This is a genomic window from Coleofasciculus sp. B1-GNL1-01 (assembly GCF_040220235.1).
Lineage (GTDB): Bacteria > Cyanobacteriota > Cyanobacteriia > Cyanobacteriales > Coleofasciculaceae > Coleofasciculus.
In genome coordinates this window covers 115,344-230,686 of sequence record NZ_JAVJTO010000102.1, presented here as the reverse complement: position 1 = coordinate 230,686, position 115,343 = coordinate 115,344, and the positions used below count along the sequence as shown (strand labels likewise).

Genomic DNA, 115,343 nt, shown 5'->3' with positions numbered 1-115,343 from the left:
CGTTGGGGTCGAATTCTAACGCTTTCTCGTAGTAGAGTAATGCCTCTTTTTCACGACCCATTTCCGAAATGACTATCCCTTTATTAATCCAACTTCCGATATGATTAGGTTTGAGTTCTAGGGCTTTGTTAAAAGACGCGATCGCATCGTCTCGTTTCTGGAGTTGCATCAACAGACAGCCTTGGTTGTACCAGATTTCTGGATGATTAGGACTAATTTGCAGGGCTTTGTCAAAACTCTTGAGGGCGGCTTTGTGGCGTCCGAGATTGGTTAAGACGTTACCGCGATTACTCCAGGCTTTATCATAATTAGGATTACAGGCGATCGCTTGATCGAAACTGGCGAGGGCTTCTTTGTGGCGTCCCAAAATCATTAGGGAGGTTCCGCGAGAATTCCACGCTTCGGGATGGGCGGCTTCTCGTTCGATCACTTGATCAAAACTCGCGATCGCGGCTTCATGCTTTCCCCAGTCTGACAAAACTATGCCTCGATTCAGCCATATACTCGCATCCTGGGGATTTAACACCCCCGCTTGGTCAAAACTCGCGATCGACTCTTCATAGCGCTGTAGATGTCCCAGGGCGAGTCCTAGCCCTGTCCAAGCCTCCCCATTGTCAGGGGTAAGCTTCACCGCATCCTGGAATAGGGCGACGGCGGCGTCAAAGTCTCCCCCCTGCAAACAGCGCATTCCTTGTTGAATGATGAATTTAACCGCTTTGGGATCAGTCATAGAAGTAACCTGGGTGATAAGCTGTTCGGCATTTAAACCTTAATGTCAATAATGGCTCCCATCCTTGTGGTAGTGTGAGTATCTATTCAATAGGATACAGAACTGACGCGAGCCTCAATGGTCACAGTCGAGTTCTCTCTATCTATCTTTGCAAATCTTTACAAGATTGTATTGTTTTATACCTATTCGTTAAGATAGATATACGTTTATAATAATTTTAAAAATCTGAGTCAGAGTAGTGACAATGCCCCAAAGGGGGTTAAGTCTCCTACGCCCTAACCAATGCCGTTAGAAATTTAAAGGAATTGTTTATGGCAAATAACGCCACTAGCCAGAGAAAAGCTAATAGTAAAACGAATAGCCGTACCCCTAAAAAAAGCGAGGAAACAACCATGGCAAACGATAAGGAAACGCAATCAACAAAGCTAGCTATTCAAAAGCAGCAAGCTGGAGAAGTTTCTCTGGTTGAACCTTCAATCCCTCTACCCGGAAATCGTCCCATAGCTAGCAGTTCGCTAAAAGTGAGTGATCAAGGTTCAATAAGGGGGATACGTCCTGTTGATACCAGCGATTTACAAGTTGTTGGCACACTTTCATCCATGGGTGAGCGCCCGATCGCAGCGAGTGACATGCAAATCCGAGATGTTATGGTTGTGTCTGGAAATCGTCCGATTTCTGTGAGTACCTTGCATCTTGAGAACACAGAAATGATTCTGGGAAACCGTCCCATCGCTTCCAATGTCATGGAAGAAGTTGATGAAATGATGGGTTATCTGGATTAACTGGTAGTGAAAATCTATCGTCCAGGTTGTAGATACGTTCATGCAACGTATCTACAATTTTGTATGGAAGTCTCTAAAAAATGAGTCGTCAACCCAGAGAAGGTATAACCAATTCCTACTTTAGACATAAAGCGGGGATCAGGCTAATCTACCTGTAGATTGACGCTTCTGATAAAAAATACAGATATAGTGGACATCAACGGAAAAGAAATTGTCCCCAAAATTATTCATTCTTTATTTTAGGGACGAATTCATAATCATCATAATTTGGAGAATTTGAAGATATGAGTACTGAAGATAGAGCTAAAGCCACTGCCAAAAACCTAGAAGGTAAGGCACAGGAAGCCATGAGTAATGTCACAGGTGATCCTGAAGATAAGACAGAAGGTAAGGCAAAGCAAAATGAAGCTGAAGCTCGTCACGCTGTTGAAGATGTGAAAGACAAAGCCAAACAAGTCATTGACTAATTGCATTGTCAGGAATAGTAAGCAGGTTGATAATTTTGCGCGATTGGGAACGCCAAAAAAGCCGTATCTGATTTGAATTGGCTGATTTATTTCTACCTGCCTTACTAGAATCAGAAGGTCTAGGCAGTCTTGATCTAGACCTTCTGGTTATTTATTGAAAATCCACTAATAGTTTCATCAGGAGGTTGCTGTGAGTTTAGGTAAAAAAACTCGCCAGTTTTTCACAGCTTTGGCTTTGATTTTAGTCCTAGCGACCACATCGGCTTGCCAAGCAAACCAAACCAAAGCAAAAGCGCCAACGGCATTGAATCCCAGTGTAACCTATCAACAATTAGAACGAGGCAATACGGCATCCGGTCAAGAGTTTGGCAATTGGGTGGTGCAAACGGCAAAGGGATTAGTTAGTGACGCCTACGTGCGCGATAACAATAAGTTAGGGATTGTAATTACTCCTCAAGTTCGTCCGCCAGAGGTTAAGGATTTAGCCCGATCTTTAGTTCAAGGGTTCCACCAAAATTTTCCGAATCGAGATCTGAAAGTCTTGGTATACGCCCCGGATAAAGAACTTATTGTAACAGCGAATTACAATAATCAGTCCAATCAAGTTACGTATCAATAGAAAAAAAAGGAGATAATAAAAGATGGCAACAAGCGACCAGTATAAACGTCAGATCATGAAGGATTTGGCGGGTGGTAATACCGAATCTCTGGAACCTGTTCCAGAAACACCAGAACAAGAGTATCAAAACTTTGATGACTTTGCTCAACGTTCTTCGCGAGATGAACGACGCCAATTATTTGGCAGATCCCTGCATCCTGATCGCATACCTCCCAGTCAGATGGAACCGGAACTGCGACAGGCGATCGCTCACATTAAGCCCAAGGAACGGGATGATGTAGCGCGTGAATTTTTCAAGCAACTCAAGAAACGCGGATTGAGCGATCGCGACTTGGAAAAGCAACTGGGACTTTCAACTCATCACGCCAGTCGGATGAAGGAGGATGATGTGGCTAAACTCGCTGCGTTTACTTATCATTCTCATCCGGATATCTTTCAGGACGTTCTAGCCGATCAACCTGCCATTGTCAAATTCCTCAGCAATCCCTTAGTGGGGGCGGTTATGGGGGCAATTGCCTCAAAATGGTTCGGACATCGTCGCTAATCACTTCAATATTGTTCGTTATTCATTACTATACTATGAACCTGCGTCAGCAGGTTTTTTTTTACCCACCCAGAGGCTAACGAAGTTAGTTTTGCTGGTATAGCACTACGAGGATACGTTAGAACATCAGTTAGTCCAATAGGGAACAGGGAACACCTCGACTTCGCTCGGTGTGTCACAGGGAACAGGGAACAGTAAAGAATGTCCTAACATGTCTTAGTACCGCTATAGCGTTGCCAAACCAAGTGCAGATTTGTTTGTTACCCTCTCGCCAAACGTCTGAGACAGTTCTTTCCATCACTGACTGCCATATCTTTCAGATAAGCGCTACAGTAAGCAGTATCCTACGCCATATCCCTGTAGGTTAATCTAATCCATGACTGACGCAGGATGAGATGCAAGGGCTGGTTTGAGTTATTTGAATGGCACAACTTGCTCTCTAGCTTTCAGAATTTTGTGAAATTTGACAAGTTTTATTGGCACATTAATAATAACAGTTTAAATTTACTCTAAATGTTCTGCTTTTTCCATTTTTCTTTCCTTATCTGGCAAAAAAAAGGAGCCAACCATGAATCATATATGGCGAAAAGTATGGAATAAGTTTATTTCAATTCTTTATAAGCGAATTATTACTGTTTTGACAATTTTGTTTTGTGCGGGAGTATTGGGGGCTTTATTAAGTATGTCCCATCTTTCGTTTCAATTAGTCGAATCACAAGCACTCCAGAATGCTAAAGTTTATGCACAACTGATGAAAAAAGCCCGAACCGTTTATAGCTCAGAAATAGTAAGTCGAGCCGAAACAGTGGATGGGATTAGCGTCACTCATGACTATTTGAATCAAGAGGGAGCGATTCCTCTACCCGCAACCTACTTACTCGAACTGAGTCGTAAAATTCGAGAAAATAAAACAGATATGTCTGTTCGACTCTACAGCGATTATCCTTTTCCTTGGCGACGTAACGAAGGGGGACCAAAAAATCAATTTGAATGGGAAGCCCTAAACTATTTAAAAGTGAATCCAAATCAATCCTATTTCCGAGTTGAAACCTTTGGCGGTAAACCCACACTACTCTACGCTGAAGCTGATGTGATGACACCAAGCTGTGTGGCTTGTCACAATACGTATCCCGGTACGCCTAAAACGGATTGGCAAGTGGGAGATGTACGCGGAGTGTTGGAAATTACCCAATCTTTGGAGCAGTTTAAAACTCAAACTCGTACCGGATTGCAGGAAACATTTTTAATGTTAGGTGGTTTATCGATTGTTGGCATTTCTGGATTAGCTTTATCAATCCGTCGATTGCGGCAACACTCCAGACAATTACAGCAACAAGTTAGAGAACGAACCATTGATTTAGTGCAGGCGAATGAAGAGATTTTGCGGCTGAATGATCAGCTTCAATTGGAAAATATGCGGATGAGTGCCGAACTGGATATTGCTCGCAAAATGCAGCAAATGATTCTGCCTAAACCGGAGGAACTAACCTCAATTGAAGGCTTAGATGTTGCTGGATTTATGAAATCGGCTGATGAAGTTGGCGGCGATTACTATGATATCCTCAACTATAATGGAATTGTCACCATTGGCATTGGTGATGTCACCGGACATGGGTTGGAAAGTGGCATGGTAATGATCATGGTACAAACGGCGATTAGAACCTTAAAAGAAATGCAAGAAACCGATCCAATAAAATTTCTTGATGTTCTCAATCGCACAATTTACCGCAATGTTGAGCGGATGAACTCAGACAAAAATTTGACGCTAGCTATTGCTAACTATGCAGGCGGACGACTGAGTGTGAGTGGACAGCATGAAGAAATGATCGTCGTTCGCTCATCCGGTCAACTGGAACGGATTGATACGATAGATTTAGGATTTCCGATTGGTTTAGATGCAGAAATTTCTCAGTTTATCAATCAAATCTCTGTTCAGTTAAATTCGCAAGATGTCGCCGTGCTTTATACGGATGGCATTACGGAGTCGGAAGATATTAACGGCACGTTTTATGGACTAGAACGGCTGTGTCAGGTGATTCAATGGAATCGACATTTAAGCGCAACGGCTATTCAAGAGGCGGTAATTGCCGATGTCTTGCACTATATTGGCAATCAAAAAATCTATGATGATATTACGTTGCTCGTGATGAAACAGAAATAGATTTAGGGGAAGTTAGATATGGCGAGATTTATGGAACCTGTTGACGAAGTGGAAGGAGACTATTATGATATTCTTCATTACGATGATGTTGTGGCTATTGGGTAGTGGAACATGGGTTATAAAGTTGTGTGGTCATGCTGATGGCACAAACGACCATTAAGTATGTAGGGACAATTGAAGTTAACGGTAGGGATCGTCATACTCGCTTCCCTGGAGAAGCAAGCGACATTTTAGGTAAGGGTTTGAGATGTGTTTACAAAAGTTAATCTAGCTAAGTTTATTTCCATCCACTTGCTTAGAATCCTTTGATAGTATAAGTATTCAACCGGACATGATAGTAGACGTTGAGGACAGAATTTTGCTCTATACAGATAAAATAATTGCTGCTGATAATTTCCCACAAAAAGGGTATAAAAGCGAGCAGTTTTGTGAGATCCTAGAAATAAGCTTGCTCCGGCAAAGCTGCTGCAATTTAAGGAGCTGTGAGATCTCAAGTAGATTAACGGATTAGCAAGTTATACAGATGATATTTATTCATGAAACGAACCGATTCCCTAGTGACCACTGTCTATTCTTTAGTCAAATATCATGCCGATTCTACCGCCAAAATTATTATCACCTTATTGGACAAGTTGTGAAAAAATAATAACGTTTGATTGGACATAATGGCTATGCAAAAGATATTTGGAGAATTTCAAGAAAATCTGTCTAATGAACAAGAGTTTTTAATACTTGGATTCTCACCGAGTTCCATTCCCATTCAGCAACGCTGGCGCAATAATGGTTTATCGGCTGATTTTGTCGCTGATTACTTGACTACCTTTTTTCCCGCTATTGACGAAGATCCAGACCCTGAGGGAAAGCGAGTTGAAATAAAAGGAGCGGTGAGTTATATCGCTAATGAGTTACTGGAAAATGCGATGAAGTTTAATGACGATAATTCATCCTATCCGATTAAATTTGGGTTGCATATTTTAGACATTGCGACCGAAATAACTTTAGTTTTATTGGCAACTAATAGTGTGTCTCAACAATCTATTAATAAGTTTCAATCCTTCATTCAGGAATTACTAGACTCCGATCTGGATGAACTCTATATCCGTCAGTTGGAAAAAAGTGCTGAAGATGAAACCGGGGGGACTTCTGGATTGGGGTTATTAACCATGAAAAATGATTATTTTGCCAAGTTGGGTTGGAAATTTGAAACTGTTCAAAAAGAACCTGAGGTGGTTACGGTGACAACGATGGTACAACTTAAGGTATAGATTCAAACCCTTCAATAAGTATTATCAACGATTTGTAGTTTTAGGAGCTAAATTATTCATGGAAAAACAAAAGGTTCAGGGTGAAAATTACCAAGTAATCGGTGATCCAGAAACAGCAACTGTATATTTTGAAGGGTCACTGCGACTGGGTGGAATGAAGGAGTACGAACCGATCATCAAAATCTTCGATGAGATGATTCAGCAAGACCCTTCCCTGATTACGTTAAACCTGCGGGAGCTAGAATTCCTCAATAGTTCGGGAATTAGCATGTTGTCTAAATTTGTCTTGAATGTACGCAAAAAGAAGACGATCCAGATTGAAATTAAAGGCTCCGATAAAATTCCTTGGCAAGGAAAATCGTTAAAGAATTTACAGCGATTAATGCCAGGATTAAAGTTGGAATTGGAATAATTATAGCCTTGATTTATAACAGGCGTTGGTGTTCTCGTGGGGGCGACCCGCCGCACACAATTAACACCATCCAACCCTTAATTTGATCGGGTCGCCCTCCGCCCGCTATCGGGAATTATCTAACACCGCATTTAGAAAAGGGCGAGTCGAGACAAGTTAATTCTCACACTGCCTACTATGTGCAGCGACTCGCCCCTACAACCGCGATAATCCCAATAATCCCAATAATCCCGACAATCATGACAAAGGTAACTAAACCCGCCCTTCTTGGACACCATTTTAAGGCTTAAAATCGTTGACCCAAACCAAACTGGACTCGGCTATCTCCTTGGTCATTAAATCCTAAATCGGCGCGGATGATACCCACAGGGGAATTGACGCGCAATCCCGCACCGTAACCAAACCCACTTCCCGGTTTACCCCGCACCACACCCGGTTCTCCCGGTACGGTTTCACTCGAACCCAAATCCGATGCAAAGTCAGCAAAAACAACCGCACCTACTGGATTGAAGATGGGAATCCGATACTCCGCCGACGCTAACACATAACTGCGCCCTGTTCCGACATCCCCTGTACCGTAGCCTCGCACCGAATTTTGACCGCCGAGGTTAAAGGCGTTGTAGGGGGGTAAATCACCAATCGTGGTTCCTCCCTGAACGTTAAATGCCAAGACTTCTTGACTATTACCCTTAAATACATCAACGGGAACATATTGGGAGTAATTTGCCTCCAGCCGATTCATCAAAATACTACCATTACCAATCGGTACAGACTGTTCCGTACTCAGACGCACCAGAGAACCTTGGGTGGGATTGACTGGATTGTCTCGTTTATCCCGCGTCACTCCAGCAGAAACGGTAACTAAATCATCAATTCCTTTATCACTGAAGGAGAGACGATTCCCGAATTCATCAACCGCATTAATGTCGCCGTCACTATCGCGGATACTGGTACGGGTATAGTTGACGCCTACCGACGCATCCCATTCCTGATTCACGGGTTTGGATAAGGTGACGCCGCCGCCAAACTGTCCTTCACGGGGATCATCCCCATTGGCGAGATCAACATCTTCATCGAACGTCTGGGATACAGTACGCCGCCGAAATGTATTTACGTTATATCCTGGTTGTTCTGGATTACTAGCCCGATAGGGTCTACCATAATTTCCATCAAACTGGAAATCACGACGGCTAAACTGTATATTCAATCCCAGTTTCTGGTTCACACCGCCGAGATTGAAGTCGTTATAGCTGAGAGTGCCAAAAACACCACTGTCATTGCTATATCCAGCACCAGCATTTACCCCACGGGCTGATCGTTCAATCAGATTATAAATAACATCGACATTTCTAGCATCACCATTGAGAGAAATGTCTACTTGATCAAATAATCCCAATTGGTAAAGCTGTTGCAAGTCTTGGCGGACAACCTCTACATTAAAGACTTGACCCGGTTGTAGGTTCAATTCACGATTGATAAAATCCTCGCGAGTTCGTCCTTCCGTGGGTTCACCTTCTTCATCAAGGAAGCGGAAATTAATGTCACTGACTACACCTTCCGCCACGTCAACGATTATCACGCCATCCGGTGTCGATCGCACGTCTAAAACCTGTGCCAAGATATAACCATTGTCTTCATACCATTGTTCTAACTGTTGTATCCCTTGACGTAGGTTAGCGGGACTAACGGGTTGACCCAATTGCGGATTAAAAATAGAATTAGCCACATCTGGGGTGAGAACCTGGTTACCGGATAGTTCGAGCGATCGCGCGATAACGGGTTCAACCTGATAAACCACCGCCCAACCCGTGGAATTAGCGGTTGGCGTGACACTGACGTTAGCAAAGAACCCTGTATTTAAAATCGCTTGAATATCCTGATCCAATTGGCTTTGACTGGTTTGACCCCCTGGACGAGTGCTAATCGTTTTTAAGACAAGCTGCTGCAATTCTTCCGACACACCAACGACTTGCACGTCTGTGGCGAGAACAACTAAATCGTTAGACCGTTGAGATTGATTTAGGGTGGGAACAGATTGGGCAAATTCTGGGGTTGGCGTCGCTTCTGGAGCGGCGACTGTTCTAGGGGAAGGCGTGGCTGAGGTGGCTTCTGTGGGGACAACATAGTTTCTGGTTTCCGATGGTGGGTTGGTTGTCGGGGAATCGGGAGTCGCCATCGCTGGCTGAGTTAAATCGCTACCCACCAGCACAGCCAAAGTGGAAAAGGCAACCGCTCTATATAGCATAAAATTAGCCTCAATCGTCCGTTCGTTAGTGAAAATTGTCTTACGTTTGGTTAACCTGACCAAGGCTAAACCTGTGGAGTTCCAACCGATGTGCCACCTTTCTATCTGACACAATCTGTGTAGGGGCGGGTTTCACTATTATCGTTTTTTACCTCACCCAGATATGAATAAACCCGCCCCGACTAAGTTGAGAGAGGTTGATCAAACATGAAAATCTAACCTCTAAAATTATCTGACCTAAAAGCGATGTATCATATCAAATTCAGGTCAAACGTTATCGCAAAAGCATGCAACAGGTTGATTGGCTGATTGTCCTGCTCTACCTGATTGGTTCAATGGGCTTAGGACTTTATCTCTCACGCAAAGCATCAGGGAGTTTGGTCGATTTTTTCGTCTCTGGGCGATCACTTCCTTGGTGGTTAGCGGGTACAAGTATGGCAGCGACAACGTTTTCTATTGATACACCCCTTTATATTGCTGGGGTGGTGGGTAATCGAGGCATTGCCGGAAACTGGGAATGGTGGAGTTTTGGCATCGCCCATCTGGTGATGATTTATATCTTTGCCCGATTGTGGCGACGTTCGGAAATTGTCACCGACGCGGAATTGACTGAACTGCGTTATGGCGGACGAACAGCCGCAATTTTACGGGGAACCAAAGCATTTTTATTTGCCGTACCGATTAACTGTATTGCTATTGGCTACGCTATGCTTGCCATGATTAAAGTGGTGGATGCCTTGGAACTTTGGCAGAGTTTGGGGATTGAACCAGAGGAAAATCTGAAAATTTGGAGTGTGGTTGGTGTTAGCGTTTTAGTTTTAATTTACTCAGGTTTTGCGGGGCTTTGGGGTGTGGTAACTACCGATTTTTTCCAATTCTTTTTAGCACTATTTGGGGCAATTGTTGTCGCGATCGCGGCGGTCAATCATGTCGGTGGAATTCATGTCCTTGTGCCAGAAGTGCAGCAGATGACTGGACATGATATTTTATCTTTTTTTCCAATAACTGATAATTTTCGCTGGAGTGAAACAGCGGGAATTACCGCCAGTACCTTTTTTGCCTATATCTTCCTCCAGTGGTGGACATTTCGTCGGAGTGATGGTGGTGGGGAATTTGTGCAGCGTCTGGCGGCGTCTAAGGATGAAGCGGAAGCCGAGAAAGCCGCGTGGTTATTTAATATTCTCCATTATGTGATCAGAACTTGGCCCTGGATACTCGTGGCGCTGGTGGCGATTGTCGTCTATCCCGATTTATCCGACCGAGAATTGGGGTATCCTAAATTGATGCTGGATTTCCTTCCCCCGGTGATGTTGGGGTTAGTCGTCACATCCCTACTGGCTGCGTTTATGAGTACGGTGTCTACATCGATTAACTGGGGCGCGTCTTATTTAACCAATGACCTGTATCAGCGCTTTATCAGACCGAATGCTCAACAGTCAGAGTTGGTATTAGCGGGGCGGATTGCTTCAGTGGTGGTGACGGCATTAGGGGCGATGGCGGCGTTCTTTTCTCAGGATGTGGCAACCGTTTTTCGGTTAGTGATTGCCATTGGCACCGGTCCTGGCTTAGTCTTAATCTTACGCTGGTTTTGGTGGCGAATTAACGCCATAGCTGAACTGACGGCAATGGTGGGTGGATTTATTGTCGGGTTAACCACCAGTATCGTCCCAATTATCCAGATTGAGGAGTTTGGTTTGCGTCTACTGGTAACGACAATTATTACCAGTGGGTTATGGATTACAGCCATGTTAGTGACGCCGCCAGAATCTGAGGCAACTCTAGATGAATTTTATCGTCGGGTGCGTCCAGCAGGTCCGGGTTGGCAACGTCAACAGGAAAGTACGGGGTTATTACCTGTTCAAAACCTGAGACAGGATATTCAACGGGTATTTGCCGCCATTTTATTGTTGTTTGGTGCTATGTTTGCGATCGGAGGCTTTTTGCTGCTACAACCCCTGACGGGTTGGGTGTTCCTCGTCATCGCTGTGGTGGGGGCAATGTTGCTACGTCAGCTTAATCGGAAAAAAGCTGTACCAATGCCCAGACCGGGATTAGATGATCGGGATTACGATTCTTAGAGTAGAGACAACTTCTAAGCTGTAATGCATTTAAATTGGGTATTAGTAGCGAGCAAGATGCAAAGCCTGCGGCATGGCTTCGCTAAACGCACTACAAGGATTTCGTCATTGTTGACATTAAGGTTTAAATGCCGAACAGCTTAAACTTAACTAATGAGAAGTTGAGGAGCTATAAGTCCCACGCTATACATCTTGGCTTCGCTCATCTCGACTTCGCTCGATGTTGGCGTTGGGATACATGGACTCAGATAAGTCAGAGGATGTCACGTAATTCTAAGATAGATAAGACTATCGTTACTTTTGCTCCCCTTGGATACCCATGTCTATTTTTCGCCAATATATTGCTCCGTTCCTAATCGTCTTAGTCTTTGTCGTCGCGTTACTTGCCGTCAGCGCTCGCATCTTTTTACCCAATGATATGGCAGCGCCTGCACCTATTGAAGATACGAATTCGGTGAGTATGAGGGGATTGGAGACGCTTTGAGTGTTGAGTGTGTAGGGGCGGGTTTAGGGGCTTTCGTCTTGCTGTTCATGATAACTTTTGTTCAAAACCCGCCCTGACTACGTTTCGAGTGTTGACCCTTCATGACCTTCGAGGGCATCGTTTGGCTTCCCTAGCTTCCCCAGCTTCCCGCACCCCAACTTCCTTGCTGCCTCAACCTACTTTGTTAAATGCATACATTGTTAATACCGGGCTATCAGCTACGAGTTGGCTCTCGACTGGAGAAGGCAACCTTGTTGAAGTTTCTCCAACTGAGTTACCAAGAGCTTTTCCCGCAACAGCAAGATTTTTCTCATTTAGACGAGACAGTACGACGGTATTTTTGTCAAGACACACCGTTATGGTGGGTAGACTTAGCCAATCCTGAGGGTGACGCCGCACCATCAAATCAACCTGTCGCTGGTTTATGGCTGGGAAATGCCATTGATCAGGTAAGTGGGGATCGCCATGCCCATGTTTTTTTACTCTACGTGATGCCAGAGCATCGGCGTCGGGGTATTGGTTCAGCGCTGATGTGCCATGCTGAAAACTGGGCTAGAGTTCGGGGCGATCGCCAAATTGGGTTGCAAGTGTTTGAGTCAAATCCATCGGCTGTGCGCCTTTACGATAAGTTAGGGTTCCAAACCCAGTCCCTTTGGATGGTGAAACCGCTGTCTGGATAAGAGTTCTGAGTGTTGACGCTTCACTTTTTCCCAGGGCATACTTTTGAGTGCGAGAATGTTCAAATGGATAAGTTGACAAAGGAAAAATAACAAATAACAAAGGACATAGGACAAATAACCGCTGAATAAGATATTTTTTTAAGTATGTATGATAATAACGAGCTAAGATTAATCGAGGCGGCAGGTGAGCTAGATAGCCCTCTGGATGAAATCGAGCCAATTGATGACCACTCAGAAGAGACTCAACCCGATCCAGAAGCGATGCTGGCTCTGCTAACCGCCCCAGAAACACCCCAACGGATGCTGGCGGCGCGGGCTTTTTGTGAACTTCAAGATGAACGGGCAATTCCCCATCTGATTAATTTGTTAAACGATGTCTGTCCCTTGGTACGGGTTAGTGCAGCGTATGCATTAGGACGTAATCCTGATCCAACAGCCGTCGATCCTTTGATAGAGCAACTGAACCGGGATTGGAATGGGTATGTGCGTAAAGGAGTCGTTTGGGCATTAGGTAATTGCCGCGATCGCAAAGCATTGCCCAGCTTGATTGATGCCTTATGTACAGATATCTCTGCTGTGCGTTTGTGGGCAGCAAGTTCCCTGGCACAGATGGCGAAGTTAGACTATGACGATATCGTTGCCTGTATTCCCCCGTTAATTACTGCCTTAAAGCAAGATCCCATGGCAGCAGTACGCAGTAACTGTGCCTGGTCATTAGGACAGCTTTGTCGAGAACTCCCCTCGAATGCTATCTATGCAGGTGCGGTTGACGGTTTAATTGAAGCCTTTGCCGAAGATGAAGATATGGGCGTGCAGGAAGATGCAAAAGCTGCCCTGTTGAGAGTGGGCGATCCCCGTGCCTTACAGATGATTGAGGAAATTGAGCTAGACGGATTGTTTTAGGAGATTTGTCATTGGTCATTGGTCAGATGATGTCCGGCAAATCACCCCTACTAAAAAAACCTGAAACCTTTGCTGTTACAGCATTGCTATTGTGGGTAATTTATCGGACTTGATATCATTTGTTGATTGTTGATAGTTCATTGTTCATCCTCTTCCCCAGCTCCCCCATCTCCCTCAGCTCCCCCAGCTTCCCCAGCTTCCCCATCTCTCTATTCCCTATTGCCTATCAACAGCTTCTCTCTACAGACTGATGAATCTCTTGTGTTCTTTTCCCAAAATAGAAAGGAGAATAACAACGCAACAATAATCCGAAGTCCTGCATTCTGACAGGTTAATCGGTTTTGAAGTATAGGGAGAAAAAATATGGCTGTAGCACAATCACAATTAAGACATGCAATTGGCGTCTTTCCTAGTCGTCAACAGGCAGAAAATGCGCTCATGGAACTCAGAGATAGAGGATTTGATCTGGATCGAGTTTCCGTGATTGCTAAAGACGCCAGTCTCAATGAGAAAATTGGTGGTACTGATCTCCATAAAAGCGGTGGTAACCAAGCGGGAGAAGGTGCCAAAGCTGGTGCGGCTGCTGGCGGTACGGTAGGCGGTTTCCTGGGCTTAATTGGTGGTCTAGGCGTATTGGCAATTCCTGGAGTCGGTGCAGCTACAGAACTAGGAGTCGTTTTAGCGAATACTCTCTTAGGAGGCGTTATCGGTGGTGCTGGCGGCGGTTTAGTCGGTGCCTTGATTGGTTGGGGAATCCCCGAAGATGCTGCTAAATATTATGACGAACGAGTTTCCGTCGGCGATTATGTGGTGATTGTAGAGGGTACAGAAACCGAGATCCTGAATATGCAACCCATTTTCCAAAATCGAGGAATTCAGGACTGGGCTATCTATAATGCACCTGGCGCCAATACCAATCCTCAAATGGGTAGCAGGGTATAGGTATAAGGATGGACAATGTTCATCCGATAAGATTTAAGAAACGGTGGGGATAAGTCCTCGCCGTTTGTTTTTTGGCTTGATATCCTCCCCAACCTATCTTCCAATGGTCGATTGAGGTTGGGGATTCCCATCATTTCATTACTGATGAGACTTCCTGGTTCATAGTTCTAGGCAACCCATTCACCAAACCCTTATTATGGAAGCATTTGGCGTTAATTGTGTTTCTTCCATCTATAACGGATGCGTAAAGCGGAGCTTGTCTAACGATTTTATGTCTCCACAGACGAATGAAGACTATCTTGCCTTGCTCAGGCAAGGGGTGGAGGTATGGAATGCGTGGAAAGCGCACCACCCAGATATCCGACCCAATCTCAGCTTTGCTACAGGCAAAGGCGTTGCTATCCAAGGGGCGAAACTCAGTGGCGTTGATTTGAGTCGGGCAAATCTAAGTCAGGCAGATTTGAGTAAAGCGGATCTGATTGGCGCAAACCTGAGTGAAGCATATTTGAGTGAGGCATATTTAAGTGAGGCGGATTTGATCGGTGCAAACCTCATGGCAGCCGATCTGAGAAATGCTGACTTAATTAGTGCCAATCTCATTGGTGCGAACCTGAATAACATCTATCTTAGTGGTGCTGATTTGACTAAAGCCAACCTCAGTGGTGCTGATTTAGTGGGAGCAAAACTGATTGGCGCTAAACTGAGTGGAACCAATCTCAGTGGGGCGAATCTCAGTGGGGCGAATCTCAGTGGTGCCCACCTTGTCGGTGCAAACCTCAGGGGGACGAACCTCAAGGGTGCTAATTGTAGTCAAGCCAATCTGCGGAACGTCAACTTACAACGTTGCAAAGCCTTCAACACCAATTTTTACCAAGCCATATTCACCGCCGCCTGTCTGGAAGACTGGCACATCAATAGCGGGACAAATTTAGCCGAGGTGATTTGTGAGTATGTTTACTTACAAACCGATCAACACGAACGCCGTCCCCATCAGGGAACATTTGCCCCGGGAGAATTCACGAGGGTTTTTCAAGTTCCCTTAGAGACGGTTAATTTAATTTTCCGCAATGGTATTGATTGGCAAGCATTCTTTGCCGCCTTTCACGCCTGTCAAGCCCAGGATGGGAGTAACATCCTCACGATTCAATCCTTAGAAAATCACCCTGATGGGGTATTAACCATCCGGATTGCCATTCCTATCGATGCCAATCGGTTGGAGATTGAGCATTTCCTTAATCGTGAGTACGATGCCCAACTTGAGATGATTGATAAAGACTATCGTTATCAGTTACAGGTGAAATATGAGCAAGTGGCTACCTATCGTCAGCAGAGTGCCAACTTAACCGAGGTTCTGCAACGGTTGGCGGAGAAAACCGTGCATCCTGGTGAAACGATTAATGTAGAGGCAAGACGGTTAGTTGAACCCCTCACGCCTTACCCGTCTAATCAGGGTGAGTCCGTGGAAAGTTGCCTGTCTGGGAACTCGGCGATCGCACCCGCTTATACCCTAGAACAAAAGCAACGACTGACTGATACTGCGACCAAAATTCAAAAGTTACTCCAGCAGCTCGATCAAACCTATCCCACGAATACGCCTCTGGAAAAACAACGGGTGGTTATCGAGGTGCTAGAGAGGATTGAGCAGAATCCGATGCTGAAAGCTTCAGTCGTTGAAGGCTTAAAAGGCGTGCAGACTGAGGTATTAAAAGAATTGATTGATCATCCTTTAGTCAATGTACTGCTGGCAGCGTTGGAAGAGTATCAGACAATACATTACAAAAATTAATACAAATGTGAGCATTGTCCCTAAAAATGTAAATTTTTATTGTTTTCATGGGGATGGTTCAGGAATTAACCCTAAACTTTATACAAGATTTACAATAACGCCCAATAAAAGGAGGACTATTTAAAGATTTAATGAAGATATTGATTGGATACTATCCCTGAACAGGTTTGCCCTTAGAATTAAATTATAGCCAGATAAAAACCGACCTGTTTAGACTCAGAATGTGCTGTTGGTCACATAGAGGTCAGCTCACTCACCTTAAAAAATATAGTCAAGTTTAGTATAAACAACGACATATTTTTCTCCGCCTTCCGCTAATTGAGGACTGTCCCCCTATTCACCAACACTATCTCTTGAGTTTTAGTCCTGTAACATTTAACTCAATCTAGTGCAACAACAAAAGGAGAGCATCTCCATGAATACTCAAAAAATTTCCACTTTTTTCCGCCATACTGGTGCAATTGCCTCACTCGTCGCTGCGGCTACAGTAGCTACAGGGTTTATGGCTCCATCTGCTTCAGCTATTTCCTTGGCTCAGTCGATAGGAAAAGATGTAGGAGAAACTGAAATTTTGCTTTATGGCGAGAATGAGCAGCCACTAGGTTGCATAGACCCAACTCAATGTTTAACTAATCTTAACGATTACTGGATAGATCACATAGTCAGCCTAGAAGATGAGACAAGTGGGACTCTTAGCCGCTTGTTTGTAGACAATCTTGCCACTGAAAATTGGTACGGTGAACCCGATAGTCTCCCATTTGTACACTTGAAAGCTGGAGATGCTGGGACAGTTCCAGAAGGCTTTTGGTTCCGTCCATCAGAACGTGAAGTCACAGGACAAGGTGAAGAACAAGGACGGTTAGAAGTCGGAACTTACGAGTTCCATTTTACGAAGGTGATTCCTGAACTGAAAATTGCCTATTTCGATACAGAGTCGAGTGGTACAACAGGAGTTCCTGATTTTGGCGGTGTTCTGGACACTGACGGGGTATTAGATACAGGCTCTAATCCTATTGTTCCAGGTGCAAATGGTAATATCTCTTACCAAATCTGGAAAGACGTAAGCTTTATCACACTAAAATTGGGTCAAGACAGTCCAGTAGACGGTGAAACAGGTGATGGAGTTGACTTTGACCTAGAGAAAGAAGGTATAGACATACCTGAACCGACAACCACTCTTGGCTTAGGTGCGTTAGGGTTGATGGGTGCTTTAGGTTTACGCAAGCGCAACAAGAATTTGTCGTAGTCTCTGAACACTAGGACGAGAGTTCTTAGTAACAATCTACTCTAGGGAAAAGTACTTTTCCTTAGAGTATTGTTTTTTCGTTTTCCTAGTTTGGCTGTCAGTTAGGGCTGGGGCAGTTAAAGCCATGTTCTATTAGCTTTGCGATCGCATCCCTCCCCAAAATCCCCAAACCGTATCTCCTATCGACTTTTACGGGGATTGGCATTTATGATCAATGCAGGATCACAAGCTGGTTTAAACAATGCCGCGATCGCTCCAAGTTCACTCTCACTCCGTTTCCCGCGTTAAATCGTCCCTGTTGCGGAATGGCTTTCCCAGTCAGAAGCTTTTGGCGGAAGCCTTGAGTCTCTCCCAATCCACCGTGAGCAACTTCCTCAACGGCAAACCCGTGGATTATATCAATTTTGTGGAACTGTGCGCCGCATTAGGGCAGGAATGGCGGGATATTGCTGATTTAGAGACGCCTTCTCACGCCGATGAAATACAGGAGATGAGAGCCAAAGTGCTGATGAGTGGATACCCGCCCCATTTTAATCTGACGCAGACAATACAACAGGCAATTTGTCAAGCGGGTCATGACGTGTTTTTGGCGCAGCAGAACACCGCCCTGGATAACTATTTAAAGCTATCCGATTACTTACTGCTGCTATTATCCAAAACCACCGCCGTTAGCGAAATGGTACTCGAACAAGTTCGGCTGGCTAAGGCATTACACCACATCACACCCCAAAAACCCGCCATTTTGCCGATTTTAGTGGACGTTTGTCAGAATGGAAACGGCGCGAGTACCCCCTTACCTTTCGATTTACTCGGCTATCTCCAAGGCACTCAACCCTGGCACTGGCGTTGTCATGATGATCCGACGATTCTCGCCTCAGAAGTTCTCCAGGTTCTCAGCCAAGGGCGCACCGCTTTGCCAACGGATCATCAATTGGCGATTTCTTGGAGTAAACTGACTCCCCAAACCCAGAAAAATACATCACTTTATGCGCCTCTCCCCGTCGCTGCACCGGAATTACCAGAAGGACAAGTCGATCTTGACTCTACCTTTTACATCAATCGCCCGCCCATTGAATCGGTTTGTTATGAAACCATAACTCGACCGGGTTCCTTAATCCGAATCAAAGCGCCGCGACAAATGGGAAAAACCTCGTTAATGGCGCGAATTCTGCGTCATGCTGAACAGCAGGGATCTCAAACTGTGGCATTAAGTTTACAACTGGCAAATCAGCGGATATTGGCAAATTCTAATACATTCTTAGAATGGTTTTGTGCCAGTATCAGTTTAGCTTTGGGGCGACTCGATCCCGAACAACTGGCAAAGTATGCCCAGTTAGCGGATATGATTGGCAGCAATCAAAGCTGTAAAGCCTATTTTGAACAGTATTTACTGCCCCATATTTCTACTTCATTGACATTAGGCTTAGATGAAGTGGATCGCCTCTTTGCCTCTCCGGAAATTGCCGATGACTTTTTCGGGTTATTACGGGCATTGCATGAGGAAGCGAAACGGCGCGAGATTTGGCAAAAATTCCGGTTAGTAGTAGTGCATTCCACGGAAGTCTATGTTCCCTTGGATATGAATAAATCGCCCTTTAATGTAGGATTACCGATTGAATTGCCAGAGTTTAATCAGGAACAGGTGATGGAATTAGCCAGACGCCATGGATTAGAATGGTCGATTGAAACGGTAGATTCTCTCGTTACCTTAGTCGGTGGACATCCTTATTTGGTGAGACTGGCACTTTATCATATTGCCCGTCAGGATATGGCATTAGAGGACATCCAGCAAACCGCGCCCACGGAAGCAGGAATTTATAGTGATCATTTGCGCCGCCATTTGTGGAATTTGCAAACCTATCCGGAATTATTGGACGCCATGAAAGCCATAGTAATGGCATCGACGCCAGTCCGTTTACCCTCGCAACAGGCGTTTAAATTAAACAGTATGGGACTGGTAAAACTCTTTGGTAATGATTGCACACCTAGGTGTCAATTGTATCAACAATATTTTCGCGATCGCTTGGCGTAAGCGTGGGAAAGAGGTGATAATATGTTCCGTTTTCAGTTGATAGTCGTGAAGCGCGTCTGATGAGTAAAGCGCCAGTGCGCCCCCATCCTAGGTTGTAGTGAGGACTTTAGTCCTCCAGTCAGAGGCGCTAAAGTGCCGACTACGAACTGCTAGATATTTTGATTTTGGCTAAAGTGAGAATAGGTCTAAAATTCACCATTCAAGCACTTGACTTCTAATCATACTTATGATGCAGTACAGACGATTTGGACGCACTGAACTACAAATGCCAGTATTCTCCTGTGGCGGAATGCGATACCAATTCAAGTGGAAAGATATGCCCGCCTGGTTAATTCCTAAAGATAATCAAAGCAACTTAGAAGCAACAATTCGTCGCTCGATTGAAGTCGGTATTAATCATATTGAAACAGCACGGGGTTACGGCACGTCAGAAATGCAGTTAGGTAAAATTTTGCCCAAATTCCCCCGTGATCAATTAATTGTCCAGACAAAAGTCAGTCCTAAATCAGATCCCAAAGAATTTCGACGCCAGTTTGAGCAATCGTTGAAATTCCTCAACCTTGACTATGTTGATTTGCTGGGAGTTCATGGGATAAACACGCCGCAATTGCTTCATGATAGCATTCGTCCGGGAGGCTGTATGGATGTGGCGCGTCAGTTGCAAGCCCAAGGCAAAGTGCGGTTTATTGGCTTTTCTACCCACGGTGCTACGGATTTAATTATCAAAACTATTGAGATGGATCAGTTTGATTATGTAAATTTGCACTGGTACTATATTAATCAATTTAATTGGGCGGCAATTGAAGCCGCAATTCGTCACGATATGGGTGTTTTTATTATTAGTCCGTCGGATAAAGGGGGAATGCTGTATAAACCGCCACAGCGATTAGTTGAACTTTGTAAACCCTTGAGTCCAATGGTATTTAATAACTTGTTTTGCCTGTCTCATCCCCAGGTGCATACCTTGAGTTTAGGTGCATCTCGCCCTAGCGATTTTGATGAACATTTGAAAGCCGTTGAATTATTGGATCAGGTTGATGAAATATTACCCCCGATTGTGGCACGATTAGAAGCCGCCGCGATCGCACGCCTGGGAGAAGACTGGTTCAAAACCTGGCACATCGGTTTACCCAGCCATGAGGAAACCCCTGGGGGTGTGAATATCCCGGTAATTTTATGGCTGAGAAATTTAGCGATCGCCTATGATATGGTTGAATATGCTAAAATGCGTTACAACCTCTTAACCAATGCGGGACACTGGTTTCCAGGTGCTAAAGCTAATCAAATCAGAAAAATCAATCTTCAGGCATGTTTACACCGGAGTCCCCATGCTGATACAATTCCTATTTTACTGGAAGATGCGGATCAGCGCTTAGGGGGTGCAACCGTTAAACGCTTATCCCAACAATAAATCGATAGCGATTCGACTTGAGTCGTAAAAATTTTAGTGAGTAAAAGGAACGCTTAACTGAAAACAGAAGATTCCAGAACTCATTGATAATTGCTACATCAGTTTGTTTCGCCCCTCATTCACGCTTAACTGTTATCCCTATAACCTGTTCTCAAACCACCTTTCTGGTAGCATTTAGGTAAAGAGCAGCAGGTGGTAAATTGGAGGTGAAAAATGTGCAACAAAATCTCTGTCAAGAATCAACCAGTCGTAAAGCCTTACAAACTGCCCTTATAGAAGATAGGTTTTGCTTATACTTTCAACCGATTTTCCCTCTTCTTCAGGGAGACAAGGGTCATGTTCACAAGGAAATTTTAATCCGAATGGTGGGACAAGATGGTAGAATTATCTCACCCAATTACTTTCTTCCCTGTGCCGAAGAATCAGGATTAATGCCATCCATTGATCGTTGGGTGTTGGAATCCTTTTTTAATGGCATTTACCACCCTAGTAAATGTATGGGTTGTTGGGCAAGGGATTATTATTGTGGGTGTATTATTGCGTTTAACCTGTCCGGTTCCAGCGTCAATGATGACGGCTTTCTCGATTTTCTGGAAAACGCCGTGATTAATCATCCGGTTCCTCCCAGTAGTTTAGTCTTCGAGATTACTGAAACGGTAGCCTTAATCAATCTAGACAGAACCCGGCAATTTATCCAGCGTTTGCAAAACCTGGGTTGTCAGTTTGCTTTGGATGATTTTGGTACAGGCATGTCCAGTTTAGCCTATCTGAAGGAATTACCGTTAGATTTTGTCAAAATTGATGGCATGTTTGTGCGGGATGTCGTGCATAATCCTATCTCTGAAGCGATTGTCTCGGCGATTGTACAAATGGCTAAGGCGAAGCAAATCAAGACGATTGCTGAATATGTGGAGAATGTGGCAATTCTGGAACAATTGCAGGCGTTAGGTGTGGATTATGCCCAAGGGTTTTACTTAGGGAAGCCTACCCCGATTCTTAAGCGAACACCTATTTTTTAATTTGCTGGAAATAAGGCAGAGGGCAGAAGGGAAAGAGTAACACTGTAGGGGCGGGTTTAGCCACTGTAGGGGCGGGTTTAGCCACTAAAGCAAGCTTGTTAAGCTGTCATGCATTTAAATTGGGTATTAGTAGCGAGCAAGATGCAAAGCCTGCGGCATGGCTTCGCTAAACGCACTACAAGGCTTTCGCCGTTATTGATATTAAGGTTTAAATGCCGAACAGCTTACCAACAACTGAACAACAAAACCCGCCCTTGCTTGTTACCAATAACGGAGAAACTCAACTCACCCTCATTCATAAGTCATAAAATAGAAGAACTTTTATTGTCCTGTTCTCTGTTCCCTGTTTCCGGTTCCGAACTTTCGTCCTGAAGTTGACGCAGTAACTTATAGCAATTAGATAACATCGCTTCTACATTCGGCGGCAAAAAAGTGAAGTGAATATAAAACGAATGCTCATCGCTGGGCTGATCTAACACTTTGGCATAAATATCTTCACTTACTGAGATTAACCGATCATCAACCTGTAAATTTATTTTTATATTTGTCAAAGGAGTCATGACTTGTTCTGAGCGGATTTCGCCACCTTTGGCAGACAGTTTTACTAAACTCCCCCGAAAAAACAGATCACTGACATGCTTACCTTCCAAAAAAGTGTAATGTAAACGAATAGGCTCAACCAACGGCAGAAAATGCTCGTCAGGTTTAGCTAAAAACAAGTAGTAAGGTTTGCCAATTCCTCCCACTTGATAAATGGGAATAGGTTCGGGTAATCCTTTAGGTTGAACCCGTATCTTGCCATCAATTCTCACCCAAGTTCCCGCAGCATTTAGAGTAGACTGAGAGATAAAAATTTGACTGTCTGTCGTATAGGATTCGATGCGATAGGCTAAATTAACCTGAGAACCCACTACTCCATATTTTGTTCGTTTCGATGACCCAATATTTCCGACTACAACATCTCCCGTATTAATCCCAATGCCCATAGTCAACGGAGGTAAACCCAGATGTTTCATGCGTTCATTGACCGATGTCATCGCCAACTGCATCGCCACGGCACAAGCGATCGCACGTTGGGCGTCATCTTCACGAAGCGTCGGCGCACCAAACAAAACCAAAATTCCATCCCCAAGAAATTCATCAATTGTTCCTTGGTATTGAGTAATCACATCCGTCATCGTGCCAAAATAAAAGTTGAGAATATTCACCACTTCTTCTGGCATTAAACGTTCAGTCAGGGCAGTAAACCCTCTTAAATCTGACGTTAAGATAGTAATCGTGCGCCGTTCACCACCTAATTTAGCCCCTTCAGGATTTTCTAAAACATTCGCCACAACTTCATTGGTGAGATAACGTCCAAAGGTTTCGCGGATTTTACTCCCTTGATGGGCAAGATAACTGGTAATCGCCACCACTGAACCCGATAAAGCCAAAAGAGGCGGAACGACAGGAATCCACCACCCAATTAAAAACGCCCCATAAGTACTAGCCAACAGGACACCCCCTGCCAGGATCAGCCTCAAAAATCGTTGCACAGATACCCGTCGCCTTTTCTTCTGATAGCGTCCCTGCCAGGTTACAATAGCGCCTACAGTAGACCAGAAAAAAATCCAAAGGCTTTCTTGCCGTTGAGACCAAGTTTGAATGAGGGGACGTCCTTCTAAAGCCGCACTAAGGATTTGACTGGTAATATTAGCATGTAATTCCACCCCAGACATGCGTTCGGGCAAAGCAAACCAACTACTACTGTAGGGTGTAAAAATCCAGTCTTGGAAACTCTCCCCGACAAAGCCGATCAGAATAATGCGATCGCGTCCCCAATCTGGAGGGATACGATCCTCTAGAAGATCATGCAATGAGATCGTTTCAAAATGTTCCTTGCTCCCTCGATAATTTAATAAGATTTGGTAGCCACCAGCATCGGTGCGGACATAACCCCCATCATTTTTTTGGAAGCGAGAAAACGTGCTTTTTCCCAACCGCCAGGTATTGGGTTCCCCTGGTATTGGTTTGGGGCTAATTCCTTGAGCATCAAGATAGAGAAGTGCTAGATAAAATCCGAAACTGGGAATAACATCTCCATTGGTATCTTCAACTTGTAAGAGTGCCCGTCGGACTTTAGTATCAGCATCAAAGATGACATCATTAGCGCCCACTTGTCCTTTGGCTTTCAAGGCTGGGGGGGCGGCGACAGCATCCTGGCGCTTATCGCCAACCACTTTCTCAATCCCCACCAGATTGGGGGTTGTTTCAAAGACTTGGACTAATTCCTGATGTCCCGGTTGTACGGGTAAATCCCGATAAACATCCAGACCAATGGCTTTAGGGTTATGGGTTTTGAGTTTAGCAATAGCTTGGGCATAAATCTGATCGGGAAGAATAGATCGAGAAAGTTGCCCAATTTTTTTCACATCCGCCTCATCAATCCCCACGATTCCAATTCGCTGATCCAAGGGTTCAGAGGGACGCCAACGCATATATTGGTCATAAGCTGTCCATTCCCAAGTTTGCAGCATCCCAGTCCACCGCAGGAGAATGATTAAACCCGTAACTGTTGGGGTAACTATCCAAACGCCGCGCCATTGCCAAAGCCACCGCTTACAGGATTTGTACATCTGAGTTTTGAGTTTTGAGTGTGTAATGTTCCAGATGTGCCATGACGTCTCTGTAGGGGCGGGTTTCACCATTATCGTTTGTTGTCACTCTGATGTGACTAAACCCACCCCGACTAAGTTTGAGAGATTTAATCGTTTAGTTCTCTCATCGCCTCAGCATCTTGAGTCTCCTCAGCATCTTGAGTCTCAACCGAACAGGAGTGAACCCAACAGTTAACTGGAATATTATCCAACTCAACCGACGTTAACAATTCTTTCATCTCATCTGCGATCGCGGAGTCATTGGGAAATTGCTGATAGAGTCGAGCTAAAATCATCAGCGTTTCTGCCCAAATCCTTTCTTGAGCATAGTTAGATCCTTCGTCTTGGAGACGTTTTTTGATCCCTTCGGGTTCATAAACGAGTTGATCAAGAAGAGTGTTCAGTTCTTCGGGTGGGGCGATTCCCGTCTGAATGGGTTGACGCTGAATCCAGCCTCGAACAAAATAATCCTGACTGCGATCATCGGGATTACACACCAAGGCAAATGTCCAAAGATACCGTTTTTCCGTTGTCAGAGATATGTGATCAGGAAGCTTGAGTTCTACGATACCAGCTCTATGGGTTAGGGGTATCCTCGTATAATAAATTTCCTGGTTTTGCTCGTCCAAAAGTAGAAAATCGGCTGACTGGGCTGTCGTAGGGGGAACATACCAAAATAATTTAGGGTTGGGGGATATGGTGGTAATTAGATTATTCGTTGGCGTTAGCGCCGTTAATCTTGTATTTCCGGTAACACAAGGTATATTCGGTATACCTCTTTGTCCTCCCCCGCCAGTCCTCTCAGGGGCACCAATATCTTCTCCTTCAGGAAACTCTAAACTAATATCGAACGACTGTGCTTTGAGTTGAGGTGCGGTGAAAGCCAACGCTAACCCGACCGTTAGCGTCATCCCACCGAGGTAGGTAAAATGTTTGAGACCACCCATGCTTTAATGTTCTCCTAATCTAATCCTGGGATCTATTGCCACAGTCACTTTCAACATGATTCGCGGGAGTCCAACGTTAGACTCAATGAGGTAGACAATGCTTACGTTGGAAGCTGACTTGTCCAAGTCCTCGGTTTAACGGAGTAACCGAGGGTCATTGACTCCAATGCATGACAGCTACCGCCACCGCAAGTTCCTGTCATCAGTTTTGACAGGTCAGCAAAAGCCTGTGATTCAACTTGAGTTTTACCCACCCCGGGCAAGACTGTTTCAATGTACCTGCCTGTCTATATTTTATTTTGTGGCGGAAGTTTGAGGGAAGCGAAAAAAGCCAGACTGACACCGTATTATCGTGAATCCGGGTTCACTAAGTAGGTTGGTGGAAATAACCTCAACTATATTTTGCTATTAGACCAAAGACTAATGACTAACCCCTAATGACATGTTAGCTTGAACCTAGCTAGCCTATTGTGTGTCTCCCATGAAACTTGCGATCGCACAACTCAATCCCACGATTGGCGACTTAACCAGCAATGCCCAAAAAATCCTTGATGCGGCAAATCAAGCAGCGCGTCAGGGTGTCCGCCTCTTATTGACGCCAGAACTCTCCCTCTGTGGGTATCCGCCGCGAGATTTACTCTTAAATCCCAGTTTTATGGAGTCCATGGCAGACTGTCTGGACAACTTAGCCGAACAGTCACCCTCAAGCCTAGCAGTTTTAGTGGGAACAGTGACAGCGAATTCCAAAGCGGAGAGTTCGGGAGGTAAACCGTTATTTAATAGTATTGCCCTGTTGGAGGGTGGTAAGGTGCAGCAGGTGTTTCATAAGCGCTTGTTGCCCACCTATGATGTCTTTGATGAGAACCGTTATTTTGAAGCTGGAGTCCAGAGTAATTCCTTTACCTTAGAGGCAGAGTCAGCTACCCCGATTAAAATTGGTGTGACAATTTGCGAGGATCTCTGGAACGATGAGGAGTTTTGGGGAAAGCGCACGTATCAGTTCAATCCGATTACCGACTTAATCCAGCAGAATGTTGATTTGATCGTCAATCTCTCCGCCTCGCCCTATAGTGTGGGCAAGCAGCAACTGCGGGAAGCTATGTTGCAACATAGTGCTAAACGTTACCAGCAACCGATTCTCTACGCCAATCAGGTGGGGGGAAATGACGACTTAATCTTTGATGGGAGTAGTGTAGGATTTAACCGCGTCGGGGAAATGGTTTGTCGCGCCCCAGCGTTTGCCACCGAGGTTTTGCTGGTAGACTTTGATCCAGTCCAAGGAGATTTACTCAAGAGTGCGATCGCACCCGCCCCCGAAAGTACTAATGCTCAAATTTGGTCTGCTTTAGTTCTAGGAATCCAAGACTATGCCCGCAAATGTGGCTTTAAACGAGTGGTGATTGGGTTGAGTGGGGGAATTGATTCATCCCTGGTTGCTGCCCTTGCCACGGAAGCCTTAGGCAGGGAAAATGTACTCGGTGTGCTTATGCCATCTCCCCATACCTCTGAACACTCGATTAATGATGCCCTCGCCTTAGCCAAAAACTTAGAGATTAAAACCCATACCTTGCCCATTGGCGAGTTGATGCAGGGGTATGACCAAACCTTAGAACCCCTATTTGCCGGAACGGAATTTGGCACAGCCGAGGAGAATATTCAAGCCCGGATTCGGGGAAACTTGTTAATGGCGATCGCGAATAAGTTTGACTATCTGCTGATCTCGACGGGGAATAAGTCAGAGATGGCGGTAGGGTACTGTACTCTCTATGGGGACATGAACGGTGGATTAGCCGCGATCGCAGATGTTCCCAAAACCCGTGTGTATTCCCTGTGTCAATGGCTGAATTCCACTAAAGCGAAAGAACAGGAAAGCCAAGTCACCCCCGAACAATTATCAGATATCCAAGCGGAAATTATACCCGCGAATGTCTTAGCCAAACCTCCCAGCGCTGAACTCAAACCGGATCAAACTGACCAAGACTCGTTACCGTCTTATGACATCTTGGATGATATCTTACAACGTCTGATTCATGACCATCAATCTGCCCCCCAAATCATCGACGCCGGACATGATCCAGAAATTGTCCATAAAGTGATGCGAATGGTAGCGCGGGCAGAATTTAAGCGCCGCCAAGCACCACCCGGATTAAAGATTACGGATCGGGCGTTTGGCACAGGTTGGCGGATGCCCATCGCCAGCCGTTGGGTTGCGTTTAAGGAATGTATTTAAATTTAATGTTTGGAGTAGGGGTTTGGTCACCAAACCCTTACTAAGTAGGTCGGTGGAAATAAAGCGAACTATGTTAAGTTCTGTGAATGTTCCTCAAACCCTTACTGTTCCCTGTTCCCTGTTCCCTAATCTCAACCGTTAACTTTAATTGTCCCCACCTACTTATTAAATTTTATTGAGGATTATGTACGTTTCATTCAAGAATCCATGAGAAACAGGTGAAGATCAAAGGGAATACAGAATTATCCCATTCCCCATTCTCCCGTTTCCCATGAAGATTTTGATAGTCGATGATGATCCAGCGACAGCTTCACCCCTAATTGAAGCCCTCACCAGTCATCACTACACCGTTGAAGCCGCAACTAACCCTGAAAATGGATTAGAACTCGCTCAAACCTCTCACTATGACTTAGCTGTCTTGGATGTTACCCCCCAAAACCTAGATGGTATTCATCTGTGTCAAAAACTGCGCCATCAAGATGCTCAAATGCCGATTCTCCTCCTCAGCGCCAAAGGAAGTAGCGCCGATCGCATTCGTGGATTAGAAGCAGGTGCGGATGATTATGTGATTAAACCCTATGATCTGTGCGAATTGATGGCGCGAATTCGAGCATTATTGCGGCGGCGTAACTCCACGGTATCCAAGGTGTTGACTTGGGAGAAGCTGCGGCTAGAACCGGATACAGGTGAAGTAACCTATAAAGGCGAATCATTACACCTAACGCCCAAAGAATACGGATTGCTAGAACTATTCCTGCGTCATCCTCGACGTATTTTTAGCCGTAGTGCGATCCTTGATCACATTTGGTCGAGTGATGAATTTCCCGGTGAGGAAGCCGTAACCACCCAAATTAAAGGGTTGCGACAAAAGCTAAAAGCGGCTGGGATCAAAATTAATTTAATTGAGACAGTATACGGCTTAGGGTATCGCCTCAAAGATGCACCCATTCAGGAACAAGAGAACAAACAAGTCAGGGAAAAAGTAGCAGATGGCACGTCTGAAGCGAAACTTATGGCGGCGGTTGCCAAAATTTGGCAAACGTTCAAAGAAAGCCTCCCGGAAAAAATAGACGTATTTAGGCAAGTGAGTGTAACGTTGGCGACAGGAAGCCTAAATCAACAACTTTGTGAGAACGCCAAAATGGAAGCCCACCGATTAGTGGGTTCATTAGGATCGTTTGGTTGTGCAGAGGGGTCTAAAATCGCCCGCGAAATTGAACAGCTTCTGCAGACTCCAACCCCAGCAACGCCCCAAAACGCCCATAAGCTAAAGCATTTAATCGACTCCCTGCAACAGGCGATCGCCACCAAATCCACCCTTGATCAGGTTACGCCCCCCGCCAGTGATCTGCCCTCGGCTTCTACTTCCCCAGCCCGACTATTAATCATTGATGATGATCAGATCCTCAGCCAACATATCGAAATTGAAGCAAAAGCCTGGGGATTACAGGTAGATAGCGCCCCCCATCTCCAAGCCGCCAAACGAGCGATCGCGCTACATCCTCCCAATGTAATTTTGTTGGATCTCACCTTTGCTGACACCCAAGAAAATGGCTTTGAACTCTTAGCAGAACTTGCTAACCAACACTCCAACATTCCCGTTTTAATCTTTTCCAGTCAAAATCATTTAAGCAGTCGAGTCAAAGCCGCCCGTTTAGGCGCTGCTACCTTTTTACAGAAACCCATGACTCCCCCAGAAATTTTGCAAGCGGTGACTCAAGCGATTAATCAGCAGAAATCGGGAGAATCTAACGTCTTAGTTGTGGATGATGACCCACAAATCCTCGCCCTGCTGCGCCATTTACTACAACCTTGGGGACTAAACGTCACCACGTTGGCACATCCCCAACGCTTCTGGGATGTCCTAGAAGCTGTATCTCCTGACTTACTAATTTTAGACGTAGAAATGCCGGAATATAGTGGCATTGAGTTATGTCAAGTTGTCCGTCATGACTTACGCTGGAGTAAGTTGCCCGTGTTATTTCTCTCCGCCCATACCGAAGTACAAACAGTGCAGCAAGTTTTTACCGTTGGTGCAGATGACTATATAAAAAAACCCATTGTGGAAGCTGAACTGATTACCCGTGTACTAAATCGGCTAGAACGTCGATCCAGTAATAACAGTTAGTGGAATCCTGCAAGGGATAGGGAGATGGGGGAGATGGGGGAGATGGGGAAGATGAGGGAGATGGGAGACAAAATTTCTATAGCCTATTATCCTGTTCCCTATTCCCTGTTCCCTGTTCCCTAACAAATGACGAATGACGAATGACATCAGACAAATGACTAAGCCAAACGTTGTCCGATCGCTTTGAGAGCAAACTGCGGTAACGCCATCATCCGCCGCCAGCGCCAAGGTTCTTGATAGAGTCGATACAGCCATTCCAAATGATTATTCCGCAACCAGACAGGCGCACGGGATTTAACCCCAGCCCAGATATCAAAGCTACCGCCAACACCAATCCAAATCGCTTGAGGACACAAATGCCGATTTTGGGCAATCCACAACTCTTGACGGGGAACCCCTAAACCGACAAAAATTAATGGCGGTTGTTCTTTTTCCAACCTGACTTTGAGTTGCTCTTCGGCGTCTGGGGACAGATAGCCATCTTCAATTCCTGCGATCGCCAGTTTCGGGTATTGTTCTTGCCATATCTTCGCTGCTGTTTGGGCAATACCCGGTTTACCTCCATAGAAAAAAACTGGATAAGACTCACCTAATTCTCCCGCCTGTCGCAGTAACGATTCTGCCAACTCAATTCCCGGACAACGCTGCTGTCGAATACCGTGGAGGAGTAAGTAAAGGATGACACCTGCACCATCCGGGACAACTAATTCCGCTTGTCGGATTGAACTTGCCAAAGTTGGATTACACTCCGCCTGCATCACCATTTCTGCATTCAACGTCACCACATGACACCCCAGGTTTTGCTGAAGGCGATTACCCAGCCAGCGATCGTACTCTTGGAGTCGGTGAACAGGTAGTCCCATGACAGGGAACGGCTTCGGGGTCTCACACATAATCAGATTGTTGCTTATCCTCCGATCAAACTAACACTTAGCAGACTATCTGATCCGGACGTTAAAGGCTAGCCTCTAGTTGAGATGGATCAAATTGCTGCGAACAATGAGAAGAGACGCGATACTTCGCGCCTCTGAAATCTATCTCTACTGGAATTTGCTGACTAGATGCTTTTGACCCAGCGATCTGGGTACAAGCCAAGCAGTGCGAAGGGGCGTTCCCATTACCCTTAAGTCCACTTGTCTGTTACTTCTGTTATAAGAGAAAATCTGTAAAGATAGTAACAAGTTGAGTCGATCCATTGTAAAGCTTTCAACAAGATTGTCATTGGTCATCGGTATGCCCTGCCTCATTCTCATACTCAATCAGGATTGACTACCCCTTTGATGGGTGGGACAAGGCAGATGGCAGATGGTTTCAGACAACAAACAGACTTCAAAGGAGTAAGGCAAAATAATTAATCGCGTAATGTAGAGTTTGATCGACTTCCACCATTACCCATAACGGAACCTGGGGAACCTCAGTTTTCCAGTCCCAATTATAAGTACGAACCCACAAACTGGATATATTGAAAAAATCAATAATAATATGAGTGCCACAAATAATAATCAGGGATTCTAACTTGTTGGTTAACAGACAGAAGGGCAACGTGTAGACTAATCCATGCAAAACAGCCACTTGCCAATCCTTCTTCTTGCGTAATGCCAAAAAAGAATTTTGCAGTAAAAAGTCTCCCGTGCGATGGGCAATAAATTGCAAACCGAAATCAATCATGGCTGATGGCGTTCTCCAAGACAGGCGGGTTAGTCGTCGTAGATGTTACTTTATGATTACAGTGGCGTTGCTGTGAAAACTACGGGAAAAATACTGAGATTTGCAGCCATTCAACTCCAGCCTCCGGGTTTCTACGGAGGTGCGAGGCGATTGACATTCCTAGAAACCGGGTTTCTTTGGGTGAAAGGTTGATATTGCGTTGTCATCCTCACAAGAAACCCGGTTTCTTGACCGATATCCCCTTGTGTGTCTTGTGTGTGTAGATTCAGCAGTTTTCTGGATGCGATCGCGCTACGAATGTTAAATTAGGGCTGTTCCCGTTTATCCTTAAACCCAGACATGCTCAAACCTGAACTCCTCGCCCCAGCGAAGAATCTGGAACGGTTAAAAGTCGCCATTGCTTATGGTGCAGATGCGGTGTATCTAGGGGGACAAAATTATGGATTGCGGGCGCGTGCGGATAATTTTACGGATTCTGAGTTAGCCCACGGAGTCGAATATGCCCATCACCATGATGCCAAAATTTATGTCACGCTGAATGCTTTTCTCCACGATGCAGACTTTCAGGGACTCCCTGACTATTGCCAGTTTCTGGAATCTATTGGCGTTGATGGGGTGATTGTCTCTGATTTAGGAGTTATCCGAGTTATTAAAAGGAGTTCAACTCTACCGATTCACCTTTCCACTCAAGCCTCTTGTCTCAATTCCTATAGCGCCCGTTTGTGGAAAGAAATGGGAGTAAAACGCTTAATTGTTGGTCGAGAACTCAGTATTGCTGAAGCGGGTTTAATTGGAGAAGAATCCGGTATTGACGTGGAGATGTTTACCCATGGTGCAATGTGTATGGCGTATTCGGGTCATTGCACCATTTCTAATTTTACCGCAGGTCGCGATTCTAATCGGGGCGGATGTATTCAATCCTGTCGATTACCCTATCACTTACAACATCAGGATAAGCAACCGGATGATTTAGTTAGCTTCATGTCGTCCAGAGATTTGTGGGGAATTTATCAGATTGGTGAGTTCTTCAACCATAATATTTGCTCATTAAAAATCGAAGGGCGGATGAAATCATCATTCTATGTCGCCCTCACCTGCAAGGTTTATCGCCAATTAATTGATGCTTATGCTGCTGGGAGATTAGATGAACAGCTACTCAGCCAAGCCTCAGCCGAACTACAATCGATTCCTAACCGAGACTATTTTTCCGGTTCCTTAGACACACCAGCCGATAAGGATTCAGTCTTTGGACAGTTATCGGGAATTAATACAGGAACTCACCAATATTTCGGCATGGTTATGGATACGACGTCCCAAGAGATTATTTTACGGTTACTTGAACCGTTAGCTGTCGGTGATAAAATTGAAATTATCCCGTTTCAAGGAAAACCGATATGCTGGAATGTTAATCAGATTTTTTCGATGACAGGTGAACGGTTAGAGTCGATGCGAAAGGACAGTATTGTGCGCTTACCCAAACCGGATGACTCCATGCGATCGCACAATATCACCAAATTAAATGTCGTTCGATTCACCCGTTCCCCTGTAACCGTTGCTAGTGAAGTCTGAATTATGAATTCCCTGTTTCCTGTTTCCTGTTCCCTGTTCCCTGACAAATGACAAATGCAATTTAATACCTTTGTTTCCTCAATTGAAGATTTAGAACGCTGTGTTAATGCGCCCCATTTACATGAAGTATTATTAGAACCAATAGTCTTAGCACGACAGGGACAATTATCAAAGGCGAAGGTACATGATTTAGCCAAACACACTTGGCAAAACGAACTGCGCCCGGTACTCGTCTGGGATGTATTAATGCCAGAACGAGTCATGAAAACCATTTGTGATCAGCTAAAGGCTTGGCAACTCAATCTCTTTGGTGCCATTCGTGTGTGTGATCCGGGCGCTGCTTATTGGCTTAAAACCCATTATCCTCAGATACCTATCCAGTTAATTGTTGAGACAGGAAATCACAATCTGGAGGCGTTGCAGGGATGGTGCGAGATTTTTTCGGAATCCTTGGAACGGTTAGTATTATCGATTGAACTACCGGAAGAAAAGCTAATTGAATACTGCCAAACCTTATCGGTTCCCTGTGAACTGCTGGGTGTGGGACCCATTCTCTTATTTTACTCGCCGCGATCGCTCTTAGTAAACCCGTTGCTGGAAAGCCAGAATAAAGAAACAACAGAAGACATTGATTCGCTATACCGATTCAACCCAAACTCCCCTCTCTACTTAGAAGCGACGGCGGCTTTTGCTGATAATCCTAATCGCCATTTCCCAACATTAGAAACTGCCCATGGCACATTTATGTTCTTAGACAAAGATCAGTTTATTCTGGATCGGTTAGATGGGTTACGTGATGCGGGTTTACATACAGTACGTCTGGACTTACGGCATCTGAGTCAGGAGGACAATGTTGCTATTGATTTTGATAAAATTTGTCGCCAGGTGTTAGAAAATCCGGCAAAATTACGGGGAAACTGGTTCCGGGAAACACGCGCTCCTTTTTTCAAAGCGAACCGCACCACAGCATTATTTCCCCGGATGAAATCAAAACTATCTGAATACCGGAATGATGCCTGTTTAGCGGAAGTTCTGGCTGGCGAAAGTGGTAAATATGTAGTTTTTTACACCTGGCGTTCCTTTGATAGTTCACAGATTCAAGGTATGGTTTTACCAACGGGTGAAGAGATTGTTCCCCAAGACGTTATTTTTCGCACCATAAACGGCGAACCTGTTGATACCTTTGAACCAGAACAACTTTTAGTGACTGATTGGATTAAAAAAGCTGTTCCGGGAGCATTACTTCTGGGTAAAATGTCTTGATTAATTCAGACATGTAGGGACGGGTTTGATCGATATAGCAGTCCTAAAAAACGCACTTTTATCATTAATTGTCCAAATTTCTCAATCGTTTAGCTAAATCCACAGGTGCCATAAAAATATAGGCTTTTCCCTGCTTTCTCTGTTCCAGTAAGCCCGTTTCAGCTAATGTGAGCAAATCTACTCTTGCGGTTTGATAAACAACTGCATGTCTACCTTGATGCTCAGATACTGTATATTTGTATCCTGGGTGCTTCAAAGCGTGAGCTAATAATGCCTGTTGGCGGTGATTCAGCCTATTGAATTGATTCAATAACGCTGTTGTTTCCTCAACTTCTCGACTTTTCTGAGTAATGTAGTTATGTAACTCCTGTAATGCTCGACGAATAACCTTTGTTTGATGAATCAAAAAGTAGGTTAAATCATTATTGTCTGTTTCCGTGTATAGAAAAGAACGATAATACTGTATTGGTGCTTTGAGAATAATCTGTGAAATCGAGATGAACTCAAATAACCAATAGTCGCTTCTCAAGATTTTCCAATAAAATAATGCTCTTGCTGTTCTGCCATTTCCATCAATGAAAGGATGCTCATAAGCAAGCCAAAAATGCAATAAAATTGCCCGAATAATAGGATGGATAAAGGTATCAGGAGTTTCACTATTGGCAAAGCAACACATTGCGGCGAGACGCTCAGGCAGTTGAGCGGATGGAGGAGGAATATAAAAAATATTACCCTCGTCATCGGAAATTTCTATCGGTTCGTCTTGCCTACGTAATCGTCCTGTAGCATCTGGATTATCGAGAGCATCTTGGCTAATAATCCTGTGAATATCCAGCACAATTTCTGGCGTAAGTGGTGTCTCTTTGAGTTCCCGAATGTGCTGCATTGTCCGGTAGTTGTTGAGGATCATCTGTTCACTCCGGTTGCGGGGTTGACGACCACTACTTAACATGGCTTTGGCAACTTCTCGTGTTGTTACTGCACCTTCTAGTTGACTGGAGGTAATTGCCTCCTCTATTAAAGAGCGTACTAGATAGCGATCACGGGTTTGCGGATTAGTAATGGGATGCTGTATCCCAATTAATGTTCCTGCCCCTCGGTCAATTTGATGCAACTGCTCAGCGACAAAATCAGGAACACAGAATCGAAATAAATTCCCATGAGTATCGACAAGGGGTATATCTTGATAGGATGCCTTTCGCTGCAACTTAATTGCCAGCCACCATTCTTCCGTGGATAATCCCTCTGGGGGTTGCCGATAACGGATTTCATCCCAGTGTAGGTAGTCCAGACGTTTTGGCGAGGTATCATATAGGACTAAGATATCCGCCAAACGACCAGAGGCTGAGACTTCAGCCAACAACTGCGGCAAAGGCTTGGGCAACCGAGGCATTTTCATCTGAACGCCGTTTGTACTCTATCTACTAAAAATATACTAATTTCTACTAAATTAGTAGGTTAGGGGGAAGCTGTTCATGATCAACCACAGAGAATGTCTAATCCATACTTTCGCTTCAAGCAATTCACCGTCTTTCACGATCGCTGTGCAATGAAGGTCGGCACAGATGGTACACTGTTAGGGGCATGGACGGATATAACGGGCGTAAAAAGCATTCTGGATATCGGCACAGGGACGGGTTTGGTGGCGCTGATGTTGGCACAGCGATCGCAGGCGCACATCGACGCCGTGGAAATTGACGCAGAGGCTGGCATTCAGGCGCGGGAGAATGTGGCGAAATCACCATGGCGCGATCGCATTCAGGTGTACCTGAGTTCTGTGCAAGATTATGCCACGACTTGCTCAAAGCGCTATGATCTGATTGTGTCTAATCCTCCCTTTTTTGACAATGCCAGTAAAGCGTCACACAAGGCGAGAACCGTAGCACGACATAGTGATTCTTTGAAGCAATTGGATCTATTACAAGTGGCGGAACAGCTTTTGGGAGAGAATGGCATGCTAGCTGTAATTTACCCCACTGAGGCAGCCCAAATCTTCCAAGACAAAGCCGAAGCCTTTGGTTTTTTTTGCCACAGGAAACTCTCGGTTAAACCAACTTTAGCTAGTCCAGCTAAACGGATTGTACTGGAATTTGGGAAACATCAGTTATCCTCTCAGGAAAACATTCTCACGATAGAAGCTACTAGACGGGTTTATACTCCTGAATTTATTAGCTTGATTAAAGACTTTTACTTGAAATATTAATTAAACTGTTTATATTTATAAGAATAGGTTAAGTAGGTTGGTGGAAATAAACTTAACTAGATTAAGTCATGTAAACAAGCCTCAAACCCCTACTGTTCCCTGTTCCCTGTTCCCTGTTTCCTAATCTCAACCGTTAACTTTAATTGTGTCCACCCACTTAATTGTTATAACTCTAGATATGAGCCGGGTGCATGTCAACTGTATAGGTTGGGTTGAGGAACGCAACCCAATGTCATTGCTTCCAAATTTTGGATCGTGAAACTCGTTACCGAGAATCAGTCTAACTTTAGGCTGATGAGAATCCTGCCAATCATAATCAAACTAGAGATATGTGGAATAATCAAAATCCCCCAGAATTCGAGCATGACGGCTTTCCCAATCCCCAACGAGATGGGGCAGATGAGACATCTCCAGACACTGAACAGGAAAGCCTTGACCCTAATCTATCGCCAGAGCATATAAAAGCGACAAAAAAATCTCTGAAGCGCATCTATATTATGCTTCTGATTATGGGTTTACTTTTAGGAGGATTGGTATCTGTAGGGGTTGTCATCGCCCTCGATCGCATGGGATTGACAGACGCTCCAGCAGATGTAGAAGAGACTGAAATGCCTTATTAAGCCGAATGGCGCTGAAAAGCGTGCATTTTGGGGTCGCCGAAACCTATGATATACCGTAGGGTGGGTATTGCCTACCAACAAAAGTTACGCATTGCTGCGAAATTGGATCTACAAACTTACCCCAACTTGGTTAGCTGAATCGCAGTTTAGATGGTTGTTTGATTACCAACCGGAATGTCGGGAGATATCTAATGAATAGAATATTGTATTATCATCAACAATCCCACTTTTCTCGGAAAATCCGAATTCTGTTAGCTGAGAAAAATATAGAGTGCAAACTAAGAGAAATCAATCTGCTTGATAAGCCCCCGGAATTTATCAATCTTTCTCCTATTGGTAAAGTCCCTGTGTTTGTCGATGAAGATGGCACGGTGATTTGGGATTCTACATTAATTGCGGAGTATCTGGACGAAACCTATCCACAGCCGAGGTTTTACCCCAGTGAGCCTCGGACACGGCTTGAGTGTCGTAAATGGGAAGAACTCGCGGATTATTTAGGTGATACTATCATCAATTTATGGATACTAAATTTGAAAAATAATTTCACCGACACTCGTTATCGGACAAGATTAGAAACGTCAATTAATCGCCTTTTGCCAGTTTTTGATCAACAGTTAGCTAAGTCTAACTACTTGTTGGGGGATGAAACCTGGACAGCCGCCGATGTAGCTGGCTTATGTTCCCTAGGCTACTACAGTTTGCGCCTAGATGAAGATTGGCAATTAAAATATATTCACTTAAGAGATTGGTTCAATAAGTTACACGAACGCGATTCGGTTCAGTTCACGGTTCCTCAAAAAAGTTAATGTACTCACCGTTTTCCCTGCCTGGATGAAGGATAACAACAAGGAAGAGGTTAATGTAGTGATTTTTTTCTAGGGGAACAGTCAAAAGCGTGATAGCTAGGCTTCGGGTTATGGCGTAACCCACGCCTACTAAAGTTTTCAGATGACACACTTTAGAGGGATGAAAGAGTGGCAGCCTCTGTTTACCCTTTAGGTGAAGCTAAAAGCAAAAAGCAATGAATAATAACATGAAAACCCGTATAATTTCAGGACTTACTCTAACATTAGCACTTGGTTTTAGCTCTTCCCCACTGTCTGCCCATGAATCTTTCTCCCAGCAAGCTAACACCCTCGACACGAATAGGGAAACAATTGCATCACAAGTAAGCCACACCAAGCAAGCATCTCCTCCAGACTTCAATGATTATCCAGCAACCGAATCTTTCTCAGGTAATCCTGCACCCGTTGACTTAAGCAGTGACCCTGATGCTAGAAGATTCCGCACTGTTTTACGAGAGGGCGCACAAACCGGACCCAATTTTGCCGGAAAATATACGGTGGTGACTTGGGGATGTGGCACAAGCTGTCAATCTGTTGCCATTATTGACGCTGAAACTGGCTCGGTTTATATGCCAGGTATTGTGGCTGAAGCGGGTGTGAAGCATAAGTTGGATAGTCGGCTACTCGTGGTTAATCCGCCCGAAAATACTCCGGGAAAAAGACCTGATTGGATGGAAACCAGTTATTACGTCTGGGATGGTACAGAGTTAACAGAAGTTTCGACATCATCGTCATCATCGTCACGCAAAGAGGAGGTCGATGATTGGACAGATACCTTCTTTTATGCGGTTCATCCAGACATGGAAGGGAGGAGTATTGATCCGTCTCAAGAACTTTATGTTCGAGAATGGAATGCCCTGCGCGGGGTCGTAAAGAATTGGGTGGGGTGGATTGAAAGTAACTGTGGCTCTGCAAGTTCTGACCAGGATCAAGCTAGCGTGAACAATGTAAGTGTTCGTGATAAATTAGCTGATGCGGTTTTCTATGCTCGTCATCCTGAGTTAAATGGGCGTGAAATCCGCAGTGGAGAAACAGCTTTAGCGAATGAATGGAAATCAATTCATGATCGTATTTCTGGGGTTCTATTTTCAGGTTTTTGCTAAATAAGGCTTTGAGATAGGTGCTTTCGGACGGGGGGGAGAAAATACAGCTTATGATTGCGATCCACCTGAAAGGAGTCGTGCTGAACCTTCACCTGTAATTTACACAACAATTTACAGAATGCTATGCTATCTCGTACTGTCCTAGACTGTCTATTAAGTTTTGTTGTTCCGTTATTGGTGAGGAGGGCGGGTTTTGTTGTTCCATTATCCATTATTGGTGGGGAGGGCGGGTTTTGTTGTTCATTTATCGGTGACTAGCTGAATTGATTCCCTAAACCCGCCCCTACAATTGTCCCTAAACTCGTCCATACAGTCCCTAAACCTACCCCTACAGTTCCTAAACCCGTCCATACAGTCCCTAAATCCGCCTCTACAGTCCCTAAATTTGCCCCTACAATTGACTGATGAATTACGACAAACTCGATTCAGAACTTGATCACACAAAACTTTATCTGAGTCCTGAAAAAGATGAACTCTTTGAAAAAGGAGTGTGGCCCAAACCATTTGCTTTTAACCAGGATGTGGTTAATGTTTTCGATAATATGATATCCCGTTCCGTTCCTTTGTACCAAGAGGTACTAACCTGTGCCGCTCATTGGGCGAGAGAGTATTATCAACCGGGAACGCGGATCATTGATGTGGGCTGTTCTACGGGGACATTTTTGGAACTACTGGGACGTTTATTAAAGCAAAACGCTACGCTGGTTGGGATTGATAATTCTCAACCTATGCTAGAGAAAGCCGAGCATAAGTTAGTTCAGATTAAACAGATCCATAAGATTGAATTCATCTGTGACAAGGCAGAAAACTGTTCATTTGAGAATAGTAGTGTTGTCGTGATTAACTACACGTTGCAATTTTTGCCGCTACAGGTGCGTCAACTCTTGCTCCAGACTATCTACGAGGGATTGGTTCCAGGAGGCTTACTCTTCATCAGTGAAAAGGTCAAGTCACCCTATCCCCAATTTCAAGAGACAATCACCCGACACTATGAAGCCTTTAAAGCTCATAATGGCTATGCCCGTACTGAAATCGAACGCAAAAAGGAGGCGCTAGAGAATGTTTTAGTGCCGTTAACAGAAGCCCAGCAGGTGCAAATGTTGTATGATAGTGGCTTTAAGCAGATTGATTCTCTGATTAAATTACATAACTTTATTTCCTGGGTGGCTCTCAAGTAAGAAGTGATTTATACATCCATAAACTAATAGTAGGCTTGACATAAAATAAACTAGACATTAAGCTAGAGTTGAGCTATAACTGAACAGTTGATTCCGAATTCGTAAGGATTCAGGTCAGTGCTAGTCCTCCAGGAGTCCTCCGTAAATATTATCACACTAAGTACGGGAGAGCCAAAATCAAGTGGGTAAATTGACCAATCATCCAACATTACGGTGGATATTTCAATGTTTTAAAGGGATTCATGCAGTAGTTATTAATGGAGTCAAACAGATAGTTAACTTAACGGATAAAATTCAATTTATTTTGAACTTCTTGCCCTCCTCTTGTCAAAAATATTATCTGTGATTTTTTTGACTCACCTTCGTGGCAATTGGAGAATTTTTTGAGCATGGATAAATTCGTTTAAGGAGAGTAGATACTCTTCAATTTCTGCTGCTTAAAAAAGCTCACAAGAATCTCCAAAAGAATTACGGTTTCCTGAAAAGATATTCAAGGGGTAAATTTTTCAGACTTTTTCCCTTGATTGGATATGTAGCTTCTTGTACTTCAACTTGAAGTGCGGAGTCTGGGTTATAAGTATTTCTACTTTCTTTCACGAAGGATATTTTCCTTCGCTGTATAAAGCTTGTATGAAGTAAGCCTATAGGCTTATGCCTTAAGAGGTATAAAGTTTTCTTATAATTGTTGGATTGATAGTTCTGATACAGTCGCTGGGATCAGGAGAATGTGTCGAATTAGATGTCCTCTAAGTGGGTAAGCGCCGATCTTCTGAACTAAATGAAGCCAGGTAAGAGAGTGGGATAGTCGGATGAGCATCCGAAATTACCTCCCGCCAAGATTTAATATAATTTTTGCTTATAAACCAGAATTTAAAGTTCTCATAAATTTTTTCTTCAAGCATAGAAAAATTTCATTCATACATGTTATCTCTTTTATATGCAATAGGAGTAGGAGAATAAATTCAGGTAAAGATTTGTATCTCCTAGAGAGAGTGTAAAGAAACTTTTACCTCTATAGTTCCAGCGACAACTATAAATTATTTCTGAGTATCGACGTAAAAAAGGAGCAAGAAATGTTTCTAATTAACCAAAAACTTCTGACGAGAGTAAAAAAACGCTCGGTTAAGAAAAGTCGCTTTCAGAAAAGGACTGTATCTGGCTCAAAGAACAGTCCCCATCAGATGAATGTTCTATTATTAGCCCCTCACCCCTTTTACCAAAACCGGGGTACACCCATTGCCGTGAACTTGGTTTTAAGGGTGTTATCTGAACGAGGAGACCAGGTTGACATGGTAACTTATCCAGAAGGACGTGATATTCAGTATCCCAACGTAACCATACACCGGACGCCACGGCTACCCTTTGTTCACAACATTAGACCGGGTTTCTCCTGGAAGAAATTAGTCTGTGATTTTTTCATGATTTTTAAAGTCATCGGTTTGATGTCCCGTAAGCGCTACGATTTGGTTCATGCCGGAGAGGAATCGGTCTTTATTGCCTTAATGCTGAATCTATTCTGCAAGCTTCCCTATGTATATGACATGGATTCTTCTCTAGCACAGCAGCTTATCGAAAAGTATCCAAAGTTAACATTACTCAATTCATTTTTGAATTTTTGTGAACGAGTAGCGGTGCAAAAGGCGGCGGTTGTTGTGGCAGTTTGTCAGGCATTAGCGACTGATATTCAAGCCTACAAGCCCAAAAATGTGGTGGTTATCCCCGATATATCGTTATTGAACTGACTGAGATTCTGTAAAAAGGGTGGTGTATGCAAATGCAGAGTAATTTGAGAGCTGAACTAGGAATTAATCATGTACTGCTAATGTATGTGGGAAATCTGGAAACGTATCAGGGGGTGGATCTCCTCCTGGAAAGTTTTGCCTTGACTTTAAAGAAAAATAAGTTAGCTGATTTAGTCATTATCGGTGGAGAGGCGTCTGACATTCAGAAGTACAAGCAGCAGGCTAAACGGCTTGGCATCTTAGAAAACGTCCATTTTTTGGGACCTAAACCCGTTGATGATCTAGGGTTATATCTAGCCCAGGCTGATATTGTCGTCTCGCCTAGAGTCAAAGGGAAAAATACACCCATGAAACTCTATTCCTATCTACACAGCGGCAAAGCATTACTAGCGACGGATTTACCCACTCACACCCAGGTGTTGAATAGCCAAATTTCCCGACTTGCAGCACCCAAGCCTCAAGCTTTTTCCCAGGGAATGGTGAATCTGATTGATGATCCCGATTTACGACTCAAACTAGGTAGCAGCGGAAAAGAATTTATTGAACAGAATCACACGTATAAAGTGTTTTGTCGAAAATTCAATCTTCTCTATGATTGGTTGTATGCAGGATTAGTGGAGGGTGCAACCGGAGCGTTAAGCGTAGAAGCTTAGTTAATCACAATCAGGGTAAGGAGCATCATATCATGAAGAGAAACCTGCTCAATTTAACCAGAAACACATACGACTTACTGATCATTGGCGGTGGTATCTATGGTGCCTGCATCGCTTGGGAAGCCAGCTTGCGGGGTTTATCCGTGGCGTTGGTTGAGAAAGGGGATTTTGCCTCAGCCACCTCTGCTAACAGCTTAAAGACGATTCATGGGGGATTGCGATATCTGCAAAACGCTGATTTTCGGCGTATGCGGGAATCGATTCGGGAACGCAGAACCTTATTCCGGATTGCGCCTCACTTAATCCACCCACTCCCAGTTTTGATTCCCACCTATGGACATGGGATGAAGGGAAAAGAAGCCTTGAGTCTGGCACTGGCAGTGAATGATATGATTAGTTGCGATCGCAACCAACTCGATGATCCCCAAAAACATATTCCTAATGGTCGCGTCATTTCTGCTCAAGACTGTCAGCAGTTGCTTCCAGGTATTCCCAACGAAGGGTTAACCGGGGGCGCACTCTTCTATGATGCTCAAGTCTACAACTCAGAACGACTTCCCCTCTCATTTCTCCAGTCTGCCGCACAAGCGGGTGCAGATGTCGCCAACTATGTGGAAGGGATTGGCTTTCTCAAAGAGGGTAATCACATCACGGGTATCAAAGCCAAAGACAGCCTCACCGGGAATCACTTCGACATCCGCGCCAAAACCGTCATCAATACCAGTGGTCCCTGGATGAATCAAGTTCTGGGTTGGCTTCAGGGAGAGTCACCATCTGTTAATGTGCCTTTGGCTAAAGCGGTTAACCTCGTCACTCGTCCCCTATTCCAAACCTATGCTGTAGGAATTTCTAGCACCAATAGCAATAGTGACCCCAATGCCATCCTGAACAAAGGGAGTCGCTTCCTATTTATTGCCCCTTGGCGAGGCAAATCAATCATCGGTACATCCTATACAGTTTGGGATGAGAAACCCGATGATTTACAGGTTACCGCAGCAGATATTCAAGACCTGCTGGATCAAATTAACCAGGCATACCCACCCGCCAATCTCACACCCGAAGATGTTGATTTTGTCCATGGGGGACTATTGCCCAGAACCGGAGTAGATTCTCACACCGGAGAACCCCTACTGGAAAAACAGTATCACATCCACGATCATGCCCGTGAAGGATTGCCGGGACTCCTGTCAATTATTGGTGTGAAGTATACCACCGCCAGAGATGTGGCGGAAAAAGCAATAGACAAACTGTTCAAATCCTGGGGACAAAAACCACCACAATCGGTTTCTGATATCACTCCGATTTATGGCGGAGACATTGAACAATTTGATACCTTTTTGCAAACGGCGCTAACAAATTCCCCTGATGGATTAACTGAGGAAACCATGCGTCGTCTGGTGTATAACTATGGGTCTGCCTATTCGGATATACTTCAGTCCCTAGAGGGCAATCTTCACCGACAACAAGCGCCAGTCGATGAGTTAGCTGTTCTCAAAGCTGAGGTAATTCATGCCGTTCGCGAAGAAATGGCGCAAACCTTAAGTGATGTGATATTTCGGCGTATAGAAATGGGTAGCGCTGGCGTTCCTGAACCTCACATTCTCAAGCATTGTGCCGAAACCATGGCAACAGAACTGGGTTGGAGTCTCACCCGAATTGAACAAGAAATACAAGCGGTGAAGGAGGTTAATCAGCATCGATTTCTAACCGTAGTATAAATTGTTGATCATCAACAGTCATCTCCTGTTTGACCTATGCCATCTCCCCTTGCCCACGCTGTTTCCGGATATGTTCTTGCCAAGTTTTTACCCTTAACTCAACCCAGAACCTCTAGGCGTAGGCGATGGGAAATCCTGTGTTTGTATCCGGTTTTTGTAGCTACCGTTGCTGACCTAGATTTTATTCCTCAGATCATCACTGGAGAATCATTCCATCGCGGTTTGACCCACAGCCTGATTTTTACCCTTGGCTTTAGTTTGATTCTGGCGTTCATACTCCGTAAACGATGGCAGTTCTCTTACCAGCAACTGGCTTGGATAACGTTTATTCTCTATAGTTCTCATCTGGTTTTGGATTTTTTTACCGAAGGCAGAGGGATTCCGTTGCTGTACCCGTTTACGGAAAACTTTTTTGTCTCTTCAATTACTATTTTTCCGGGAGTTCATCACTCTAGGGGGTTGTGGCATTACAGCCACCTAACCTGGATTAGTTTTGAATTGGTCTATTCAGTTTTGCTAGTGTGGGGAGTAAGATGGTTGCGATTAGTCAAAGCCAATCCGAGAAGAAATACCTAAATCAACTAAAAAAATGAAATATCCAGATAAATCTCCATTGATTATCTTGTTGCGGCGCTTAGGTCAGCTCTTACCAGGAAACTATCTGAAAACAACGGTTTACTTAAATTTAATTCACAAACCTCGTAAGATATTGCGTCGTCTTCTGAATAGCTTTTATCGAATGGATATAATTTACGAAGTTATTCAGGAGTTTAAAAATCAGTATAAGGGAAAATTTTCTATTCTTGAATTTGGCACAGCCGATGGTTATTCTTTTACGAAAATGCTGTATGCGACCAAGTATCTTGACATGGATGACCGAATCACTGTTCACACCTTTGATTCTTTCGAGGGAATGCCCGATTCTGTTGATGCAAAAGACAAAGATATCATTGCAGATGATGGATGGGTTAAGGGTCAATTTAAGGGAAGATATCAAGAGCTTGAAGACTACTGTCGGAGTCACTATCAAAATTACCACATTCACAAAGGCTATTTTCAGGATACTCTGACTGATGTATGTCTCAGTACACTGGAAACTAATTTACCTATTTTAGTTTGGATAGACTGTGATTATTATAGTTCAACTCGCATCGTTTTTGACAAGTTGATTCCTTACTTACCTAATGGTTGTGTAATCTATTTTGACGACTACGATTTTAACTTCGGTTCGCGATTCACTGGCGAAGCCAGAATTGTCTATGAGATTAATCAAGGTGTGTTGGGTGAGGGAATAGAGTTGATTTTGGATCGAGAGCTATCATTAAATTCTAACCGTGTGTACCGTTTCATGCGCTTCGAGTCCGACCTCCATTTTGAGCGATTGTATAAACGGAATTTGGCGAGTCAATTGCGTCAACGAACCAATGATTCACCGATGCCATGAGTATGCTTAACTAAGGAAACAGTGAATAATTAGGAAATAACGATGAAAAAGATATTAGAAAAAGAATGGCCTCTGTTACTATTTGAAAAATCTGTGCTGAAACAGAGAAAATTCCAAGAAATTACTGCGTTGTTGGGAGAAAGTACTGAGTTACACTGTCTGGATATTGGTTCTGATAATGGTGTGATTAGTTATCTGCTTCGTCAACGGGGTGGAATCTGGAAAAGTGCTGATTTAGATGAACATACAGTTGATTCCATCCGGGGATTGGTGAAAGACAACGTATTTCAGATTGATGGTCGTCAAACCCCATTTGCTGATAACGAATTTGACCGAGTGGCTATCATCGATTTTTTGGAACATATTCACACCGATGAAGAATTTGTTAAGGAATTATTCCGTATTATCAAACCTGGGGGAGAATTAATCATTAACGTGCCGCATATCAAAAACAGCCTACTGCGAAGGTTTCGGCTAGCAATTGGACAGACGGATGAAAAACATGGACATGTCAGACCGGGGTATACCGTGGATGACTTAGTATCTTTGCTGATGGGTCGGTTTAAAATAGTCAGTCACAGAACCTATTCTAAGTTTTTCTCGGAAGCCATTGACACGTTGATGACATTGGCACTTGACGTATTGAAACGGGGAGGCGCAAAATCTCAGAAGGGTCGAATTGTTACCGGACAAGACATGAAGCGATACCAAAAAATGTTCAGGATGTACTCTTTGGTTTATCCGGTTGTTTGGCTGTTTTCTAAGCTAGATGGTTTATTATTAGGAGTAAGTGGTTATATGCTAATTGTCAAAGCCAGAATTGATAAAGCCTAGGAAATAGTTGGCATAACCTTAGTTGTTCAGGGGCATGAAACAATGGTTACGACAAATAATTTTCCCGAAACAGCCGATATCGAAACATCTTCAGACGATTATGCATCCCGTTTTGCTGGGGAAATTGGCGCTTGGTTACTCAAGGTTCAAGAAGACGCAACGCTGAAGATGCTAGCGGCTTATCCCTATGCCAAGATTTTAGATGTTGGCGGTGGGCATGGTCAACTGACGGAGGCGCTGATTCAGAACGGTTATCACGTTACAGTGTTGGGAAGTGCAGAGAGTTGTAAAGCACGAATTCAACATTTTGTGGACGCTAATCGTTGTGACTTTAAGGTGGGTAATATTTTGGACTTACCCTATCCGGATAACACGTTTGACATTGTGATTAGCTATCGGCTACTTCCGCACGTCAGTCAATGGAAACCCTTTCTGGCTGAATTAGGTCGGGTGGCGGATAAAGCTGTGATTGTAGACTATCCGACGGTTAGAAGTGTGAACGCGATCGCACCCTATTTATTTAAGCTAAAGAAAGGCGTAGAAGGCAACACACGACCTTTTACCTGTTTCCAAGAATCTGAACTGCTGGATTACTTCCATTCTCTCGGACTCACCCCCATTGACCGTTATCCACAATTTTTTCTGCCCATGGTACTACATCGAATGTTAAAGTCCCCTCACATTTCATCAGCCTTAGAAAAATTATCCAGAGGGTTAGGATTAACCTATTGGTTTGGCTCTCCGGTTATTTTGCATTGCAGCTTGACAAATCGGAAAATCTTAAAAATGAAGTAACTGATAATCATCATTATTTTTGAGAGGTAACTATGATATCGCCTAAAACGAAAAATCGAGTCTATAAGACTCCATTAACAGAGCAACTGAGTCAAACAGAATCTTCTGTATTAAAACGATATCAAAACAAAGTTTTGGGAAATGACCGAATTTTTTATTTGTTAAAATACGAAGTCGTAACATCCTTATTTGGCAACGTTAACGGTGGCTTAGGTTATTTACTTCGCAAACGATTTTATCGCAACCTTTTCAAGAGTATTGGTAAAGGAGTAATTTTAGGAAAAGGCATTGTATTGCGTCATCCTGGACAGATTTTTCTCGGGGATCGTGTAGCTATTGACGATTATGGACTATTAGATGCCAGCGGTGCTGGCGAGGAAGGGGTCTACCTAGGAGATGATGTGATTGTCTCCAGAAATTGTGCGATACGGGGTAAAACAGGTTCAGTGAGAATCGAAGATAAAACCGATATTGGCTGTAACACTATTCTTTCGTCTACTACCGGAATTTTTATTGGTCGTTCTGTGTTAATTGGTGGCAACTCTTATATCGGTGGCGGACGTTATCTATCAGACCGTTTGGATATTCCAATGATGGAACAGGGAATTTACTCACAAGGACCGGTTGTGATCGCAGATGATGTATGGTTAGGTGCTGGCGTAATTGTACTGGATGGAGTTTCCATTGGCAAAGGATGTATTGTTGGCGCAGGAGCTGTCGTGACAAAAGACCTTCCCGATTATGCGGTGGCGGTTGGAGTACCCGCTCGAATCATTCGCAACCGTAAAGAAACAAAAGAAACAAAAAAGGTTTAACTATTTACGGTGAAATTTCTGTATTAATTTGGAGTAAAAAAATGAAAATTTTAGTCACAGGCGGGACAGGCTTTACGGGCAGCCATTTGACGCGACGTCTACTACAAAAAGGGCATGATGTAGTCGCTATTGATAATAAGCCCGGTCTCTTTTTTGATGAACTCAAGGAACGAGGCGCAGAGATTCACATTGGCAGTGTGGCAGACCGAGATCTTGTGGATAAAGTTACCCAAGGGTGTGAAGTGGTTCACCACTTAGCAGCAGCATTTCGCCAAGTCAATCTTCCCAAGAAGGTCTACTGGGATGTAAATGTTGAGGGAACGCGCTACCTACTAGAAGCGGCTCTGAAATATGGCATTGAGAAGTTCGTTTATTGCAGCACTTGTGGGGTTCACGGAAATGTTAAACAAACCCCCGCTGATGAAAATGCGCCGATTACCCCGGCGGATTACTACCAATACACAAAATACGAAGGAGAGAAACTCATACCTGATTTTGTGCAAAAGGGTCTAAAGGTTCTAACACTCCGACCAGCAGCCATATATGGACCAGGAGATCCAGAGCGCTTTTCTATCCTCTTCAAACGGGTGAAAAAGGGACGCTTTTTAATGTTTGGAGATGGTCAGTGTCACTACCACCCCTTGTATATCGATAACTTAGTGGATGCCTTTGAACTCGCTGCTGCCTCAGAGAAAGGCAATGGGGAGGCATACCTGATCGCCGATGAAAACTACTATACCCTCAATAACTTGGTCACAGCGATTGCAAAAGCTATAGGTGTAAATCTGACCATTATACATCTGCCCTTCTGGCCTCTTTGGACAGCAGCTTTGGCAACGGAGATGGTTTATAAACCTCTGCCAGGGATCAATCCACCTCTGTTTCGGAGACGGGTTGATTGGTTCCGGCAGAATCGAGCTTTCAGTATTGAAAAGGCTAAACGAGAACTAGGTTATCAACCTCAGGTCGATTTGGACAAGGGATTAGCGTTAACGGGTAAGTGGTATCAAGAACAGGGCATTCTGTGATGTACTCCGACCTCGACGCTCAGATTGTATGGCACGGGATTTTCCTTTGGCGATAGAAACTCCCCCTTTAGAGACGACGCTTAGCTTTTTTGGCTTTTCTAGACTAGCTATGATAAATGACTACAAAATAATCTCCATAATCTTTGCTAAGCCAGAATCATGGAGATTAAAAAAAGCAATTCTAATTGTTTAGATCCTTTGCTATTTACGGGGTTAAGCTCCTTTAAATTGCTAATTTGCCATAACCAGTCTAGGAGAGCTGCTTTTTATAACAAAGATCGCTGATTTTAGGTCATTCATAAAAAGCGATCACGGCGCATAATCACAACTATCGTGGCAATACTGGGAAGCATTAATCCCAACCCAACAATTGGTGTCAATCCATACAGAATCAGCGAGGGAATTGCAGTTACTAGCAAACTCATTACTGCAATAATGCTAAGGCGTTGGCTTATATGCTTATACTCCATGCGATTCATCATGTATAGACCTATAAAACACAGCATTAGTTCACTCAATAAAGTTGCTATGGCTGCACCAGCACTTCCTAGATAAGGAATAAGAATAAAATTGGAGAGTACATTTGTCATTGTTGCTCCAAACATAAGAGCAGGAAGTTGCTTTTCTCGTCCGGTAGCTTGAAGTAACTTTTGCACTAAAGTCCCAAACATTTTAAAACTCAGGCTAGGTAGCAGAATTGCTAGAGGTTTCACGGAAGGAGCAAAGGCTTCGCCATAAATAAGCTGCACTAATATAGGTTGGGTAAAACCAGCAACAACAATCACAGGTAACGCTACTCCTAAAAGAAGGCGCGTACACTTATAAATCTGCTCTGGAAGTTTTTCAGGTTCGTTGGCATAATATCGAGCAAATCGAGTGAAGGCGACATAGAAAATAACTTGTGGCAACTCAGTAAAAATTTCCAGCATCCGGTAAGCTGCACTGTAGAACCCCGCTTCCCCCGTAGGAGCTAATCCCTTGAGCATAACCACATCAATCTGATAGTAAAGAATCCACAGAACGCCAGATAGCGCAAATGGGTAAGCTGTCCGAACCGATTGCCAAAGTTTATTCAGGCTGAGAGGTAACCAGATCGAAGTTTTCCGACTCAGGTAAACCAGCAACCCCACAATATCCAGGAAACGGACAAGAACAAACGTTCCGACTACCCATACTAAATTGTTTGATAGAAACAGAACGATGCATGAAAGTAGCACCGCGAAAAATCGCTCTATGGCTACGGAAACCGTTTCACTTCTAAACCATCCCATCCCTTTAAGAACACCGCGTAGCGTCATTTTCACACTACGACAGAGTTCGGCAAAGATGACTAAGTAGCAGACAATTAAACCTTCACCTTCGTAACCTAACAAGCGAGCTAGGGGAAAGAGAAGAATGAGAACAAGCAGGAAGCTTAATCCCTCAATAATCAGAAACTGACCTGTCGATTTAGATCCTTCGACTGGGTTGGCGGCTACCTCGCGAGTCAGTAGTGCTGGAAATCCAAACTGGATGAGCAGGGAAAGGATGGCTCCCAAGGCAACAGCAGCCGCGAAAATCTCATATCGCTCAGGTCCGAGGACACGAGCAAGAATGATATAGAAGAAAAATGTCAGAGCGAGAGTTGCTTCTCCCACCAGAACATAGAGATAGGACAGATCCAAACGACTAAGTAAGGTTCTCACAGTCAGTTAAAGTGATTTAGATTACATCCCTGAACGTTCAGCAACCTCCCTAGGAAAGCCCAGGATAGCTATTTCTTTTTTAAACAGTAGGTTGCTGATTGTAAAGTTTTATTTAGATACTCAACACCTCTATCATTGACATCTTTGTCAGGTGAAAAAATTCCTGTCTCAGGATACGAGCAGTTCTTTCCTTTAAACCACCAAAGCCAAAGAAGAAGTCGAGGTAATATATTATCGTAAACAAGACGCGAACAGACTCTTACTTTCCTGTTTAACTGAGCAGTATTGCATCTAATCTTGTATCGAGGACGATTCATGGTCAATCGTTTAACCAGTCGCCCACTTCTTATTGTCGGTTTGCTTGTCGTCTTCATTGCGCTGGCGCCCATTGTCGTGCTATTTACTCAACAACCCCCTTACCGCTTCCCACCGCAACTGCTGACTGATCCATTTCTACAATTGCCCACTGACACCTCGGTGCGCGTCGTCTGGTTTACAGAATTTCCTGGAACCCGTCATAGTGTAGCTTATGGACAAGGACTGAGGCGGGTTGCGATCGCGAATACCACCAAACTCACTCGTACCCGGGAAGACCAAAAATCCCGTGTTGGAGAACAAACCGAAGATGCTCTAGTTTACCAGAAACCGACGCCAAGGGATATCTGGCGACATGAAGCCGAGGTAACGGGACTCACTCCGGGTGAACGAGTTCCCTATCAAGTAACCAGTGTGCGGAATGATGGACAAATCATCAAGAGTAACCCATTTACCTTAGCCGCTGCACCTCCCCCTGATACCCCCCTGAAAATTCTGCTCACCTCGGATCACCAACTCATGCCCATGACAGCCGCCAATTTACAAAAGGTAGCAGAAACTGTGGGTAAAGTGGATGCCATTTTTCTCGCCGGAGACTTAGTAAATATTCCCGATCGCGCCTCCGAATGGTTTGATGATAATCGCGGCGGTGCTTTCTTTCCCGCACTTCAAGGTCAGGCGAATTATCAACTAGAGAAGAATAACATTACTACCCGCTACACCGGAGGTGAGTTAATTCAACATGCGCCCTTATTTCCCGCCACAGGAAATCACGAGGTTATGGGACGATTTTCTACAGATAGCGGATTAAATGACCAATTCAATGACCCCATTCCTCGCCAAGTTGCAGCAGAACTATATCAAGAAAAGTCCGCTCATTTGAACTCGAATAACCCTCTCATTTGGCTCAAAGAGCATTCCTTTAATACCGACACCTACAACGAAATTTTTACGCTACCGGGAAACGAGAACTATTACGCCATAACCTTTGGTGATATTCGTCTAATTTCCCTGTACATTACCAACATCTGGAGAACGCCCAGCCTCAAACCCAATGCAAAAGGACGGTATCGGGAACGAGAAGCCGATTTAAATAATCCCACGGCTTGGGGATATGGACAGCATATTTTTGAACCGATTAAACGGGGCAGTCCTCAGTATAACTGGCTCAAGGCAGAACTCAACAGTCCAGAATTCCAACAAGCCAACTATAAAATCGTCATGTTTCACCATCCCCCCCATTCCTTAGGCGACAATATTGTCCCACCTTATACTGACCCCGTACAAATTATAGAACGGGATGGGAATGGAACGATTACGGGGGTGCGTTATGATTATCCTCCCCAAGCCGATTATATTCTGCGGGATGTGATCCCCTTACTCGAAACCGCAGGCGTACAACTGGTTTTATATGGACATTCCCATCTTTGGAATCGCTTCGTGAATCCTCAGGGAATCCATTTTCTGGAATCATCAAATGTGGGGAATACTTACGGGGCTTACCTGGGCGAAAAACAGCGTAAAGTGCCAGAGGGTAAAGACTACGCGGCGACGGGAGATCCCAATGGATTAGAACCGATACTGCCAACCATTGCACCCTTACGGGGGGAGAATAACCAACCCTTACCGTATATTTCCAGTAACGATATCACTGTATTTAGCATCTTAGACACCAGCACAGGAATCGTCAGCAGTTATCGCTTTGATACCAGGAAACCCGACTCAGACATAATCAAGTTTGATGAATTTCAAATCGCCCCGGTTCGTAGTCAGGGCTTTAGCCTAACCAAGTCAATAATCCCATCATTATCGTTAAAATATCCCTAAAGAACGTGTTGACTACTCATAAAGTCAGGTTGGGTTTGTTTGGTCTTGACACTTCTTTAATGCGGTTATATTATGTCCGGTTGAATACTGACATTTAGGTGGAGACAAGGCAGAGGGAAGAAGGCTTCAAGGGAAGGAGCAAGGTTGCAAGGAAGAAGGATATTACGGTTCTTTTGGCGGACATGATATTAGTGAAATAGAGCCTATCTAAATCGAGTAAAATAGTCTGAGTTGTCCTGTTTGAGGGAAAAAAGGATGTGGCACATAAAATTAGTTGAGAGGCGGTAGACCACCTATGGTATTTACCGACTTCAAATCCCTGGCTCAAGTTCAACAAGAATACAATATTAAGTATTCAGAGGACAACTTTATTTCATATATTGACTTGAAGCATTCAGATGATTTCCGTAACGAATTTGACTTTAACCTAGAAAATATAGATGTTTTTACATCTGAAGCCTCTCGCTGTGAAAATGTTATTTATCCAATCTTAAGAGAAGTCTATAAAAGCTTTGTTGATAAATACACCCTCTGGAGCCATAAGTCCATTACTTATGACCATAAACTCACAGGTACACCTGATTATTTAATATCAACAAAATCAGAACTCGGAAAAACCATACTGGGTTTACCGCTTGTCGTCGTTGTTGAAGCCAAGCAGAATAACTTTATTGAAGGGTGGGGACAATGCCTTGCGGAGTTAATTGCCGCACAGAAGATGAACCAGAATGAAACAAAACCTATCTATGGCATTGTTACCGATGGAGAATTATGGCAACTGGGGCGGCTTGTGGGGGATGTTTTTACGAAAGAGAAAACCCGAATAGCGATTACAGATTTAGATAAATTATTTGGCGCGATCGCGTTTTTGCTAGCTGACTTTAAAAGGCTAGAGATTAGCTGATCAAAACTTTAAATTCACAGGAATTCAGTTACCGTTGTAGTGGGTAAGAGCAACGAACAATAATATAAGGGTGAGTTAGTTTATAACTCTTGCCCACCCTACCTAAAATCTGTTGAAACCTGCGTAGGCAGGTTTTGTGTGTGTAGTTGAGAATTGGACTTACACATTAAACCGAAATAGCATTACATCGCCTTCTTGCACCACATACTCTTTCCCTTCCGCCCGCACTAATCCTTTATCCTTCGCCGCATTCATTGATCCAGACGTTACTAAATCATCATAACCAACCGTTTCCGCCCGAATAAATCCCCGCTCAAAATCCGTGTGAATCGTACCAGCCGCTTGGGGGGCTTTCATTCCGGCTGTAATCGTCCAAGCCCGGGTTTCTTTGGGTCCCGTGGTTAAAAAGGTGCGTAATCCTAATAACTCATAAGTAGCCCGAATTAAGGATTTTAATCCCCCTTCTTCCACGCCTAACGACTCCAAAAAATCTCCCCGTTCCTCTTCGGGTAACTCAATTAATTCTGACTCCACTTGGGCTGAAACCACCACAACTTCTGCCGCTTCAGAGGTTGCCACTTGGCGCACTTGTTCCACCCATTCATTCCCAGCGGCTAAATCATCCTCTGACACATTCGCCGCATAAATAATCGGTTTTGCACTCAATAATCCTAACGGCTTCACCGCCTCGGCTTCGTCTTCGGTTAAACTAATATTCCGCGCCGATTTACCTTCATTCAATCCCGCACTCAACTTTTCCAACGCTTCCAGTTCCAACTGCGCCTCTTTAGAGGTTTTCGCCTGCTTGCGGGTGCGTTCCATGCGGCGTTCCACTTGGGCTAAATCCGCTAACGCCAATTCCAGATTAATCACGTCAATGTCACGTACTGGATCAACGGAACCGGAAACATGGATAATATTCTCATCATCAAAACAGCGCACCACATGGACAATGGCATCCACTTCTCGGATATTGGCTAAAAATTGGTTCCCGAGTCCCTCGCCTTTACTCGCCCCCTTCACCAATCCGGCAATATCGACAAATTCAATCCGAGTTGGCACAATTTGCTCAGAGGTGGAAATTTTCGCCAGCACAGACAACCGTTCATCGGGTACAGCGACAACCCCAACATTCGGCTCAATCGTGCAGAAGGGAAAATTCGCCGCATCTGCTTTAGCATTGGCGACGAGGGCGTTAAATAAGGTTGATTTGCCTACGTTGGGCAATCCCACAATTCCGGCTCTTAGCATGTCAGCGCAATTTGGAAACGATTTAAGGAGTTCTAAACGTGGTTAAAATTATCGGTCGTAAACCCTTGGGTACTCAACCAGTCTATGACATTGGCGTCGAGCGCGACCATAATTTTCTGCTGGCAAATGGCTCGGTGGCGTCCAATTGCTTTAACAAGTCCCACTCCACGGCGTATGCCTATGTTACCTATCAGACGGCTTTTCTGAAAGCCAATTATCCGGTGGAGTACATGACAGCGCTGCTAACCGCCAGTAGTGGGAATCAGGACAAGGTGCAGAAGTACATCGCCACCTGTACCACCATGGGTATCGATGTCTTGCAGCCGGATATTAACCGATCGCAGGTTGATTTTACCCCAGTCTCTGGCAAAATCTTATTCGGATTCTCGGCAATCCGGAATTTGGGCGAGGGGGCGATTGAGACTATTCTCCAGCAACGGGAAAAGGACGGGGATTTTCAGTCATTAGCCGATTTTTGCGATCGCGTGGAGTTGCGGGTGGTGAATCGTCGCGCCTTGGAATCCCTAATTTACTCTGGGGCGTTTGATCGCCTAGAGAAGAATCGCAAGCAACTGATTCACGATTTAGATGTGCTGATTAGTTGGGCGCAAGATCGGGCGAAGGATCGAGAGAGTGGTCAAATCAATATTTTTGATGTCTTAGGAAACACGGACAATAACAACAGTGAGGCGAATGATGCCTGGAAAGCTGCTCCGAAAACCCCGCAGGTTGAGGATTTCTCGGCGCAAGAAAAACTACAGCAAGAAAAAGAATTGCTTGGCTTCTATGTCTCCGATCACCCCCTCAAATCCGTGCGCCCCGTCGCCAATCAGGTGCTGACTCCGATTAACCTAAATGAGTTAGCCGATCAAAATAAACGCACCATCCTAAGTGCCATTGTCATGCTGACGGAGGTCAAATTTCACACCACCAAAACCAGTGGCGAACGCATGGCATTTGTGCAAATGGAAGATCTCACGGGTCAAGCCGATGGCGTTATTTTTCCGAGAACCTTTGAGCGAATTAGTTCCTTCATTGAAAAGGATGCCCGTTTAATTGTGTGGGGGAAGGCGGATGAACGAGATGAGAAAATCCAGATGATTATCGAAGATGTCGAACCGATTGAAACGGCACAAATGATTATTGTGGAACTGACCCCCCAGCGCGTGGACACAGCTACCCTGAAACGTCTCCAGTCGATTTTGCAAGAACAATCTGGGGAGAGGAAACCGCAAAAAGTGCCAGTTATCGCTAGGGTTGGGGCGTTAAATCAGAGCCAATTTGTGCGCTTTGATCCTAAATACTGGGTACAAGATTATCAAGGTATGGTTGACAGGCTGAAGTCGGCAGGATTTCAAGCTCGTACCAAGGCGTTGGCGAAAAATCAGTAGGGGCTGCGATGCGATCGCCTCCAGGTCAAGATAATAGGTCAATATAATCTGTAGGGGCGGGTTTAGGAACTAACCTATCGGCACATAACCGATAACAGTTGTTCAAAACCCGCCCTTTCCTAGAGCGCCGGTAAGCGTAATCATGATGGGGGTAAAGCATAAGAACATAGGTTAACACAACAGTTGTGAGCCGTCTAATTGTGTAAAGTTTGACATGCAAATCCTTCCTGACAAGAACCTCAAAGCTCGCTTTTTCAATGCGTTCGCCTCGCGCCCCCGACCCGTGGCTAGTCAGATCTTGCGATCGGCGGTAAACTACAACGGCGATCGCCTGCGCCAACTCCTAGCTACGAATACGTCAACAGAACTCTCGGTGTACGATCTCCGAACCGAGGTCGAAGGCAATCTCTGGATGCTTGCTCCGGAGGCATTCCGGTACTTCCTACCAGCCTTCCTGTACGCTTCCCTGGAGTCATATCCATCTGTGAGTATCTTCGTCTCCGAACTCGTAGGCGCACTTACCGAACCCTCTCGTACAGCCGTCGTAGAAGCGCTTGATCGAGCTACTAGGCTCCCGTCTGGTCTCGGTTTGCCGGACGACATGACCGAGCTACTCCGTAAGCAGCAGCTCGAATGGTTCGATTCCGGTACTCCACTAGCCATTTTCCACGAGCGCTTTGACAGCCTGGCTCCCGCCGAAGGTGCAGCGATTCTCGATTTCTTTGTCGCCCTCCAAGAAGCCCACGGCGCGGATTTTCCGTTCGGAGAGCTGGAGATAGCGGTCGATCGGTACTGGAGCCGCTACCGAGCATTTATGGATAACTGACAAGAATATACTAGATTTCAAGACTGATACTGCGATCGCGCTGATTTTCCCTTTGTGATTGACTATGGCTTTGCAGCAAGTTCTAAATCTTGAAAATCCTGAACTTGTGGTAAATAATTGTGTACTGATTTAAATTTATAGAGGTTATTGTATGCAGCTTGGTCTTGGTTTTTGGGCAACGTTCTATTATTACTTCACAGGCATGACTCTGATTGTTGCTTTCTTAGCCTCGCAAGTTCTCGGGCTAAGTTTAACCCAACCCTTTCCTTATCGTTATGGTATTACTATCGGTTTGATCGCCGGATTAGTGGGTGCTTACTTTAATCGCACCATGACTTTTTCTCTAGAGTTCAAGAACAAAAAAGCTTTTACTAACACCCTAAATACAAGCTTATCCGAGATGGGCTTTGAACCCAAATCAGAACTCGATGATTTTGTGGTGTATCAACGTCCGGCGTTGCGTAACCTCTTTTCGGGTAAAGTGTTTGTGAAAATTGAGAACGGGATGGCGACAATCATTAGTCGCGCCAGTATAATTAGACGATTGCGTCAGAAAATTTAACCCTAGTGCAGCGGGCATAAAAATACTTGAGCAGCTTCGTAGATACGATGAAGCAGAGGGAGAAATGTTCCAGACGTGCCATGGCACGTCTGGGAGCTGGGGGAGATGTTAGCTGTTCAGTTATTTTTTGGGGTATGGGGTGTGGGGAAATTCACTCCTGTTGACAATCTCAATCCGAGACAAAGGGAGGGGACTCTAATTGCTTTGGGGTAGGGGGCTAAGGTTAAGGGGACAAGATTCAAAGTCTTACTCAGCTTGCTTTTGACCTAACGATTGCACTTAAACGTCCGCTAAAATCAATAAAGATTGCATAAGCCCTAAACTTAACCCTAACCATGTATGAACTTGAACCCATATACAAGCGCTTTCCTCAAGTGCCAATAGAGCGACGGTTCTATGCCTTCCTGATTGATTTTGTCGCCGTTTGGCTGGTTAGTTCGATGGCGGGTGGAAATCCTTTTTTGCAAGTGTTAGTGTTTATGGCACTGTGGTTAGGGATGCGGGTCGTATTGGTATCGAGCAATCAGGGTCAGAGTTTAGGACGCTGGGCATTGGATATGAAAGTGCTGGATGCCAAATACGGTAAACTTCCAGGGCTATTGACACTAACCAAACGAGAAGGCATTCTGGGTGTCTGTGCGCTCTTAGCCATGTTTGGCTTCAACGCTTTGGCTAATGGCATCTCCATGCTACTCTCCATGCTGCTGTTAATTGCACCATTAGGGGTAGATTGTGGCATCGCTTTATCGGAACCGGAAAAACAGCAAGCGTTTCACGATCGCATTGCCCAAACCCTGGTGATTCAAACCCGTCGTGGGTTTTCTCTGGATCTGCGTCTAAAGCGATGGGTTGCCCAAATCCGGCGTCGTATGCAAAAATAAGAGATTGTGTTTAAATTTACTCACGCCCTCATTTAATTTACTAGACGTAAGACTATGGCAAGTAAGAAAGGTGTTCGACTGGTTATAACCTTAGAATGTACAGAGTGTCGCACGAACCCAGACAAGCGCACAAATGGTGTCTCTCGCTACACCACTATGAAAAACCGCCGCAATACCACAGGGCGGCTAGAACTGAAAAAGTTCTGCACTCATTGCAATAAGCATACGGTGCATAAAGAAATTAAATAGCCATGTCACAATGGCAATGCATCCTAAACTGAAATTGATGACCACAAACCCCTAAGAACTGCCCATGACCTACTTTCGCAAACGTCTTTCTCCAATCAAGCCGGGAGAACCCATTGACTACAAGGATGTGGAATTACTCCGCAAATTCATTACCGAACGCGGTAAAATTCTGCCACGTCGGATTACAGGTCTAACGTCTCAACAGCAACGGGCATTGACCCGATCTATTAAACGCGCTCGCCTTTTAGCATTATTGCCTTTCGTCAACAAAGAGGGATGATGCGGCTCAACAGAAGCTCAGGGTGAGGAGTGGTGAGATAATCGATCTCTGACTAAGCGGTGGTGTCAAATGATTAAATCCTTTGATACCCCGTCTAATGATTTCGGTATCATCCCATCACCCGTTAGACTAGATTTAGAGTGTGATAACTCTGGCGAGGAACACCACATCCAATTTGGATGCAATGCCACTTTATATGGGCATTACTGGCGATTTATCCCACGCTGAATAAAAAGTTGCAGCCTGGGGAACCTATCGCCGGATTAGTTAAAAACTAAAGATAAACGACCGGGATTAGCAAAGCTGGTGGAAAAAGGAACACTTATCGAATTTCGTGTGCAAGGCGATCGTCATCTAGCGATTGTAGACCGTCCAGATGGCAAAACACGCTGGACGGTTATCGACGAGCAGGGTCAATCTCACACGCTTCATCCCCGGCAAGTTACCTACGAAGTCCAGGATGGTAAATTTGACGTCTCAGAAATTCCCGACTTTCTCAGCCAAGTCGAACCCTATCTCGATCCATCCAGCCTGGAAGTGGCATGGGAATTGCTGGTGGAAGAGGGAAAAGCGGTAACCTGTGCGGAAATGGCACAGCTTTTATTTTCTGACCAAAACCCATCCCTATGTTATGCGGCTCACTGCTTGCTATCGGACGACAAACTCTACTTTAAACAAAAAGCCGATAGCTATGAACCACGTCCAGCTACGAAAGTGGCTGAAATTAAACATCAGCAACTCGCCGCCGAATCGAAGCAGCGAGAGCAAGAAGAATTTTTAACCCGCACTCAGCAGAAACTCAACGGTGAAGCGGTAGAGTGGCAAGAGAGCGATCGCACTCGCTTTGAACTCTTAGAACGGTTTGTCCTTTATCCGGAAAATACATCTCGTGCAGCCCAAGATATACTAGCTACCCTGGATCGCCCGCAAACTCCCCAAGCAGCGTTCGATCTGTTGGTAGACTTAGGCTTATGGACTCCTCACGAGAATCTGTTTTTGCGGCGTTCATCTTACCCTGTTCACTTTCGTCGTGAGGTGCTTGACTTGGCGCAACAATACCTGGATTCTCCGCCTCCCGACCCCGATCAAGATCGCTTAGACTTAACTCATTTGAAGGTATACACCGTTGATGACGAGAGTACCTCAGAAATCGACGATGGGTTGAGTTTAGAACAACTTGACGATGGAAAAGAGCGTCTGTGGATTCATATTGCTGATCCAACCCGCTTAGTCAGACCCGACGACGAACTGGATCGAGAAGCTCGACGGCGCAGTACGACACTCTATTTGCCGACGGGGATGATTTCCATGTTTCCCGCTGAACTGGCAACCGGTCCAATGAGTTTGGTGGAGGGTCAAGTTTGCCCAACACTAAGTTTCGGGGTAATCCTCGATGAAGATGGCAGTGTTCAAGAGTACAAGATTCACCCTAGTCTGATTAAACCGACCTATCGCCTCACCTACGAAGATGTGGATGAAATGTTGGAACTGGGGGTGAAGGCAGAACCGGAAATAGCCGCGATCGCGAAATGGGCAAAGCGTCGTCAAGAATGGCGGTCAAGTCAGGGTGCGATTAGTATTCACATGCCAGAGGCGGTGATTAAAGTCCGTGATCACGATGAGATCATTATTCAGGTGTTAGAGGATTCCCAAGCACGGCTAATGGTCGCAGAAATGATGATTTTAGCCGGGGAAGTTGCTGGACGTTACGGTCAAAGCCATCAAATTCCTCTCCCCTTTCGCGGACAACCTCAGCCGGAGTTGCCCTCTGATGAAGAACTGCTGGTATTACCGCCTGGTCCAGTGCGCTTCTGCGCCATGCGGCGCTGTATGCCTCGCAGTGAAATGAGTATTACTCCCCTGCGTCATGCGGGTTTGGGTTTGGAAACTTATACTCAAGTCACTTCTCCTATCCGCCGTTATACGGATTTGCTGAATCATTTCCAACTAAAAGCCCACCTGCGCGGTGATCCCTTACCCTTTTCGGCGGAATACCTGCAAGAAACCATGCAGGGCGTGACGACAGCCGCATCAGAAGCCGCGATGGTGGAACGCCAAACCAATCGCTATTGGGGATTGGAATATTTACGGCGTCACCCGGATCAAGTGTGGCAGGCGTTAATGTTGCGTTGGTTACGCGAACACGATAACTTGGGCTTGATTCTGTTAGAAGATTTAGGGTTAGAGTTGGTGATGCGATTTAAGCGATCCGTTAGACTAGGCGATCGCTTAGATGTTCAAGTCACTCATGCTGATCCCCGTCAAGATGTGATTCAGTTTCGAGAACTGATGGATCAAGCAGTTGAACCTGCGGCTACCTAGAAGATGAGGGAGATGAGGGAGATAGGGAAGATGGGAACAGTAGGGGTTTGGTCTCCAAACCCCTTTTCTTATGTAGGGGTGTAGGGGGCGATGAGGAAGATGGGGAAGCAAATGACGAATGACAAATGACGAATGACAAATGACAAATGACGACTGGCTAGAAATTGGTAAAATTGTAGCTCCTCAAGGATTAAAAGGAGAATTACGAGTTTATCCCAATTCGGATTTTCCCGAACGCTTCGAGAAATCGGGACAACGTTGGTTAAAGCGATCGCATGATAACCAACCGCAACCTGTGGAACTATTAGGGGGGCGTTACGTTCCTAATAAAGGGATCTATGTGGTGAAACTTGCTGGCGTGGACAACCGGGAAAAAGCCGAAGCCTTGCGGGGTGCAATGCTGCTAGTTCCAGAGAGCGATCGCCCGGAGTTGGGAGAGAATGAATATCATGTCCTAGATGTGCTGGATTTAGAGGTTTTCAACCAGTTAACTGGGGAAGCTGTCGGTGTCGTTGTGGATGTGATTCCGGCGGGGAATATGCTTTTAGAGGTCAAACTCCACCAGCAACCTGAACCAACCCCAGCTAAACCGGAAGCGCCTCTCCCCAACCGAATTAGTAAGCAACGGAAAGTCAGGAAAAAACCCTCCAAACCCGTAACCGTTTTGATTCCTTTTGTCGATGAAATTGTGCCAGTGGTAGACCTTGAAAATGGTCGGATTGAGATTACACCACCTCAAGGTTTGCTATGATTTTTTTACTGAAGTATTTCTTTGAATCGCAGTAGACACATCGATAAAGTCAGCCGAGAACTAAAGTTCTCCTCTTAAAGCTTAAACCCGTTTTAACGGGTTCCTATTATGTCCTGTTATAGCAGTAGACACATCGATGAGGACGTTAACCATGAGTTCATCCCGTAACTTCCTGATTACAGTTGGTTACTTGCCTCTGGTAGCCTTAGCCGGAATTGTTATCATTTTAGTTATATTGCATCAGTTGGGCTGGATTAATGCCTGGTTGTTTCCTCTCAAACACGTTAGTGTTTTTCTTATCTTCGGTAGCGTATCGTGCTGGATTGTAGCTGGGATTAGGAAAAAACCCAAGCAGCCGAGTAAAAAATTGCTCGCACATCAACAGACTAAAACGGCTGGAATTCGATGGAAAATTAGACTTTGCTGGTTATTGGCAATTCTACTATTTATAGTCAATGGTTCAGCATATCTTCTCGCCTACCAGATGACCCATGTTCGAGTTCCAGGACAGCCAGGAATCGGAATACCCAAGCCAAGTAATTCTAGCACACCTTCAGACCGAGGATTGCCATACACTACCCATAAGATTAAAATCAGTGAGTCGGAATGGTTAGAAACCTGGTTAATTCCCTCACAAGCCGCTTTTTCGAGAGGAACTGTCCTTTTATTTCCAGGGAATCTTGGCACAAAAGGGAGTCAACTGATCGCACCTGCCCAAAGTTTTGCTACCTTGGGATATGATTCAATGCTGATTGATTTTCAAGGAGTTGGCGGTTCGAGTGGCAATACTGTCACGATTGGCATCAAAGAAGCCCAAGATGTAGTCGCGGCTTTCAACTATGTCCAAACATTGAACATTAATTCTCCGCTGATACTTTATGGCGTTTCTATGGGCAGTGCGGCGATTATGAGAGCGATTTCGGTGAATAAGATTAAACCGGATGCGGTGATTTTAGAATTGCCTTTTTCTCGCCTAGTCAATGCCCTCAGGAGTCGTCTCAAATATCACAAGATTCCGGCATTTTTGACAGCAGAACTCCTGGTTTTATGGGGTGGACTTCAGCATGGCTTTAACGGGTTTAGCCATAATCCAATTGACTTTGCCAAAGAGTTAGATTGTCCGGCGCTTGTGATTCACGGCGAACAAGATAAGTGGACGACTGTAGAAGAGATTAAGGCATTATTTCAGAATCTCCCAGGATCTAAACAGCTTGTCATTTCGCCCCAGGCAGGTCATCATCAACTTATTGGTGTTGATCGACAACTGTGGGATTCTACGGTAAAGAACTTTTTAAATTCGCTATAAGTCAGCAGAGAACTCAAGTTCTGGCTAAAAGCTTAAACCCGTTAAAACGGGTTCATATCATCTATCTTTTGTGGTTTTAGGTTTTTTTTAGTCGGGGTAAGATGCTTATCTACGGAGTCCTTATATTGACCAAATTATGCTAGTGTGTCAAGATCAAAAATCTCTGGGTGCTTTAATTGTTCCCAATTTAGAGGCGTTGGAACAGGCGTTAGTTCAGGCGGGTGTAGGCGACTCACAGACAACAGTTCCTAAAAATGAATCCTCAACCCATCAAGTGATTGAGGGACAAATCGATTTGAATAGTTTAATTGTGCGGGATTTATTTCGCCAAGAGTTAAATCGGCAAGTCCGCGATTGCCCGGGTTATCGTGCAGATGATCAGATTACCCAGTTTGAGCTAATTGAAGAACCGTTTACTATAGAAAATGGTCTATTAACCCGAACGCTGAAAATTCGCCGTAATCGAGTAACAGATCGGTATCGCGATCGCATTCATCAGATGTTTGGTTAAAACCAGAGTATTTTTAAACAGATATACCGTAGGATTGGCACTGCCCATCCGAATATGAGTAGCGTGCCATTCCAACTAAATTAACGTCCGTAAATCATCCTCATACCCTTACAAATGACAGAAGACAAATGACAATCCCCACTGTTTTCCCACCTACTTACTTGTCTTCCTTTGTGGGATCAACTGGTGGGGGTGGTGGTTGTACAGGGGGTGGAGGAGGTGGCGGTTCTACCGGAATGGCATCAGGTTTAGAAGGTTCAGGGGGTTTTGCTGGTGGAACGGGTGTTTGGGTAGATTCAATCATTAAAAAAAGTCTTGAGAATCTTGCAGAACGTATCTTTTCGGATCTTCTAATAGTTTAGAGGATTGATGATTAACGCTCAACCTTGAAAGCGATATGCATTGTCACCTTGTAGCTGACGATCTTATCATTTTCAACATCAGCCGTCCAATTAACAACTTCTAATCCGCTAATACCCTTTAGAGAAGTGGCTGTTTCGGCTAAACCTTGTTGTATGGCATCATCAAAACTTTTTGATGAGGAAGAAACAACTTCAATAACTTTGGCAACAGACATAAATCGTCTCCTATAGCTGTCTTCACTCAGAATACCGAGTTGGATTGGGCATTGAGCCTATCTGTGGGTAGAGATTGAAAGTAATAGCAGAAGGCAGAAGCTTGATTACTGTTCCCTGTTCCCTGTTCCCTTTCCTCACCCCAATACTTATTCAGCCACCCCGATGTAGGACAAATAGCTATTTTAATTTCTTTTTCAACTCTGGGTCATCCGTATCACCAAACAAGAGTGCGATCGCGCGGGTTGATTTAAACTCTTGACTAAATACAATCAGAGACATGGTCATCGGAATACCCAGTAGTGCGCCCGGAATCCCCCACACCCAACCCCAGAATACAATCGACAATAGCGCCACAAAGGGTGAAAGCTTGAGAGTACGTCCCTGAAGACGGGGATCAACGAAGTTGCCTAAAATCACTTGAATGACAGCCAAACCCACCAACGTTGCTACTCCCCGCCCAATTCCTTGAAAAATTAGCGCCAGTAGCGTGGGCGGGATCACCGCGACAATCGACCCTAAAGTGGGGATGTAGTTGAGAACAAATGCGATCAATCCCCAAACCAAGGCAAAATCTACCCCTAGCACCCAACACCATAAACCCGTCAGTATACCTGTCAGAACACAGGTGAACGACTGAATTAGAAGATAGCTTCGCAGCTTATCGCTCATTCTCACGACAGCATTGATCACCTTAGCACTGGTTTTAGACGCCAAACTCCGTTCAATTTTTTCTCGGTACTGTCCGACTTCGAGTAAAAGTAAGACGAGTAACGAAATTATTAAAATAAATAGGCTTAACCCATCCCAGAGAAACTTGAGTCCGCCGATTGCTTCATTGGTTAATTGACCTTGAGATCCTTGGGAGGATAACTGTTCCACAGGAAGTCCCCGTTGTTTTGCCCAAGCCATCGCATTCTGGAACATCTGCTGCAAACGGTCAAGGTATTGAGGTGCTTTAGGTTCCACGATTTCTGCACTCAGTAGCAGTGCGCCGATGGCTAAGCCGACAACGCCAGCCAGAACCAGCATGACAATGACCAAACTCAGCCAATGGGGTACATGACGATTCAGCCAACGTTGCAGGGGATGGACTAACACCGCGATGAAAAAGGCAAACGCTAAGGGGATGGTAATTGCACTGGTTGCCTTCAGCGCCGCGATCGCTAAGATAGTGGCGATGATCGTCAGTAGGATTTGAATCGTTTTTGCCGATACGCGCATAGACAGGTCTTGAGTGATCCATCTATATGTGTGCGATCGATGCCTTTCCCTGTCATCTACCTTAAGACTTGCCTTGAAAATGCTTAGGCTGCTACCTCTCAGTCGAAATGTATAAGCAATATCCCCTAACACAGCAGAAATTGGTTAGAATGTCTATCGAGACTCAAAACGGTGACTACGTTTGTTTTCAGTATTCATAGGTTTTCCCCCTAAAGTATTGACAGGCTGTTCTCCGAAATCTTGACTCTCGACACACTTTCTGATTGGGGAGAACATCAATCGATGTCAATTTATGTAGGCAATCTCGACTACTCCGTGACCTCTGAAGACCTTACCGAAGTCTTTGCCGAGTACGGTACTGTCAAGCGGGTTCATTTGCCCACTGACCGCGAAACAGGTCGTATGCGGGGGTTTGGTTTTGTGGAAATGGGAACGGAAGACGAAGAAGCCTCAGCAATTTCTGAGCTAAACGGCGCTGAATGGATGGGTCGTGAACTCAAGGTCAATCAAGCGCGACCTCGTGAAGATCGGGCAAAAAGCGGTGGTGGTCGCAGAAACAACCGCTTCTAGGTTTTGAGTTACCTCTGGCGCTTCTTTTGAATCTCACGAATCCAATCACCTCTCAATAGAAGCGTTTTGTTGTATTGATGGAGACATCTAAAATGGCTAAACGCCGTAATTTGAAAAAAGAGAAAGCCTCTCGCAACCAAGCCTATGCTCGACAGTTTCGCAAGAAGTCTTCTTCTTCATCATTCTCAAGAAACAAACGTTTTTATGGGAATCGTGATAACAAAAATGAAAATGAAGGTGAAGGCGAAGAAAAAGAGGCTGAGTAGTAACTACTCAGGACTCTTGTCTGGAGTGAAAGCAATCTCATAAAGCTCCGATAGCACTGATAAAATAAGGGACAGGTTAGCTAACCTGTCCCTTATTTGGTTGAATCAAGCGAGTTGACTGGGATGAATAAGCGCTGGACTTAGAAATTCATTTCAGCCGCTTGTACTTTCTCAATCTGCTTTTTCTTCAAGACGAGGAAGAGTTGAGAAAACATAATCGCAACAATGAAGACCATTAGCCACTTAATCCGAGCCGGGTCTTGTAAGACAATTTCGCCGTCTACTTGACCAAATCCACCCACATTAGGATCAGTGGTTAACGCTTCACCTGCGGTGACTTCTTGCCCTTCGGAAACCACTAATTCCGGTCCTGCGGGAATGGTATTTACAACTGTGTCACCTTCAGGGGTTTGAAGAGTAACGTCGTAGCCGCCTTCTTCTAACTTGGTAATTTGAGAAATTAAACCGGCTTTTGCTGAATTGTAGACCGTGTTGTTACTCTTATTCCCAGCCGGATAAACCTGACCACGACCTCGGTTAGCGCCAACGTGAACCGAGTATTTACCAAAATGGACATCTTTTTCCGTTTTTGGATTCGGAGAAAGAACCGGGAAAACAATTTCTTGATACTGTTCACCCGGTAGGGGACCAATAATCACTACGTTTTCCTGGTCGGCGCTATAGGGCTGGAAGTAAAGTCCGCCAACTTCTTCCTGTAATTCTTCAGGAATGCGGTCTTCGGGAGCAATTTTAAACCCCTCGGGCAACATGACCACAGCGCCGACATTCAGACCGCCTTTGGAACCATCTCCTAAGACCTGTTGGGTATCCAGGTCATAGGGGATTTTTACCACAGCTTCAAAGACGGTATCCGGTTTAACGGATTGGGGAAGTTCCACTTCTGTGGGTTTGGCTGCGAGGTGACAGTTAGCACAAACAATCCTTCCAGTCGCTTCGCGGGGAGTTTCCGGGGCGGTTTGCTGCGCCCAGAACGGATAAGCCGCCGCCGACTGGGGAAGGGAAATATCACTAATGAAGAAAAATGCCGCTGTTGCCAAAGTCAGCAAGAGGGCTTGGGTAATAATCCGCTTGCTGCTTTTGTACATCACCGATAAAGAAGGTGTTCTCATCGCTTAAGGAAAAAATTCACAATTCAAAAATGGGCTATGTCATTTGCCCCTAACGAAGGACAAATGACGAAAACAATTAAGTCCACCAAGGATCGTTATCCGTGCGGAAATCGGTTTCCGTCCACTGGGAAAAGGTCAGGGTATCGTCTTCGGTGACGTCGGCGTGAACCAAGGCTAATGACAATGGAGCTGGTCCGCGTACCACTTTGCCCTGACTGTTGTACTGAGAACCATGACAAGGGCAGACGAATTTGTTCTCACTGGCATTCCAGGGAACAACACATCCCAGGTGAGTGCAGATCGCGTTGATCCCGTAGTCCGCGATCGCTTTGTCTTCGGTCACGACTACATAAGTGGGATCACCTTTGAGTCCTTGAGCCAAGGTGCGATCGCCTGGGTTATGGCTGCTTAAAAATTCGCTAACCTGGATATCATTGCCCAAAGCATCCTTAGCGGTGACACCACCGCCAGCACCACCACTTGATGGGGGAATAAAGTACTTGACGATTGGATAGAGGGCACCGACGAAAGTACCCGTAATCGTACCAAACGTCAAGAGGTTCATGAATTGACGACGCCCCATATCGGGGACATCTGGGGAGCCAGATACTTGAGCCATAACTGAACGCCTAAGGGTATATTTTTTTTAACAACTCTGGGATGATTCCCAGCATTTTCTTTACCCCGCTCCTTTTATGAAGAGGGATTCAACCGCGAGCAGGGTTGCCACAATCCTTATGTAAGTAAGGATTTAAGGCGTAAGCTATGAGTATTATTACATTTTTTGTACGCTTCTCATAAAGTAAAGAAACTTTATCTTTGTAAAAAAATGTAAACAATCAGCCAGGTAAGGGATCTATGACAGGACAAGAGTTGCACCAAATCCTGCTCAGCAAGTGGGGACGCTCTTATGACATCCAGCTTCGGCGGACTCAGGGAAAAATTTTTGTTCAGGTGATGTGGAAGTACCTAGAGCAAAAGTCGTTTCCCCTGTCTGAAGCCAAGTATCTAGAGCGTCTGGACGCCATTGCCCATTATCTTCATGGTTGGGGTGCGGTTCCCCAAGTGCAAGAGTACATCGAGCAAACTCGTGAACGTCCCCGACTGGGGAAAGCCGTGAGTATTCCCATTGAGATGGGGGAACGGGCGTCGGAATGGATGTTGGATGATTTTTAGGAGGCAGGAGGCAGAAGGCTCGTGGGAACACAATACCGCTCATAACACCATATATAGTGTATTTCTGGATCTGGTGATTGCTTACGGTCTAACTGGGGCGCTCACACCTTAATTCATAGTCAATTAATTGATTTAATAGCTAAATGAATAGCAGCCTGAAAGATGTATATTTAATTTTGTGTGAGGTGATCAGACCACAAATTAGCTTTAGTATGCTCCAAAGTAGCTACGCTATATGTAGCGCAGCTACGTAAGTCCTGTCCATCCTCTTTTTCCCTCCCTTCATAGAAGCTTTACATAACACCCTCGTTTTCTTCATCAACACTTCACAGCCCGATTCGAGAAAATAGAGTATTTTTACTTATAGATAAAGCTAATTACTTTTATAAGTAAGTTCTATTAGCCAGGAAGGTTGCGAATGACTAGCATTTCCCCGAAATTAGCATTTGCCGCTGTAGGAGCTGTTTTCGTTACATTCTCCTGTCCAAAAACAGCACCCGCTACCACTATTATTTTTCAGGACAGAACCTCATTTAACCAATCACTTGACAGTGATCCATCATTGATTAAAACAGTGGAAGGATGGGATAACCTTTCACAAGGAACAATCATTCCCAGTGGGTCAACTCTCAATGGCATAACCTACACCTTGACTACAGGAGATGCTGCGATTGTCGGTGGTGTAAATATTAGTCAATTTAATAATTTATTCTTTTCAACACTGGATTTTTTACCGACCCGAGATACAATCACATTTGGATTTGAGCAGCCAATTCTTGCTTTCGGAATTTCCTTACCTGCCACGTTTGGTATAGCAACCGGAGATTATTTTATTGAAACCGATATTGGCGATGTAGCTCCCAGTTTTTACGATGCTCCTCCGGGAGCGGAAGGCAAAGATATTGGAGCCTTTGCTGGATTAATTTCTGATCAGCCTTTCAGTTCTGTAACCCTTCACGGCGTTGCCAATGCTCGCTATGGAATGGATGACTTAACCTTTGCCAAAAGCATAACAGATGTTCCCGAACCTTCTACTGTGTTAGGTTTACTATCCCTTAGTGTGTTATCTCTGGGTTTACCACTAAAGCGCAGAAATAGAATTTAGCTGTACCCTAAATTCTCAATTAAGCGGGGAAATATACACTTAAAAACTATAGAGAGGTATGCTCATGAAGTTTATCTATAAACAACTTACCTTAGCTGCCGCTGGTGCTGCTGCCTGTACCATGCTAGGTTTAGTTGCATCTCAATCGGCAGATGCAGCATCTTTGTATTCTCTGACCGACCTTGGATCTCTTACAGGAAAGACTTACAGTTACGCCAGAAGCATTAACAATTTGGGTCAGGTAGCCGTCAACGCTGGCGGTCATGACGGTCATGCCTTTGTATATAGTGATGGTCAGTTAATTGAAATCGAGCCACTCCTAGGTGACAATGTTCTTGCTGTTTCTGAAATCAACAACTTTGGTCAAGTAGTGGGTAATTCAGTTAACACTAACAGCTTCACTGGAAATCACCCCTTTGTATACAGCAATGGAACAACACAGAGCATCGGCATTAGCGATGGCATTCCCTATGCCATTAACGATTCGGGTCAAATAGTTGGCGGAGCGCACGGCATTGGTGCTTTTTTGTATAGTAATGGTACGACAAGTAGCTTGCTTCCTGAAGGTAATATCGCTTATGGCATGAACAATCCTGGTCAAGTGGTCGGCATTTTCGGTTCTCCCAGCCGAGCCTTTTTGTACGACAACGGCACAATTACTAATTTAGGTACTCTTCCTGGTCATAACTACAGTACAGCCCAAGATATTAACGACTTAGGTCAAGTGGTAGGAACTTCAGCTCCCAGTGGTGTCAATGACGGTATGGCTTTTCTATACAGCAGCAACACAGAGATGATTAGCCTGGGCAGACTGTTTCCCACTGATACTTACAGTGTCGCTAGTGGTATTAACAACTTGGGTCAAGTGGTCGGCTGGTCAGGTAATAACCCTAGCTTTTATTCGGAGAGCGGCGTTGGTATCCGTGCCTTTCTCTATAGCGACGGTGTAATGCAAGACCTTAACGAACTGATTGCTCCCGGTTCCGATTTTATCCTTACTCAGGCACAAGGTATCAATGATCAGGGGCAAATCGCGGGGGCTGGCGTTATCAATGGTGAACTTCATGCTGTTCTGTTGACACCACAGCCATCTCAAGGAGTCCCTGAACCAACTGCAACGCTGGGAATCTTGACCTTCGGTGCAATAGGTGCGGGTTCGCTACTAAAGCGAAAGAGCGCCTAATTTTGTCGGGTGGGCAAATTACAGCGTTTTCAGATTCGATGTGGTACGCCATTTCCAAGAGTAGAAAAGCACTGTTTTATCGTTACTGTACTACACCGTGACATGAAAGTGCTGTACCATCGCTGACTACCTGATTTATTACTCCCAACCAGTGGCTTTGTCGGGGTTTGGAGACCAAACCCCTACGAGCGGATGGGATTATGAACGGTGACGAGTTTTGTTCCATCCGGAAACGTGGCTTCAACCTGGACTTCCTGCACCATCTCTGGTATGCCGTCCATGACATCATCCCGTGTTAGCAGAGTGGTTCCATCACTCATTAACTCCGCCACCGTGCGTCCCTCTCTCGCCCCTTCTAAAATAGCCGCCGAAATATACGCGACGGCTTCAGGATAATTCAGTTTGAGTCCGCGTGCTTTGCGTCGTTCCGCGAGTAAGGCGGCGGTGAAAACCAGTAATTTATCTTTTTCCTGGGGTGAGAGTTGCATAATGGCAATGGATAATTAGACAGTAGACGCGATTTAATCAGCTAAAATCAACTCTATTAAAGTTCGTACATAGTCCTCAAACTCTTACAAAGGACAAATGACCAATGACAAATGACGATCATAGCCATTAACTTTAATTTTCCCACCTACTTACAGTAGCCAAACTCGTGGCTTGGAAACCGTGCGTCCCAGATAAGTAAGACGCAGACACTGCCACACCTCTGTAAACCAATGTCGCACCTCAGTGGTTGATGAACCACGATAACGGCATAATAATCCTTGTTCCTGAGTTTGGGTCACTCCGGCTTCTCCTTGGCGTTGGTTGGCTGTCCACAAGCTTCTAGCATTATCCACGATCGCGGATGATACAGGTTGCCCGATCCAGATCAGCGTTCCGACAATTGGCTGTCCAGCTAATCCATGGGGACTATCGAGTACCGCTTCCCCTCCCGGTAACCACTGACGATCAATCCACAATGGGTGTCCTTGCTGCCAAATTTCGGTATGCGATCGCCAATCCCCTTGTAAGAACCGTTCCTTCCTAGCAGTACGCCCAAATCGGGTAATCTCCCAGGCTAACCAACTGGCGCCCGGAGCTAATTCTACCGTCATCTGCTGCTGATAAATGGCACCATTAAATACAATTGTTTGCTGAGGTAACCATTCCAAACAAGCCCCCGCCTCGACGTGGATATGAATCTGTTGTTTGGCAGCTTGTCCATTGCTGCGATAGATTTTACTCGCCGCCGCCGTGGTAATCAAGGCTTGGCTATCTTCTTGTAGGTGGATGGTTTGTGACAAGCGATCGCCACCGACAATACCCCCGGCTGTATGTAAAACTACCGTATGACAAACTCTTTGTCCTTCGGGGTAAAAAGGGCGCTGCACCTTCAGAGGGGAAGTTATGCGATCGCGCACTAAGCGGGTTTCACCTTGATCATCGGCATAAACTAACTCTAAACTGCCTTGCCATTCTGTTTTGGTATTAGACATTCAGATTGGGGATCAATGAATGGGTTTTCCACAATGAGGACAAAATTTTCCGGTTCGCTTACGTTTGAGCGGGTGTCTCACTTGAAGTTCTTCCGAGAATCCAGACGCCAATATACCAGCAGGTAAAGCAAATATACCAATTCCCAGCACCGCTAATGTCGCACCTAGTAATTTCCCGATCAGCGTGACTGGATAGACGTCACCGTAGCCTACGGTGGTTAAGGTAATCACACCCCACCACATGGACATGGGGATATTCGGGAACGCTTCCGCCTGCGCTTCATGTTCGGCAAAATAAATTAGACTAGAGGCGCAAAACAATAAGATAAATAAAACAAAAAAGGTTATAATTAATTCCTCTTTCTTTGACCGAATTACTCGTCCTAATGTTCTTAATGAAGCTGAATAACGGCTTAGTTTCAAAATTCTAAAAAATCGGAATAGTCGTAAAGATCTTAAAAATCGCAAATCGGGGAATAGGAGCGGCAGATAAAAAGGAAAAATCGCAATTAAATCGATTAGCATTAAAGGGGTGAACATGAATCTTAACCGTCCCCTGATCGAATGCTTATAGTCCGGATTTACTGTACATATCCAAACTCTTAAGATATATTCCACGGTAAATACAGCAATTGAGACCTCCTCAAAAAGGATAAAGTATTGTCTGTACTGATTCCAAATCTGATCAACTGTTTCCAAGGTAAAAGCCATCAAGTTGAGGGCAATTAATGTCCAAATAAATATATCAACTATCTGGCTAGCCGTACCCCTAATGTCCGTCCGCTCTAAGATTTGATAAATTCGCACCTTAAGTCTGTTTATCATGGCGTCTTTTGCTGAGGGATGATGCATAAAAGACTAATGCTCTATTGAATACATGGATTATTTCATTTCCTGTTCCTTGTTCTTTAATATAGCTGACCGGGATAAAATAGAGTAAGCTCAATAACCAATGACATAAGACATAAGACATAAGACATAAGACAAAATTTTTCAAAGTCGATGGAATGGTTCCCAATCTAGAACATCTTCTAACAACGCCCTGTAACCCATCACATTGGGATGAAGTCCATCTGAAGACAGTTGCTTTGTCCACCAAGATGTTCCCCGATTCATCCAGACATCAAAAATATCCAGATAAGGAATCTGGCGTCTCAGACAAGCCAGACGGGTAGCTTCTTTGTAGCGGTACTGATCAGCATGAGTATAGTAGAAGCAATCCAGAAAAGGCATCTTCGTCTCATCGACAGGAACCATCCCCACAAACAGAACCGGACATAAGCGCTGGGCTTGATCGAGTAGATTTGCCAGTTCCTGTTGAAAGCTATCAAAGTCTGTATAATTCCGCCCCGTAGGACGTCCGACACGGGCAGAATCATTCACGCCTACAGACAAGATTATGGCATCAGGGACGCGATTTCTCAGTTCCCCCCGACGGCGAAACTCATGTTCGAGACGTTCTTCGACTTGCTTGACACCATCACCTCGGACGCCCAAATTGTAGAGGACATGACCGGGACTATCGGGTAACATGTATTGGCGTCGCAGCCGTTCAACCCAGCCCCCACCTTCGGGATCACCGAATCCATAGATCAGGCTATCTCCCAAGACAACCAGTTTAAGGGGATGTCCTGGATTTCGGTGAGAGGGATGAAGGCGAGGAGCAACGATGGTTTGCATAGACAGTTGTAGTTCGTCAGGTGTTTGTTAACAAATCGATACATTTGCAGGAATTGATACAATGTTACCTTATCGGAGGCTCACGTCATACTCGCTAAATTGGGTGTGTCAGCCAAGCCGGACGTTAGCCAAAGCCCAGTTAAGATGAATGGCACTGAAAAGCGTGTATATGGGGATTGCCGAAACCCTTGATATCCCGTAGGGTGGGCTGTGCCACGCCAGCTTATGCGTCAGTACCATTCCAGTTAAGATAACGAGGATGGTTTCCTCAAGTGGGGAAATCATCCTTGAGAAACCTTTCTCCCCACAGACCATGATTCAAGCCTTACCTAAACCTGTAACATTCGATGAATTTATTGCTTGGTATCCGCAGAAGTCAGAACACCATTATGAACTTCACAATGGAGTAATTATTGAAATGCCTAAACCTACGGGAAAACATTCGCGGATAGCAGGTTTCCTTATCGCTGAACTAAACTTTGAAATCAGAAGGGCTTCATTTAATAGTTTTATTCCTAAAGAATGTGTGATTAAACCCATCCCTTATGAGTCTGGCTATGAACCGGATGTTATTGTGTTGAATTCCCAGACTATCGGAGATGATCCCCGATGGGAACGGGAATCTATTATTACTCAAGGATCTTCCGCACGTCTGGTGGTCGAGGTTGTTTCCACCAATTGGAGTGATGATTATGCGCTGAAGCTGGAAGACTACGAGGCGATGGGTATTCCTGAGTATTGGATTGTGGACTATCTGGGGTTAGGGGGGAGGCGTTACATTGGCAACCCCAAACGACCGACATTTAGTGTATACCAACTGATTGACGGTGAATACCAGGTGACTCAGTTTAGGGGAAATGACCGCATTGTTTCACCCACATTCTCGGATCTAAATTTGACGGTTCAACAGGTCTTTCAGGCTGGGGAGTGATTTTTGATACAAAAAAATATCGTATAGCGGTTTTCTATAATTTCTTTAGCTAGAGTAGCTAGAGCTATCTTAAATAATGTCCAACAAGTTAACTAACGACAAAGTGACAGATCAAACAAATTCCCTGGTCAAAGAAAAAGAAAAAGTGAAAACCGACAAAGGCAAATCCAAGAAATTGAAGAAGAAAGTTTACAAACGGGAATTGCGTCGGCTACAGGTTGAGTTAGTCAAATTACAGGAATGGATTAAACAAAAGGGATTAAAAGTCGTCGTCGTTTTTGAAGGGCGGGATGCAGCCGGAAAAGGTGGCGTGATCAAGCGGATTACAGAATGCTTGAATCCCCGTGTGTGTAAAGTGGTGGCGCTGGGTACACCCACAGAGCGAGAGAAAACTCAATGGTATTTTCAACGCTATGTGCCATATTTGCCAGCCGCCGGGGAGATGGTACTGTTTGACCGCAGTTGGTACAATCGAGCGGGTGTGGAACGAGTGATGGGGTTTTGCACGGATGACGAGTATCAGGAGTTTCTGCGATCGTGTCCAGAATTTGAATGCATGATTCAGCGATCGGGAATTATTCTGATCAAGTATTGGTTTTCCGTGAGTGACGATGAGCAAGAACGCCGTTTTCGTAGCCGCATGGAAGATCCAACCAAGCGCTGGAAACTTAGTCCGATGGATTTAGAGTCTCGCGCTCGCTGGGTGGAGTATTCTAAAGCCAAGGATGAAATGTTTGCGGCGACGGATATTAAGCAATCACCTTGGTATGTGGTGGAAGCCGATGAGAAAAAACGCGCCCGTCTCAATTGTATTTCTCACCTGTTAAGTCTGATTCCCTATAAAGATTTAACACCAGACCCGATTGAGTTACCCCCCCGACAGCCAGAATTGGAGTATCACCGTCCGCCTATGTCTACTCAAACGTTTGTCCCGGAGGTTTTCTAGGGTTTCGGTGTAGGGTGTAGGGTGTCGGGTGTCGGGTGTCGGGTGTCGGGTGTCGGGTGTCGGGTGTCGGGTGTGGGAAGATGAGGGAGGGGAGCAACGAATGACGAATGACAAATGACGAATGACGAATGACCAAATCGATTGACAGCGATCGCACCTGCTGCACATAATGGTGATTTGTGTAAACTTTAGCGCGTATAATAAACCCTTGGCTAACGTTGTTGTAATCGGTGCCCAATGGGGCGATGAAGGAAAAGGTAAAGTCACCGACTTACTAAGCAAGTCCGCAGATGTCGTCGTCCGTTACCAGGGGGGGGTCAATGCGGGACATACCGTTGTGGTTCAGGGTCAAACCTTTAAGCTGCACCTGATTCCCTCTGGGATTTTATATCCAGAAACAGAATGTATTATCGGCTCGGGGACAGTAATTGACCCCCAAGTTCTGATTGGTGAACTCGACCAACTCGAACAGTTAGGCATTTCTACCCAAAAGCTGCTAATTTCCGAAACTGCCCACGTCACCATGCCTTACCATAGGTTAATTGACCAGGCATCGGAAGAGCGACGGGGAAACCATAAAATTGGCACCACAGGTCGGGGAATTGGTCCGACTTACGCGGATAAATCAGAGCGCATCGGTATTCGGGTTGTCGATTTGATGGACTCGGATATCCTGCGAAAACAGCTTAATTGGACAATTAATTATAAAAATGCTGTTATAGAAAAACTCTATAATTTACCGCCCCTCGACCCTACTACCGTGATCGATCAGTATCTCGCCTATGCTGAACGATTACGTCCTCATGTTGTTGACTGTTCGCTCAAAATTTATGATGCGATTCAACAACGACGCAATATCTTATTTGAAGGGGCGCAAGGGACGTTACTTGACCTAGACCATGGAACCTATCCCTATGTCACCTCCTCGAACCCAGTAGCAGGTGGTGCTTGTGTGGGTGCAGGGGTAGGACCGACGATGATTGATCGGGTTATTGGTGTCGCTAAAGCCTATACAACCCGTGTCGGTGAGGGACCATTTCCTACAGAACTCCATGGCGAACAGGGACAACTATTGTGCGATCGCGGCGCGGAATTTGGGACAACAACCGGACGCCGCCGTCGCTGCGGTTGGTTTGATGCGGTCATTGGACGCTATGCGGTTCGCATCAATGGGATGGATTGTCTGGCAATCACCAAGCTTGATGTTCTTGATACCCTAGAAGAACTAAAGGTTTGTGTCGCCTACGAAATCAACGGTCAACGCTGTGAGGATTTTCCCAGCAATTCACGTCGGTTTGCTCAGTGTAAACCCATCTATAAAACTCTACCCGGTTGGCAACAATCCACCGTTCACTGTCGGACATTGGAAGATTTACCCAAGCAGGCGCTAGCTTATCTAAAATTCCTGGCAGAACTGATGGAAGTGCCGATCGCACTCGTGTCTTTAGGTGCTAGCCGTGACCAGACTATCATCGTAGAAGATCCCATCCATGGACCTAAACGAGCATTACTCGACGCTAATGGTATCCCGGTAACATCGGGATAACTTGCCTTATGTCTTATGTCATACCATAAGACGAATGATTGACAAAGAATCGCCAACACCAATACTTGAGCCAAAAGATTAGCTATGGAAGTTAAAGTTGAATGTCACAAGCGAGCCGAGGGAAGTAAGCCCAAAGCCTTACGTAGAGAGGGTTTAATCCCAGCAACACTCTATGGTCATAAGGGGGCTGAATCTGTCGCACTCACGGTTGAAGCTAAAGCCGCAGAAACCTTACTCAAGCAGGCTGATATTAATCATACCGCTGTTCAGGTCAACATTCCTGACCTGTCTTGGAAGGGAAAAGCGCTGCTGCGAGAAGTACAAACTCATCCCTGGAAACCAATCCTCTATCACCTGAGTTTTTTCTCAGTGGCAAGTCAGGATACTATCCAAATCTCCTTACCTGTAAATTTGGTGGGAACAGCGTTTGGCGTGAAGCAAGGCGGCATTTTAGAACATGTGATGACGGAACTTCAAGTTGAATGCGCTCCGGATAATATTCCAGAAGCCATTGAGGTTGATATCTCCAACTTGGATATCGGTGCCAGCTTGCATGTTCATGAAATTCTATTGCCAGCAGGTGCTACCGCGATGGATGATCCCCAACGAACTGTTGTTAATATCCTGGGTGCGCCCACGATGCCAGCTGAACCCTCTGAAGAATCTGAGGTGGATGAAGCAATGTCCTTGTTAGCGAACGGAGAAGAAGAAGAAGAAATTTAACGTTAGAGACATCGTTTTTTGAGCCAGGGAACACTAGATTATCCCTGGCTTTTTTATTATTCATCACTGGTTATAAGAGTTATTTTTGTGTAGATTAAGCGATATGTCACAACGCCCTATTTCGGATCTAATTCATCAAATGAAGCAACCGGATTTTTATCCTCATCCGGTTCAAACACCGATTGATTTGATTCAGACTCATGTGTCTTATGTATTTCTCACGGGGGATTATGCCTATAAAGTCAAGAAAGCGGTTAACTTTAGCTTTTTAGATTTTTCCACATTGGAGAAACGAGAGCATTTCTGTTGGCAAGAGTTGCAGATGAATAAACCCCAAGCACCGGAGATTTATCTGGATGTCTTGCCGATTAGTCAAAAGGGCGATCGCTTGATTCTAGGGGATGACTCTCAGACTGTAGAGTATGCCTTGAAAATGCGCCAATTCCCCCAGGATGCCTTGTTTAGCACGCGCTTCGAGCAAGGCAAATTGACGGCAACGGATATGGAGAACCTGGGACGAGTCGTGGCTCAATTCCATGGTCAAAGCCAAACCAATGACTATATCCGCAGTTTCGGTACACCTGCCAAAATTCGTGAGGCATTTGTCGAAAATTATCAGCAAACGGAAAACTATATTGGTAGGGCGCAAACCCAAGAGCAATTTCAAGAAACGAAACAATTTAGCGATCGCTTTTTTGCCCAACGAGAGGCGTTATTAGAACAGCGCCTAGACAATAACCGGATTCGGGAATGTCACGGGGATTTGCATCTGAGAAATATTTGCCTGTGGCAGGATAAGATTCAACTGTTTGATCGGATTGAATTTAATGAACCGTTCCGCTTTGTGGATGTGATGTACGATATCGCTTTTGTAGTGATGGATTTGGATGCGCGGGGGGCTAAGGAGTTGGGGAATGTGTTTCTGAATACCTATTTGGAGCAAACTGGAGATTGGCAAGGGTTACAGGTATTGCCTTTGTACTTATGTCGCCAAGCTTATGTGCGGGCGAAAGTCACCTCATTTTTATTGGATGATTCAGCGGTTCCGGAGGAGACGAAACAAGATGCGGCGAAAACAGCCGCCGACTATTATCGGTTGGCTTGGGACTACACGAAAACGAATTCCGGACAAGTTGTGATTATGTCCGGGTTATCGGGTTCGGGGAAAAGTACAGTAGCGCGACAATTGGCGCAGCAGTTGGGAGCGATTCACCTGCGATCTGATGCAGTACGGAAACATTTAGCGGGTATTCCGTTGGAGCAAAAAGGATCTGATCAACTGTATACTCCCCAGATGAACCAGAAAACATACAATCGCCTGTTGGAATTGGGCATCATGTTAGCACAGCAAGGCTTCCCGGTGATTCTTGATGCGAAGTATGATCGACAGGCATTTCGAGGGGATGCGATCACTCAAGCCCAGGCACATCAGTTACCCTTGCGGATTCTACACTGCACCGCCCCTATTGAAGTCCTACGCGATCGCCTCTCATCCCGCACTGGAGATGTATCTGATGCAACTACTGATTTACTCAGTCGCCAACAAGCCACGGCTGAACCCTTCACCGAGGCGGAACAATCCCTAGTCACGACAGTGGACACGACTCAAAATTGGCAATCTCAATTAGGGGCTGCTGAATAAGTCTTGTGGTGGGGAGAGGCAATAGGGAATAGGCTTTCTTGCAATGGTTTTAACATCTCGACTTCGCTCGATGTTGACCCTCTGTCAAAGAAGAGACAAGAACCACTCCAGACACAGCGATTCTTCTGTACCTGGAGTGGTTTCTATCTGTCCATAAGATCGGCAATCCCTGAAAATGCGCCCGATTAAGCGTGACATTCACAACCAGAATGCCCACAGCCAGCTCCGTTGGGATGACCGTTAGCGCAAGCGTCGCTACAGTAATATTTGCCGTCTTTTTGCACGGCTGAATCGGTACTCACCATGCACGCGCAGGAATCACAGGCACATTGCGTTTGAGTGGCAGTTGTCATCTTTCTCTCCACGATAGTGTTTGACTCAATATCTGAACAAGTCTTCAGATATTTTTTTTTAGCATAACACCTGAATGGTCGTTCAGATATTAAATTTCCCTTAAAAGCCTATTGATAAGTAGTCGGACAAAAGAAAACGGCTCTGTACTAAGTTTTGTAAACAAGTCTCAAACCCTTACTTGGGTAAAGCGATCGCACGTTCGTTATTTGGAATACCAGGGTTATCTGGACACACGTCAGTGCGTCGGCAAAGGGCGCACGTCAAAGGGCGCACGTCGGTGCGCCCCTACGGTTGGTTCTGGGATTTTTTTATGCCCAAGGATATAAAGATTTATCAAACCGAGGCTGACCCATCATCGGGGGACTTGTTAACCTGGTTCTATTCCCATCGCCTATACCTAATTATCATTATCATGTCCACCCATCAATCCCTCCCCAAACCTGCAAACGCGAATAAAAAATCGGATATCCAACCGATACCCGCGCAATCTCGACCCCATCCTGTTGTCGCCCAACCGAAAATTGAGTCAACCCTACATTTCGCAGATATTTCAACAGAAACGCAAGTGTAACGCACCATCCCCACATTTAACTGAACCCTTCACCGAGGCGGAACAATCCCTAGTCACGACAGTAAACACGACTCAAGACTTGAAACCACAATTAGCCGAATTTGTCAAATAATGAATAGTTATGTGACTTGCGATACTCCTATGGAATTGCGAATCGCCACAACGACCGATGCAGATGCGATCATCGGGTTCGATCACGTCGCCGCATCTGACGTTGCACGCGTCCAGTTTATTCACGAGCAAATCGAATCGTCCGCGTGTTACATCGCCGTCATCGACGCGAACGTCGTGGCCTACGCCGTCCTGAACTACAAGTTCTACGACAACGGTTGGATTGAAATGCTCTACGTCCATCCGCAATTCAGGGGTCAGGGAATCGGTTCTTCGTTGATCCGCCACTTGATCAACGAATGCCGCACACCCAAACTGTTCACATCGACGAATCAATCCAATGTCCCGATGCAGCGGCTGTTGGCAACGCTGGAATTTGCTCGAAGTGGCCTCATCGAAAACCTGGACGACGGCGATCCGGAACTGGTGTACTTCAAACGACTACGCGATAATGCCACATAACAATGGGTTGGACGAAAGTCGCTGGTGCTTAGCTAGCTGTAGGGTGCGTTAACGAAGTGTAACGCACCATCCAAACATAAAACGGTGCTCCTGCGGCACGAAAATTATGGTCAGATCATTTCTTATGGTCAGCAAAGGTTGAAACCTAAACGAACTCAATCTGCTCTATTCGTCCTGAGGAGAAGCTTCTAAATTTTCCAAATCCGCCAGATCTTGCAATCGTCCCGACGCCCGCTTATTGACGCGCAAATTTTCTAAATCAATGAAGTTCACTAATACACCCGCGAGCTCAATCTCAAGCCTTGCTGCATAACAGGTGGCAAAATCCACCCCATCCGGTGTGGTTAACAAATCAATTCGGTTTGGCGGATATCCTAACTGAATCACCTGATCGGATACCATAAAATCTTGAGGCTGTAAATCAACAGAGGCAAATCCAAATTCCTGCAACGCCTGTATCATACGATTAGCATTATCCAGCGACATCTCAATCCAAATATCAATATCTTTCGTGTAGCGAGGATAGCCATGCAGCGCCACCGCATATCCCCCAATCACCAGATAACGAACCTGATTATCGTTTAACGATTGTATAAACTCTTTGAAATCTTGGTTTAGCACCGTATTTCCAACCCACAAACTCTTGGCGAATGGACTCTAATGCCGCCAGACGCGCCGCATAGGGTTGAGTATGCCAATAGACTGCATCCGATTTAGCCGATCTCATCTCCACCTTAGTAATACGGATCTGACGCTGGTTTGATAGTGATGTCATTGAGAGACTCCAACCCGTAGAATCTAGTCGATTATAGCAATCTTAATGATCAGCCGATCAGATATTTCACAGTGCGATCGCATTAGGGTTGAAATGAAGTGTGATCGCCTGTCGGTCGAATTAAGGATAAACAGAGCGCGATCGCACAGTCAGCCCTTAGACGAGATACCATCGTAATCATCCTTTAATCCTGTGTCCCCTCTCTACTAATGCCTCAGTGCAATCAGTGCTATCAACAGTCCACCTCCCCACCCCTAACCTCCCAATAAATTCAGAGAAATCTGTGTTACCCAAACTCCCCTAAGTCATCAAATCCCAACATAACTGCCGCGACGAATTTCCCTCAAACCATATAAAATAAACAGGATTCAAGAATAGTCACGCAATCACCGACACTTATGCCTCGCCGCGACGATCTTCACAAAATCCTGATCTTGGGTTCTGGTCCCATTGTTATTGGACAAGCCTGTGAGTTTGACTACTCTGGAACTCAGGCGTGTAAAGCCCTCCAACAGGAAGGCTACGAAGTGGTACTGGTTAACTCCAATCCAGCCACGATCATGACCGACCCAGACACCGCAGACCGTACTTACATTGAACCCCTGACTCCGGAAATTGTGGAGAAGGTGATTGCCAATGAACGCCCAGACGCCCTATTGCCAACGATGGGGGGTCAGACGGGTTTGAATGTTGCCGTAACGCTGGCAAAAAACGGGGTTCTGGATAAATACGGCGTTGATCTCATTGGTGCTAAACTTGATGCCATCGAAATGGCAGAAGACCGCCAGCTTTTCAAAGACGCCATGGGACGCATTGGGATTCCAGTCTGTCCCTCCGGAATCGCCAGTAACCTGGATGAAGCCAAAGCCCTTGCCCAACGCATTGGCACTTACCCCCTGATTATTCGTCCAGCCTATACGTTAGGCGGGACAGGCGGCGGCATTGCCTATAACCAGGAAGAATACGAAGAAATGGCACAAGCGGGGTTAGATGCCTCCCCCGTATCTCAAATCATCGTAGAACAGTCGCTGCTGGGATGGAAAGAATATGAGTTAGAGGTGATGCGGGATCTCGCCGATAACGTCGTCATTATCTGTTCAATCGAGAACCTTGACCCGATGGGCGTCCACACGGGGGACTCGATTACCGTCGCCCCCGCCCAAACCCTCACTGATAAAGAATATCAGCGACTCCGGGATTACTCGATTCAAATTATCCGGGAGATTGGCGTGGAAACGGGTGGCTCAAATATTCAGTTTGCCATCAATCCAGTTTCCGGGGACGTGATTGTCATTGAAATGAACCCCCGTGTCTCCCGTAGTTCTGCCCTCGCCTCAAAAGCTACAGGGTTCCCAATCGCCAAGTTTGCAGCGAAGTTGGCGGTAGGGTACACCTTGGATGAGATTCCCAACGACATCACTCAGAAAACCCCCGCCTCCTTTGAACCCACGATTGACTATGTGGTGACCAAAATTCCCCGATTTACCTTTGAAAAATTCCCCAACGCCCAACCCGTACTCACCACCCAGATGAAGTCCGTGGGGGAAGCCATGGCAATTGGACGCACGTTCCAAGAATCCTGTCAAAAAGCCTTGCGTTCTCTGGAAATCGGACGCTACGGGTGGGGATGCGATCGCGCCGAGAAACTCCCCTCCCTGGAACAAGTCCGGTCTGGCTTACGGACTCCTAACCCTGATCGCATCTTTACCCTACGTCATGCTTTACAGTTAGGCATGACCGTGGAAGAAATTTATGAACTCACCGGGATTGACCCTTGGTTCCTGGATAAGTTTGCCGATTTACTGGAAACTGAAAAATTCATCAAGCGTACTCCCTTAAAAAACTTGACAAAAGAACAGCTTTTGTATATCAAACGCCAAGGGTATAGCGATCGCCAAATTGCCTTCGCCACGAAAACCAGCGAAGATGAGGTGCGAACCTATCGTAAGCAACTGGGGGTTGTCGCCGTTTATAAAGTCGTGGATACCTGCGCCGCCGAATTTGAAGCCCTCACCCCCTATTACTATTCCACCTACGAAGAAGAAACCGAAGTCATCCCCTCCGATAAGCGCAAGGTGATGATTCTCGGTGGGGGACCCAACCGGATTGGACAGGGAATTGAGTTTGACTACTGTTGCTGTCATGCGGCTTATGCCCTCGCCAAAGAAGGGTTTGAGACGATTATGGTCAATTCCAACCCCGAAACCGTTTCCACAGACTACGACACCAGCGATCGCCTTTACTTTGAACCCCTGACCAAAGAAGACGTTCTCAATATCATTGAAACTGAGAAGCCAGAAGGGATTATCATCCAGTTTGGCGGTCAAACTCCATTAAAACTCGCCGTTCCCCTCCAAGAGTTTTTAAACAATCCCGAAATCCCTACCTCCGCTCCCACCAAAATCTGGGGAACTTCTCCCGACTCCATTGATATTGCCGAAGATCGGGAACGCTTTGAACAAATCCTGCGCCAACTGGATATCAAACAGCCTCCCAACGGCATCGCCCGCAGTTATGAGGAGGCGTTGGACATTGCTAAGCGCATCGGTTACCCGGTGGTAGTGCGCCCCTCCTACGTCCTGGGTGGACGGGCAATGGAAATTGTCTATTCTGACCTAGAGTTGGAACGGTATATGACTTTTGCGGTGCAAGTTGAACCGGAACACCCGATTCTGATTGATAAATTCTTGGAAAATGCCATTGAAGTTGATGTGGATGCGATCGCGGATCATACCGGGCGCGTGGTGATTGGTGGCATCATGGAACATATCGAACAAGCCGGGATTCACTCTGGCGACTCAGCATGTTCGGTTCCGTTTATTTCCCTGAGTCCCACAGCAATGGAAACGATTCGCACCAGTACCCATCAATTAGCCACAAAGTTGAAAGTCATCGGCTTGATGAATATCCAGTTTGCGGTGCAAGGGGAAACCGTTTACATCCTGGAAGCCAACCCGAGGGCGTCGCGTACTGTTCCTTATGTCTCCAAAGCCACCGGTGTCCCTCTAGCGGCTTTGGCGTCCCGGATCATGGCAGGAGAAACCCTAGAAGCCCTGGGTTTAACTCGCGAACCTCAACTCCAGCACATTGCCGTAAAAGAAGCCGTCTTGCCCTTTGATAAATTCCCCGGTACCGATGTCATCCTCGGACCAGAAATGCGGTCTACTGGTGAAGTGATGGGGATTGATACAGACTTTGGTAAGGCATTTGCCAAGGCAGAATTAGCCGCCGGTCAGCGTTTACCCCTTTCAGGTACTGTTTTTGTCTCCACCAATAACCGGGATAAAGCCAATGTTGTCCCGGTGGTGCGAGACTTGATGGACTTGGGCTTTACTGTCATTGCCACGGAAGGGACACGCCAAGCCCTTAAGGATCAAGGCTTGCAGGTTGATTTAATCCTGAAACTGCATCAAGGGCGTCCCCATGTCTTGGATGCGATTAAAAATAAGCAGATCCAGTTGATTATTAATACCCCAACCGGAGAAGATGCCCAAGCCGATGGTCGGTTAATTCGGCGCACCGCACTGACTTACAAAATCCCACTTGTTACCACGATTGCGGGGGCGAAGGCAACAGCCGGGGCAATTCGTTCCTTGAAGTCTCAGCCTTTAGATGTGAAAGCGTTGCAAGACTACATTTACGAGACTCAGTAAGCAGTGATCGGCATCAACAATGTCCGGTGACCAATGAACCGTTATCGGGCGTTGCGGATCACAAAATAACTGCCTAAAGTTCAATCCGGGTTTGACTGCCATTGCCTAAATGCCAGCAAATCCAATGGACTTTGGGCGAAAACAGGGATTGGGTTCAGGGAGAATGTATTTGTATATACTTAAAAAAAAAGAATCTCCTGATAAATTCTTAAATAAATACGAATTGACCTGAGTTAAAATTACACTGGAAGAAAAATAGACGTAAAATTGGGGTAAGTTGGGTTGTAGAGAGTCAGTGATGGGTAAACTCGCGTTGTCTGAACCGACAGCATCGGTATCCTGTACTGCCATTTCCTGATAGTGATATCAACTCGGTGTGGAAAATGTGACCTCGGCAACAAACAGCAGGAGCAATCCTTAATCATAATCATTCCACCGTAGAATACAGTGTAAGTCATAAACTGCTGCCCCATCGGTCAAATCGCCCAACGTTAATGAATAGTTAAGCAGATTGTGAATTGCGATGGCTGTATCGGTTTCTCAGGCGGCAACATGTCCCAACAGCACTCAAATTCCGGTGTCTTTGAACTCTCCTCCCATAACACCTATTCCGGATACTCTGGTGATCACCTATCTCCAGATGACTGATCCAACTCAATTCCGTCCGGCGTATCTCAACTACCCGGATGGGATAAAAATGATGTGTATGGATACGCCTGATGTTGCCTTCTATCGTTTCCTGTACAGTACCGTAGGCAAACCCTGGCGTTGGCGCGATCGCTTATCCTACTCGGATGAAGAACTGCAAGAGATTCTCACCGCTTCGGAAACCAGTATTCATGTTCTCTATGTCAATGGAGCGCCCGCCGGATACATTGAGTTGGTCAAGCGTCGAGAGGGACCGTCGGGTCGGTTCTACTCGACAGAAATTGTCTACTTTGGGTTGCGCGAAAACTATCTTGGGCGGGGGTTAGGCAAGCATTTACTCAGCCATGGGATTGCTTACGCTTGGAACAAAGGCACACAACGCCTCTGGATTCATACCAGCAATCTGGATAGCCCCTACGCCCTGGATAATTGCATTAAACGGGGCTTTAAGATTTATCGGATTGAGAAAGAACCTATGCCTGAATTGTATCGGGAACCCTAAGGGGAGATGGGGGAGCTGGGGGAGCTGGGGGAGCTGGGAGACAAAATTTCTATAACCCATTACCCTATTGCCTATTGCCTATTGCCTATTCCCTGGCGCGTAGCGCTACATTGTCTTCACTTCATAGAACTACAGCATCAGCGACCAATGCGGAAGTCGCAGAGAAATGGCACAATATTGGTCTGTCGATCAGCAAAAGTCTTAAGCGTAATGGATTAAGGTAGAGAGATAGTTTAATCATTCTCCACCGGATCAGGGTCAACCATTTCCAACGCTATCACTCAACGAATGTATCCATTGCCGTTAAGTTACCGTAGTTAAGCACGAGAGTCAGTGTGAGAGCCTAGAGTTCAGCCTAGCTGTTCGTTCCCTGCCAGTTAGGGATGATTCTCCTTTTCGATTGTCAGGTGTACATTTACTAATCTGGGAAACATTTCCAACAATGTCTCCTAAAGCCAATACTACAGCATCACCCACCGACTATGCAGACTATCGAAAAGACAGAAACCAAACTCCTAGAGCTGAAAACCCGCCTGAGTGAGATTAATGATATCGAAGCCGCCGCGTCTTTGTTGTATTGGGATCAGGCAACCTATATGCCGCCCAAAGGCGCAGCCGCTCGCGGACGACAGTTAGCAACGTTGCAACAAATTTCTCATAGCAAATTTACTGATCCAGCCATGGGTGAGCTTCTAGAGGACTTACGCTCCCTAGAAGCCAGTTTGCCCTACGACTCGGATGAAGCCAGTTTAGTGCGGGTTACCCGTCGCAAATATGAGCGGGCAGCGCGGGTTCCCGCCACGTTTATGGCAAAGTTTTCTCGCCATCGCACCGATACGTATGGGGCGTGGGTGGCGGCGCGGCCAGAAAATAATTTTGCGGCTGTTGAACCCTATCTGGAAAAAACCCTGGAGTTGAGCCGGGAATTGGCGAACTTTTTCCCTGGATATGACCATATTGCTGATCCGTTAATTGATTTTGCCGATTATGGGATGCAAGCTGGCTTTTTGCGATCGCTGTTTGCCCAGTTGCGAGACGAATTAGTGCCGATTGTGGAAGCGATTACCGCTCAACCGATGACGGATGATCGGTGTTTGCATCAGTATTATCCGGCTCAAGATCAGTTAGCCTTTACCTTAAAAATCATTGAGCAGTTGGGGTATGATTTCCAACGGGGACGACAAGATCAAACCCATCACCCCTTTATGATTAACTTCTCTACAGAGGATGTCCGAATTACCACTCGCGTCTACGACAATGACTTAGGACAGGCGCTGTTTAGTAGTATTCATGAAATGGGTCATGGGTTGTATGAACAAGGGATTAGCCCAACCTTGGAAGGAACGCCCTTAGCGGGTGGGACTTCAGCGGGTATTCATGAAAGCCAATCTCGGCTGTGGGAAAATATCGTCGGGCGCAGTCGCGGCTTTTGGCAATTCTTCTATCCCCAACTCCAAGCCGCGTTTCCCCATCAGCTTAAGGATGTTCCCTTAGAGACATTCTACCGAGCTATCAACAAAGTCGTGCGATCGCTCATTCGCACAGATGCAGATGAGGTGACGTACAACCTCCATGTGATGATTCGCTTTGACTTAGAACTGGACTTGCTAGAAGGGAAATTAGCCGTCCGAGACTTACCGGAAGCCTGGAGAGAACGGTATCGGTCTGATTTAGGCATTGTCCCCGAAACGGATATGGATGGCGTTCTGCAAGATGTTCACTGGTATACCAGTCAAATTGGGGGCATGTTCCAATGCTACACCCTGGGCAACTTGATGAGCAGCCAATTTTTTGAAGCCGCCTTAGCCGCTCATCCAGAAATCTTAGCTAACATTGAGCAAGGACAATTCAGTACCTTGCATAATTGGTTAAGAGAAAACATATACCAACACGGTTGCAAGTACACAGCGGCTGAATTAATCAAGGGCGTCACGGGTGCAGATTTGCACATCGCCCCATTCATCCGTTATATCCGGCAAAAGTATGGGCAGCTTTACGATTTGTAAAGATTGCTTGCTTTTTTCTGGGTGGCTCAACCGTATAAAGCACTCGTGCAGCAAGGTGTTTATTCACTGACCTGTTCAATTACCCCTGTTACCCCGCGCCCGAAAAAAAGTGGTTACTCTGCTGTTACCGCTTTGGAGTAGGGCGTTTTTCCGGAGTCATATCTCCCGACGTCTATCCTGTTTGAATTTCTGCTTGGGACATTGTAATGCTCAATTTAATCCAGAATGTACTCGATTGTGAAGAACGCAATGATTTACGTCAATTTGCTAGCCAATTAAAACAATCTGGTCCACGGTATCTACTGCGAAACGATATTCTGTCTGACTTTAGTAAATACTGCGCTGACCAACAAAAACCGGACTATTTTTATCATTCCTCGAATCTAGGACGACTGATTTATTACACCCAGGAAATTATCCTCGATGAAGAAAGTCTTTATCTAATCATCCGACCCAAGATTGCCGAACAAGAAGCGTTTCAAATTCTAGAAGACTTAACCGTTGAGCCGATCGCGATTCAACAACTGCTCGATGTGCGCGATCGCTTTGTCAATCATTATCGTCCCAATGAAGGGGATGTCCTGGAACTGGATTTTAAACCCTTTTATGATTATAGTCCGATTATTCGGGACTCGAAAAACATTGGTAAGGGAGTTCAGTTCCTGAATCGCTTCCTATCCAGTAAACTGTTTCAAGATCCGCGCCAATGGCAAGAATCGTTATTTAATTTCCTCAGTCTCCATGAAGTACAAGGGACTCAACTGCTAATTAACGGGCGGATTAAAAGCCAACAGCAGCTTTCTGATCAGGTAAAATTAGCCCTGGGATTTGTTAGCGATCGCGCCGAGAATGAACCTTATGAAAGTTTTCGTTTCAAGCTGCAAGACATGGGGTTTGAAGCAGGTTGGGGGAATACCGCCAGTCGCGTCCGAGAAACCCTAGAAATCCTGGATGAACTGATTGATTCTCCCGATCACCAGGGATTAGAAGAATTTCTGTCCCGTATCCCGATGATTTTCCGGATTGTCTTAGTTTCAATTCATGGGTGGTTTGGACAAGAAGGCGTTTTAGGGCGTCCCGATACCGGGGGTCAAGTGGTTTATGTCCTGGATCAGGCTCGGAGTTTGGAAAAGCAACTGCAAGAAGATATTAAACTGGCTGGGTTAGAGTTGCTAAATGTCAAGCCCAAAGTTATTATCTTATCCCGGTTAATTCCCAACAATGATGGCACACGCTGCAACGAACGCCTAGAAAAAGTTCATGGCACGGATAATGCTTGGATCTTGCGGGTTCCCTTCCGAGAATTTAATCCCAACTATACCCAGAACTGGATTTCTCGGTTTGAAATTTGGCCCTATCTGGAAACGTATGCAATTGATGCGGAAAAAGAACTCCGGGCAGAATTTCAAGGGGTTCCTGATTTCATTGTTGGCAACTATTCAGACGGCAATTTGGTGGCATTTCTCCTGTCTCGCCGCATGGATGTAACCCAGTGTATTGTCGCTCACGCCTTGGAAAAGTCTAAATACCTATTCAGTAATCTCTACTGGCAGGAATTAGAAGACCAATATCATTTCTCGATTCAATTTACGGCTGATTTGATTGCCATGAATGCGGCAAACTTTATTATCAGCAGTACCTATCAAGAGATTGTCGGTAAGCCGGATAGTGTGGGTCAGTATGAATCCTACCAGAATTTTACCATGCCGGATTTGTATCATGTGGTGAATGGAATTGAGTTATTTTCACCTAAGTTTAATGTGGTGCCGCCGGGAGTGAATGAACAGGTTTACTTCCCGTATACTCGGAGTCAGGATCGGGTGCCTCGCGATTGTGAACGGTTAGAGGAGTTACTGTTTACTTTAGATGATCCGTCTCAAGTCTATGGTAAGTTAGATGATCCGACAAAGCGTCCTCTCTTCTCAATAGCGCGTCTTGACCGGATTAAAAATCTCACCGGGTTAACGGAGTGTTTTGGTAAGAGTAAAGCGTTACAAGAGCAGTGTAACCTGATTTTCGTCGCCGGGAAATTACGCACGGAAGACTCGACAGATAACGAAGAACGGGATGAAATTGTTAAACTCTATCGTCTGATCGACGAGTACAATTTACATGGGAAAATTCGCTGGTTAGGCGTGCGCTTACCGAAGCGGGATTCCGGGGAAATCTATCGCGTGATTGCGGATCACCGAGGAATTTTTGTTCAACCTGCACTGTTTGAAGCGTTTGGTTTGACGATTTTAGAAGCGATGATTTCCGGGTTACCAACGTTTGGCACCCAGTTTGGGGGTCCGTTGGAGATTATTCAGGATAAGGTGAATGGGTTCTTAATTAACCCCACGAATCTGGAAGAGACGGCTGAGAAGATTTTGGATTTTCTCTCTAAATGTGAACAAAATCCCGATTATTGGTTAGAGATTTCCAATCAGGGAATGGAACGGGTGTACAGTACTTATACCTGGAAGATTCACACCAGCCGCCTGTTATCCTTGGCGCGGATTTATGGGTTTTGGAATTACACCTCGAAAGAAAAACGGGAGGATTTGTTGCGGTATATTGAGTCATTGTTCTATCTCATTTATAAGCCTCGCGCCCAACAGTTGTTAGAAGAACATCTGAAGCGTTGATTGTTTGGCGAGGATCGACAGATAAGCCTTAATGTAGGGGCGGGTTTAGGAACAAAAATAATAGTGAAACCCATAACCTTTCGACCAAAACCCGCCCTGTCTCCTCCTGTCACTTTAGCGCGATCGCGGTGTAAAACATATCGGGTTAGGGATTAATTGTAGGTGGGGAATAGGGCGGGTTTCGTTGTTGGGTTTGAGGTGGGTTTCCCGATTGAATCCCTAAACCCGCCCCTACCGATGTGGAATGTTAATATCGGCAAGGTAAGGTGACGCGCCGGAAAATCGGGTCTATTTTCCGATCCAATTTCGATTTTCGGTTCTATTGATAAATAGAATATTGATAAATAAGATGGAATGTAGGGGCGGGTTTAGGAACAAAATTAATAGTGAAACCGATAATATTTCGACCAAAACCCGCCCTGTCTCATCCTGTCACTGTTCCCCGTTCCCGGTTCCCTATTCCCCAACATAACGAATAAAACTCATCTATCTATCAGGAAAAAATCATCTTTATTTAATGATCATCGGATTAACTGAAAGTAAACCCAGTTTCCCCGATGCATCCCTTTTGAAGAGAAATAGCCAAAGCTCAACTCTCAAATGGGATGTATTTAACCATGATAGTTCGATCAACACTCCGATGAAATTTTCCAGCCGTCTATTCAAATTCTTATGTCAAGCCTTACCCAAATTTGACCTTTTTTCACTCCAGGTGCGATTAACGGTAGGCATTGCAGCAGTGTCGATTACGGGATTAAGTGCTGTTGCCATCTGGACGAGTTGGTACATGCAGCAAATCCTGATTAAAGCCCAAAAACATCATATTCAATATCTTAGCGATCGCTTCCCCGATGATGTAGAACTTTATAGTGAGATTATGTCCCTAGAAACAGGGATGCAAAAGGCGATTGAAAACTTAACTACGGGGGATACGCTGTTATGGGTGCGTCGTTCTGATGGCTCAATTCCGGCTCAATCCTCAGCCTTACAGCTTAATCCCACCAATAATTTATTATCCTCAAAGATACCCCTAATTCCTAAACTCTATCGGGTGAACGGACGGTATTGGATCGCGTGTGGTACTCCCTTACAGGTGCAGGGTGAACGGTTGGGTAAGATTTATGTGGCAAAGGATATTACCAGCGAACAAACCATGTTTTTGAGTTTGATTCGCACCTTGGGTATTGCCAGCTTGCTCTCCATTACCGTCATGATTGTGGTCATTTCCTTTTATATTAAGCGATCGCTACAACCGTTATGTCAGATGAGTCAACTCACCCAAACCATTTCCGCTGACGATTTAGGACAAGCGCGGCTGCATCTGGATAAAGCGCCGAGTGAGGTGAAAGAATTAGCGCAAACGTTTGATAATATGTTAAACCGCCTGTTTGAGGCGTGGGAACAACAGCGGCAATTTGTCAGTAATGTTTCCCATGAATTGCGAACGCCGTTGACGATTGTTTCTGGCTATCTGCAAAGTACATTACGGCGCGGGAAAAACTTAACCCCACCTCAGCAGGAAGCCTTAGGAATTGCCGCCTCAGAAGCCGATCGCACGGTGCAACTGTTACAAGATTTATTAGACTTAGCCCGGGTTGATCATGGCAGAATGCATTTTAATTTAGAACCGTTTGTGCTGAATGATTTGGTGGCTGAAGTCGTAGAGATGGCGGCACAATATAGTAATCGAGTGATTCATCGTGATAGCACAAGTGACGTGATTGAAGTGTTAGCCGATCGCGATCGCCTTAAGCAAGTGTTGCTGAATTTAATTGACAATGCGGTAAAATATTCTAATCCCGATCAACCGGTTACCGTAACCTTAGACCAAGCGGGGGAACAAGTCAGGATTCAGGTGTGCGATCGCGGACAAGGTATCCCCTTAGCGCAGCAATCTCGTATCTTTGAGAGATTTTATCGCGGGGATGAGAATCGCGCCCGTTCGCCTGGAGGGACAGGTTTAGGCTTATCGATTGTGAAGACTTTGGTAGAAGGAATGGGGGGTCAAGTTAGCGTGCGATCGCAACTGAGTCAAGGGAGTGTGTTTACAGTATTATTGCCTGCACCAACTTAATATAGGTGGGGATAATTAAAGTTAACGGTGGAGATCGTCATTCGTCATTTGTAAGGGTTTGATGGTTGTTTGTATAACTTAATTAGTTGCGTAGGGTGGGTTAGGCAGGACTTAAATTCAGGCGATAATGATTAATGAACTATCCGCCGTAACCCACCGATAAGCTGTCATGCATTGAAATTGGGAATGGGTAGCGAGCAAGATGCAAAGCCTGCGGCATGGCTTCGCTAAACGCACTACGGCAATGATTTTGCCATTATTGACATTAAGGTTTAAATGCCGAATAGCTTATTAATCGGGTTCGTTCGTAACATTTTATAAAGGGCGCAAGCCTTTGCGCCCCTACGAACGGCATATATTATTTAAATAAACGCGACGTTGATGTCCAATTCTCCACTGGTGTAAACTCTACCTAATACAGTTTTTTCCTGTAAATGGTCAAAGGTGAATAAGGTTATGGTTCAACGAATAAGTAGTCAGACAAAAGAAAGCGGCACGCTCTGACAAGTGCAAGTAAATCACCCTCAAACCCTTACTGTTCCCTGTGACACACCGAGCGTGTTACCGAGCGTGTTACCGAGCGTGTTACCGAGCGAAACCGAGGTATTCCCTATTCCCTGATCTCAACCGTTAACTTTAATTGTGTCCACCCACTTAAATTCATGGATATCGCGCAGTTCTATCAAGCCTGTAACCCAAGTCCCCTGAAATTTGCCAATCCCCAGGATCAGAAGTATTATATCGATTTTTCCTCGGTGCGTGGCGGTAATACGATTAAGGAGATCGGTAGAACTATTACTCGACTATCTCCCAATAAACCAACCTGCCAATTATTTACCGGACATATCGGTTGTGGCAAGTCTACGGAATTGCAGCAACTCAAGCTGGGATTAGAGAAACAGGGCTGTCATGTTGTGTATTTTGAGTCTAGCCACGTCTTAGAAATGGCAGACGTTGACGTGACAGATATCCTACTCGCGATCGCGCGATCGGTGGCAGAAAGTTTGGAAGCGGTTAAAATCAAACTACAACCCGCCTATTTTGTCAACCTGTTTCGCGAGATGGGCGATTTCTTGCAAACCCCCATCGAGTTATCCGAAGCCAAGTTTTCCCTACCTGGGGGAATTGCTGAAATTACCACCAAGATGAAAGACAGCCCCCGGCTGCGTTCTCAGTTACGCCAGTATTTAGAACCGCGCACCAATGGGATTTTAAAGGCAATTAATCAGGAACTCTTAACACCTGCTACGGAGAAACTGAAGCGAATTGGCAAAAAAGGATTAGTGGTAATTATCGATAATCTTGACCGCTTGGATAACACGATTAAACCCACAGGTGAGCTTCAGCCTGTTTACCTATTTGTAGACCGAGGCGAACAATTAAAACAACTGAATTGTCACGTTGTTTATACCATTCCCTTATTCTTGATTTTTTCCAATGCTTTGGGACGATTAACCAATCGATTTGGCGTTGATCCCAAAATATTACCCATGGTTCCCGTGCAATTGCGCCAAGGAGGTGAATGTCAAGAAGGGATAGCGCTGCTGCAACAAATGGTATTAGCGAGGGCGTTTCCAGATATGAATCCGGTTCAGCGCCTAGATTCGATATCAGAACTCTTTGATCATCCCGATACGTTAAAACGATTGTGTCAAATCAGTGGTGGACACGCACGGCAATTACTCATGCTAATCAACCGATGTCTTGAGCGAGATGATCCACCCTTTTCACGAGATTGTCTTGAAGATATTATTCGGTTTCGGCGAAATGAATTAACCTTAGCCATTACCGAGGATGAGTGGATCTATTTGCGGGAGGTAGCGCAGCAGAAAAGTTTAAGAGGAGAAGAGAAATATCAAATTTTGATTCGCGATATGTTCGTCTTTGAATATCGAGATTCTCAGGGGTCTTGGTTTGACATTAATCCCATGTTGGCGGAAGCCGCAGAATTGTAGAGTTCAATGATGTTATTTAAGCTCAACCCCTCACCCCCAGCCCCTCTCCCACCCTTGGGGAGAGGGGAGCAAGAAACAAGTAATTGTAGTAATTGTAGGGTGCGTTAGCGAAGCGTAACGCACCAAATAATCTTGGACTATAATCCGGTAAAACATGGATTGTGTTCTGTTCTCCAGGAGTGGGAATTTTCTAGTCTTCATCGGTTGATGGCACAGGGGATTTATTCGCAAAATTGGGGGGTGAGTGAAGTTCCTGATTTGCCTGGGGGAATTTGGGATGAGTAGCGGATGCGGTGCGTTGAGGATTGGGTAGGATGCGGTGCGTTTTAGATTGGGTAGAATTCGGTGCGTTACGCTTTCGCTAACGCACCCTACGAAATTGACGGAATTTAGGGATTAAGATGAAGATTAGAGAATTTACGCGGTTAAGATGCACGCGAATCGCATAAAATTGATCCATGACTCATACGCCCCAGCCAGATGATAGTATAGCGGATAACCAGAAGTCGTTAAATGCCCTCGTGCGATCGCTTCGGCTATCCCAGGGACAGTTTCGCCTGATTTTGGTGCGCTGTAATTATGGGGAATTACGACAGCGCATGGTGCAAAGTCTGCGAGAAGTATCTCCGGTGCCGATTCGCGAGTTGGTTTTGGCAGAGTCGGTGAAGTCTCTCTACAGGTTTATTAAGACAGAATTGGCAGATGAAACACCTCAGGCTGTCATTGTATTGGGTTTAGAGTCGGTTAGGAATCTCACTGATGTTTTCAAATCCAGTAATTATATCCGAGAGGAGTTGAGTCATAATTTTTCTTTTCCTCTGATTCTCTGGATGAATGATCCGGTTTGGCAAAGGTTGATTCGGGTAGCGCCTGATTTGGAAAGCTGGGCGACGACGGTTGAGTTTCAATGGACAACGGCGGAATTGCTGGAATTTCTAACCCAGGAAACTGAGAAACTCTTTAGGGCTGATTTAACGGTTTCTTTGGACAATTATGATGAACTTGAATTAGCCTGGACAGCGTTACAAAAGCGAGGGCAAGAGATAGCGCCAGAGTTGGCAGCTAATCTGGAATTTGTGCGCGGCTTCAATGATTTTAAGCATCATCGATTTGATGAAGCATTAGCCCATTATCAGACTTGTCGGGATGTGCTGATAGATGCCCATACTGAGGAATTAGAACGCCAGGGTATTTTGTTTTTACATATCGCTCTCTGTTATTCCCGCAAAGCTGAACAAAATTCAGGGAAGGATGAGCAGGATTGGCGCACAAGCAGAAATTATTTTCAGGAATCGATTCAGAAATTTGCTGAAGGTCAACGATTTGATTTAATTGCCTCAACGATTCACCACTTTGCCGAAGTTCTGCGACAATTACAAGACTGGGATGATTTAAGGCATTTGGCTGAATCAGCTCAAAGGTTGCATCAGCAGTATGGCACGTCTCTACAAGTGGCTCAAGATTATGGAATGTTAGCAGAAGTAGCGCTGAAGCAGTCGCGCTGGCAAGAGGCAAAACAATTGGCTCAACAGGCACTGACGCTTTTAAATCAAAGTCCTGAACGTCATCCGCGTGAACAGACGTTTTATCATTTTATTTTAGCCAGTGCTTGTCAGTCTTTAGGGGAAATTAAAGCGGCGATTGCTCATTTAGAACAAGGGATAGAGGGAAATCAGCCAGACTATGATCCTCAACTTTATATCAAGAGTTTGGCAATGTTGCGCTCTCTTTATTTTGAGCAAGGAGAATACCGGAAGGCATTTGAACTGAAGCAAACTAAACGGTCGATTGAATATCAATATGGATTTCAGGCGTTTGCGGGAGCGTCTCATCTCCAAGCGAAAAAGCAGTTGATTAATGTGGCAGAGACATCAACGGATAAACAAGCGATTATTGCCCAAGAAATCGCTGCTTCTGGTCGAGAAAAGTTGATCAAAGAGTTAATCCAACGAATCCGTCGAAATGACCATAAACTCACGATTATTCATGGTCAATCCGGTGTCGGTAAAAGTTCAATTATCCAGGCGGGATTAGTTCCAGCGTTGAGACAACAGTTGATTGGAGAGCGCGAAGCTTTCCCTGTGGTTCTCAGGATTTATACCAATTGGGTGGAAACCTTGGGGACGGGTTTGGCAGAAGCATTAGGGGAAACATTAAATTCAACAGCAGTCATTATCCAACAATTGCGGACTAATGCAGACCGTAACCGGGTAACGGTTCTGATATTTGACCAGTTTGAAGAGTTTTTCTTTATTGCTAAAGACCCAGGAAAACGACAGGAATTTTATCGTTTTTTGGCGGATTGCCTGGATATTCCCTTTGTGAAACTGATTCTGTCTCTACGAGAAGACTATCTCCATTATCTATTAGAGTGTAATCGCCTGAACTATCTGGGAGCCATCAACCATAATATTTTAGATAAGGATATTCTCTGTTATTTAGGTAACTTTACCCCAGAGGAAGCCAGGTTAGTGATTGAACGGTTAACCCAACGCTCCCAGTTTTATTTAGAACCTGGATTAATCACGGAACTGGTTAAGGATTTAGCCATTGAGTTGGATTCAGTCCGTCCGATTGAATTGCAGATAGTTGGCGCACAGTTTCAGGACAAGAAGATTACTCGGCTAGAACAGTATCGAGGACTAGGTGAAAATCCTAAAGAAGTATTGGTCAACCACTATTTAGAGGGAGTTATTAAAGACTGTGGTCAAGAGAATGACAGAATTACTCGACTGGTTTTATATTGGCTAACCGCTGAAAATCTAACTCGTCCCCTGAAGACTCGCAGTGAGTTGAGCCAAGATTTAGCCGCCGCAGGGTTACAGGTTAAAAGGCGTCAATTAGATGATTTAGTTTTACCGATTTTAGTGGATTCTGGGTTAGTGGTACGGATACCAGAATCTCCTGATGACCGTTATCAATTGGTTCACGATTATTTAGTTCCCTTTATTCGACAAAATCAGACGACTAAACTTTTAGAAGAATTAACAATAGAGAAAGAGAAACGTCAAATTGGTGAACAACGATTTAATCGGTTTATTAGGATAGCATTAGTGGGTTCAGTAGTGGCTGTATTTGGATTAGCTGGATTAACTTGGCAAGCTGAATCTCAAAGGCGGCGAGCTGAAAAACTTCAAATTGGTCAAAGTGATAGTCTCAGTCGATATGCAGAGGAACTTTTCAACCAGGATAAAATATTTGATGCACTGATAGCTGCTTTACAGGCAGGAATACCACTGAAACAGATATCTGAGAAACAGCTTGATCATGCGACAAAAGTACGAGTTGCAAATGTACTTAGGCAGGCAGTTAATCCTGTGAGGGAATACAACCGTCTAGAAGGACATGATTCATGGATCAGTAGTGTAAGTTTCAGCCCCGATGGGAAAACCTTAGCCTCTGGAAGTTACGATAATACAATAAAACTGTGGAAGCTAGAAACAGGGGAAGCGATTACCACCCTCAATGGACATGATTCATTGGTCAATAGTGTAAGTTTCAGCCCCGATGGGAAAACCTTAGCCTCTGGAAGTGGTGATAATACAATCAAACTATGGAATCTAGAAACAGGGGAAGCAATTACCACCCTCAATGGACATGATTCATCGCTCAATAGTGTAAGTTTCAGCCCCGATGGGCAAACCTTAGCCTCTGGAAGTGATGATAATACAATTAAACTGTGGAATTTAGAAACAGGCGAAGCGACTGCCACCCTTAATGAACATGATTCATGGGTCAAGAGTGTAAGTTTTAGCCCCGATGGAAAAACCTTAGCCTCTGGAAGTGGTGATAATACAATTAAACTGTGGAGTCTGGATTTAGATGAGTTACTAGTAAAGGGGTGTAATTTGGCGCGAGACTACCTTAAGACTAACCCGAACGTGAGAGAAAGCGATCGCGCTCTCTGCGACGGCATTTCTAATTAGTTAAGTGAAGTTCAATCCTTTTCTAGTTCTGCCAAGAGATCAGCTTGAGTTTTCCAGGATTTTACTTTACCTTCTCGATAGACTTTAGCAATGAAGGGGGCTGGATTCTTTTCAATGAATTTCTGCATTTCGAGGATGGCAACTCTAAAAATTTCAGCCATTTCTCTTCCCGAAAGATTTTGAGAGGCAAGGGCAAACATACGAATTCCTGCATAGGCGACAGCTTGACGTTCCAGTTGATTTCTCCCAATCGCGGCATCTTTGGTGAGAATAATCCAGCCCCTTTTTCCGACTTCTGGCATCCAGGTTACATCTTGGGCTGCTTGAGGAAAGTGATCGTCATGGATTTCGACAGTAATTCCAGTGTCTTTGAGGGCTTCGACAATATACCGTTTTCCTAAACATCTGTCGATGAAGAAGACGATTTCTGTTGACGGTTCACTCATGCAGCTTTTTGATTATCCATTTCACAGCGAATCGCTTCTTCAATTTTCAGGCGATCGCAATCATAATCATAAGCCAAATCATCGATGGAATCCCCAGCTTTATAGCGTTCGGCGAGGATGCTGGTGGGAATTCCAGTTCCTGCAATCACAAGACGCCCGAAGGCAATACGCGGGTCAATCACAACCCAGCGAGGATTATCCTGTTCGCCGTTGCGGGTAAAGGGATAGAGTTTGATGGCTAAACCCCTGTCGTCGAGTTCGATGCGTTCAAGGTGGGTTTTGAGGGCATCTTTGAGATTTGTCTGCCCTTGTTTTGACGTGTTAATTAGAGAACCGTAGCGTTCAATAAATAGGTCAATTCCATCCGTCTGGAATTCTTGGTGGGCGAGGGGGTGAGGGATTTGCAGTTGTTCGTCAATATAATCTAGTGTCGCTCTAACTTTATCCAGGTCAATTTTGTGGTGTTTTCGGATTGCCCGCAGGATATGAACTTCAATTAAATTAGTAAAACTCAGTCGAATCGGTTGGCTTTTTTTGACCTCAATCAGGGGATAAAATTTCTTTTCGCCTTCGCTGACAGGATAGTTTCGTCCTACTGTCCAAGAACGAATCGTTGCGGCGGGAATTTTCAGGTAGCGGGCGGTGTCCCCAATGCTGTAGTTGGGGATATCTCTGGGAGTTTTGCCACCATAGATATCGTTCATCAAGATAATCAGCGAAGAATCAGATCTTGTATCACTTGCTTGAAATTGCCTTGGGTTGAAACCCAAGGGCAAACGCTTAAGTCAGAATCGAGTGGACTGGATCAGAGTTTGAGTCCATTTTAATGGACTGAAGTCACTGACTTAAGCTGGGTTCTTAGTAGGCACGAAGCGTGCCAGAAGCGAGGACAGCGCTGACTACAAACTCTAAATTCAGTGGCATTCGACTTAAGGTTGGTGGGCAATGCCCACCCTACTCAAGTCAGAATTGAGCGGACTGGATCAGAGTTTTAGTCTATTTTAATGGACTTAAGCTTTTAGCCAAGAACTTGAGTTCTTGGCGGATGCTGAGGCTTACTGACAATTGACTTAAGCTGTTCGGCATTTAAACCATAATGTCAAGAATTGCGAGATCCTTGTAGTGCGAGCATCTTGCTCGCTACTAATACCCAATTTAAATGCATTACAGCTTAACGTTCAGCTAACTCCAAAACTATCTAAGTTGTCGCTGCTGCACGCGCTGCGGCTGCTTCATCGGGATGAATTCCCAAACGAGTCAGATTAATCCGACCTTTGTTGTCAATTTCGCGAACTTTTACAATCACTTCATCGCCAACAGCCACCTCATCTTCGACCTTACCGACCCGATAATCTGCCAGTTGGGAAATATGAATCATTCCCTCTTTCCCCGGTAACACTTCCACAAACGCACCAATGGGAATAATCCGTGTCACGCGCCCTGCATAAACATCCCCTTCTTCTAAGCGACGGGTCATCCCGTGAATCAGGGTAATCGCTTTCTTTGCCTTTTCCCCTTCAACCGCAGAAACCGTAATCGTGCCATCATCATCAATATCGACTTTGGCACCGGTTTGTTCGGTAATCCCTTTAATCGTCTTACCGCCAGGACCAATCACCAAGCCAATTAAGTCCGGATCAATCTTCATCGTCAACAAGCGTGGCGCAAACGCCGACAAATCAGGACGGGGTTTGTCAATTGTCGCCAGCATCTTTTCTAAAATATGCAGTCGCGCTGGTTTGGCTTGTTCAATCGCTTTAGCAACGGTGTCCATGGACAACCCGGTGATTTTCATGTCCATTTGTAACGCGGTAATTCCGCTATCCGTTCCCGCGACTTTGAAGTCCATGTCGCCTAAAAAGTCTTCAATCCCTTGAATATCAGTGAGAATGCGGACTTCATCGCCTTCTTTTATCAATCCCATCGCCGCCCCACTAACAGGCTTGGTAATTGGCACCCCAGCATCCATTAAAGCTAGCGTCGATCCACACACCGAACCCATCGAGGTTGAACCATTGGAGGATAGCACCTCCGATACCACCCGAATCACATAAGGAAACTCATTTTGCGGCGGTAATATGGGAATAATCGCCCGTTCCGCTAACGCCCCATGACCGATTTCCCGACGTCCAGGCGATCGCATGGGTTTGGTTTCCCCCACAGAAAAGGGCGGAAAGTTATAGTGGTGCAGGTAACGCTTCTCTTCTTCGGGATTCAAATCATCCAACATTTGAGCATCCCCAGGGGTTCCCAACGTCACCGTAGACAGGACTTGAGTCAAGCCGCGATTAAATAAACCACTCCCATGAACACGAGAGGGCAATAGCCCCACCTGACACGACACCGGACGCACCTCATCCAGTTTACGCCCATCAACGCGCACCCCGTCCTCAACAATCTGCGATCGCATCAGCTTCTTGGTCAAGCTTTTGAACATACTGCTAAGCAGTTGATCATCTGCCGCCGCCACGCGCAGGGGATCATCCTCTGGACGTTCGGCGATGGGAGCCAGAATTTCCTGTTCCTTGATCTCATCCAAGGCTTCATCGCGATCATGCTTATCGAAGTCAAACTGAGACAAAACTTTCTTAATCGGTTTCGTGGCGCGATCGCGAATAAACTCTTCCAGTTCCGATGAGGTTTCTGGGGGTTCGGCTTGGATAATCTCAATTCCCAACTCTTTGAGCAGGTTTTCCTGAGCCGCAATTAAATCCTGTACGGCTTCATAGCCAAATTCAATCGCCTCAATAATATCCCGTTCTGGCAGTTGATTCGCCCCGGCTTCCACCATGATCACCCCTTGGGGAGAACCCGCGACCACCAAATCTAGATCACCATTGTCGATTTCGCGGTATGTTGGATTAATAATGAAATCATCTCCAACTAGCCCCACTCGTACTGCTGCCATCGGACCATAGAATGGAATTTGGGCTTGCAGTACCGCGACGGATGCCCCCGTTACCGCCAGCACATCCGGTGGCACTTGTTCATCCATGGACAAGGTTGTGGCTACAATCTGAATATCATCCCGTAGCCAACTGGGAAACAAGGGGCGCAACGGGCGGTCAATCAAACGGCTGGTGAGTGTAACTTTTTCCGGAGGACGCCCTTCGCGGCGCAGAAACCCACCGGGAATTCGACCCGCTGCATACAGTCTTTCCTCGTAGTCTACTAATAAGGGGAGAAAATCGATGCCTTCTCGACCCGCTGAGCGAGTCGCCGTAACTAAAACCGCTGTATCTCCTGACTCAATTAGTACAGATCCCCCAGCTTGGGGTGCTAGTAGACCGGCTCTTAGCCGAATATCCCGTCCATCAAAGGATATTGATTTGTCTAACTCTACCATTTGGTTCGTTACCCTTCTCTGTTTATCACGTTTTTTTCTCTGTCGCAATCCTAGCATTTATGGAATAATGCTGCTTTGAGAAGGGTGTTAAGTTTTCACCCTTCACGTCCGTTCAAGGGAACCTGGTTTTGAGTTTTGAGTTTTGAATTTTCCAGACCCATTGCGTGTCTGAGTTTTGAGTTCAGTCAGGTCGAGTTTTACGAGTATCGTTTCTTGTCTCATCCAGATGGGACTAACCTTGCCCCGACTGAGTGCGAGAGTTGCTGCCTCACACCCATTGATTAAAATTTGACAAGCAGCAATTGATAGTCTTGGATTCTATTTTCATTTTTCTATAAACATGGCAATTTTACATGGTAGTTGGATTACAGGCGAATCTGATAATTATTTATTTATTTGGGGAGAACAATGGCGTCCTTTAGCCTCTGTTGACTCTGCCGCTAAGACGGGGATTATGCCCCATCCTTTTGCGATGACACAGACAGAGTTAAGCGAATTTTTAAGCGATCGCGGTTTAACCCTGCCCGACTCTGGAACCGGAAAAGCCAAAGGAAACAGCGAGAGTGCGATCGCCTCCTGGCACAGCCACGTCTTCGTCTTACCCACTCACCCCGCAGAAGCCAAGACACCAGCCTACCCAATCCTTTCCGCCCAACTCCTCACCGACGAGACAGATTCCTCCTCCCTCGAACTGCATCAATGGCAGGTTTCCGGCTACCGTCTCACCCCCTCAACCGCCCTCCCCTTTCTGCAATCTCTGCCCTTAGGGGGATTCAATGTTGCCGATAATTACGTCGGATCAGACTTACGATTTTGGACTCATGTCTATCGCTGGAGTTTAGACTTACTGACTCGGTGTAAATTTTTACCTGGATTATATCGCCAACCCAACGGTAAAGCGATCGCCTACTGGCAACCCCTGATCGACAGCGCCACCGATCAAACCCGGTTAGCCGAGTTTACCCAATCTATGCCCTTGGCTTGTCAAGCGTATGTGGAAGCAGGGGAAGCAGGGGAAGCAGAGGGAGATGGGGGAGAATATTCCCAATCACCAATTAACAATCCCCAATCCCTCATCCTCAACTTTTTAAGACACGCCATTAATACTCAGGTGCAAAACTGGGTTGAATCACTATCACCCCCAACCGCCACCTCACCCATCCCCGAATGGCTACAAGCCCTGTGTAGCGCCAAGGATAGCCTGAACGTTGAACCGATGGCGATCGCCCGTTTAGATACCGCCCTGTCTAATTGGACAACCTCGATTCAACAGCATTTGGTGACTCCCACCACCCAAGGCTTAACCCAAAATCTCTTCCGCACCTGCTTAGTCTTGCAACCCCCAGAACCCGACGAAGCCAACTGGCGGCTTGACTTTTGCTTGCAAGCCATGGACGAGGCAGACTTATTAGTCGATGCCAAAACGATTTGGCGGCATCCTATCGAACAATTAGACTATCACGGGCGAACCATTGCACAGCCTCAAGAAACCCTACTCAAGGGATTAGGATTAGCCTCTCGTCTCTATCCTCCCCTAGAAGCCAGCTTACACGAACGCTGTCCCCGATTCTGTGAACTCAATCCCGTCCAAGTGTATGAATTTATCAAAGCTAGTGCATGGCGACTGCAAGACAGTGGTTTGGGGATTATCTTACCCCCAGGATTAGCCCCCGGATCAGGGGAAAAACGCCTCGGTATTAGTATTACCGCAGAAGCACCCAAATCCAAAAAAGACGAACGGTTAGGGTTACAAAGCCTGCTGAAATTTAAATGGGATTTAGCCATTGGTGATACCAAACTCTCCAAATCTGAATTCCAACGGTTGATGTCCCTCAAATCCCCCTTAGTGGAAGTGAATGGGGAATGGATTGCCCTGCAACCCGCCGATGCGCGGGCGGCGCAAACCATCATGAAAGCTTCCAAGGAAGATATGAGTTTGTCAGTCGAAGACGCCTTGCGACTGGCGACAGGCGATACTAAAACTTTAGGAAAATTGCCTGTCGTTCACTTTGAAGCATCCGGGGCGCTGCAAGAGTTAATTACTAATTTAACTGGAAATCGCACGATTGAACCCATTGATGTTCCCCAAGACTTTAACGGCACATTACGCCCCTATCAACTCCGAGGAGCCAGTTGGTTAGCCTTTTTAGAACGCTGGGGTTTAGGGGCTTGTTTAGCGGACGATATGGGATTAGGAAAATGCGTCGCGCCTAGTACATTAATTTCCGTCAATGGAACCGTGATCCAAGCTGAAGATATTTGGAATCAGTATGCTGGAGACACTGAATTTGATGGGGAGGGATTTTGGAGTCAGCCCATAGAGTCGTTACAGGTTAATGCCATTGACTCACAAACCCATAAAATGACCACCGCTCCCATTCAGCGTCTCTATCGCCAGCGAGTGCAGGAAAAACTACGCACCGTTACGCTTAAAGATGGGAGCCGAATTACGATTACCTATCGTCATAAACTATTAACCCATCACGGTTGGACGACTAATTTTCAGGTGGGGGATTACGTCTGTGTACCTGCCAAAATGATTTGGCAGGGGCAACCCGAAGATCCGGATTTGGTGAAGTTTCTGGCTTGGCAAATTGCTGAAGGATGTGAGCAATCGGATCAAGCAAGGGTCAACATTTCACAGAAAGACAAAGACTGTTTACAAGACTTGCTCCAGATCTTCCAAAAAATCGGTCAGCGGTACAACCTGAAAATCAATACCCCTAGCATTTGTACCTACCCGAATCGAGTGGCAGATCTGCGAATCAATAGCCAAACCTACCGAGAATTCTTACAAACCAAAGGATACAGTTGGGGAATGCGATCGCATCAGAAATCTATCCCTGATTTTATTATGCAGGCAGATCGAGATACAGTGAAGATCTTCCTCCAAAACTATTTCGATGCGGAAGCATCTGTTATTTCTCAGATGCGGAGTATTGAAATCAGTACAGCTTCCCCTTTACTAATTCAGCAACTCTCTGTACTGCTACGACGCTTCGGCATTTGGTTAAGAATTTCATCCAAACAAAAAAAAGCAACAAATGGCAAACAAATCATCCGCACTTACCATAATGGTACAATCGGTGGCAATTCAGCGCGTCGATTCTTACAAGAGATTGGATTTAATTATCCAGAAAAACAGCGCAAATTGGCAGAAATCTGTGAACGAGTCAGTAACACGAATGTAGAAGGAATTCCCGCATCTGATATTGTAGCGGAAACCGTCACAGCGACTCAATTACCAATCCGGCATTTGGGGATGCACAACACAGTCTATATCAATGGCTCACAGCAATTTTCACGAGCTAGCCTAGAACGAGTTGTCGCCGGAATGGAGCGCATTACCAGTGGCGTAGCGGAACGAGACTATCGACACCAAAAACCATCGAAGTGGACATCTCAAACTCTGGACGCTTATACCAAACTCGACAAACTCCAATTAAATTTCACTAAAGAACGCTTACAGCGTCTCCTGGATCAAGAGGTTTTCTACTGTCAGATTCAGGACATCGAGGATATCGACTATGAGGGATGGGTGTATGATTTTGAAGTCAGCCATCATCACAACTTTGTGGCAAATAACATTCTTTGTCATAACACAATTCAAACCATTGCCTTTTTGCTTCATTTAAAAGATAAAGATGTTCTGGAATCGCCCACATTATTAGTCTGTCCCACATCCGTACTCGGAAACTGGGAACGGGAGGTGAAAAAATTTGCTCCAACGCTTAAAGCTATCGTCCACCACGGCGATAAACGCTCAAAAGGTAAGACATTTGCTAAAGCAGTGAAGACTAAGGATTTGGTGATTACCAGTTATCCATTAGTGTATCGAGATGCCGCCAGCCTAGAATCGGTATCCTGGCAAGGTGTTGTACTAGATGAAGCGCAGAATATCAAAAATCCAGGGGCAAAACAGTCCCAAGCTGTGCGGAAACTGCCGACAGAATTTCGCATTGCTTTAACAGGAACGCCTGTGGAGAACCGATTATCGGAATTGTGGTCAATTTTAGATTTTCTAAATCCTGCATATTTAGGCGATCGCCAATTTTTCCAACGCCGCTTTGCTATGCCGATTGAGAAGTTTGGCGACAGGGATTCCTTACAAACTTTGCGATCGCTAGTACAACCATTTATTCTGCGCCGTCTGAAAACGGATAAGACAATTATCCAAGACTTGCCAGAGAAACAGGAGATGACGGTATTCTGTGGACTCGCCGCAGAACAGGCAACTCTGTATCAGAAATTGGTGGATGAATCCTTAGTTGAAATTGAAGCAGCGGAGGGAATTCAGCGCAAGGGATTAATTTTAACCTTGCTGATGCGACTCAAACAAGTCTGTAATCATCCCGCCCAATTATTAAAGGAGAAATCCTTAAAAGACGCCAAGCGTTCCGGGAAATTACTGCGGTTACAGGAAATGTTAGACGAAGCGATTTCGGAAGGCGATCGCGCGTTAATTTTTACCCAGTTTGCGGAATGGGGGAAACTGCTGAAACCCTATTTAGCCAAACAATTTGATCAGGAAATCTTGTTCCTCTATGGCGCAACTCGCAAGAAGCAACGGGAGGAAATGATTGACCGTTTCCAAAATGACCCGGAAGGACCCCCGATTCTGATTTTATCCTTAAAAGCGGGAGGAACAGGACTAAATTTGACCCGGGCAAATCACGTCTTCCACATTGATCGCTGGTGGAATCCGGCGGTGGAGAATCAGGCGACAGATCGGGCGTTTAGAATTGGTCAAACTCGCAATGTACAGGTGCATAAGTTTGTCTGTACGGGGACGCTGGAAGAACGGATTAATGACATGATTGAAAGTAAGAAGCAGTTGGCGGAACAGACGGTAGAAGCGGGTGAAAACTGGGTCACGGATATGGACACCGATCAGTTGCGATCGCTGCTATTGCTTGACCGCACGGCTGTGATTGACGAGTAAGGGAGAAGTGCGATCGCGCGTTGTCGTCAGGATTCGATTTGTGCGATCGCCTCTTCCGGTGATTTTTTGCTAGAAATCACGGCTTCAATACCCGGAATGTATTGATCCATAGTTAAAACATTGGTATAAACCAACTGTTTCAATGTTTCTTCGGTCAGGAAGCTATCCTTAATATCAATGCTAGTTTTGTAGCGAATTTCACCTGTGTTGAAGTCTAGTTCAAAGTTACCGATAATCATGCCAAAGTTAGCGCGACAAACAAACTCTCCTAACTGTTTGCGCTTCTTCTGAGTAACTTTAACTGGACAGAGGGAATAAAAAACGAATTGTTGCTGTGCTTCTCTGGCTCTAGCATAGCAGTTGAACTGACCATTTTTTCCTTGAAATAGGAGATGCAACGTTGAGTTATCTAGCTGCTTAAATGCCCATTCCTCCTCTTGAAAAAAACTGGTCATCACCTGAAAAATAGTCCTTTCTGAAGCAACTTCTTCGGTTATCTCAGAAATACTTTCAGCTAGTTCAGCAAAGGCATTTGTCATCTCCTCGACAGTTTCTGAAACCATCTCCTGAGTCATTTCCGAAATACTGTCAGTTATCTCGGCAAAGTTTTGGATCATGTCCTCCACTGCTTCTTTCACAGCATCTTCAGTAACTCCTGAACCATTAGTGTTAGCCCATTCCTGGGCAAAATTGAACATCGCTTCATTCATTTTTTCAGGCTCAATGCCGTTAGCAGTAATGTCGGCAGGGTTAAGATAATACCAGAGAGTACGATAGCTAGTTTTGTTTTGGCTGACTTCTGTGGCGTACCAACTATGCACGGAGAGGAGAGGATGATTAGGTTGTTCTTGACTGAGGTTTTGTAGGTAGGTTGCGGCTTGTTTTGGAGTTGTAGAATTTGCAGTTAGCTCAGGTAGCAAAGCAGGGTCTAAAGTTGCTTTGATTGTAATATCAGTTGCGGCTTGAAAAGCGCCATTTGAGAAAGGACTGCGGATTTCTGGTTTGAGGTTAAATAAGGCTTCAGTGTCAATCCGTCGATATACTCCTGGGCTAACTTTGAAAGTTAAATGGCATCTTGTGGTATTCTCATCCCATCCAGCAATTGCTAGTTCTACCCTTGAGACCGCTAGGGGTGATTCCAAATTACCGAAGAAAGATAGTTGGTTACTGAAGGAATAATATTCTGTACTGTTTTCCATACCGAGCTTTTAATCTCCAGTCTCAAAACTAGCTCATTCACTAGCAATAATGTGTAAAATTAAAGGATTTTATTGTTTATTTTTCGGAGCCAGATTGATTTTCAGAGATACCCATTTAAATTTAAATTTGAGATTCCACAAGCTCAAGTTGAGTACAATATTGTTGGTAACTTTCATCACTCAAAAGTTCAGGTTGCAATTCCAAGAGAGCCTTCAACACAGCTCTGATGAATTGCAGCCACTGCTCTAAAAACTGATTAGCTTGAACGGGAATATATGTATCAGGTAAAAACTTAAATCTCATCCCCGAACCCGGTGCAGTCTCAAAACGGATTTGAATGACATTATCTTGGCGTTCCATCAACATTCCCACATCTGTACCTTGCTCAAAGAAATCAATTTCTAATGCGTGGTTTGTGTCTTTTGTAAGTTTTGTCAAAACATTAGGAATCGTCTCAAAAATCGTCGATAAATCTGGGTCTAAATCGAAGCACGCCTCATGACCTTGAACACTGACTGTAAACTGACCTTGGTAAATTGATAAGAAGTAATCTAAACAAATAGAGAGTTTACTTGCATCTACTATTTCCATGAAAGAACCAGGTTTATTTCGCTTCTTCCACCAGTAAGATATTTGAAATTCTTGACTCATATTGGCTATCTTTTAACTAAAAGGGTACGCTGTTTTTACTGTTCCGTCGGTATTACGAATGACCTTTACAATCTTGACATCTTTGAGTATTTCTCCATTAGGAAGATAGACATCACCCACTGGTTTACCCATGTTGATAATGTGTTCACCCGGTTCAACAGGTGCTAGTTGTTCGGCTTCGATGATAAATTCTTCATTTTTCCAATGTCCCTGGGGATTATTTGTACTGCGAACACGATCTATCAGTTCTTGAGGATTCCTTTGGGGTCCATGGGTTTTTACAGCATGACCATAAACCTTTGAATTTGGATCTCCCCAGTTACCCAGGCTATCATGTGCTGCTTGTTGCTCTGGAGTGAGTTTTGGCGAAGAAGCTTTTTTACGGCTAAGTTCAATCCATTCTTCAAATGTCATTGGTTCCCCAGCCGCTTTGCGACCACGTTCAGCCATATAGTGTTGATATCTTTCCCAGTCTCCTTGAGCAGTTCCTTGAGAATGTTTTTGCATACCTTTGTGACGGCGTTGAGCTAGTTGCTGTTGGTATTTATTCCACTCCTCTACTAATTTTTCATAATCTTCTCGAGGAATTGCATCTTCAGCACTATTGCGTGGAGTATCAGTCTCTACCTTACTTTTTCTGCCATCTACTATCTGAGTTTTTGTACCCTTTGGAGAACGTCTATCAATAAGTGATACTAGCTGATTATTGGGTAAATCGTCCCCAAGTGCAACAACCTGTCCACGACCTGCTGGAGTCTTCAGTTCGTCTCCTACCCTAGTCAATTCTGGCAATTCGTCTTGTTGGAGTTCTATAATCCTTCCATTAGCAAGAAGTATCCAAGGATTTATCAATCCTTCAAGTTGAAATCTTCGATTCTTAACCCGAATACGGAAAGCCTTAAACCGCATCTTGTTCAACAGTCCCTGACCTAAATCCTGGAGACGTTTAAACTGTTTACCGATACCGCTTTCAGCAATGCCCTTAAACAGTACCTTACCCTTCTTAATCAGGTACTTCGCACCCTTAATAACTGCTTGCGTAACCTTCTTAGCAACTTGGATACCTCCTTTAGCTAATGCCTTCGCCCCTTTAGCCGCCGCCTTCGCCCCCTTAAGGGCTGCTCCACCGACTTTGAAGGTCAACCAGGACACTAATTCAATCGCTCCTGCGGCTAACCCTTTGGCTAAACTCTTACCTCCGGGTTGGATTTCTCCTTCCCAACCCTTAGCCAGATAATCGCGGATATGACCCCCAATTTGAGCAATGGTCACTCCGGCAAATAAGGGACCAACGACTGCCATGATGGTTGGTAAAGCCGCCGTTATCGCTCCACCTGTAACGATATTTGCCGCAATGAATCCCGCAACCCCGACAACTCCTGCACCCAAAACGATGGGCCAATTATCTGACCACCACTGACTAATCCCTTGTTTCATCATCTCCCATTTGATTTCTGCCCGCTGTTTGGGAGTGAGTCCATCATTGGGAATAGTTTCTGGGGCTTGTTCTCCTCCCTCCTGTTTTTGACCAGTGGCTTCAGCCATAATCGTGTCCATTGAGCGACTCTCATCATTGGACTCACCCAGCATGACTTCCCCATCACCATTGGTTTGTTCCATTAACTGGGTGACTAACTCAGGGGAGAGTTCCATGTTGTTTTCTACGCCATCAACGCCAACATTGTCAGTTGTCCAAGGGGGACTTGGTAATTCTGACGCTTCACTCCCTTGTGCTTTATTTTCTCCTTGTTGGCTGGGTAAACTAATACCCATGGTCGCTGCTTGGGATAATTCTTGGGGTGAGAGCGGTTGGTCAAGATTTCCGCCCAACAGTTCCTCTAAAGCCGCCGTTTCAAATTGGGCTGGTGCTGTCTTAGCCGCTTCCACTAGGTTGCCAATACGTGTGAACAGTTCAGCAAACTCACCGTTAATAATCATGCCGATAACGGTGAGAGCGCCGTTGTAAAGATCTTGGATGAGACCTAACAGAGAATCTAAGGTATTGGCAAGGAAATCGAGAACCGCAGAAATTCCTTTCTTTAATAAGTCAGCAGCAGCATTAACCGCTTTCTCTGCTTTTTTAACTGCCTGGTCAATCTTGGCATTGATTTTCTTGGCTATTTCTGGAAAGGCGGCAAAAGCAACTTTGACCAATCCCTTTAGAATTTCACCGAAGACTTTGATTAGTCCAACAATTGCTTGACGCGCTAAATCAATCGCTGCTGTCGCCAGTTTTTTAGCAGCATCAAAAATTGCCTTAACCGCTTTGCGGAGGTTGTCATAGATGAAATTAACGGCTTTTTTAATGCCATCGATCAAGGCTTTGGCTTTCGATTTAACCCAACCCCAGAAACCACCTGATTCTTTTTCGCCTTCCTCTTTCTTCTTGTTGGCTTCTTTATCAGCTTTCTGTTTTTCTTGTTCGACCTCTTTCTCTGCGTCTTCTAAATGTTGGGCAGCTTTCTCCTCTCCCTTGAGCTTTTCGGTGTCAATTTTATCCCGCTGTTCCTGACTAGCTTGACTGGCTTTCTCCTGATAGTCCTGATCAACGGTATCGAGTTCGGTTCGCCACTCCTGTCTGGCTTGAGTGACTTCTGCCTTAGCTTGTTCTTGTTCGGCTATTTGTTTTTGTTTCGTTTGTTCATCTAAACCCGCAATTTCCTGGTCAGCATCCGTTCTAGCTTGGGCTGTATCGGTGTCAAATTTATCTTTACCTGCCCGATATTTCTCTTGTTCTGCTCCAATCTTTTCTCTCAGCAAAGGGGTCAGGGATTGATTCAGTCCGCCTGCGTCTTCTCCTGGCACAGTCGGAGATTCAAGTCCTTGCATCGTCGGCGGTGCGATCGCAGAAAGTTCTTTGTTTGCTTTGAGGGTTTCATTGCTGGCTTTGGGAAAAATGCTATTCTCACCAAAGTCTTGATTCGTGTCAGCAACGGCTTGGGCTTTCGCAGTTTGTAACTCTTGATTCGATTGTGCCTGAGCAGACTGGATTTGAGCCGGATTCGCTTCCCCCTTTAAATCCACATTGGGGCGTTCTCCAGCACTGGTGCTAATTTGACTGGTGTTCATCTGGACATTAGACAAAGCTTGTTGAGCGCTGCGGCTCAGGGCTTCGTCATTTTGTCCTTCTTGTTGAACCTTGCCACCAGCAAGTTGGGTTGGTGCAGGCGGTGGAGCAGGTGGAGCTTCTGGTACTTGGGTATCATATTTAGCTTCGGGTTGAGCTGAACCTTCCGTTTTCACTTCAACCTTCGGCTCTCCTTTCGATTGAGCGGCTTTTGTTGCGGCTTTCTCTGCTGTTTGAGTTGCTTCTGTTCCTTGAGCAGGTAATCCAGTGGGTGCTGGAATTTCTGGTATCGTTTCCTGTAGGTTTTGTTTTTGTTTTGCTAGTGCTGGAACTGAAGCGGCTTCGGCTTGAGCGTAAGCAGCAACAGCTTGAGTCGGTGGCGTATTTTTTAGCTGTTCGATAATCTGGCCGGGATCTTCCGCCGTAATCGTCACAGCTTCTTGGGGGGCTGATGCCGCTCCTTCTCCCCCTGTACCTCCACTCAAACTAGCTTCTTGAGTTTGGGGAGTCATTGCAGTTGGCGCTGTTGGGGCATTACCCATACTTCCACCTGTCCCAGTTTCAGCTTGGCTTTCTACTGGAGTTTCTACTTTTTCTTGAGGCTGTTCCTTTGTACTTGTTTCCGATTGCTGGTTTTCCTTGGCAGCTACTGACTCTACCTGGGTTTGAGGTATTTGCTGTTCTTTATTCGAGGTCAATTCCAGCGGATTATCTTCCAGCTTTTTTGCCTCTAGCGATTCGGGTTTGACTTGCCCTTGTTGTAAGGATAAAGGTTGTTGTTTATCTGATAAAAATTCGGAACTCTTATCCGATAACTTCTTAGGTTTCAGAGTATCAAGTTCTTGCTGCTCTGGCTCCGACTCATTCTCCTGTTGTGGGATGGATTGTTCGAGAGACGGTGTAGCTGTAGCGTCAGAGGATGGTGACTGTGTTTCTTTTTTCTGAACCGTTTCTTCTTCGGGTTCCTGGAGAGGCTGGTTTTGGATGTCTTCATCCTCGGTATTATCCTGACGTTGAACTGTTTGAGCTGGTGACTGATTCAATACAGGATTAACTGGCTTTACAGGTGACTCAATTCGCTGTGAAGTAAAGGTATTGAGTCGATTTAATCTGGGGTTAGGGGTGGATTTTATTGGTTGAACAACCTGATTCGACAACCTACCCAAATTAACCTGTCTCTGAATCGAAGATGAGGGTGTACCGGGAACGTTTACTGGAATGTCTAGAAAATTATGATACTCTTCTGATTGTTCTGTTTGTTGAGCTGGTGTATCTGAGGTTTCTCCTTGGCGTTGAACCGTTTGAGACTCACTCGATGATATCTCGTCTTCTTCAGCCTCTGGGATTTCTTGGCGTTGGATGGTTTCATCCGATTCCTGCGCCTCTTGTTCAGCTTCTGGCTCAACCTTTTCCTCGTTTTCAACGGGCTGCTGTTGAATCGAATTGCCTAATCCTCCAAAGTTTACCTGTCTTTGTATAGAGGATGGCGATGTACCCGGAGCATTAACAGGGAGTTCGAGGAAATTACGAGAAGGTTGTTCGGCTTTCGCTTGAATGTCGGCT

Annotated in this window: 95 protein-coding genes and 2 pseudogenes (2 of these 97 cut by a window edge); 70 read left to right on the top strand and 27 right to left on the bottom strand. The window is 45.2% G+C overall.

What is annotated here, in order from left to right; translation table 11 throughout:
• On the bottom strand, nucleotides 1–730 hold the 5' portion of the coding sequence (locus RID53_RS25825; RefSeq protein ID WP_446390815.1) for a tetratricopeptide repeat protein. It extends 395 nt beyond the left edge of the window; only the first 730 of its 1,125 coding nucleotides appear in the window; it begins with the start codon at nucleotides 728–730; its stop codon lies off the left edge, out of view.
• Between the two features lie 311 nt (nucleotides 731–1,041).
• On the opposite strand from RID53_RS25825, the gene RID53_RS25820 reads away from it, so the two are divergent.
• From RID53_RS25820 to RID53_RS25790, 7 genes are all read left to right on the top strand, one after another.
• Nucleotides 1,042–1,512, top strand: coding sequence for a hypothetical protein (locus tag RID53_RS25820; RefSeq protein WP_446390814.1), 471 nt, complete (start codon nucleotides 1,042–1,044; stop codon nucleotides 1,510–1,512).
• A 284-nt stretch (nucleotides 1,513–1,796) separates the two neighbouring features.
• Nucleotides 1,797–1,979 carry a CsbD family protein gene (locus RID53_RS25815; protein ID WP_446390813.1) on the top strand — a complete coding sequence of 61 codons (183 nt, stop codon included), beginning with the start codon at nucleotides 1,797–1,799 and terminating at the stop codon, nucleotides 1,977–1,979.
• A 190-nt stretch (nucleotides 1,980–2,169) separates the two neighbouring features.
• On the top strand, nucleotides 2,170–2,598 hold the full coding sequence (locus RID53_RS25810) for a hypothetical protein (protein WP_446390812.1): 429 nt from the start codon (nucleotides 2,170–2,172) through the stop codon (nucleotides 2,596–2,598).
• Between the two features lie 22 nt (nucleotides 2,599–2,620).
• Entirely contained in the window at nucleotides 2,621–3,142 is a 522-nt protein-coding gene (locus tag RID53_RS25805; RefSeq protein ID WP_446390811.1) for a hypothetical protein, read from the top strand.
• 568 nt (nucleotides 3,143–3,710) lie between these two features.
• A complete protein-coding gene (locus RID53_RS25800; protein ID WP_446390810.1) occupies nucleotides 3,711–5,303 on the top strand; it encodes a SpoIIE family protein phosphatase in 1,593 nt (530 codons plus the stop codon).
• A gap of 671 nt (nucleotides 5,304–5,974) precedes the next feature.
• Nucleotides 5,975–6,568, top strand: coding sequence for a DUF6272 family protein (locus tag RID53_RS25795; RefSeq protein ID WP_446390809.1), 594 nt, complete (start codon nucleotides 5,975–5,977; stop codon nucleotides 6,566–6,568).
• A 58-nt stretch (nucleotides 6,569–6,626) separates the two neighbouring features.
• Nucleotides 6,627–6,980: a slr1659 superfamily regulator gene (locus RID53_RS25790; RefSeq protein WP_446390808.1), complete on the top strand. Its 354-nt coding sequence runs from the start codon at nucleotides 6,627–6,629 to the stop codon at nucleotides 6,978–6,980.
• A gap of 286 nt (nucleotides 6,981–7,266) precedes the next feature.
• On the opposite strand, the gene RID53_RS25785 is transcribed toward RID53_RS25790, so the two are convergent.
• Nucleotides 7,267–9,225: a BamA/TamA family outer membrane protein gene (locus tag RID53_RS25785; protein WP_446390807.1), complete on the bottom strand. Its 1,959-nt coding sequence runs from the start codon at nucleotides 9,223–9,225 to the stop codon at nucleotides 7,267–7,269.
• Between the two features lie 287 nt (nucleotides 9,226–9,512).
• Between RID53_RS25785 and RID53_RS25780 the strand changes: the two genes are divergently transcribed.
• The 10 genes from RID53_RS25780 to RID53_RS25735 all read left to right on the top strand — a co-directional run bounded on the left by RID53_RS25780 (nucleotide 9,513) and on the right by RID53_RS25735 (nucleotide 21,806).
• On the top strand, nucleotides 9,513–11,303 hold the full coding sequence (locus tag RID53_RS25780; RefSeq protein WP_446390806.1) for a sodium:solute symporter family protein: 1,791 nt from the start codon (nucleotides 9,513–9,515) through the stop codon (nucleotides 11,301–11,303).
• Nucleotides 11,304–11,622: 319 nt separating this feature from the next.
• The gene (locus tag RID53_RS25775; RefSeq protein WP_446390805.1) at nucleotides 11,623–11,787 is read left to right on the top strand and encodes a hypothetical protein; all 165 of its coding nucleotides are present in this window, start codon (nucleotides 11,623–11,625) and stop codon (nucleotides 11,785–11,787) included.
• Nucleotides 11,788–11,975: 188 nt separating this feature from the next.
• A complete protein-coding gene (locus RID53_RS25770) occupies nucleotides 11,976–12,467 on the top strand; it encodes a GNAT family N-acetyltransferase (protein ID WP_446390804.1) in 492 nt (163 codons plus the stop codon).
• Between the two features lie 144 nt (nucleotides 12,468–12,611).
• On the top strand, nucleotides 12,612–13,370 hold the full coding sequence (locus RID53_RS25765) for a HEAT repeat domain-containing protein (RefSeq protein WP_446390803.1): 759 nt from the start codon (nucleotides 12,612–12,614) through the stop codon (nucleotides 13,368–13,370).
• 363 nt (nucleotides 13,371–13,733) lie between these two features.
• Nucleotides 13,734–14,312, top strand: coding sequence for a general stress protein (locus tag RID53_RS25760; protein WP_446390802.1), 579 nt, complete (start codon nucleotides 13,734–13,736; stop codon nucleotides 14,310–14,312).
• Nucleotides 14,313–14,583: 271 nt separating this feature from the next.
• Entirely contained in the window at nucleotides 14,584–16,098 is a 1,515-nt protein-coding gene (locus RID53_RS25755; RefSeq protein ID WP_446390801.1) for a pentapeptide repeat-containing protein, read from the top strand.
• 415 nt (nucleotides 16,099–16,513) lie between these two features.
• Complete coding sequence (locus tag RID53_RS25750; protein ID WP_446390800.1) at nucleotides 16,514–17,344, top strand: LEVG family PEP-CTERM protein; 831 nt, start codon at nucleotides 16,514–16,516, stop codon at nucleotides 17,342–17,344.
• 241 nt (nucleotides 17,345–17,585) lie between these two features.
• Nucleotides 17,586–19,376: an AAA-like domain-containing protein gene (locus tag RID53_RS25745; protein WP_446390799.1), complete on the top strand. Its 1,791-nt coding sequence runs from the start codon at nucleotides 17,586–17,588 to the stop codon at nucleotides 19,374–19,376.
• A 229-nt stretch (nucleotides 19,377–19,605) separates the two neighbouring features.
• On the top strand, nucleotides 19,606–20,787 hold the full coding sequence (locus RID53_RS25740; RefSeq protein WP_446390836.1) for an aldo/keto reductase: 1,182 nt from the start codon (nucleotides 19,606–19,608) through the stop codon (nucleotides 20,785–20,787).
• A gap of 215 nt (nucleotides 20,788–21,002) precedes the next feature.
• Entirely contained in the window at nucleotides 21,003–21,806 is an 804-nt protein-coding gene (locus tag RID53_RS25735; RefSeq protein ID WP_446390798.1) for an EAL domain-containing protein, read from the top strand.
• A 302-nt stretch (nucleotides 21,807–22,108) separates the two neighbouring features.
• On the opposite strand, the gene RID53_RS25730 is transcribed toward RID53_RS25735, so the two are convergent.
• Both RID53_RS25730 and RID53_RS25725 read right to left on the bottom strand, forming a co-directional pair.
• Nucleotides 22,109–24,421, bottom strand: coding sequence for a CHASE2 domain-containing protein (locus RID53_RS25730; RefSeq protein WP_446390797.1), 2,313 nt, complete (start codon nucleotides 24,419–24,421; stop codon nucleotides 22,109–22,111).
• Nucleotides 24,422–24,549: 128 nt separating this feature from the next.
• Nucleotides 24,550–25,389 carry a DUF928 domain-containing protein gene (locus RID53_RS25725; RefSeq protein ID WP_446390796.1) on the bottom strand — a complete coding sequence of 280 codons (840 nt, stop codon included), beginning with the start codon at nucleotides 25,387–25,389 and terminating at the stop codon, nucleotides 24,550–24,552.
• 481 nt (nucleotides 25,390–25,870) lie between these two features.
• Between RID53_RS25725 and RID53_RS25720 the strand changes: the two genes are divergently transcribed.
• Together RID53_RS25720 and RID53_RS25715 are read left to right on the top strand one after the other, a co-directional pair.
• Nucleotides 25,871–27,619, top strand: coding sequence for an NAD+ synthase (locus RID53_RS25720; protein ID WP_446390795.1), 1,749 nt, complete (start codon nucleotides 25,871–25,873; stop codon nucleotides 27,617–27,619).
• A 271-nt stretch (nucleotides 27,620–27,890) separates the two neighbouring features.
• The gene (locus RID53_RS25715; RefSeq protein WP_446390794.1) at nucleotides 27,891–29,747 is read left to right on the top strand and encodes a response regulator; all 1,857 of its coding nucleotides are present in this window, start codon (nucleotides 27,891–27,893) and stop codon (nucleotides 29,745–29,747) included.
• A gap of 158 nt (nucleotides 29,748–29,905) precedes the next feature.
• Here the strand turns inward: RID53_RS25715 and RID53_RS25710 are convergent, their stop codons facing one another.
• Nucleotides 29,906–30,640: a WecB/TagA/CpsF family glycosyltransferase gene (locus RID53_RS25710; RefSeq protein WP_446390793.1), complete on the bottom strand. Its 735-nt coding sequence runs from the start codon at nucleotides 30,638–30,640 to the stop codon at nucleotides 29,906–29,908.
• 436 nt (nucleotides 30,641–31,076) lie between these two features.
• Nucleotides 31,077–31,415: a DUF3307 domain-containing protein gene (locus tag RID53_RS25705; RefSeq protein ID WP_006104141.1), complete on the bottom strand. Its 339-nt coding sequence runs from the start codon at nucleotides 31,413–31,415 to the stop codon at nucleotides 31,077–31,079.
• 339 nt (nucleotides 31,416–31,754) lie between these two features.
• Here RID53_RS25705 and RID53_RS25700 point away from each other — a divergent pair, with 339 nt between their 5' ends.
• Nucleotides 31,755–32,984 (top strand): U32 family peptidase, encoded by a 1,230-nt coding sequence (locus RID53_RS25700; protein ID WP_446390792.1) that lies wholly within the window; start codon nucleotides 31,755–31,757, stop codon nucleotides 32,982–32,984.
• 54 nt (nucleotides 32,985–33,038) lie between these two features.
• On the top strand, nucleotides 33,039–34,247 hold the full coding sequence (locus RID53_RS25695; protein ID WP_446390791.1) for a U32 family peptidase: 1,209 nt from the start codon (nucleotides 33,039–33,041) through the stop codon (nucleotides 34,245–34,247).
• Between the two features lie 64 nt (nucleotides 34,248–34,311).
• Here RID53_RS25695 and RID53_RS25690 read toward each other — a convergent pair whose 3' ends face one another.
• Nucleotides 34,312–35,646: a Fic family protein gene (locus RID53_RS25690; RefSeq protein WP_446390790.1), complete on the bottom strand. Its 1,335-nt coding sequence runs from the start codon at nucleotides 35,644–35,646 to the stop codon at nucleotides 34,312–34,314.
• Nucleotides 35,647–35,739: 93 nt separating this feature from the next.
• On the opposite strand from RID53_RS25690, the gene RID53_RS25685 reads away from it, so the two are divergent.
• The 15 genes and pseudogenes from RID53_RS25685 (at nucleotide 35,740) to RID53_RS25615 (ending at nucleotide 49,225) form a co-directional block, all read left to right on the top strand.
• Nucleotides 35,740–36,450, top strand: a complete 711-nt coding sequence (locus RID53_RS25685; protein ID WP_446390789.1) for a tRNA1(Val) (adenine(37)-N6)-methyltransferase — start codon at nucleotides 35,740–35,742, stop codon at nucleotides 36,448–36,450.
• 329 nt (nucleotides 36,451–36,779) lie between these two features.
• On the top strand, nucleotides 36,780–37,070 hold the full coding sequence (locus tag RID53_RS25680; RefSeq protein ID WP_446390788.1) for a hypothetical protein: 291 nt from the start codon (nucleotides 36,780–36,782) through the stop codon (nucleotides 37,068–37,070).
• A 191-nt stretch (nucleotides 37,071–37,261) separates the two neighbouring features.
• Nucleotides 37,262–37,876 carry a glutathione S-transferase family protein gene (locus tag RID53_RS25675; RefSeq protein WP_446390787.1) on the top strand — a complete coding sequence of 205 codons (615 nt, stop codon included), beginning with the start codon at nucleotides 37,262–37,264 and terminating at the stop codon, nucleotides 37,874–37,876.
• Nucleotides 37,877–38,103: 227 nt separating this feature from the next.
• Nucleotides 38,104–39,018 carry a hypothetical protein gene (locus RID53_RS25670; protein ID WP_446390786.1) on the top strand — a complete coding sequence of 305 codons (915 nt, stop codon included), beginning with the start codon at nucleotides 38,104–38,106 and terminating at the stop codon, nucleotides 39,016–39,018.
• 404 nt (nucleotides 39,019–39,422) lie between these two features.
• A complete protein-coding gene (gene cmoA / locus RID53_RS25665) occupies nucleotides 39,423–40,196 on the top strand; it encodes a carboxy-S-adenosyl-L-methionine synthase CmoA (protein WP_446390785.1) in 774 nt (257 codons plus the stop codon).
• A 175-nt stretch (nucleotides 40,197–40,371) separates the two neighbouring features.
• Nucleotides 40,372–40,542, top strand: a pseudogene (locus tag RID53_RS25660) (IS1634 family transposase); the annotation flags it as partial.
• Between the two features lie 835 nt (nucleotides 40,543–41,377).
• Complete coding sequence (locus RID53_RS25655) at nucleotides 41,378–41,938, top strand: glycosyltransferase family 4 protein (protein WP_446390784.1); 561 nt, start codon at nucleotides 41,378–41,380, stop codon at nucleotides 41,936–41,938.
• Between the two features lie 26 nt (nucleotides 41,939–41,964).
• Entirely contained in the window at nucleotides 41,965–42,591 is a 627-nt protein-coding gene (locus RID53_RS25650) for a glycosyltransferase family 4 protein (RefSeq protein WP_446390783.1), read from the top strand.
• A gap of 32 nt (nucleotides 42,592–42,623) precedes the next feature.
• Nucleotides 42,624–44,309 (top strand): FAD-dependent oxidoreductase, encoded by a 1,686-nt coding sequence (locus tag RID53_RS25645; RefSeq protein WP_446390782.1) that lies wholly within the window; start codon nucleotides 42,624–42,626, stop codon nucleotides 44,307–44,309.
• Between the two features lie 36 nt (nucleotides 44,310–44,345).
• The gene (locus tag RID53_RS25640) at nucleotides 44,346–44,885 is read left to right on the top strand and encodes a metal-dependent hydrolase (protein ID WP_446390781.1); all 540 of its coding nucleotides are present in this window, start codon (nucleotides 44,346–44,348) and stop codon (nucleotides 44,883–44,885) included.
• A 13-nt stretch (nucleotides 44,886–44,898) separates the two neighbouring features.
• On the top strand, nucleotides 44,899–45,753 hold the full coding sequence (locus tag RID53_RS25635) for a TylF/MycF/NovP-related O-methyltransferase (RefSeq protein ID WP_446390780.1): 855 nt from the start codon (nucleotides 44,899–44,901) through the stop codon (nucleotides 45,751–45,753).
• Between the two features lie 42 nt (nucleotides 45,754–45,795).
• On the top strand, nucleotides 45,796–46,587 hold the full coding sequence (locus RID53_RS25630) for a methyltransferase domain-containing protein (RefSeq protein ID WP_446390779.1): 792 nt from the start codon (nucleotides 45,796–45,798) through the stop codon (nucleotides 46,585–46,587).
• A gap of 42 nt (nucleotides 46,588–46,629) precedes the next feature.
• Entirely contained in the window at nucleotides 46,630–47,382 is a 753-nt protein-coding gene (locus tag RID53_RS25625; protein ID WP_446390778.1) for a class I SAM-dependent methyltransferase, read from the top strand.
• A 32-nt stretch (nucleotides 47,383–47,414) separates the two neighbouring features.
• Nucleotides 47,415–48,197 (top strand): acyltransferase, encoded by a 783-nt coding sequence (locus RID53_RS25620; protein ID WP_446390777.1) that lies wholly within the window; start codon nucleotides 47,415–47,417, stop codon nucleotides 48,195–48,197.
• Between the two features lie 41 nt (nucleotides 48,198–48,238).
• Nucleotides 48,239–49,225, top strand: a complete 987-nt coding sequence (locus tag RID53_RS25615) for an NAD-dependent epimerase/dehydratase family protein (RefSeq protein WP_446390776.1) — start codon at nucleotides 48,239–48,241, stop codon at nucleotides 49,223–49,225.
• Between the two features lie 296 nt (nucleotides 49,226–49,521).
• Here RID53_RS25615 and RID53_RS25610 read toward each other — a convergent pair whose 3' ends face one another.
• Nucleotides 49,522–50,910 (bottom strand): flippase, encoded by a 1,389-nt coding sequence (locus tag RID53_RS25610; RefSeq protein WP_446390775.1) that lies wholly within the window; start codon nucleotides 50,908–50,910, stop codon nucleotides 49,522–49,524.
• Nucleotides 50,911–51,225: 315 nt separating this feature from the next.
• Here RID53_RS25610 and RID53_RS25605 point away from each other — a divergent pair, with 315 nt between their 5' ends.
• Both RID53_RS25605 and RID53_RS25600 read left to right on the top strand, forming a co-directional pair.
• On the top strand, nucleotides 51,226–53,052 hold the full coding sequence (locus tag RID53_RS25605; RefSeq protein ID WP_446390774.1) for a metallophosphoesterase: 1,827 nt from the start codon (nucleotides 51,226–51,228) through the stop codon (nucleotides 53,050–53,052).
• 295 nt (nucleotides 53,053–53,347) lie between these two features.
• Complete coding sequence (locus RID53_RS25600) at nucleotides 53,348–53,956, top strand: hypothetical protein (RefSeq protein ID WP_446390773.1); 609 nt, start codon at nucleotides 53,348–53,350, stop codon at nucleotides 53,954–53,956.
• Between the two features lie 159 nt (nucleotides 53,957–54,115).
• Here RID53_RS25600 and ychF read toward each other — a convergent pair whose 3' ends face one another.
• Nucleotides 54,116–55,207, bottom strand: a complete 1,092-nt coding sequence (gene ychF / locus RID53_RS25595; RefSeq protein ID WP_446390772.1) for a redox-regulated ATPase YchF — start codon at nucleotides 55,205–55,207, stop codon at nucleotides 54,116–54,118.
• A gap of 38 nt (nucleotides 55,208–55,245) precedes the next feature.
• Here ychF and RID53_RS25590 point away from each other — a divergent pair, with 38 nt between their 5' ends.
• The 11 genes and pseudogenes from RID53_RS25590 to RID53_RS25540 all read left to right on the top strand — a co-directional run bounded on the left by RID53_RS25590 (nucleotide 55,246) and on the right by RID53_RS25540 (nucleotide 64,648).
• Nucleotides 55,246–56,598 (top strand): helix-hairpin-helix domain-containing protein, encoded by a 1,353-nt coding sequence (locus RID53_RS25590; protein WP_446390771.1) that lies wholly within the window; start codon nucleotides 55,246–55,248, stop codon nucleotides 56,596–56,598.
• Nucleotides 56,599–56,812: 214 nt separating this feature from the next.
• A complete protein-coding gene (locus RID53_RS25585; RefSeq protein ID WP_446390770.1) occupies nucleotides 56,813–57,424 on the top strand; it encodes a hypothetical protein in 612 nt (203 codons plus the stop codon).
• Nucleotides 57,425–57,575: 151 nt separating this feature from the next.
• Nucleotides 57,576–57,986: a hypothetical protein gene (locus RID53_RS25580; protein ID WP_446390769.1), complete on the top strand. Its 411-nt coding sequence runs from the start codon at nucleotides 57,576–57,578 to the stop codon at nucleotides 57,984–57,986.
• Between the two features lie 335 nt (nucleotides 57,987–58,321).
• Nucleotides 58,322–58,867: an RDD family protein gene (locus tag RID53_RS25575; RefSeq protein WP_446390768.1), complete on the top strand. Its 546-nt coding sequence runs from the start codon at nucleotides 58,322–58,324 to the stop codon at nucleotides 58,865–58,867.
• A 54-nt stretch (nucleotides 58,868–58,921) separates the two neighbouring features.
• Entirely contained in the window at nucleotides 58,922–59,116 is a 195-nt protein-coding gene (gene rpmG / locus RID53_RS25570) for a 50S ribosomal protein L33 (RefSeq protein ID WP_446355835.1), read from the top strand.
• Between the two features lie 64 nt (nucleotides 59,117–59,180).
• The gene (gene rpsR, locus RID53_RS25565) at nucleotides 59,181–59,396 is read left to right on the top strand and encodes a 30S ribosomal protein S18 (RefSeq protein ID WP_006106620.1); all 216 of its coding nucleotides are present in this window, start codon (nucleotides 59,181–59,183) and stop codon (nucleotides 59,394–59,396) included.
• A 306-nt stretch (nucleotides 59,397–59,702) separates the two neighbouring features.
• On the top strand, nucleotides 59,703–61,718 hold the full coding sequence (locus RID53_RS25560) for a ribonuclease catalytic domain-containing protein (protein WP_446390767.1): 2,016 nt from the start codon (nucleotides 59,703–59,705) through the stop codon (nucleotides 61,716–61,718).
• A 139-nt stretch (nucleotides 61,719–61,857) separates the two neighbouring features.
• Nucleotides 61,858–62,469, top strand: a complete 612-nt coding sequence (gene rimM, locus RID53_RS25555) for a ribosome maturation factor RimM (protein ID WP_446390766.1) — start codon at nucleotides 61,858–61,860, stop codon at nucleotides 62,467–62,469.
• A 151-nt stretch (nucleotides 62,470–62,620) separates the two neighbouring features.
• Nucleotides 62,621–63,775 carry an alpha/beta hydrolase gene (locus RID53_RS25550; RefSeq protein ID WP_446390765.1) on the top strand — a complete coding sequence of 385 codons (1,155 nt, stop codon included), beginning with the start codon at nucleotides 62,621–62,623 and terminating at the stop codon, nucleotides 63,773–63,775.
• A 100-nt stretch (nucleotides 63,776–63,875) separates the two neighbouring features.
• Nucleotides 63,876–64,286 (top strand): annotated as a pseudogene (locus RID53_RS25545) (long-chain fatty acid--CoA ligase); the annotation flags it as partial.
• 128 nt (nucleotides 64,287–64,414) lie between these two features.
• Nucleotides 64,415–64,648, top strand: a complete 234-nt coding sequence (locus tag RID53_RS25540) for a hypothetical protein (protein ID WP_446390764.1) — start codon at nucleotides 64,415–64,417, stop codon at nucleotides 64,646–64,648.
• Nucleotides 64,649–64,659: 11 nt separating this feature from the next.
• Here RID53_RS25540 and RID53_RS25535 read toward each other — a convergent pair whose 3' ends face one another.
• Both RID53_RS25535 and RID53_RS25530 read right to left on the bottom strand, forming a co-directional pair.
• The gene (locus RID53_RS25535) at nucleotides 64,660–64,863 is read right to left on the bottom strand and encodes a dodecin family protein (RefSeq protein WP_446390763.1); all 204 of its coding nucleotides are present in this window, start codon (nucleotides 64,861–64,863) and stop codon (nucleotides 64,660–64,662) included.
• Nucleotides 64,864–65,041: 178 nt separating this feature from the next.
• Nucleotides 65,042–66,085 carry an AI-2E family transporter gene (locus RID53_RS25530; protein WP_446390762.1) on the bottom strand — a complete coding sequence of 348 codons (1,044 nt, stop codon included), beginning with the start codon at nucleotides 66,083–66,085 and terminating at the stop codon, nucleotides 65,042–65,044.
• Between the two features lie 282 nt (nucleotides 66,086–66,367).
• On the opposite strand from RID53_RS25530, the gene RID53_RS25525 reads away from it, so the two are divergent.
• Together RID53_RS25525 and RID53_RS25520 are read left to right on the top strand one after the other, a co-directional pair.
• Nucleotides 66,368–66,655: an RNA recognition motif domain-containing protein gene (locus RID53_RS25525; RefSeq protein ID WP_446390761.1), complete on the top strand. Its 288-nt coding sequence runs from the start codon at nucleotides 66,368–66,370 to the stop codon at nucleotides 66,653–66,655.
• A gap of 92 nt (nucleotides 66,656–66,747) precedes the next feature.
• Nucleotides 66,748–66,921 carry a hypothetical protein gene (locus RID53_RS25520; protein ID WP_446390760.1) on the top strand — a complete coding sequence of 58 codons (174 nt, stop codon included), beginning with the start codon at nucleotides 66,748–66,750 and terminating at the stop codon, nucleotides 66,919–66,921.
• A gap of 140 nt (nucleotides 66,922–67,061) precedes the next feature.
• On the opposite strand, the gene petA is transcribed toward RID53_RS25520, so the two are convergent.
• Both petA and petC read right to left on the bottom strand, forming a co-directional pair.
• A complete protein-coding gene (gene petA / locus RID53_RS25515; protein WP_446390759.1) occupies nucleotides 67,062–68,051 on the bottom strand; it encodes a cytochrome f in 990 nt (329 codons plus the stop codon).
• A gap of 76 nt (nucleotides 68,052–68,127) precedes the next feature.
• Nucleotides 68,128–68,670, bottom strand: a complete 543-nt coding sequence (petC, locus tag RID53_RS25510) for a cytochrome b6-f complex iron-sulfur subunit (protein ID WP_446384149.1) — start codon at nucleotides 68,668–68,670, stop codon at nucleotides 68,128–68,130.
• A gap of 239 nt (nucleotides 68,671–68,909) precedes the next feature.
• Here petC and RID53_RS25505 point away from each other — a divergent pair, with 239 nt between their 5' ends.
• From RID53_RS25505 to RID53_RS25495, 3 genes are all read left to right on the top strand, one after another.
• The gene (locus tag RID53_RS25505; protein WP_446390758.1) at nucleotides 68,910–69,227 is read left to right on the top strand and encodes a DUF3067 family protein; all 318 of its coding nucleotides are present in this window, start codon (nucleotides 68,910–68,912) and stop codon (nucleotides 69,225–69,227) included.
• Between the two features lie 418 nt (nucleotides 69,228–69,645).
• Nucleotides 69,646–70,332, top strand: coding sequence for a PEP-CTERM sorting domain-containing protein (locus RID53_RS25500; RefSeq protein ID WP_446390757.1), 687 nt, complete (start codon nucleotides 69,646–69,648; stop codon nucleotides 70,330–70,332).
• Between the two features lie 64 nt (nucleotides 70,333–70,396).
• Nucleotides 70,397–71,515 carry a DUF3466 family protein gene (locus RID53_RS25495; RefSeq protein ID WP_446390756.1) on the top strand — a complete coding sequence of 373 codons (1,119 nt, stop codon included), beginning with the start codon at nucleotides 70,397–70,399 and terminating at the stop codon, nucleotides 71,513–71,515.
• A gap of 182 nt (nucleotides 71,516–71,697) precedes the next feature.
• Here RID53_RS25495 and ureA read toward each other — a convergent pair whose 3' ends face one another.
• The 4 genes from ureA to RID53_RS25475 form a co-directional block, all read right to left on the bottom strand.
• Nucleotides 71,698–72,003: an urease subunit gamma gene (ureA, locus tag RID53_RS25490; protein WP_446390755.1), complete on the bottom strand. Its 306-nt coding sequence runs from the start codon at nucleotides 72,001–72,003 to the stop codon at nucleotides 71,698–71,700.
• Nucleotides 72,004–72,153: 150 nt separating this feature from the next.
• A complete protein-coding gene (locus RID53_RS25485; protein ID WP_446390754.1) occupies nucleotides 72,154–72,996 on the bottom strand; it encodes an urease accessory protein UreD in 843 nt (280 codons plus the stop codon).
• 12 nt (nucleotides 72,997–73,008) lie between these two features.
• Nucleotides 73,009–73,821, bottom strand: coding sequence for an ion transporter (locus tag RID53_RS25480; RefSeq protein WP_446390753.1), 813 nt, complete (start codon nucleotides 73,819–73,821; stop codon nucleotides 73,009–73,011).
• A gap of 168 nt (nucleotides 73,822–73,989) precedes the next feature.
• On the bottom strand, nucleotides 73,990–74,676 hold the full coding sequence (locus tag RID53_RS25475) for a GDSL-type esterase/lipase family protein (protein ID WP_446390752.1): 687 nt from the start codon (nucleotides 74,674–74,676) through the stop codon (nucleotides 73,990–73,992).
• A gap of 313 nt (nucleotides 74,677–74,989) precedes the next feature.
• Between RID53_RS25475 and RID53_RS25470 the strand changes: the two genes are divergently transcribed.
• The 5 genes from RID53_RS25470 (at nucleotide 74,990) to RID53_RS25450 (ending at nucleotide 80,464) form a co-directional block, all read left to right on the top strand.
• Complete coding sequence (locus RID53_RS25470) at nucleotides 74,990–75,607, top strand: Uma2 family endonuclease (RefSeq protein ID WP_446390835.1); 618 nt, start codon at nucleotides 74,990–74,992, stop codon at nucleotides 75,605–75,607.
• A 76-nt stretch (nucleotides 75,608–75,683) separates the two neighbouring features.
• On the top strand, nucleotides 75,684–76,553 hold the full coding sequence (ppk2, locus tag RID53_RS25465) for a polyphosphate kinase 2 (protein WP_446390751.1): 870 nt from the start codon (nucleotides 75,684–75,686) through the stop codon (nucleotides 76,551–76,553).
• 208 nt (nucleotides 76,554–76,761) lie between these two features.
• Complete coding sequence (locus tag RID53_RS25460; RefSeq protein ID WP_446390750.1) at nucleotides 76,762–78,099, top strand: adenylosuccinate synthase; 1,338 nt, start codon at nucleotides 76,762–76,764, stop codon at nucleotides 78,097–78,099.
• A gap of 84 nt (nucleotides 78,100–78,183) precedes the next feature.
• On the top strand, nucleotides 78,184–78,822 hold the full coding sequence (locus RID53_RS25455; RefSeq protein WP_446390749.1) for a 50S ribosomal protein L25/general stress protein Ctc: 639 nt from the start codon (nucleotides 78,184–78,186) through the stop codon (nucleotides 78,820–78,822).
• 103 nt (nucleotides 78,823–78,925) lie between these two features.
• Nucleotides 78,926–80,464 carry a bifunctional aminoglycoside phosphotransferase/ATP-binding protein gene (locus RID53_RS25450; RefSeq protein ID WP_446390748.1) on the top strand — a complete coding sequence of 513 codons (1,539 nt, stop codon included), beginning with the start codon at nucleotides 78,926–78,928 and terminating at the stop codon, nucleotides 80,462–80,464.
• Between the two features lie 185 nt (nucleotides 80,465–80,649).
• On the opposite strand, the gene RID53_RS25445 is transcribed toward RID53_RS25450, so the two are convergent.
• Nucleotides 80,650–80,817: a metallothionein gene (locus tag RID53_RS25445; protein WP_071777264.1), complete on the bottom strand. Its 168-nt coding sequence runs from the start codon at nucleotides 80,815–80,817 to the stop codon at nucleotides 80,650–80,652.
• Nucleotides 80,818–80,996: 179 nt separating this feature from the next.
• On the opposite strand from RID53_RS25445, the gene RID53_RS25440 reads away from it, so the two are divergent.
• Entirely contained in the window at nucleotides 80,997–81,389 is a 393-nt protein-coding gene (locus RID53_RS25440) for a hypothetical protein (RefSeq protein WP_157453368.1), read from the top strand.
• Between the two features lie 141 nt (nucleotides 81,390–81,530).
• The gene (locus tag RID53_RS25435) at nucleotides 81,531–81,962 is read left to right on the top strand and encodes a GNAT family N-acetyltransferase (RefSeq protein WP_446390747.1); all 432 of its coding nucleotides are present in this window, start codon (nucleotides 81,531–81,533) and stop codon (nucleotides 81,960–81,962) included.
• A gap of 165 nt (nucleotides 81,963–82,127) precedes the next feature.
• Here RID53_RS25435 and RID53_RS25430 read toward each other — a convergent pair whose 3' ends face one another.
• Nucleotides 82,128–82,583, bottom strand: coding sequence for a DUF6036 family nucleotidyltransferase (locus tag RID53_RS25430; RefSeq protein WP_446390746.1), 456 nt, complete (start codon nucleotides 82,581–82,583; stop codon nucleotides 82,128–82,130).
• Nucleotides 82,537–82,737: a hypothetical protein gene (locus RID53_RS25425; RefSeq protein WP_446390745.1), complete on the bottom strand. Its 201-nt coding sequence runs from the start codon at nucleotides 82,735–82,737 to the stop codon at nucleotides 82,537–82,539. Before RID53_RS25425 ends, RID53_RS25430 begins: the two co-directional genes overlap by 47 nt.
• 398 nt (nucleotides 82,738–83,135) lie before the next feature.
• On the opposite strand from RID53_RS25425, the gene carB reads away from it, so the two are divergent.
• The gene (carB, locus tag RID53_RS25420) at nucleotides 83,136–86,390 is read left to right on the top strand and encodes a carbamoyl-phosphate synthase large subunit (protein WP_446390744.1); all 3,255 of its coding nucleotides are present in this window, start codon (nucleotides 83,136–83,138) and stop codon (nucleotides 86,388–86,390) included.
• Nucleotides 86,391–86,495: 105 nt separating this feature from the next.
• Here the strand turns inward: carB and RID53_RS25415 are convergent, their stop codons facing one another.
• Nucleotides 86,496–86,741 (bottom strand): hypothetical protein, encoded by a 246-nt coding sequence (locus RID53_RS25415; protein ID WP_446390743.1) that lies wholly within the window; start codon nucleotides 86,739–86,741, stop codon nucleotides 86,496–86,498.
• 172 nt (nucleotides 86,742–86,913) lie between these two features.
• Here RID53_RS25415 and RID53_RS25410 point away from each other — a divergent pair, with 172 nt between their 5' ends.
• From RID53_RS25410 to RID53_RS25380, 7 genes are all read left to right on the top strand, one after another.
• Nucleotides 86,914–87,540: a GNAT family N-acetyltransferase gene (locus RID53_RS25410; RefSeq protein WP_446390742.1), complete on the top strand. Its 627-nt coding sequence runs from the start codon at nucleotides 86,914–86,916 to the stop codon at nucleotides 87,538–87,540.
• A gap of 482 nt (nucleotides 87,541–88,022) precedes the next feature.
• On the top strand, nucleotides 88,023–89,546 hold the full coding sequence (locus tag RID53_RS25405; RefSeq protein WP_446390741.1) for a carboxypeptidase M32: 1,524 nt from the start codon (nucleotides 88,023–88,025) through the stop codon (nucleotides 89,544–89,546).
• Nucleotides 89,547–89,752: 206 nt separating this feature from the next.
• Nucleotides 89,753–92,173 (top strand): sucrose synthase, encoded by a 2,421-nt coding sequence (locus RID53_RS25400; protein WP_446390740.1) that lies wholly within the window; start codon nucleotides 89,753–89,755, stop codon nucleotides 92,171–92,173.
• Nucleotides 92,174–92,813: 640 nt separating this feature from the next.
• Nucleotides 92,814–94,247, top strand: a complete 1,434-nt coding sequence (locus RID53_RS25395) for a HAMP domain-containing sensor histidine kinase (RefSeq protein ID WP_446390739.1) — start codon at nucleotides 92,814–92,816, stop codon at nucleotides 94,245–94,247.
• A 662-nt stretch (nucleotides 94,248–94,909) separates the two neighbouring features.
• Nucleotides 94,910–96,202: a P-loop NTPase fold protein gene (locus tag RID53_RS25390; protein ID WP_446390738.1), complete on the top strand. Its 1,293-nt coding sequence runs from the start codon at nucleotides 94,910–94,912 to the stop codon at nucleotides 96,200–96,202.
• 132 nt (nucleotides 96,203–96,334) lie between these two features.
• Nucleotides 96,335–96,487: a hypothetical protein gene (locus tag RID53_RS25385; RefSeq protein ID WP_446390737.1), complete on the top strand. Its 153-nt coding sequence runs from the start codon at nucleotides 96,335–96,337 to the stop codon at nucleotides 96,485–96,487.
• A gap of 173 nt (nucleotides 96,488–96,660) precedes the next feature.
• Nucleotides 96,661–100,128: an nSTAND1 domain-containing NTPase gene (locus RID53_RS25380; RefSeq protein WP_446390736.1), complete on the top strand. Its 3,468-nt coding sequence runs from the start codon at nucleotides 96,661–96,663 to the stop codon at nucleotides 100,126–100,128.
• An 11-nt stretch (nucleotides 100,129–100,139) separates the two neighbouring features.
• Here RID53_RS25380 and RID53_RS25375 read toward each other — a convergent pair whose 3' ends face one another.
• The 3 genes from RID53_RS25375 to RID53_RS25365 all read right to left on the bottom strand — a co-directional run bounded on the left by RID53_RS25375 (nucleotide 100,140) and on the right by RID53_RS25365 (nucleotide 103,920).
• Entirely contained in the window at nucleotides 100,140–100,574 is a 435-nt protein-coding gene (locus RID53_RS25375) for a PIN-like domain-containing protein (RefSeq protein WP_446390735.1), read from the bottom strand.
• A complete protein-coding gene (locus tag RID53_RS25370; protein ID WP_446390734.1) occupies nucleotides 100,571–101,278 on the bottom strand; it encodes a DUF433 domain-containing protein in 708 nt (235 codons plus the stop codon). Before RID53_RS25370 ends, RID53_RS25375 begins: the two co-directional genes overlap by 4 nt.
• Before the next feature lie 494 nt (nucleotides 101,279–101,772).
• Nucleotides 101,773–103,920 carry a polyribonucleotide nucleotidyltransferase gene (locus RID53_RS25365; RefSeq protein WP_446390733.1) on the bottom strand — a complete coding sequence of 716 codons (2,148 nt, stop codon included), beginning with the start codon at nucleotides 103,918–103,920 and terminating at the stop codon, nucleotides 101,773–101,775.
• Between the two features lie 340 nt (nucleotides 103,921–104,260).
• On the opposite strand from RID53_RS25365, the gene RID53_RS25360 reads away from it, so the two are divergent.
• Nucleotides 104,261–108,862, top strand: coding sequence for an SNF2-related protein (locus RID53_RS25360; RefSeq protein WP_446390732.1), 4,602 nt, complete (start codon nucleotides 104,261–104,263; stop codon nucleotides 108,860–108,862).
• Between the two features lie 26 nt (nucleotides 108,863–108,888).
• Here the strand turns inward: RID53_RS25360 and RID53_RS25355 are convergent, their stop codons facing one another.
• From RID53_RS25355 to RID53_RS25345, 3 genes are all read right to left on the bottom strand, one after another.
• Nucleotides 108,889–110,061: a YbjN domain-containing protein gene (locus RID53_RS25355; protein WP_446390731.1), complete on the bottom strand. Its 1,173-nt coding sequence runs from the start codon at nucleotides 110,059–110,061 to the stop codon at nucleotides 108,889–108,891.
• A gap of 121 nt (nucleotides 110,062–110,182) precedes the next feature.
• Nucleotides 110,183–110,713: a hypothetical protein gene (locus RID53_RS25350; RefSeq protein ID WP_446390730.1), complete on the bottom strand. Its 531-nt coding sequence runs from the start codon at nucleotides 110,711–110,713 to the stop codon at nucleotides 110,183–110,185.
• A gap of 12 nt (nucleotides 110,714–110,725) precedes the next feature.
• A protein-coding gene (locus tag RID53_RS25345) for a hypothetical protein (RefSeq protein ID WP_446390729.1) crosses the window boundary here: on the bottom strand, nucleotides 110,726–115,343 show its 3' portion. It continues 464 nt past the right edge of the window; only the last 4,618 of its 5,082 coding nucleotides appear in the window; the start codon falls outside the window, past its right edge; it ends in the stop codon at nucleotides 110,726–110,728.

What these genes read in the sequence shown, in the direction of transcription:
- RID53_RS25820 (WP_446390814.1), top strand. Translation starts at nt 1,042, where the DNA reads ATGGCAAATAACGCCACTAGCCAGAGAAAAGCTAATAGTAAAACGAAT.
- RID53_RS25815 (WP_446390813.1), top strand. Translation starts at nt 1,797, where the DNA reads ATGAGTACTGAAGATAGAGCTAAAGCCACTGCCAAAAACCTAGAAGGT.
- RID53_RS25805 (WP_446390811.1), top strand. Translation starts at nt 2,621, where the DNA reads ATGGCAACAAGCGACCAGTATAAACGTCAGATCATGAAGGATTTGGCG.
- RID53_RS25800 (WP_446390810.1), top strand. Translation starts at nt 3,711, where the DNA reads ATGAATCATATATGGCGAAAAGTATGGAATAAGTTTATTTCAATTCTT.
- RID53_RS25795 (WP_446390809.1), top strand. Translation starts at nt 5,975, where the DNA reads ATGCAAAAGATATTTGGAGAATTTCAAGAAAATCTGTCTAATGAACAA.
- RID53_RS25790 (WP_446390808.1), top strand. Translation starts at nt 6,627, where the DNA reads ATGGAAAAACAAAAGGTTCAGGGTGAAAATTACCAAGTAATCGGTGAT.
- RID53_RS25785 (WP_446390807.1), bottom strand. Translation starts at nt 9,225, where the DNA reads ATGCTATATAGAGCGGTTGCCTTTTCCACTTTGGCTGTGCTGGTGGGT.
- RID53_RS25780 (WP_446390806.1), top strand. Translation starts at nt 9,513, where the DNA reads ATGCAACAGGTTGATTGGCTGATTGTCCTGCTCTACCTGATTGGTTCA.
- RID53_RS25775 (WP_446390805.1), top strand. Translation starts at nt 11,623, where the DNA reads ATGTCTATTTTTCGCCAATATATTGCTCCGTTCCTAATCGTCTTAGTC.
- RID53_RS25770 (WP_446390804.1), top strand. Translation starts at nt 11,976, where the DNA reads ATGCATACATTGTTAATACCGGGCTATCAGCTACGAGTTGGCTCTCGA.
- RID53_RS25765 (WP_446390803.1), top strand. Translation starts at nt 12,612, where the DNA reads ATGTATGATAATAACGAGCTAAGATTAATCGAGGCGGCAGGTGAGCTA.
- RID53_RS25760 (WP_446390802.1), top strand. Translation starts at nt 13,734, where the DNA reads ATGGCTGTAGCACAATCACAATTAAGACATGCAATTGGCGTCTTTCCT.
- RID53_RS25755 (WP_446390801.1), top strand. Translation starts at nt 14,584, where the DNA reads ATGTCTCCACAGACGAATGAAGACTATCTTGCCTTGCTCAGGCAAGGG.
- RID53_RS25750 (WP_446390800.1), top strand. Translation starts at nt 16,514, where the DNA reads ATGAATACTCAAAAAATTTCCACTTTTTTCCGCCATACTGGTGCAATT.
- RID53_RS25745 (WP_446390799.1), top strand. Translation starts at nt 17,586, where the DNA reads ATGCCGCGATCGCTCCAAGTTCACTCTCACTCCGTTTCCCGCGTTAAA.
- RID53_RS25740 (WP_446390836.1), top strand. Translation starts at nt 19,606, where the DNA reads ATGCAGTACAGACGATTTGGACGCACTGAACTACAAATGCCAGTATTC.
- RID53_RS25730 (WP_446390797.1), bottom strand. Translation starts at nt 24,421, where the DNA reads ATGTACAAATCCTGTAAGCGGTGGCTTTGGCAATGGCGCGGCGTTTGG.
- RID53_RS25725 (WP_446390796.1), bottom strand. Translation starts at nt 25,389, where the DNA reads ATGGGTGGTCTCAAACATTTTACCTACCTCGGTGGGATGACGCTAACG.
- RID53_RS25720 (WP_446390795.1), top strand. Translation starts at nt 25,871, where the DNA reads ATGAAACTTGCGATCGCACAACTCAATCCCACGATTGGCGACTTAACC.
- RID53_RS25715 (WP_446390794.1), top strand. Translation starts at nt 27,891, where the DNA reads ATGAAGATTTTGATAGTCGATGATGATCCAGCGACAGCTTCACCCCTA.
- RID53_RS25710 (WP_446390793.1), bottom strand. Translation starts at nt 30,640, where the DNA reads ATGTGTGAGACCCCGAAGCCGTTCCCTGTCATGGGACTACCTGTTCAC.
- RID53_RS25705 (WP_006104141.1), bottom strand. Translation starts at nt 31,415, where the DNA reads ATGATTGATTTCGGTTTGCAATTTATTGCCCATCGCACGGGAGACTTT.
- RID53_RS25700 (WP_446390792.1), top strand. Translation starts at nt 31,755, where the DNA reads ATGCTCAAACCTGAACTCCTCGCCCCAGCGAAGAATCTGGAACGGTTA.
- RID53_RS25695 (WP_446390791.1), top strand. Translation starts at nt 33,039, where the DNA reads ATGCAATTTAATACCTTTGTTTCCTCAATTGAAGATTTAGAACGCTGT.
- RID53_RS25690 (WP_446390790.1), bottom strand. Translation starts at nt 35,646, where the DNA reads ATGAAAATGCCTCGGTTGCCCAAGCCTTTGCCGCAGTTGTTGGCTGAA.
- RID53_RS25685 (WP_446390789.1), top strand. Translation starts at nt 35,740, where the DNA reads ATGTCTAATCCATACTTTCGCTTCAAGCAATTCACCGTCTTTCACGAT.
- RID53_RS25680 (WP_446390788.1), top strand. Translation starts at nt 36,780, where the DNA reads ATGTGGAATAATCAAAATCCCCCAGAATTCGAGCATGACGGCTTTCCC.
- RID53_RS25675 (WP_446390787.1), top strand. Translation starts at nt 37,262, where the DNA reads ATGAATAGAATATTGTATTATCATCAACAATCCCACTTTTCTCGGAAA.
- RID53_RS25670 (WP_446390786.1), top strand. Translation starts at nt 38,104, where the DNA reads ATGAAAACCCGTATAATTTCAGGACTTACTCTAACATTAGCACTTGGT.
- cmoA (WP_446390785.1), top strand. Translation starts at nt 39,423, where the DNA reads ATGAATTACGACAAACTCGATTCAGAACTTGATCACACAAAACTTTAT.
- RID53_RS25655 (WP_446390784.1), top strand. Translation starts at nt 41,378, where the DNA reads ATGAATGTTCTATTATTAGCCCCTCACCCCTTTTACCAAAACCGGGGT.
- RID53_RS25650 (WP_446390783.1), top strand. Translation starts at nt 41,965, where the DNA reads ATGCAAATGCAGAGTAATTTGAGAGCTGAACTAGGAATTAATCATGTA.
- RID53_RS25645 (WP_446390782.1), top strand. Translation starts at nt 42,624, where the DNA reads ATGAAGAGAAACCTGCTCAATTTAACCAGAAACACATACGACTTACTG.
- RID53_RS25640 (WP_446390781.1), top strand. Translation starts at nt 44,346, where the DNA reads ATGCCATCTCCCCTTGCCCACGCTGTTTCCGGATATGTTCTTGCCAAG.
- RID53_RS25635 (WP_446390780.1), top strand. Translation starts at nt 44,899, where the DNA reads ATGAAATATCCAGATAAATCTCCATTGATTATCTTGTTGCGGCGCTTA.
- RID53_RS25630 (WP_446390779.1), top strand. Translation starts at nt 45,796, where the DNA reads ATGAAAAAGATATTAGAAAAAGAATGGCCTCTGTTACTATTTGAAAAA.
- RID53_RS25625 (WP_446390778.1), top strand. Translation starts at nt 46,630, where the DNA reads ATGGTTACGACAAATAATTTTCCCGAAACAGCCGATATCGAAACATCT.
- RID53_RS25620 (WP_446390777.1), top strand. Translation starts at nt 47,415, where the DNA reads ATGATATCGCCTAAAACGAAAAATCGAGTCTATAAGACTCCATTAACA.
- RID53_RS25615 (WP_446390776.1), top strand. Translation starts at nt 48,239, where the DNA reads ATGAAAATTTTAGTCACAGGCGGGACAGGCTTTACGGGCAGCCATTTG.
- RID53_RS25605 (WP_446390774.1), top strand. Translation starts at nt 51,226, where the DNA reads ATGGTCAATCGTTTAACCAGTCGCCCACTTCTTATTGTCGGTTTGCTT.
- RID53_RS25600 (WP_446390773.1), top strand. Translation starts at nt 53,348, where the DNA reads ATGGTATTTACCGACTTCAAATCCCTGGCTCAAGTTCAACAAGAATAC.
- ychF (WP_446390772.1), bottom strand. Translation starts at nt 55,207, where the DNA reads ATGCTAAGAGCCGGAATTGTGGGATTGCCCAACGTAGGCAAATCAACC.
- RID53_RS25585 (WP_446390770.1), top strand. Translation starts at nt 56,813, where the DNA reads ATGCAAATCCTTCCTGACAAGAACCTCAAAGCTCGCTTTTTCAATGCG.
- RID53_RS25580 (WP_446390769.1), top strand. Translation starts at nt 57,576, where the DNA reads ATGCAGCTTGGTCTTGGTTTTTGGGCAACGTTCTATTATTACTTCACA.
- RID53_RS25575 (WP_446390768.1), top strand. Translation starts at nt 58,322, where the DNA reads ATGTATGAACTTGAACCCATATACAAGCGCTTTCCTCAAGTGCCAATA.
- rpmG (WP_446355835.1), top strand. Translation starts at nt 58,922, where the DNA reads ATGGCAAGTAAGAAAGGTGTTCGACTGGTTATAACCTTAGAATGTACA.
- rpsR (WP_006106620.1), top strand. Translation starts at nt 59,181, where the DNA reads ATGACCTACTTTCGCAAACGTCTTTCTCCAATCAAGCCGGGAGAACCC.
- rimM (WP_446390766.1), top strand. Translation starts at nt 61,858, where the DNA reads ATGACAAATGACGACTGGCTAGAAATTGGTAAAATTGTAGCTCCTCAA.
- RID53_RS25550 (WP_446390765.1), top strand. Translation starts at nt 62,621, where the DNA reads ATGAGTTCATCCCGTAACTTCCTGATTACAGTTGGTTACTTGCCTCTG.
- RID53_RS25540 (WP_446390764.1), top strand. Translation starts at nt 64,415, where the DNA reads ATGACAATCCCCACTGTTTTCCCACCTACTTACTTGTCTTCCTTTGTG.
- RID53_RS25535 (WP_446390763.1), bottom strand. Translation starts at nt 64,863, where the DNA reads ATGTCTGTTGCCAAAGTTATTGAAGTTGTTTCTTCCTCATCAAAAAGT.
- RID53_RS25530 (WP_446390762.1), bottom strand. Translation starts at nt 66,085, where the DNA reads ATGCGCGTATCGGCAAAAACGATTCAAATCCTACTGACGATCATCGCC.
- RID53_RS25525 (WP_446390761.1), top strand. Translation starts at nt 66,368, where the DNA reads ATGTCAATTTATGTAGGCAATCTCGACTACTCCGTGACCTCTGAAGAC.
- RID53_RS25520 (WP_446390760.1), top strand. Translation starts at nt 66,748, where the DNA reads ATGGCTAAACGCCGTAATTTGAAAAAAGAGAAAGCCTCTCGCAACCAA.
- petA (WP_446390759.1), bottom strand. Translation starts at nt 68,051, where the DNA reads ATGAGAACACCTTCTTTATCGGTGATGTACAAAAGCAGCAAGCGGATT.
- petC (WP_446384149.1), bottom strand. Translation starts at nt 68,670, where the DNA reads ATGGCTCAAGTATCTGGCTCCCCAGATGTCCCCGATATGGGGCGTCGT.
- RID53_RS25505 (WP_446390758.1), top strand. Translation starts at nt 68,910, where the DNA reads ATGACAGGACAAGAGTTGCACCAAATCCTGCTCAGCAAGTGGGGACGC.
- RID53_RS25500 (WP_446390757.1), top strand. Translation starts at nt 69,646, where the DNA reads ATGACTAGCATTTCCCCGAAATTAGCATTTGCCGCTGTAGGAGCTGTT.
- RID53_RS25495 (WP_446390756.1), top strand. Translation starts at nt 70,397, where the DNA reads ATGAAGTTTATCTATAAACAACTTACCTTAGCTGCCGCTGGTGCTGCT.
- ureA (WP_446390755.1), bottom strand. Translation starts at nt 72,003, where the DNA reads ATGCAACTCTCACCCCAGGAAAAAGATAAATTACTGGTTTTCACCGCC.
- RID53_RS25485 (WP_446390754.1), bottom strand. Translation starts at nt 72,996, where the DNA reads ATGTCTAATACCAAAACAGAATGGCAAGGCAGTTTAGAGTTAGTTTAT.
- RID53_RS25480 (WP_446390753.1), bottom strand. Translation starts at nt 73,821, where the DNA reads ATGATAAACAGACTTAAGGTGCGAATTTATCAAATCTTAGAGCGGACG.
- RID53_RS25475 (WP_446390752.1), bottom strand. Translation starts at nt 74,676, where the DNA reads ATGCAAACCATCGTTGCTCCTCGCCTTCATCCCTCTCACCGAAATCCA.
- RID53_RS25470 (WP_446390835.1), top strand. Translation starts at nt 74,990, where the DNA reads ATGATTCAAGCCTTACCTAAACCTGTAACATTCGATGAATTTATTGCT.
- ppk2 (WP_446390751.1), top strand. Translation starts at nt 75,684, where the DNA reads ATGTCCAACAAGTTAACTAACGACAAAGTGACAGATCAAACAAATTCC.
- RID53_RS25455 (WP_446390749.1), top strand. Translation starts at nt 78,184, where the DNA reads ATGGAAGTTAAAGTTGAATGTCACAAGCGAGCCGAGGGAAGTAAGCCC.
- RID53_RS25450 (WP_446390748.1), top strand. Translation starts at nt 78,926, where the DNA reads ATGTCACAACGCCCTATTTCGGATCTAATTCATCAAATGAAGCAACCG.
- RID53_RS25445 (WP_071777264.1), bottom strand. Translation starts at nt 80,817, where the DNA reads ATGACAACTGCCACTCAAACGCAATGTGCCTGTGATTCCTGCGCGTGC.
- RID53_RS25435 (WP_446390747.1), top strand. Translation starts at nt 81,531, where the DNA reads ATGGAATTGCGAATCGCCACAACGACCGATGCAGATGCGATCATCGGG.
- RID53_RS25425 (WP_446390745.1), bottom strand. Translation starts at nt 82,737, where the DNA reads ATGACATCACTATCAAACCAGCGTCAGATCCGTATTACTAAGGTGGAG.
- carB (WP_446390744.1), top strand. Translation starts at nt 83,136, where the DNA reads ATGCCTCGCCGCGACGATCTTCACAAAATCCTGATCTTGGGTTCTGGT.
- RID53_RS25415 (WP_446390743.1), bottom strand. Translation starts at nt 86,741, where the DNA reads ATGGCAGTACAGGATACCGATGCTGTCGGTTCAGACAACGCGAGTTTA.
- RID53_RS25410 (WP_446390742.1), top strand. Translation starts at nt 86,914, where the DNA reads ATGGCTGTATCGGTTTCTCAGGCGGCAACATGTCCCAACAGCACTCAA.
- RID53_RS25405 (WP_446390741.1), top strand. Translation starts at nt 88,023, where the DNA reads ATGCAGACTATCGAAAAGACAGAAACCAAACTCCTAGAGCTGAAAACC.
- RID53_RS25400 (WP_446390740.1), top strand. Translation starts at nt 89,753, where the DNA reads ATGCTCAATTTAATCCAGAATGTACTCGATTGTGAAGAACGCAATGAT.
- RID53_RS25395 (WP_446390739.1), top strand. Translation starts at nt 92,814, where the DNA reads ATGAAATTTTCCAGCCGTCTATTCAAATTCTTATGTCAAGCCTTACCC.
- RID53_RS25390 (WP_446390738.1), top strand. Translation starts at nt 94,910, where the DNA reads ATGGATATCGCGCAGTTCTATCAAGCCTGTAACCCAAGTCCCCTGAAA.
- RID53_RS25380 (WP_446390736.1), top strand. Translation starts at nt 96,661, where the DNA reads ATGACTCATACGCCCCAGCCAGATGATAGTATAGCGGATAACCAGAAG.
- RID53_RS25375 (WP_446390735.1), bottom strand. Translation starts at nt 100,574, where the DNA reads ATGAGTGAACCGTCAACAGAAATCGTCTTCTTCATCGACAGATGTTTA.
- RID53_RS25370 (WP_446390734.1), bottom strand. Translation starts at nt 101,278, where the DNA reads ATGAACGATATCTATGGTGGCAAAACTCCCAGAGATATCCCCAACTAC.
- RID53_RS25365 (WP_446390733.1), bottom strand. Translation starts at nt 103,920, where the DNA reads ATGGTAGAGTTAGACAAATCAATATCCTTTGATGGACGGGATATTCGG.
- RID53_RS25360 (WP_446390732.1), top strand. Translation starts at nt 104,261, where the DNA reads ATGGCAATTTTACATGGTAGTTGGATTACAGGCGAATCTGATAATTAT.
- RID53_RS25355 (WP_446390731.1), bottom strand. Translation starts at nt 110,061, where the DNA reads ATGGAAAACAGTACAGAATATTATTCCTTCAGTAACCAACTATCTTTC.
- RID53_RS25350 (WP_446390730.1), bottom strand. Translation starts at nt 110,713, where the DNA reads ATGAGTCAAGAATTTCAAATATCTTACTGGTGGAAGAAGCGAAATAAA.